The sequence below is a fragment of the Enterococcus sp. AZ040 genome (assembly GCF_050499185.1).
In the GTDB taxonomy this organism is placed as follows: Bacteria; Bacillota; Bacilli; order Lactobacillales; family Enterococcaceae; genus Enterococcus_D; species Enterococcus_D entomosocium.
This window is the reverse complement of sequence record NZ_JBMHEW010000001.1, coordinates 1,906,028-2,021,370: the sequence shown is the minus strand read 5'-3', so window position 1 is coordinate 2,021,370 and position 115,343 is coordinate 1,906,028. Positions and strand designations below refer to the sequence as shown.

Annotated in this window: 105 protein-coding genes (2 of these 105 running past the window's edge); 88 read left to right on the top strand and 17 right to left on the bottom strand. The window is 41.7% G+C overall.

Translation table 11 applies throughout. The annotated features are described in order from the left end of the window. Window positions 1-1,397, bottom strand: the 5' portion of a protein-coding gene (locus IGK63_RS09345; RefSeq protein ID WP_008378475.1) for a M3 family oligoendopeptidase. Its footprint begins 304 nt before the window's first position; only the first 1,397 of its 1,701 coding nucleotides appear in the window; it begins with the start codon at window positions 1,395-1,397; the stop codon falls past the left edge of the window. Window positions 1,398-1,554: 157 nt separating this feature from the next. Between IGK63_RS09345 and hprK the strand changes: the two genes are divergently transcribed. From hprK to IGK63_RS09315, 6 genes are all read left to right on the top strand, one after another. Beyond that, entirely contained in the window at window positions 1,555-2,490 is a 936-nt protein-coding gene (gene hprK, locus IGK63_RS09340; protein ID WP_005235388.1) for an HPr(Ser) kinase/phosphatase, read from the top strand. Window positions 2,491-2,504: 14 nt separating this feature from the next. Beyond that, window positions 2,505-3,335 carry a prolipoprotein diacylglyceryl transferase gene (gene lgt / locus IGK63_RS09335; RefSeq protein WP_005235390.1) on the top strand — a complete coding sequence of 277 codons (831 nt, stop codon included), beginning with the start codon at window positions 2,505-2,507 and terminating at the stop codon, window positions 3,333-3,335. Window positions 3,336-3,410: 75 nt separating this feature from the next. After that, window positions 3,411-4,439, top strand: coding sequence for an NAD(P)H-dependent glycerol-3-phosphate dehydrogenase (locus IGK63_RS09330; protein WP_008378474.1), 1,029 nt, complete (start codon window positions 3,411-3,413; stop codon window positions 4,437-4,439). 17 nt (window positions 4,440-4,456) lie between these two features. Continuing rightward, a complete protein-coding gene (galU, locus tag IGK63_RS09325) occupies window positions 4,457-5,374 on the top strand; it encodes a UTP--glucose-1-phosphate uridylyltransferase GalU (RefSeq protein WP_008378473.1) in 918 nt (305 codons plus the stop codon). Window positions 5,375-5,534: 160 nt separating this feature from the next. Continuing rightward, window positions 5,535-5,960: a DUF948 domain-containing protein gene (locus IGK63_RS09320; protein ID WP_005235398.1), complete on the top strand. Its 426-nt coding sequence runs from the start codon at window positions 5,535-5,537 to the stop codon at window positions 5,958-5,960. A 14-nt stretch (window positions 5,961-5,974) separates the two neighbouring features. Then, on the top strand, window positions 5,975-6,655 hold the full coding sequence (locus IGK63_RS09315) for a YtxH domain-containing protein (RefSeq protein ID WP_016612238.1): 681 nt from the start codon (window positions 5,975-5,977) through the stop codon (window positions 6,653-6,655). 82 nt (window positions 6,656-6,737) lie between these two features. Here IGK63_RS09315 and IGK63_RS09310 read toward each other — a convergent pair whose 3' ends face one another. Continuing rightward, window positions 6,738-7,616, bottom strand: a complete 879-nt coding sequence (locus tag IGK63_RS09310) for an NAD-dependent epimerase/dehydratase family protein (protein ID WP_034872569.1) — start codon at window positions 7,614-7,616, stop codon at window positions 6,738-6,740. 54 nt (window positions 7,617-7,670) lie between these two features. Further along, complete coding sequence (locus IGK63_RS09305) at window positions 7,671-8,771, bottom strand: M24 family metallopeptidase (RefSeq protein ID WP_016612236.1); 1,101 nt, start codon at window positions 8,769-8,771, stop codon at window positions 7,671-7,673. Between the two features lie 194 nt (window positions 8,772-8,965). Between IGK63_RS09305 and ccpA the strand changes: the two genes are divergently transcribed. Continuing rightward, window positions 8,966-9,964 (top strand): catabolite control protein A, encoded by a 999-nt coding sequence (ccpA, locus tag IGK63_RS09300; protein WP_008378470.1) that lies wholly within the window; start codon window positions 8,966-8,968, stop codon window positions 9,962-9,964. A gap of 142 nt (window positions 9,965-10,106) precedes the next feature. On the opposite strand, the gene IGK63_RS09295 is transcribed toward ccpA, so the two are convergent. Beyond that, window positions 10,107-12,545 (bottom strand): transglycosylase domain-containing protein, encoded by a 2,439-nt coding sequence (locus IGK63_RS09295; RefSeq protein WP_016612234.1) that lies wholly within the window; start codon window positions 12,543-12,545, stop codon window positions 10,107-10,109. Between the two features lie 262 nt (window positions 12,546-12,807). Here IGK63_RS09295 and tyrS point away from each other — a divergent pair, with 262 nt between their 5' ends. From tyrS to IGK63_RS09275, 4 genes are all read left to right on the top strand, one after another. After that, window positions 12,808-14,070: a tyrosine--tRNA ligase gene (gene tyrS, locus IGK63_RS09290; protein ID WP_034872567.1), complete on the top strand. Its 1,263-nt coding sequence runs from the start codon at window positions 12,808-12,810 to the stop codon at window positions 14,068-14,070. A gap of 70 nt (window positions 14,071-14,140) precedes the next feature. Beyond that, a complete protein-coding gene (locus IGK63_RS09285; RefSeq protein ID WP_016612232.1) occupies window positions 14,141-15,052 on the top strand; it encodes an AEC family transporter in 912 nt (303 codons plus the stop codon). 88 nt (window positions 15,053-15,140) lie between these two features. Beyond that, window positions 15,141-16,034: a deoxyribonuclease IV gene (locus IGK63_RS09280; protein WP_429972483.1), complete on the top strand. Its 894-nt coding sequence runs from the start codon at window positions 15,141-15,143 to the stop codon at window positions 16,032-16,034. A gap of 45 nt (window positions 16,035-16,079) precedes the next feature. After that, window positions 16,080-16,466, top strand: coding sequence for a cytidine deaminase family protein (locus IGK63_RS09275; RefSeq protein WP_034872565.1), 387 nt, complete (start codon window positions 16,080-16,082; stop codon window positions 16,464-16,466). A gap of 140 nt (window positions 16,467-16,606) precedes the next feature. Here IGK63_RS09275 and IGK63_RS09270 read toward each other — a convergent pair whose 3' ends face one another. Beyond that, window positions 16,607-17,224: an FMN-dependent NADH-azoreductase gene (locus IGK63_RS09270; protein WP_005225804.1), complete on the bottom strand. Its 618-nt coding sequence runs from the start codon at window positions 17,222-17,224 to the stop codon at window positions 16,607-16,609. 162 nt (window positions 17,225-17,386) lie between these two features. Here IGK63_RS09270 and IGK63_RS09265 point away from each other — a divergent pair, with 162 nt between their 5' ends. The 18 genes from IGK63_RS09265 (at window position 17,387) to IGK63_RS09180 (ending at window position 42,415) form a co-directional block, all read left to right on the top strand. Then, window positions 17,387-18,082, top strand: coding sequence for a response regulator transcription factor (locus IGK63_RS09265; protein ID WP_008378457.1), 696 nt, complete (start codon window positions 17,387-17,389; stop codon window positions 18,080-18,082). Next, window positions 18,079-19,026 carry a sensor histidine kinase gene (locus IGK63_RS09260; RefSeq protein ID WP_016612231.1) on the top strand — a complete coding sequence of 316 codons (948 nt, stop codon included), beginning with the start codon at window positions 18,079-18,081 and terminating at the stop codon, window positions 19,024-19,026. Before IGK63_RS09265 ends, IGK63_RS09260 begins: the two co-directional genes overlap by 4 nt. 89 nt (window positions 19,027-19,115) lie before the next feature. Beyond that, entirely contained in the window at window positions 19,116-19,892 is a 777-nt protein-coding gene (locus IGK63_RS09255) for an ABC transporter ATP-binding protein (RefSeq protein WP_005235419.1), read from the top strand. Then, window positions 19,864-21,954 (top strand): ABC transporter permease, encoded by a 2,091-nt coding sequence (locus IGK63_RS09250; RefSeq protein WP_016612230.1) that lies wholly within the window; start codon window positions 19,864-19,866, stop codon window positions 21,952-21,954. Before IGK63_RS09255 ends, IGK63_RS09250 begins: the two co-directional genes overlap by 29 nt. A gap of 265 nt (window positions 21,955-22,219) precedes the next feature. Further along, entirely contained in the window at window positions 22,220-23,770 is a 1,551-nt protein-coding gene (locus tag IGK63_RS09245) for an Ig-like domain-containing protein (protein WP_101699155.1), read from the top strand. Window positions 23,771-23,952: 182 nt separating this feature from the next. Next, a complete protein-coding gene (locus tag IGK63_RS09240; protein WP_005235425.1) occupies window positions 23,953-25,002 on the top strand; it encodes an LPXTG cell wall anchor domain-containing protein in 1,050 nt (349 codons plus the stop codon). Window positions 25,003-25,300: 298 nt separating this feature from the next. After that, window positions 25,301-26,824: a helix-turn-helix domain-containing protein gene (locus IGK63_RS09235; RefSeq protein ID WP_139960171.1), complete on the top strand. Its 1,524-nt coding sequence runs from the start codon at window positions 25,301-25,303 to the stop codon at window positions 26,822-26,824. Window positions 26,825-27,076: 252 nt separating this feature from the next. Continuing rightward, complete coding sequence (locus IGK63_RS09230; RefSeq protein WP_016612225.1) at window positions 27,077-27,985, top strand: ABC transporter ATP-binding protein; 909 nt, start codon at window positions 27,077-27,079, stop codon at window positions 27,983-27,985. 2 nt (window positions 27,986-27,987) lie between these two features. Beyond that, a complete protein-coding gene (locus IGK63_RS09225; protein ID WP_008378441.1) occupies window positions 27,988-28,791 on the top strand; it encodes an ABC transporter permease in 804 nt (267 codons plus the stop codon). Window positions 28,792-28,898: 107 nt separating this feature from the next. Then, window positions 28,899-29,117, top strand: coding sequence for a YneF family protein (locus IGK63_RS09220; RefSeq protein ID WP_005235432.1), 219 nt, complete (start codon window positions 28,899-28,901; stop codon window positions 29,115-29,117). A 198-nt stretch (window positions 29,118-29,315) separates the two neighbouring features. Next, entirely contained in the window at window positions 29,316-31,064 is a 1,749-nt protein-coding gene (locus IGK63_RS09215) for an ABC transporter ATP-binding protein (RefSeq protein WP_042890950.1), read from the top strand. Next, on the top strand, window positions 31,064-32,839 hold the full coding sequence (locus IGK63_RS09210; RefSeq protein ID WP_008378435.1) for an ABC transporter ATP-binding protein: 1,776 nt from the start codon (window positions 31,064-31,066) through the stop codon (window positions 32,837-32,839). Before IGK63_RS09215 ends, IGK63_RS09210 begins: the two co-directional genes overlap by 1 nt. Before the next feature lie 668 nt (window positions 32,840-33,507). Beyond that, complete coding sequence (locus IGK63_RS09205) at window positions 33,508-34,860, top strand: SLC13 family permease (protein ID WP_008378434.1); 1,353 nt, start codon at window positions 33,508-33,510, stop codon at window positions 34,858-34,860. Between the two features lie 62 nt (window positions 34,861-34,922). Beyond that, a complete protein-coding gene (locus tag IGK63_RS09200; protein WP_016612222.1) occupies window positions 34,923-37,052 on the top strand; it encodes a hydantoinase/oxoprolinase family protein in 2,130 nt (709 codons plus the stop codon). Further along, window positions 37,049-37,783, top strand: a complete 735-nt coding sequence (locus IGK63_RS09195) for a hypothetical protein (RefSeq protein WP_016612221.1) — start codon at window positions 37,049-37,051, stop codon at window positions 37,781-37,783. Before IGK63_RS09200 ends, IGK63_RS09195 begins: the two co-directional genes overlap by 4 nt. A 148-nt stretch (window positions 37,784-37,931) precedes the next feature. Continuing rightward, window positions 37,932-39,041 carry a LacI family DNA-binding transcriptional regulator gene (locus tag IGK63_RS09190; protein ID WP_005235448.1) on the top strand — a complete coding sequence of 370 codons (1,110 nt, stop codon included), beginning with the start codon at window positions 37,932-37,934 and terminating at the stop codon, window positions 39,039-39,041. A 414-nt stretch (window positions 39,042-39,455) separates the two neighbouring features. Next, a complete protein-coding gene (gene licT / locus IGK63_RS09185; RefSeq protein WP_005235451.1) occupies window positions 39,456-40,298 on the top strand; it encodes a BglG family transcription antiterminator LicT in 843 nt (280 codons plus the stop codon). Window positions 40,299-40,495: 197 nt separating this feature from the next. Beyond that, the gene (locus IGK63_RS09180; RefSeq protein ID WP_005235453.1) at window positions 40,496-42,415 is read left to right on the top strand and encodes a beta-glucoside-specific PTS transporter subunit IIABC; all 1,920 of its coding nucleotides are present in this window, start codon (window positions 40,496-40,498) and stop codon (window positions 42,413-42,415) included. Window positions 42,416-42,491: 76 nt separating this feature from the next. Here the strand turns inward: IGK63_RS09180 and IGK63_RS09175 are convergent, their stop codons facing one another. Continuing rightward, window positions 42,492-43,412, bottom strand: coding sequence for a MurR/RpiR family transcriptional regulator (locus tag IGK63_RS09175; protein ID WP_005235454.1), 921 nt, complete (start codon window positions 43,410-43,412; stop codon window positions 42,492-42,494). 260 nt (window positions 43,413-43,672) lie between these two features. Here IGK63_RS09175 and IGK63_RS09170 point away from each other — a divergent pair, with 260 nt between their 5' ends. Continuing rightward, window positions 43,673-45,064 carry a 6-phospho-beta-glucosidase gene (locus IGK63_RS09170; protein WP_008378426.1) on the top strand — a complete coding sequence of 464 codons (1,392 nt, stop codon included), beginning with the start codon at window positions 43,673-43,675 and terminating at the stop codon, window positions 45,062-45,064. Between the two features lie 20 nt (window positions 45,065-45,084). Continuing rightward, window positions 45,085-46,518, top strand: a complete 1,434-nt coding sequence (locus IGK63_RS09165; protein WP_016612219.1) for a 6-phospho-beta-glucosidase — start codon at window positions 45,085-45,087, stop codon at window positions 46,516-46,518. A 231-nt stretch (window positions 46,519-46,749) separates the two neighbouring features. On the opposite strand, the gene IGK63_RS09160 is transcribed toward IGK63_RS09165, so the two are convergent. Next, window positions 46,750-47,220, bottom strand: coding sequence for a glutathione peroxidase (locus tag IGK63_RS09160; protein WP_008378422.1), 471 nt, complete (start codon window positions 47,218-47,220; stop codon window positions 46,750-46,752). Between the two features lie 153 nt (window positions 47,221-47,373). Then, window positions 47,374-48,759 carry an MATE family efflux transporter gene (locus tag IGK63_RS09155; protein ID WP_429972482.1) on the bottom strand — a complete coding sequence of 462 codons (1,386 nt, stop codon included), beginning with the start codon at window positions 48,757-48,759 and terminating at the stop codon, window positions 47,374-47,376. Window positions 48,760-48,944: 185 nt separating this feature from the next. On the opposite strand from IGK63_RS09155, the gene trxB reads away from it, so the two are divergent. From trxB to thrB, 6 genes are all read left to right on the top strand, one after another. Continuing rightward, window positions 48,945-49,877: a thioredoxin-disulfide reductase gene (trxB, locus tag IGK63_RS09150; RefSeq protein ID WP_008378419.1), complete on the top strand. Its 933-nt coding sequence runs from the start codon at window positions 48,945-48,947 to the stop codon at window positions 49,875-49,877. A 147-nt stretch (window positions 49,878-50,024) separates the two neighbouring features. After that, window positions 50,025-51,752 (top strand): phospho-sugar mutase, encoded by a 1,728-nt coding sequence (locus IGK63_RS09145; RefSeq protein ID WP_429972481.1) that lies wholly within the window; start codon window positions 50,025-50,027, stop codon window positions 51,750-51,752. A 246-nt stretch (window positions 51,753-51,998) separates the two neighbouring features. Next, a complete protein-coding gene (locus IGK63_RS09140; RefSeq protein WP_005235473.1) occupies window positions 51,999-52,292 on the top strand; it encodes an ArsR/SmtB family transcription factor in 294 nt (97 codons plus the stop codon). A gap of 116 nt (window positions 52,293-52,408) precedes the next feature. Continuing rightward, the gene (locus IGK63_RS09135) at window positions 52,409-53,659 is read left to right on the top strand and encodes a homoserine dehydrogenase (protein WP_016612216.1); all 1,251 of its coding nucleotides are present in this window, start codon (window positions 52,409-52,411) and stop codon (window positions 53,657-53,659) included. 2 nt (window positions 53,660-53,661) lie between these two features. Further along, window positions 53,662-54,720, top strand: coding sequence for a threonine synthase (gene thrC / locus IGK63_RS09130; RefSeq protein WP_005235476.1), 1,059 nt, complete (start codon window positions 53,662-53,664; stop codon window positions 54,718-54,720). After that, a complete protein-coding gene (gene thrB, locus IGK63_RS09125) occupies window positions 54,717-55,586 on the top strand; it encodes a homoserine kinase (protein WP_008378411.1) in 870 nt (289 codons plus the stop codon). The genes thrC and thrB overlap by 4 nt, the downstream gene beginning before the upstream one ends. 79 nt (window positions 55,587-55,665) lie before the next feature. Here the strand turns inward: thrB and IGK63_RS09120 are convergent, their stop codons facing one another. Continuing rightward, window positions 55,666-56,553, bottom strand: a complete 888-nt coding sequence (locus tag IGK63_RS09120) for a pyruvate, water dikinase regulatory protein (RefSeq protein WP_008378409.1) — start codon at window positions 56,551-56,553, stop codon at window positions 55,666-55,668. Between the two features lie 95 nt (window positions 56,554-56,648). Between IGK63_RS09120 and IGK63_RS09115 the strand changes: the two genes are divergently transcribed. From IGK63_RS09115 to recO, 9 genes are all read left to right on the top strand, one after another. Continuing rightward, window positions 56,649-57,080, top strand: coding sequence for a Fur family transcriptional regulator (locus tag IGK63_RS09115; RefSeq protein ID WP_008378408.1), 432 nt, complete (start codon window positions 56,649-56,651; stop codon window positions 57,078-57,080). A gap of 160 nt (window positions 57,081-57,240) precedes the next feature. Further along, entirely contained in the window at window positions 57,241-57,417 is a 177-nt protein-coding gene (gene rpsU / locus IGK63_RS09110; RefSeq protein ID WP_002356740.1) for a 30S ribosomal protein S21, read from the top strand. A gap of 33 nt (window positions 57,418-57,450) precedes the next feature. Continuing rightward, window positions 57,451-57,900, top strand: coding sequence for a GatB/YqeY domain-containing protein (locus tag IGK63_RS09105; protein WP_005235483.1), 450 nt, complete (start codon window positions 57,451-57,453; stop codon window positions 57,898-57,900). 186 nt (window positions 57,901-58,086) lie between these two features. Beyond that, window positions 58,087-59,046 (top strand): PhoH family protein, encoded by a 960-nt coding sequence (locus IGK63_RS09100; RefSeq protein ID WP_016612213.1) that lies wholly within the window; start codon window positions 58,087-58,089, stop codon window positions 59,044-59,046. 21 nt (window positions 59,047-59,067) lie between these two features. After that, window positions 59,068-61,269, top strand: coding sequence for an HD family phosphohydrolase (locus IGK63_RS09095; protein ID WP_016612212.1), 2,202 nt, complete (start codon window positions 59,068-59,070; stop codon window positions 61,267-61,269). Then, a complete protein-coding gene (ybeY, locus tag IGK63_RS09090; RefSeq protein WP_008378268.1) occupies window positions 61,269-61,745 on the top strand; it encodes an rRNA maturation RNase YbeY in 477 nt (158 codons plus the stop codon). Before IGK63_RS09095 ends, ybeY begins: the two co-directional genes overlap by 1 nt. After that, window positions 61,729-62,118 (top strand): diacylglycerol kinase family protein, encoded by a 390-nt coding sequence (locus tag IGK63_RS09085; protein WP_016612211.1) that lies wholly within the window; start codon window positions 61,729-61,731, stop codon window positions 62,116-62,118. Before ybeY ends, IGK63_RS09085 begins: the two co-directional genes overlap by 17 nt. A gap of 35 nt (window positions 62,119-62,153) precedes the next feature. Then, on the top strand, window positions 62,154-63,053 hold the full coding sequence (gene era / locus IGK63_RS09080) for a GTPase Era (protein WP_008378264.1): 900 nt from the start codon (window positions 62,154-62,156) through the stop codon (window positions 63,051-63,053). 93 nt (window positions 63,054-63,146) lie between these two features. Further along, entirely contained in the window at window positions 63,147-63,920 is a 774-nt protein-coding gene (gene recO / locus IGK63_RS09075; RefSeq protein WP_005235491.1) for a DNA repair protein RecO, read from the top strand. On the opposite strand, the gene IGK63_RS09070 is transcribed toward recO, so the two are convergent. Next, entirely contained in the window at window positions 63,914-64,720 is an 807-nt protein-coding gene (locus IGK63_RS09070) for an AraC family transcriptional regulator (RefSeq protein WP_008378261.1), read from the bottom strand. The genes recO and IGK63_RS09070 overlap by 7 nt on opposite strands. Window positions 64,721-64,841: 121 nt before the next feature. Here IGK63_RS09070 and IGK63_RS09065 point away from each other — a divergent pair, with 121 nt between their 5' ends. The 5 genes from IGK63_RS09065 (at window position 64,842) to glyS (ending at window position 72,151) form a co-directional block, all read left to right on the top strand. Further along, window positions 64,842-66,854 (top strand): beta-galactosidase, encoded by a 2,013-nt coding sequence (locus IGK63_RS09065; RefSeq protein ID WP_016612210.1) that lies wholly within the window; start codon window positions 64,842-64,844, stop codon window positions 66,852-66,854. Next, window positions 66,854-68,611, top strand: coding sequence for a glycoside hydrolase family 35 protein (locus tag IGK63_RS09060; RefSeq protein WP_005235498.1), 1,758 nt, complete (start codon window positions 66,854-66,856; stop codon window positions 68,609-68,611). The genes IGK63_RS09065 and IGK63_RS09060 overlap by 1 nt, the downstream gene beginning before the upstream one ends. Before the next feature lie 299 nt (window positions 68,612-68,910). Continuing rightward, window positions 68,911-69,150 (top strand): hypothetical protein, encoded by a 240-nt coding sequence (locus IGK63_RS09055; RefSeq protein WP_008378255.1) that lies wholly within the window; start codon window positions 68,911-68,913, stop codon window positions 69,148-69,150. 15 nt (window positions 69,151-69,165) lie between these two features. Continuing rightward, the gene (gene glyQ, locus IGK63_RS09050) at window positions 69,166-70,077 is read left to right on the top strand and encodes a glycine--tRNA ligase subunit alpha (RefSeq protein WP_005225852.1); all 912 of its coding nucleotides are present in this window, start codon (window positions 69,166-69,168) and stop codon (window positions 70,075-70,077) included. A gap of 1 nt (window position 70,078) precedes the next feature. Further along, the gene (gene glyS / locus IGK63_RS09045; RefSeq protein ID WP_016612209.1) at window positions 70,079-72,151 is read left to right on the top strand and encodes a glycine--tRNA ligase subunit beta; all 2,073 of its coding nucleotides are present in this window, start codon (window positions 70,079-70,081) and stop codon (window positions 72,149-72,151) included. A 330-nt stretch (window positions 72,152-72,481) separates the two neighbouring features. Here glyS and rlmD read toward each other — a convergent pair whose 3' ends face one another. After that, complete coding sequence (rlmD, locus tag IGK63_RS09040; protein ID WP_016612208.1) at window positions 72,482-73,858, bottom strand: 23S rRNA (uracil(1939)-C(5))-methyltransferase RlmD; 1,377 nt, start codon at window positions 73,856-73,858, stop codon at window positions 72,482-72,484. Window positions 73,859-73,972: 114 nt separating this feature from the next. Between rlmD and recX the strand changes: the two genes are divergently transcribed. The 4 genes from recX to IGK63_RS09020 all read left to right on the top strand — a co-directional run bounded on the left by recX (window position 73,973) and on the right by IGK63_RS09020 (window position 77,662). After that, window positions 73,973-74,767: a recombination regulator RecX gene (gene recX / locus IGK63_RS09035; RefSeq protein WP_008378247.1), complete on the top strand. Its 795-nt coding sequence runs from the start codon at window positions 73,973-73,975 to the stop codon at window positions 74,765-74,767. Continuing rightward, window positions 74,760-75,911, top strand: coding sequence for an A/G-specific adenine glycosylase (mutY, locus tag IGK63_RS09030; protein ID WP_016612207.1), 1,152 nt, complete (start codon window positions 74,760-74,762; stop codon window positions 75,909-75,911). Before recX ends, mutY begins: the two co-directional genes overlap by 8 nt. A gap of 93 nt (window positions 75,912-76,004) precedes the next feature. Continuing rightward, window positions 76,005-76,538: a nucleoside tri-diphosphate phosphatase gene (ntdP, locus tag IGK63_RS09025; RefSeq protein WP_005225863.1), complete on the top strand. Its 534-nt coding sequence runs from the start codon at window positions 76,005-76,007 to the stop codon at window positions 76,536-76,538. Window positions 76,539-76,699: 161 nt separating this feature from the next. Further along, a complete protein-coding gene (locus tag IGK63_RS09020) occupies window positions 76,700-77,662 on the top strand; it encodes an N-acetylmuramoyl-L-alanine amidase (RefSeq protein ID WP_016612206.1) in 963 nt (320 codons plus the stop codon). Between the two features lie 57 nt (window positions 77,663-77,719). Here the strand turns inward: IGK63_RS09020 and IGK63_RS09015 are convergent, their stop codons facing one another. Continuing rightward, window positions 77,720-78,163 carry a GNAT family N-acetyltransferase gene (locus IGK63_RS09015; protein WP_016612205.1) on the bottom strand — a complete coding sequence of 148 codons (444 nt, stop codon included), beginning with the start codon at window positions 78,161-78,163 and terminating at the stop codon, window positions 77,720-77,722. 142 nt (window positions 78,164-78,305) lie between these two features. Between IGK63_RS09015 and IGK63_RS09010 the strand changes: the two genes are divergently transcribed. From IGK63_RS09010 to IGK63_RS08975, 8 genes are all read left to right on the top strand, one after another. Further along, window positions 78,306-79,421 (top strand): AI-2E family transporter, encoded by a 1,116-nt coding sequence (locus tag IGK63_RS09010; RefSeq protein ID WP_034872555.1) that lies wholly within the window; start codon window positions 78,306-78,308, stop codon window positions 79,419-79,421. A 112-nt stretch (window positions 79,422-79,533) separates the two neighbouring features. Beyond that, window positions 79,534-80,910: a hemolysin family protein gene (locus IGK63_RS09005; RefSeq protein WP_005235523.1), complete on the top strand. Its 1,377-nt coding sequence runs from the start codon at window positions 79,534-79,536 to the stop codon at window positions 80,908-80,910. Window positions 80,911-81,148: 238 nt separating this feature from the next. Then, complete coding sequence (locus IGK63_RS09000) at window positions 81,149-82,165, top strand: lipoate--protein ligase (protein ID WP_016612202.1); 1,017 nt, start codon at window positions 81,149-81,151, stop codon at window positions 82,163-82,165. A 10-nt stretch (window positions 82,166-82,175) separates the two neighbouring features. Then, window positions 82,176-82,901 carry a methionine ABC transporter ATP-binding protein gene (locus tag IGK63_RS08995; protein WP_144330601.1) on the top strand — a complete coding sequence of 242 codons (726 nt, stop codon included), beginning with the start codon at window positions 82,176-82,178 and terminating at the stop codon, window positions 82,899-82,901. Then, complete coding sequence (locus IGK63_RS08990) at window positions 82,888-83,556, top strand: methionine ABC transporter permease (RefSeq protein WP_005235530.1); 669 nt, start codon at window positions 82,888-82,890, stop codon at window positions 83,554-83,556. Before IGK63_RS08995 ends, IGK63_RS08990 begins: the two co-directional genes overlap by 14 nt. Window positions 83,557-83,561: 5 nt before the next feature. Then, on the top strand, window positions 83,562-84,377 hold the full coding sequence (locus IGK63_RS08985; RefSeq protein ID WP_016612200.1) for a MetQ/NlpA family ABC transporter substrate-binding protein: 816 nt from the start codon (window positions 83,562-83,564) through the stop codon (window positions 84,375-84,377). 192 nt (window positions 84,378-84,569) lie between these two features. Continuing rightward, window positions 84,570-86,150 carry a peptide chain release factor 3 gene (locus tag IGK63_RS08980; RefSeq protein WP_008378231.1) on the top strand — a complete coding sequence of 527 codons (1,581 nt, stop codon included), beginning with the start codon at window positions 84,570-84,572 and terminating at the stop codon, window positions 86,148-86,150. A 664-nt stretch (window positions 86,151-86,814) separates the two neighbouring features. Beyond that, window positions 86,815-87,585 carry a hypothetical protein gene (locus tag IGK63_RS08975; RefSeq protein ID WP_016612199.1) on the top strand — a complete coding sequence of 257 codons (771 nt, stop codon included), beginning with the start codon at window positions 86,815-86,817 and terminating at the stop codon, window positions 87,583-87,585. Between the two features lie 140 nt (window positions 87,586-87,725). Here IGK63_RS08975 and IGK63_RS08970 read toward each other — a convergent pair whose 3' ends face one another. After that, window positions 87,726-88,784 carry a WxL protein peptidoglycan domain-containing protein gene (locus tag IGK63_RS08970; protein ID WP_016612198.1) on the bottom strand — a complete coding sequence of 353 codons (1,059 nt, stop codon included), beginning with the start codon at window positions 88,782-88,784 and terminating at the stop codon, window positions 87,726-87,728. Window positions 88,785-88,803: 19 nt separating this feature from the next. Further along, on the bottom strand, window positions 88,804-89,286 hold the full coding sequence (locus IGK63_RS08965) for a hypothetical protein (RefSeq protein ID WP_005235554.1): 483 nt from the start codon (window positions 89,284-89,286) through the stop codon (window positions 88,804-88,806). A gap of 1,031 nt (window positions 89,287-90,317) precedes the next feature. Here IGK63_RS08965 and IGK63_RS08960 point away from each other — a divergent pair. Then, entirely contained in the window at window positions 90,318-90,785 is a 468-nt protein-coding gene (locus IGK63_RS08960) for a hypothetical protein (RefSeq protein ID WP_005235556.1), read from the top strand. Between the two features lie 472 nt (window positions 90,786-91,257). Continuing rightward, complete coding sequence (locus IGK63_RS08955; protein WP_223347168.1) at window positions 91,258-92,577, top strand: helix-turn-helix domain-containing protein; 1,320 nt, start codon at window positions 91,258-91,260, stop codon at window positions 92,575-92,577. Between the two features lie 161 nt (window positions 92,578-92,738). Here IGK63_RS08955 and IGK63_RS08950 read toward each other — a convergent pair whose 3' ends face one another. Together IGK63_RS08950 and IGK63_RS08945 are read right to left on the bottom strand one after the other, a co-directional pair. Continuing rightward, on the bottom strand, window positions 92,739-93,050 hold the full coding sequence (locus IGK63_RS08950; RefSeq protein WP_008378223.1) for a DUF1827 family protein: 312 nt from the start codon (window positions 93,048-93,050) through the stop codon (window positions 92,739-92,741). A 151-nt stretch (window positions 93,051-93,201) separates the two neighbouring features. Next, a complete protein-coding gene (locus IGK63_RS08945; protein ID WP_429972480.1) occupies window positions 93,202-95,463 on the bottom strand; it encodes an AAA family ATPase in 2,262 nt (753 codons plus the stop codon). A 271-nt stretch (window positions 95,464-95,734) separates the two neighbouring features. Here IGK63_RS08945 and IGK63_RS08940 point away from each other — a divergent pair, with 271 nt between their 5' ends. The 7 genes from IGK63_RS08940 to IGK63_RS08910 all read left to right on the top strand — a co-directional run bounded on the left by IGK63_RS08940 (window position 95,735) and on the right by IGK63_RS08910 (window position 101,884). Then, window positions 95,735-95,926, top strand: a complete 192-nt coding sequence (locus tag IGK63_RS08940) for a hypothetical protein (protein ID WP_005235564.1) — start codon at window positions 95,735-95,737, stop codon at window positions 95,924-95,926. Window positions 95,927-96,086: 160 nt separating this feature from the next. After that, entirely contained in the window at window positions 96,087-96,353 is a 267-nt protein-coding gene (locus IGK63_RS08935; protein WP_003126335.1) for a phosphocarrier protein HPr, read from the top strand. Further along, window positions 96,353-98,080, top strand: a complete 1,728-nt coding sequence (ptsP, locus tag IGK63_RS08930) for a phosphoenolpyruvate--protein phosphotransferase (RefSeq protein ID WP_016612195.1) — start codon at window positions 96,353-96,355, stop codon at window positions 98,078-98,080. Before IGK63_RS08935 ends, ptsP begins: the two co-directional genes overlap by 1 nt. 265 nt (window positions 98,081-98,345) lie before the next feature. Next, window positions 98,346-99,356 carry a glycosyltransferase gene (locus IGK63_RS08925; RefSeq protein ID WP_016612194.1) on the top strand — a complete coding sequence of 337 codons (1,011 nt, stop codon included), beginning with the start codon at window positions 98,346-98,348 and terminating at the stop codon, window positions 99,354-99,356. Between the two features lie 31 nt (window positions 99,357-99,387). Then, on the top strand, window positions 99,388-100,620 hold the full coding sequence (locus tag IGK63_RS08920) for a glycosyltransferase family 4 protein (protein ID WP_016612193.1): 1,233 nt from the start codon (window positions 99,388-99,390) through the stop codon (window positions 100,618-100,620). 74 nt (window positions 100,621-100,694) lie between these two features. Beyond that, window positions 100,695-101,570, top strand: a complete 876-nt coding sequence (locus IGK63_RS08915) for an NAD(P)-dependent oxidoreductase (RefSeq protein WP_016612192.1) — start codon at window positions 100,695-100,697, stop codon at window positions 101,568-101,570. Window positions 101,571-101,653: 83 nt separating this feature from the next. After that, window positions 101,654-101,884, top strand: a complete 231-nt coding sequence (locus IGK63_RS08910; RefSeq protein ID WP_005225886.1) for a YkuJ family protein — start codon at window positions 101,654-101,656, stop codon at window positions 101,882-101,884. A gap of 68 nt (window positions 101,885-101,952) precedes the next feature. On the opposite strand, the gene IGK63_RS08905 is transcribed toward IGK63_RS08910, so the two are convergent. Then, complete coding sequence (locus IGK63_RS08905) at window positions 101,953-102,894, bottom strand: GIY-YIG nuclease family protein (protein ID WP_016612191.1); 942 nt, start codon at window positions 102,892-102,894, stop codon at window positions 101,953-101,955. Window positions 102,895-103,214: 320 nt separating this feature from the next. On the opposite strand from IGK63_RS08905, the gene fabT reads away from it, so the two are divergent. The 16 genes from fabT to yqeH form a co-directional block, all read left to right on the top strand. Further along, complete coding sequence (gene fabT / locus IGK63_RS08900) at window positions 103,215-103,655, top strand: fatty acid biosynthesis transcriptional regulator FabT (protein ID WP_008378199.1); 441 nt, start codon at window positions 103,215-103,217, stop codon at window positions 103,653-103,655. A 9-nt stretch (window positions 103,656-103,664) separates the two neighbouring features. Next, window positions 103,665-104,627 carry a beta-ketoacyl-ACP synthase III gene (locus tag IGK63_RS08895; RefSeq protein ID WP_005225889.1) on the top strand — a complete coding sequence of 321 codons (963 nt, stop codon included), beginning with the start codon at window positions 103,665-103,667 and terminating at the stop codon, window positions 104,625-104,627. 52 nt (window positions 104,628-104,679) lie between these two features. Further along, window positions 104,680-104,904 (top strand): acyl carrier protein, encoded by a 225-nt coding sequence (locus IGK63_RS08890; RefSeq protein WP_005225890.1) that lies wholly within the window; start codon window positions 104,680-104,682, stop codon window positions 104,902-104,904. Window positions 104,905-105,027: 123 nt separating this feature from the next. Beyond that, a complete protein-coding gene (gene fabD, locus IGK63_RS08885) occupies window positions 105,028-105,951 on the top strand; it encodes an ACP S-malonyltransferase (protein WP_034872550.1) in 924 nt (307 codons plus the stop codon). Window positions 105,952-105,960: 9 nt separating this feature from the next. Beyond that, window positions 105,961-106,698: a 3-oxoacyl-[acyl-carrier-protein] reductase gene (gene fabG / locus IGK63_RS08880; RefSeq protein WP_016612189.1), complete on the top strand. Its 738-nt coding sequence runs from the start codon at window positions 105,961-105,963 to the stop codon at window positions 106,696-106,698. A 12-nt stretch (window positions 106,699-106,710) separates the two neighbouring features. After that, complete coding sequence (gene fabF / locus IGK63_RS08875) at window positions 106,711-107,949, top strand: beta-ketoacyl-ACP synthase II (RefSeq protein WP_016610185.1); 1,239 nt, start codon at window positions 106,711-106,713, stop codon at window positions 107,947-107,949. Continuing rightward, entirely contained in the window at window positions 107,950-108,432 is a 483-nt protein-coding gene (gene accB / locus IGK63_RS08870) for an acetyl-CoA carboxylase biotin carboxyl carrier protein (protein WP_016612188.1), read from the top strand. Window positions 108,433-108,436: 4 nt separating this feature from the next. After that, window positions 108,437-108,865, top strand: coding sequence for a 3-hydroxyacyl-ACP dehydratase FabZ (gene fabZ, locus IGK63_RS08865; RefSeq protein ID WP_005225895.1), 429 nt, complete (start codon window positions 108,437-108,439; stop codon window positions 108,863-108,865). Window positions 108,866-108,872: 7 nt separating this feature from the next. Then, complete coding sequence (locus tag IGK63_RS08860; RefSeq protein ID WP_016612187.1) at window positions 108,873-110,237, top strand: acetyl-CoA carboxylase biotin carboxylase subunit; 1,365 nt, start codon at window positions 108,873-108,875, stop codon at window positions 110,235-110,237. 12 nt (window positions 110,238-110,249) lie between these two features. Continuing rightward, entirely contained in the window at window positions 110,250-111,119 is an 870-nt protein-coding gene (gene accD / locus IGK63_RS08855; RefSeq protein ID WP_005235586.1) for an acetyl-CoA carboxylase, carboxyltransferase subunit beta, read from the top strand. Next, on the top strand, window positions 111,112-111,897 hold the full coding sequence (locus IGK63_RS08850; protein WP_005235587.1) for an acetyl-CoA carboxylase carboxyl transferase subunit alpha: 786 nt from the start codon (window positions 111,112-111,114) through the stop codon (window positions 111,895-111,897). The genes accD and IGK63_RS08850 overlap by 8 nt, the downstream gene beginning before the upstream one ends. Window positions 111,898-112,087: 190 nt before the next feature. Beyond that, on the top strand, window positions 112,088-112,933 hold the full coding sequence (locus IGK63_RS08845; protein ID WP_005235588.1) for a transporter substrate-binding domain-containing protein: 846 nt from the start codon (window positions 112,088-112,090) through the stop codon (window positions 112,931-112,933). Between the two features lie 22 nt (window positions 112,934-112,955). Further along, window positions 112,956-113,645: an amino acid ABC transporter permease gene (locus IGK63_RS08840; RefSeq protein ID WP_005225900.1), complete on the top strand. Its 690-nt coding sequence runs from the start codon at window positions 112,956-112,958 to the stop codon at window positions 113,643-113,645. Window positions 113,646-113,661: 16 nt separating this feature from the next. Next, window positions 113,662-114,387, top strand: a complete 726-nt coding sequence (locus IGK63_RS08835; protein ID WP_016612186.1) for an amino acid ABC transporter ATP-binding protein — start codon at window positions 113,662-113,664, stop codon at window positions 114,385-114,387. A 360-nt stretch (window positions 114,388-114,747) separates the two neighbouring features. Beyond that, window positions 114,748-115,272, top strand: coding sequence for a YqeG family HAD IIIA-type phosphatase (locus tag IGK63_RS08830; RefSeq protein ID WP_008378174.1), 525 nt, complete (start codon window positions 114,748-114,750; stop codon window positions 115,270-115,272). 1 nt (window position 115,273) lies between these two features. Further along, window positions 115,274-115,343 carry the beginning of a ribosome biogenesis GTPase YqeH gene (gene yqeH, locus IGK63_RS08825; RefSeq protein ID WP_034872547.1) on the top strand. Its footprint extends 1,049 nt past the window's final position, so 70 of the gene's 1,119 nt are visible here — the first part of the coding sequence; it begins with the start codon at window positions 115,274-115,276; its stop codon lies beyond the right edge, outside the window.

Here is a 115,343-nt window from a genome sequence, read left to right as displayed (position 1 = left end):
GGATACTCTGAATAATCCCGTTCTGGACAGTATTGGCGCTCTAATTCCCGCCAACGGGCTTTGCGCTGTGATGGTGTCCATTCAGGATGCTCATAAACGTCTTGTTGGAAGTGATCTACTAAAACGCCATAAGGCAGAAATTGCAGGCTGCTAGCAAGATGCGCAAATTTGTATTTTTCTGTTTCTTCTCCAAAAAAGGCGTCCATCCATGGCCAAGCGATAAACTCCATCGACATTGAATGGATCTCGCAAGATTCATAATTTGGAAACAAAATTTCTGGTTCTTTGATCCAACGAGAGCGAAAGGCTTGAAAGGCGTGGCCAGCTTCGTGGGTCAAAACATCGACATCGCCCGAAGTACCGTTAAAGTTGGCAAAGATAAATGGCGATTGATATTCTTGGATAAAGGTACAGTAGCCGCCAGATTGTTTGCCTTTTTTGCTGAGGAGATCAAGCAAGTCATGTTCGACCATAAAGTCAAAAAATTCGCCAGTTTCAGGGGATAGTTCCTGATACATCACACGGGCTTTTTCCACTAGTTCTTCAGGTGTTCCTTTAGGCTCTGCGTTGCCACTAGGATAAACAAGTGGCAAGTCGGTAAAAGTTGCTTGTGCCAATTGATTACGCTGTGCCTGTCTTTGGTACAGTTTTTGGGTGATTGGGACGACTTTTTCTAAAATTTCACGACGATAGGTCTCAATCATTGAACGATCATAGTCCCAACGATTCATTTGGGTATCCGCAAAGGCGACGTAATTTTCAAAGCCGAGCTTGTGGGCGATCTCGGTACGAACCTTGACCATCTCGTCATAAATTTGATCAAAACGGTCTTCATTTTCCGTGAAGAAAGCCGTTTGCTTTTCAAACGCTTCTTTACGAACGCTGCGATCTTTATTTTCGGTAAATGGTCGCAGTTGTGCGAGGGTATAGGTTTCTCCTTGGAAGTCGATTTGGGCAGAAGCGACCAATTTGCTGTAATCGGAAGCCAATTGGTTTTCTTTTTGAAACAATTCGATCAAGGCATCATCAAAAAGCTTCACGCGGCTTTCGGCAAACAAGAAAAGTGTTTCTGGATATTCGGCTTTTAATTCATCTAAGACCGGTGAAGCCAAGAGTGCTTGATAGAATTGAAAATCCAGAGCTTCAAAATGAGGCTGGTATTCATTCCAGAAAGTGTCTTCTGTTTCATAAAAGGCATCGTTGGTATCGATCGAATAACGGATCGAAGCCAAGTTCATTGCGGTATCGATCGTTCCTCTTAGTTCGTTCAAAGCATCAAGAGCTTGCTTCGCCTCCGAGAAGGTATCGGCTGACTGAAGGTTTGCTAATGCTTTTTTGAATGTTTCTTGATAGACTGGAAAATCAGGGCGTTGATACGTGTATGCTGAAAATTTCATTAAAAATCCCTCCTTAGTAAAATAATAACACAAACGAAAAAGAATGAGGACTTCTATTGGCGAAGGTAGTAACTTTACTGATAGAATGATAAAATAGAACCAGAGTGTCGTTTACAAGAAGCAGCGGCAAGAATCATTGAGAAAAGAGGGAAAACCTATGGCAGAAACCGTCAAAGTCAGCGAGCTGGCGGAGGCTTTAAATTTAGAGATAGTTGAAGGAACTGAAAACAGTTTAGAAAGAGAAATCATTACCGGCGATATTTCCCGACCTGGTTTGGAATTGACGGGTTATTTTAATTACTATTCCCATGATCGTCTGCAATTATTCGGCAGCAAAGAGATCACCTTTGCGGAACGAATGATGCCAGAAGAACGCTTGATGGTGATGCGCAAAATGTGTGCCGATGATACACCGGGATTTATTGTTTCTCGCGGCTTGGAAGTACCAGCAGAAATGATTCAAGCCTGCAAAGAACATGAGATTACGATTCTACGTTCGCCCATCTCAACGTCACGTCTGCAAGGAGAGCTTTCTAGTTTTCTCGATGGGCGTTTAGCAACAAGAACCAGTGTCCATGGGGTATTAGTGGATGTCTATGGCTTGGGCGTTTTGATCCAAGGCGATAGCGGAATTGGTAAAAGCGAAACAGCATTAGAGTTGATCAAACGTGGGCATCGGTTGATCGCTGACGACCGTGTGGATGTGTATAAGCAAGATGAATTGACTTTGGTGGGGGAACCGCCGAAAATCTTGCAACACTTGATCGAGATCCGGGGAATCGGGATCATCGATGTCATGAATCTTTTTGGTGCCAGTGCCGTACGAGGGTATATGCAGGTTCAAGTAGCGGTGTATTTAGAAGCTTGGGCGAAAGACAAAAAGTATGATCGACTAGGAACCGATGATACGACGGTTGAAATTGGTGGCGTTGATGTACCACAAATCAAAATCCCCGTAAAAACTGGTCGAAATGTTGCGATCATTATCGAAGTTGCTGCCATGAATTTCCGGGCGAAAACGATGGGTTATGATGCTACGAAGACCTTTGAAAATCGATTGACGCAATTGATCGAAGAAAATTCTGGAAACTAGAGAGGATAAGATAGATGTTAGGTTTAGTAAATCGAGTCGCATTTGAACTATTTGGTTTGCCGATTTATTGGTATGCGATCATTATCGTATCAGGCGTGATCATTGCTATGTGGTTAAGCACGAGAGAGGCGGTTCGTGTCGGGCTCAAGCCAGATGATGTGACTGATTTTATGTTGATTGGATTGCCAGTATCGATCATTGGTGCACGGCTTTATTATATTCTATTTGACTTGCAATACTATATTGATGACCCAAGTCAAATTTTCAATATTCGGTCTGGTGGGATCGCTATCTATGGTGCATTGATCGCCGGGGGGATTTGGCTGTACTTTTTCTGCCAACGAAATTTTATTTCTCCCTGGACCTTTTTAGATATCGCCGCACCAAGTGTCCTATTGGCACAAGGCATCGGGCGTTGGGGCAACTTTATGAACCATGAAGCATTTGGAGCAGAAGTCAGCCGCTCCTTCTTAGAAAGTTTGTATATACCGAAATTTATTATCGATAATATGTATATCGACGAAGCGTATCGGCAGCCGACGTTTCTTTATGAATCGGTTTGGAATGTGATCGGATTTATCGTTTTGATTTTCTTGCGCAAGAAAACTGGGTTATTAAAAGAAGGCGAAGTTTTCTTGAGCTACTTAATTTGGTATGGGTTCGGACGCTTCTTTATTGAAGGAATGCGCACCGATAGTTTATACTTATTTGGGGATATCCGTGTGTCACAAGCACTTTCCGCCTTATTATTCTTTGGAGCGATTGGGCTATTGATCTGGCGTCGGAAAAACCAAACTTTAAAAGACTACAATCGCAGCTTTGGCAAAAACCAAACGATTATCTAAACAGTTATTTTATCGAAATTATGGTAAAATGATAAAGTGCATGAATTTGCGAAAAGGATAGAGGAGGTTTCCATAGTGAAACAGAAAATCGCCGTTTTAGGTCCCGGATCATGGGGGACTGCTTTGGCACAAGTCTTGTCTGAAAACGGACATGAAGTGACTATTTGGGGCAACAATCCCGCCCAAATCGATGAAATCAATACGTATCATACCAATCGGCATTATTTGCCTGATTTGAAATTACCTGAAAATATTTTAGGCTGCAAAAATCTAGAAGAGGCGATCCAAGGGGCAGATGCTGTCTTGTTTGTAGTACCAACCAAAGCGATTCGTGCCGTGGCACAAGAATTCACTAAGAAGACAACCGGTAAACCAGTCATCATCCATGCCTCAAAAGGATTAGAACAAGGCAGTCATAAACGAATCTCAGAAGTACTTGCCGAAGAGATCCCAGCCGATAAACGGCAAGAAATCGTTGTCCTGTCAGGACCATCACATGCCGAAGAAGTCGCTGTCCATGATATTACCACGATCACGGCAGCTTCAGAAAATGAATCGGCTGCTAAATATGTACAAGAGCTATTTATGAATGATTACTTTAGAATCTACACCAATAACGATGTGATCGGTGTCGAAACTGGCGCCGCGCTGAAAAACATCATCGCTATTGGTGCCGGAGCGATTGCTGGACTGGGCTTTGGGGATGATGCGAAGGCTGCGATCATGACCCGTGGGTTAGCAGAAATCAGTCGTCTCGGTGTGGCAATGGGTGCAAATCCATTAACCTTTATCGGATTGAGTGGTGTTGGCGATTTGATCGTCACGTGTACCAGTGTCCATTCGCGGAATTGGCGTGCCGGAAACCTATTAGGAAAAGGCCATAGCTTAGACGAAGTGTTAGACAATATGGGCATGATCGTTGAAGGAGTTTCAACCACCAAAGCTGCCCGCGAATTAGCAGAAGCTTTGTCAGTGGAAATGCCAATCACAGAAACGATTTATTCGGTCTTGTATGAAGGCAAAGACATCAAGCAAGCAGCTAAAGATATTATGCTGCGAGACGGCAAAGAAGAAAACGAATTTACGGTAGATCAATCATTATGATTAAAGGAGCGAGTCACATGAATGTCAAAAAAGCAGTTATCCCAGCAGCCGGTCTAGGTACCCGATTTTTACCAGCTACAAAGGCAATGGCAAAGGAAATGTTGCCGATCGTTGACAAACCAACGATCCAATTTATCGTGGAAGAAGCTTTACAATCAGGGATCGAAGATATTTTGATCGTAACAGGAAAAGCAAAGCGTCCGATCGAAGACCATTTCGATGCCAATTTAGAATTAGAGATGAATCTAAAAGAAAAAGGCAAGACAGAGCTTTTGAAATTAGTGGAAGAAACAACTGACGTAAATCTGCATTTCATTCGCCAATCTCATCCGAAAGGATTAGGCCATGCCGTATTACAGGCGCGGGCATTTGTCGGAAATGAACCGTTTGTAGTCATGCTAGGTGATGACTTGATGGAAGATCAAGTGCCATTGACGAAACAGCTGATCGATAATTATGAAAAAACGCATGCATCAACGATCGCTGTCATGGATGTTCCTCATGAAGATACATCAAAATACGGAATCATTGATCCTGGTATGGAAGTTGAAAAAGGCTTGTTCAATGTCAAAAACTTTGTTGAAAAACCAGCGCCAGAAAATGCGCCAAGTGATTTAGCAATTATTGGTCGCTACTTGCTGACCCCTGAAATTTTTGATATTTTAGCCAATCAGGAACCTGGTGCTGGCGGCGAGATCCAATTGACGGATGCCATCGACACATTAAACAAAACCCAACGCGTGTTTGCTCATCAATTTACCGGCAAGCGTTACGATGTAGGAGACAAATTTGGTTTCTTAAAAACAAGTATTGAGTATGGTTTAGTACACCCTGAAGTCAAGGACAACTTGAAAGAGTATTTGATCGAGTTAGGAAAAGAACTAGCTCCGGCTCAAAAAGAAGTCAAAGAAGCACCGAAAGAGTCAAAAAAATAACAAAAACTCCTAAACAAGGCAATTTCTGATGAAATTGCTTTGTTTTTTTATTATTTCCTGTTGAAAGCGGATAATTTTCTTAAAAATGCAGTCTTTTATTTGTAGAAAGTGCAGTGAAATGCTATTCTTAATATAAGTAAATGGGGAAAGGAGCCATTCTATGTCAGGAGGAGAACTAGCTGCATTGATTGCTGCGATCGCATTTGTCGTATTGGTCATTTTCGTCGTTCGTTTGTTGATGCAAGTCAGCAAGACAATGACCAAAGTAGACAAAACGGTCGAAGAAGCAAACACAACCATCCGTGTCATTACCAAAGACGTTGATATTCTTTCAAAAGAGGTTGAAGGTCTTTTGGTAAAAACGAATGAGCTTTTACAAGATGTGAACGGAAAAGTCGCAACCATCGATCCTTTGTTCACAGCAGTTGCAGATCTAAGTACCAGTGTTTCAGAACTAAATGTTTCTGGAAAAAATTTAATTACGCGCGTGGGTAGTCTTGGCCGGACCACTGCCAAAGCAACGGTAGCTGGAAAAGTCGGTCAAACAGCCATGAAATTTTTCAAAGACAAAAATAACCAAAAATAAAAGGAGGACTTTCAATGAGTAAAAAAGGCGGATTTTTATTAGGAGCAATCATCGGAGGAACAGCGGCAGCAGCAGCAGCACTTTTGTTGGCGCCAGAATCTGGTAAAACATTAAGAAATAAATTAGCAAAACAAGCAGACGATTTATTAGATAAAGCATCTGATTATGGTGATTTAGCCAAAGAAAGAAGTACGGATCTTGTCGATATCGCTAAAGATAAAGCAGCAAAATTAAGCGAGCAAGCATCTGACTTTACCGGTTCTTTAACAGCGAAAGTCGATGACTTAAAAGAAACAGCAGCTGGTTCATCAGAAGAAACCGTTGAAGAGTTAAAGAAACAAGCAGGTGATCTATCAGAACGCTTCAAAAAATCAGCAAGCGATGTGAAAGAAACAGCGAAAGATGCCAAAGAAGATGCAGATGATACAGTCCAAGATATCATCATTGATGCAAAATCTTCTGCAGCGGATATGAAACAAACCGTCAAAGAAGGGGCACAAGAAGCAAAACCTGTAGTTGAAGAAGCCAAAAAAGACGGTCAAGCAGCCGCAGCTGATTTGAAAAAAGAAGCTGGAAAAGCAGCGGATGATGCCAAAAAAACAGCGAAAGCAGAAACAAAAGAAGCTAAAGCTGACTTGGAAGATGCAAAAGAAGAATTAAAAGATACATTAGAAAAAAGCAATCCTGAAGCATAAGCAAGGATACAAAATTTGATTACTTTAAAAGATAAAAACGTTCGCCAGTTAAATCGGCGAACGTTTTTCGTGACTTCAGTAGCTATTCGTTTGATGCTTGGGTGATTTCCCAATCGCAAAGTTGATAGATCCAATCCCGCAGTTGACTGAATGGAAACCCAATTCCCTCAGCGAGAGCAACATTGATCGAATAAACAGGTGTACCATTGTAAGGGCCTTGATCACCTGTTTCTGAAAAGAGAGGGGAAAGACCGGTTTTTTCCGTTACGTATTGCAGCACTTCTTCTAAAGAAATCGTGCCTTTTGACGCACCGTTGATGGGTCCTGTGAAAGAGCTGGTACCTAAAAACGCTAAAAATTGGCCAGCTTCTTCAGCATCGACAAAGCCCATTTGATGCGTTAGATTATCGACAGCCATTGGCTTTTGCTTTATCAGATGGTCGATGTAAAAGGCAAAACGTTTTGTATAATCATCTGCACCGATCACGTAAGGAAAGCGGACAAAAACGGACGGAATCTGACTGTAGTTTTGGGTAAGAATCTCTTCAACGGTTCGTTTGCCTTCAGCATAATTGACTTCCTCAGAGCAAACAATTTTGACCGCTTCTTTGGCAGGATCAAAATCCGCTTCTTTCAAATCGAAGTGCAGTTCATGATAGGCAGACATCGAACTAGTGACAATGTAGCGTTTGGGTGTTACATGACGCAACAGAATCTCAATATCATTTGAAGTATAAGCAATATTGTCGTAAATAACATCATAGGTTTCTTGTGTCAACGTCGTTTTGATACTTTGTTCATCCGTGCGATCAAAGACAAGTCGGTTGACTTGATCCCCAAAAGAATCAGTCGTCTTCCCTCTGGTAGCGATCGTGACATCACAGCCCTGATCCACTAAAGATTGGACCAAATATTTACCGAAAAAACGCGTGCCGCCTAAAACTAACACTTTTTTACTCATAAGAACACTCCTTTTCATGTAATTACAACATATTGCGCCGTTTCATTAAAAGAATCAAGATAAAATCAACAATTCTTTTTTTGTTTTGGTAAATGGTACACAGCCATCTGCAGTGACATAGATGCAATCTTCAATACGAACACCGACTTGATCTGGCAAATAAATCCCTGGTTCGATAGAGAAGCACATGCCTTCTTCAATCACTAAATCATTGCCAGTGATCAAAGAGGGGAACTCATGAACCGTGGTCCCGATGCCATGACCTAAACGATGGTTGAAGTAGTCGCCATAGCCATAACCCGTAATCACATCACGAGCGATCTTGTCTAATTCTCCAGCGGTGATCCCAGGTTTGACCGCTGCTTGAGCCGCTAGTTCTGCTTCAAGAACGATGTCATAAATTTTTCTTTGTAATGCAGTCGGTTCTTTATAGGCAACCGTTCTGGTTGCATCGCTGCAATACCCTTTCCAGATGACTCCTAAATCAAATAAGACGAGTTCATTAGCAGTCACTTTGCGATCCCCAGGTACGCCATGAGGACTTGCTGCATTGGCACCAGCTAATATGGTCGTATCGAAGGACATATGGGAAACCCCACGTTTTTTCAACTCGTACTCAATTTCTGCTACGATTTCCATTTCGCTAACGCCTTCTTTGATGGCAGCAAACCCAACCTCAAAAGCAACATCTGCCCAGTTGCCAGCTTCTAGTAAGGTGTCAATCTCAGACGCGGTTTTTGTTAATTGCATTTTTTGAATCACCGGGGTCACATCTAAAGAAAAATCGGTTTTTGGCAAGAACCGTTTCAATGCTTCATAGCGCTCGACGGAAAGGTCATTTTTTTCTAATGCCAAGGAAGAAACCTCGTAACGAGAGGTCAATTCTTGGCAGATTTTCGCCCAAGGGTCTTCACTATCGAGATAACCGATAATGTCAAAGGGCCAGCCGCTATTTTTTGCTTCTTCTACTTCCAGAGCTGGTGTGAAAAGAAAGGGATCTTTTCCAGGTGCGACGAACAAAGCAAGGACCCGTTCATGAGGTTCACTTTTAAAACCGGAAAAATAAGCGATCGTTGCTGGATTAGAAATATAGGCAACATCGGCGCCATTGGTTTTCAACCAGGCATTTAACTCATTGATTTTTTTATCATTCATTTGATAAAACCTTCTTTCAAGTATTCTTTTTCTATTTTATCATGCTTTCGAAGAGAATAGGGGAGGGGAAAGTAGGAAATTGCTAAGTTTTCATGAAAACAAAATTAAAACGGTTGCAAATCCAGAAAAAATTTGCTATCCTAACAAAGAAATGTAAATAAGATTTTCTGAAAATAGAATAAGGGAGATATATCATGGAAAAACAAACAATTACGATTTATGATGTTGCACGGGAAGCGAATGTATCGATGGCAACTGTTTCACGGGTAGTCAACGGAAATCCAAATGTAAAACCAGCAACTCGTAAGAAAGTGCTGGAAGTGATCGACCGCTTGGATTATCGTCCAAACGCAGTTGCTCGAGGGTTGGCAAGTAAAAAGACCACAACTGTTGGTGTTATCATTCCTGATGTCAGCAATATGTTCTTCTCATCACTTGCTCGTGGGATCGATGATGTAGCGACCATGTATAAATACAATATCATCTTAGCCAACTCTGATGGCGATACGATGAAAGAAGTCAACGTATTGAACAACTTGTTAGCAAAACAAGTAGACGGCGTTATCTTCATGGGTCATCGCATCACGGATGAAATTCGCGGGGAATTCTCTCGCTCAAAAACTCCAGTCGTTTTAGCTGGTTCGATCGATCCTGATGAACAAGTAGGAAGTGTCAATATCGATTACACAGCAGCTGCCAAAGATGCTGTTTCGTTATTGGCGAAAAACAATCAAAAAATCGCTTTTGTCAGCGGTGCTTTGATCGATCCAATCAATGGCCAAAACCGCTTGAAAGGCTATAAAGAAGCCTTGAAAGAAAACAACCTTGACTATTCTGAAGGGTTGATCTTTGAATCACCATACAGCTTTAAAGAAGGCTTAGCATTAGTTGATCGCATCATCAACAGTGGTGCAACAGCAGCTTATGTTACAGACGATGAGTTAGCGATCGGCGTCTTAGATGGTTTGTTAGACAAAGGCGTTAAAGTTCCTGAGGATTTCGAGATCATCACCAGCAACAACTCATTATTGGCTGAAGCAGCTCGTCCACGCTTATCAAGTGTGACGCAACCATTGTATGATATGGGTGCCGTTGCGATGCGTCTATTAACTAAAATGATGAACAAAGAAGATGTAGAACAAAAAACGATCGTCTTGCCTTACGGTATTTCAGAAAAAAGCTCTACGAAATAAGTAGCGATTTAATAAAAAGACTAGTGGAGCAACGCTTTGCTGTTCCACTTTTTGCTTCAACGATCGTTCGTGTGGGTAGAAAATCTATGGATTTTCTACCCACACTTTTTTTGTATAAAAAAACTGATCAGCACAAGGCTGATCAGTCATCATCATCATTTGTATTAGGTTGGTTATTTTCTTGCTCGTCCTCGTCGTCATCATTTGCAGTAGGTGTAACATTGTTGGATGCGTTATTCGATGATGTATTCGACGAACGATTTGTTGAACGGCTAGAAGATGCTTTTTTCCAATAGTCAGCATAGTTTGCATCTGAACCACCGAGTCCAAATTTGAAATCGACCGTATCTGGTCCGCCAGTTGCCCAATAAGAAGTAACGGTACTACTTGGATTCGTATAGGTTCGATTATCGACTCGCACGGTTCCGCCTGGTTGGGTACCAGTAAACTTGGAAACTTGAGCTTTTTTGACATCACTAGAAAGTTCAAACTTCTGATTTACACCAAAGACTTCTTGGTTTGTTTGATAGATACGATTGATCAAGTAAGCCATGTAATTGGCTGTCCGAGTTCCTGCTGCACTATCGGTAGCTTTATTGTCATCCCGCCCTGACCAGCTGCTGATGGTGATCGATGGGGTGGAAACGACTAGCCAAGAGTCAGACCAATTATTGGTAGACCCAGTTTTACCGACCCAATCGGCATTCCCGAGGTTCCAATCTAATCCGCTGATAACCGATTTAAAGGAACTGGTTTTTTGCTCATCGATAACACTACGCATCATGTCGGTCATGATGGACGCTGTCGCTTCAGAAAAGACTTGGACCGGTTTGGCTTCATGCTGATAAAGCACTTCGCCTTCATTATCCTTGATTGATTCGATGATGTAGCCTTGCTGATAGACACCGTTATTGGCAAATGTTTGGAAGCCATTTGTTTGATTCAACACTGTGACATCGGTAACCCCTAATGGCGCTGATTCATATGCCCAGCTGTTATCTTCAGGATAGCCCATTTTGCTCAAATAATTTGAATAGGCATAAAAATGATCGCCTTCTTTTTCCCACAGATCTTGGAAAATATTTGTCGCTGCGATATTACTGGAAACCTCCAAAGATTCACGAATCGACATGAAGGTATTGGTTCCACGGTTTGTGGCATTGACGATCGGCTCACCGGCGTTTTCTCCTGTCCGCCACTTTGCGGCATAATCAGAAACCATTGATTCAGAGCCCATCAAGCCACTTTCGATCGCCGGTCCGTAAACCAGCATTGGTTTGATACTTGAACCTGCTTGGCGTTTGGCATCAAAGGCATGGTTGAATTGATTGTCAGCATAGTTACGACCGCCAATAAAGCCTAATACTTTCCCGGTGGCATTGTCCATCATGACATTGCCGACTTCGATGGTGGAGTCGCCCCAGTTGTCTAACATATAGCCGTATTTATCGACGGCATCTTGCATCGCATTATAAATATCTTTATCGATCGTTGATGTGACGGTATAGCCACCATTAACTAGTTTTTGCTGCGCCAATTCGAAGTATTTTTGGTAGGTTTCGTCTTTGGCATATTCTTCGTCACTGACATCATCTTCATCTGCCAGCTGTTTGGCAATAATGTCTTTTGCTTCATTTAACACTGTGTAATAAAGGAAGCTTTGATCCGTTTGTTCAATGGCTTCTTGTTTTTTGAAGTCTTGCTTCAAGTCATAATTAAGCGCCTCTTCGTATTCTTCTTTCGTAATATCGTGGTTACGATACATACTGAAGAGCACGAAGTCTTTCCGCTCTAAGCCAGCGGTCAAGTTTTCCTTGATCTCGCCCGTATTTGTATAAGGGCTGTAGACGATCGGGCTTTGTGGCAGACCCGCAATAAAGGCTGCTTGCGGTAAAGACAGGTCAGCTGCGTTAACGCCAAAAATTCCTTGCGCCGCTTCTTGCACACCTGCGATATTTTGCCCTTTATTGTTCCGGCCGAAAGGGGAGATGTTTAGATACATGGTGACGATCTCATCTTTATCGAAAAATTTCTCCACTTCCATGGCTAATAAAATCTCATTGGCTTTGCGTTTGAAGGTCGTTTCACTGGAAAGGATTTGTTGTTTCACCAGCTGCTGGGTCAAAGTGGAACCCCCGCTGCCGCCAAAGCCTGTCGCTTCGGATAATAATGCCCGCACGACTGCTTTTGGTACGACGCCATTATGAATATTAAAATATTCGTCCTCTGTTGCGATGATCGCTTTTTTCAAGTAGTCTGAAATTTGATCGGAATTAACCGACGTTCGCATCAGATCTGAGCGAATCGTTGCGATTTTACTGCCATCAGCGTATGCGAGTTGAGAAGTCTCTGTGATGTCGGTCAGTTCTTTCTGCAACTCATCTTTAGAAGGAGCTGCGGTATCTTCCACAAGAAAAGCAAAGTAGCCGGCACCGATCCCTAAAGCTAAAGAACCGCCTAGCACCAGTAAAGAAATAGCCACTAAGAACAAGGCATGTAAAACCCTAAGACTGATATTGAAATAGAACCAGCCTCTATTTTTGTTTTCTGTATTCTTTTGATTTTTCGTTTTCTGGGACAAAAAGAGTCACCTCAATAAATTAGAATAGATTCCGTGTAATTATAGCAAAAAACAAGGCGCTTGGGTAGCACCCTATCTGTTATCGAAAGAAGTGTGCGAGAAAATGCCAGTTGGTATTTGTATTGAACCAGCGATAATAAGGGAAAACGAACTGATTTGCCTAAAAGTTTCTTTTTTGGTAAAGGACTTTGAGAGAAAGACTTTTCATTGCCCTCTTTTTCAGTTAAGATGAACAATGAAGCAATTATTAGGAGGAGAAAGAATGAGTACAGACTTTTTTGAAGAACTAAAGCAACGCGGATTAGTTCATCAGACCACAGACGAAGCAGCCTTGACCAAACAATTAAATGAAGAGTCTGTGAAACTATATATCGGCTTTGATCCTACCGCAGATAGCCTGCATATTGGTCATTTATTGCCTATTTTGATGTTGCGCCGTTTCCAACAAAACGGACATGTGCCAATCGCATTAGTTGGTGGCGGTACAGGAATGATCGGTGACCCATCCTTTAAAGATCAAGAACGTCAATTAAACACATTGGATACCGTTTTGGAATGGTCACAAAGTATCAAAAGCCAATTATCTCGCTTTATTGATTTTGATGACCAAGAAAATCCTGCCATCATTGCCAATAACTATGAATGGTTAGGGGAATTGAAACTGATCGATTTCTTACGGGACACGGGGAAAAACTTTACCATCAACTACATGATGAGCAAAGAAAGTGTCAAACGTCGGATCGAAACAGGAATTTCCTACACCGAATTTGCATACCAGCTTTTACAAGCCTATGACTTTTTGAACCTTTACGACAACCACGGTTGCTTGTTGCAATTAGGTGGTAGCGATCAATGGGGGAATATCACCTCTGGAATCGAATTATTGCGTCGTGAGCGTGAAGTCCAAGGGTTCGGTTTGACTATGCCATTGATCACAAAAGCAGATGGAACGAAATTTGGGAAAACAGAAGGCAATGCGGTTTGGCTAGATGCCAAGAAAACAACGCCTTACGAGTTCTACCAATTCTGGATCAATACGGATGATCGTGATGCAGTCAAATTCTTGAAATATTTCACCTTCTTATCATTAGAAGAAATCGCTGTGATCGAAGCTGAATTTAACGCTGCACCAGAATCTCGAGCAGCACAAAAAGCTTTGGCAAAAGAAGTCACTACTTTGGTTCATGGGGCAGAGGCTTATGAACAAGCCGTACGCATCTCAGCAAGTTTATTCAGCGGCAATATCAAAGAATTGAACGCTGAAGAGATCGAACAAGGCTTTAAAGGGGTTCCTAGTCATCAGGTAACAGCGGATGATTCTTTGAACATCGTTGAAGTGTTGACGACTGCTAAAATCGAACCATCAAAACGTCAAGCAAGAGAAGACGTACAAAATGGGGCCATCTACATCAATGGGGAACGCGTCCAAGACCTAACGTACGAGATCCAAGCAAGTGATCGGATCGGTGGAAAATACGTCGTGATTCGTCGTGGCAAGAAAAAATATTTCTTATTAACATTTTAATCGCAAAAAGCGAACCGACCTGTTGGTTCGCTTTTTTTCAAATTTTTGTAGAGGAAGGGTCTTTGTTGGAATGGGAAATATAGTGTTGAATGCCGCCGGTTTATTTGCCATGATCTTCTTAGGGTATTTTCTTAAACGGCTAAATGTCCTTTCAAAAGCGGATGGCTCGATCTTATCCAAAATTATTTTGAATGTGACGTTACCGGCAGCAATCATTTTGAATTTAGCTTCAATGCAAGTACAAGTCAGTGCGCTTAGTTTGATTGTGATCGCTTTGATCATTACGATCGTCCAGATCCTCTTCGCATTTTTCTTGACCAAAAAAGAATCGAACACGCTGCAACAGTTTGCTATGTACTGCGGGTCAGGATTTAATATCGGCAATTTTGCAATTCCTTTTGCCCAAAGTTTTTATCCTTTAGGGATTCCACTGATTTCGCTGTTTGATATGGGGAACAGTATCATGTTGGCAGGGGGAACGACGATTTTCATCGAGTTCTTGATTGGAAAGCGGACGACGTTTGAACCAGGAAAAATCTTTTTGAATCTCCTGCGCTCGCCAACATTTACCATTTATCTAGTGATGCTGATTATCCGCAGTGCGGATTGGAGGATTCCCGAGTCAGCCTTGGCGCTCGTTCAGCCAATCGGGATCGCAAATACGTTTCTGTCCATGTTTATGATTGGCTTATTTTTGGATTTCCGCTTACCGAAGCACACTACGCCAACGGTAATCAAAATTTTAAGCTTACGCTACGGACTAGCTTTCGTGCTGTTCGCGGCTTTCTATGTTTTACCGATCCCAGTTTTATTAAAACCAGTACTTTGTTTGTTAGTGTTTGCTCCGATCCCTTTATTTGGGGTCATTAATTCCGTGATTGCTGGGATGGAGGAAGAGGCGGTGGGATTTGTTTCTTCCATTAGCTTTTTGATAAGTATGCCGCTAATGACGGGTGTCCTGATGTTATTTGGACTCGCTTGATAAAAAAATACGGCAATGAGCAAAATAATCGCTTTACAAGGTGCTTTTATCGATAATAGAGAAGACTAGATTTAGGAGGAAAAGAAAAATGTTGATTGGTTCACACGTTTCAATGAGCGGCAAAAAAATGCTTTTAGGAGCAGCAGAAGAGGCGGCTAGCTATCAAGCTACTACGTTTATGATCTATACCGGAGCTCCGCAAAACACGCGGCGCAAACCGATCGAAGAGATGCAGATCGCAGCTGGACAAGATTTTATGACGGAAAAGGGAATTTCGAATATCGTTGTCCATGCCCCTTACATCATTAATTTAGGTAATACCATCAAACCAGAAAACTTTGGCTTTGCCGTTTCGTTCTTACAAGAAGAAATCCAACGAGCCCAAGCTTTAGGTGCAACTCAAATCACGTTGCACCCCGGTGCCCATGTCGGTGCAGGACCCGAAGCTGGGATCAAGCAGATCATTAAAGGCTTGAACGAGGTCCTTGAAAAAAATCAAACCGCCCAGATCGCATTAGAAACAATGGCAGGTAAAGGCACCGAGATTGGTCGCAGTTTTGAAGAATTGGCAGCAATTATCGATGGCGTTGCCTTAAATGAAAAGTTATCCGTTACACTAGATACTTGTCATACGAATGATGCCGGCTACAATGTCAAAGAAGACTTTGACGGCGTGTTAAACGAGTTTGACAAAATCATCGGGTTGGATCGCTTGAAGGTCATCCATGTCAATGATTCAAAAAATCCACAGGGTAGCCACAAAGACCGACATGCGAATATTGGTTTTGGCACGATCGGCTTTGAAGCCTTGAATAAGATCGTTCATCATGAGCAATTATCAGCGTTACCGAAAATTTTGGAAACACCCTATGTTGGCGAAGACAAAAAGAATAAAAAAGCCCCTTATGGCTATGAAATCGCGATGCTGCGGGAAAAGACCTTTGATCCTGAGCTATTGACGAAAATCATGGCGGGTGCTTAAACGGTTCATTTAACCATGAGCCAGCTTATTATTGGAGGAAGAAAAATGGACTTTCAGTTGCTGATCGATGCCGCGAAACAAAAACTGGGATTCAGACAGCTCTCTCAATTTGCAGAAGCAGGGAGTGTCGCGGCAGCTCTGGCTACTGCAGATGGACAGATTTATACAGGGATCTGTATCGATACCAGCTGTTCCATGGGTTTTTGCGCCGAACAAGCTGCGGCTGCGCAAATGATCACCGATGGGCAGCAGCGGGTGTTACAGATGGTTGCAATCAATTCGGCAGGTGAGCCGATCCCACCTTGTGGTCGTTGCCGTGAATTCATCAGCCAGCTGGATCCTGCCAACCACAACACGCAGGTCATGATCGCAGCAGGAAAAATAATGACGATAGAAGAGCTGTTGCCTTTTGATTGGAAAGCATCAAAATAAAAAGAGATTTAGCCCCTTAGACCGCTCTGTTCTAAGGGGCATCTTTGTTTTATCGATCCAATGGACGATCAACATGTTTAGATAAAAAAACTCCTCAACCAGCAATAGCGCTTTGTTGAGGAGTTGATCGATAGCAATGATTAGAATTTTTTCGCAGCTGCTGCTACGCGTTCTAAACCTTCAGCAATGATTTCTGCTGTTTTAGAAGGATCTGCATTGTGACCTTCGATGATTACTTCTTCTGTGATGTTCATGCCGAACATACCACCGAAAACTTTTTCCATAAAGGTTACAGCGTTTTCCATTGCGCTCATTTCGCCTGAGTAAACACCACCACGGGCATTCAATAGAACGATTTCTTTGTCTTTCAACAATTGGTTCATTGAACCATCTTCGTTATAAGAGAAAGTAAAGCCAGCTTGGAAGATATAGTCGATGAATGTGTGCAAAGCTGCTGGGATCGTTAGGTTCCACATTGGGAAAGCGAAAACGATGGTATCTGCTGCTGCGAATTTGTTCATCACGTCTTGACGGACAGTCATCAATTCTTGTTCTTCTTGGTTTAATTCTTGTTCTTGTGAAAGTTTGCCAAATGCTTCAAATAACGTTTGACCGATATAAGGCATTGGTTGTGCGTACACATCAAAGGTTACAACGTCCACATTGTTCGTATCAAGATTTTCAACGAACGTATCAAACATTTTTGCAGATACTCCATCAGGACGGTTATTGGCTTTAACAACTAAAATATTTTTCATTTTTTTCCACCTTTACTTTAAGTAAGTTTTAATCACAAAACGTAGTATACTATAAAATAATTTTGCTTACAATAAATAAGTGTACTTTTTTAAAAAAAGCTGGAATTTTGCGGTATTTTTCACGTAGTTTTGGTAAACTTTAGAGAAAACAGGAGGGGTTCTATGAAAATATTCGTGGTCGAAGATGACAAATCGTTAGTCAAAATGATGGAAAATCAATTATCCCGCTATGCGTATCAAACCTTTGTTCCGGAAAATTTCGCTGCGGTTTTAGCTGAATTTTTGCTGATCCAACCTGATTTGGTTTTGTTAGATGTCAATCTGCCTTATTATGATGGGTTTTATTGGTGCCAAAAAATCAGGGAACATTCATTGGTTCCAATTCTCTTCATCTCCGCACGTGACGGCAATATGGACCAAGTGATGGCATTAGAATACGGTGCTGATGATTATCTGGTCAAACCTTTTTCTTATGACTTGCTGCTGGCTAAAGTGAAGAGCCATATTCGCAGAGTCTATGGGGATTATGCACAGTCTGATCGGGCGAGAAGCTTGAAGGCTGGCGAATTGACCTATTATCCGGAAGCGTTGAAGATGGTCTATCGTGAAGCCAGTGAATGGCTGACTGTTCGAGAAGGAGAATTATTGACCCTGTTAATGTCGGCACACCCAGAGATGGTCAAACGGGAACGGATTTTAAATCTATTATGGGATGATGAGCGCTTCGTTGATGACAATACGCTTTCTGTCAATGTCGGCCGTTTGCGAAAAAAATTGGCGGCAATGGGCATCAATGATCCGATCCAAACGATTCGCGGCAAGGGTTACGCCTTATCGGTAGTAGGTACAGAAGAATGAGAGCATATGCAAGTGTTCATTTACCTAAACTACTCGTTACCTTCCTAGCCATTTCATTGTTCGTTTTGGTGATTTGGTTGGATGGCTATCGAAATTACCTCGTGATTGGTTATGGTCTGCTTCTATTCGGGCTGTTCATTGTTCTTGTTTATTTGGTAGATTACCTTTCCAATACTGCATTTTATCATTATATCAAGCATGGAAGAGCGACTCACCGAAGCAATGGCTACCTTTCCAAGCAATGGCGCAAGCAGTTCGATGCACAAGAACAGCAAGAGCAAGAACGGCTGACAGAACTAGATCAGCACCATCAAAATCATATTCGTTTCATGAATATCTGGGTTCATCAAATGAAAACACCTGTCTCAGTGTTAGCGCTAATGGCTGAAAGTGAGGAGGTCGACAGCTACGATCTTTTAGCTGAAACAGATCGCTTAAAAAGTGGCTTGGCGACTGCGCTGAATTTTGTGCGCTTGGAAGATTTCACAGAGGACTTCGTTATCGAGTCAGCCTCACTGTTGGAATTGTTAAAACACAGTATCGGTGACCAGAAGCGGAATTTTATTCGCAGTGAAGTCTATCCGAAGCTGATGAGTGAAGCGGATATCACGGTGACAACAGACAAAAAATGGCTAGGTATTTTGCTCTTTCAGCTCATCAGCAACGCCGTCAAGTACTCAAAGCCAGACAGTAAGGTCTATTTTGAGATCGATCCTTTTTCTAGAAAATTGACGATCTCAGATGAAGGGTGCGGAATTGCAGAAGCGGATCTGCCAAGGGTTTTTCGCCCCTTTTATACAGGTCAGAATGGTCGGCAAACAGGAGAGGCAACTGGGATCGGTCTTTATTTAGTTGAAACGATCAGTACGCAATTAGATATCGATGTGTCGCTTGCCTCTATGGAGAATCAAGGCACGACGGTTACCCTAACATTTCGGAGGTGAAGGCTTTCTTACAATTTTGTAAGCTTTCTATCATGAAATCGATAACTGATTGCGGTGCCGCCTGCTAAACTGGTAGCAAAGGAGTGAAGATGATGGCTTTACTAGAATTGAAAAATGTATCGAAAACCTACACAGGGGAAGTGTCTGTTGAGGTTTTACAGCAAATCGATCTCAAAGTGCCAGAAGGAGAATTTATCAGCATTATGGGTCCATCTGGCAGTGGCAAGACCACCATGCTGAATTTGGTGGCAACATTGGATAAACCGACTTCAGGTTCGGTGATCATCAAGGGCGAGCAGCCCCTAGAATTATCTAAGCAAAAACTCGCGGAGTTTCGTCGTCGGCAACTAGGTTTTGTTTTTCAAAACTACAATTTACTTTCGCCGTTGAGCGTGCTTGAGAATGTGATTTTACCACTGACACTGGATCGGGTGCCCGTTCCTGAAATGAAAGAACGTTCGGAACAGCTATTACGTGAGCTTGGGATCTATGAGAAAAAAGACAAACGCATCTATCAGCTTTCCGGTGGAGAGCAGCAGAGAGTTGCGATTGCTAGAGCTTTGATCCATCAACCGGAATTGCTTTTAGCAGATGAACCGACGGGCAATCTTGATTCAAAGGCAGCACGAGATGTCATGGAAATACTAAGTCAGATGAACAAGCAACTTAAGGTCACCACCATGATGGTCACCCATGATCCTTATTCTGCCAGCTTTTCTGATCGGGTCGTTTTCATCAAAGATGGAAAGCTGTATAACGAAGTCTATCGCGGGGCTGATCAACAGCAATTTTATCAAAAAATTCTTGAAGTCCTAGCACATTTAGGAGGTCGCCGTCATGAATTTCAGACAGTTGATCATTCGTAATCTGCGGGGGAATTTTCGAACCTATGCGGCCTACTTCGTCAGTAGCGCCTTTGCGGCGATGGTGTTTTATATCTTTAGTCTTTTGCTCTTTCATCCGCAATTGGAAGAAAATTTGTCCAATAGCGGTACACTTTCAGAATTGGCGAAGGTCGGTCTATCCGTCGCACTTGTGGTGATCGCTTTACTGTCGCTGTTGTTTTTATGGTATACATTTGTGGTCTTTTTAAAACGACGCAAACGTGATCTGGCAATCTACTTGATTTTGGGGATCGAAGAAAAAGATCTGCGAAAGATTTTGTTTGTCGAAAATGCCCTTTTAGGAACCTGTGCCACAGTGACCGGTATTGGGTTAGGGATTTTATTGACGAAATTATTGCTGCTGATTGCGCAAAATGTCATGTATCTAACAGAAGGACTGAAATTTATGGTTCCTATGGAAGGTTTAGGATTGACCTTTGGGATCTATGTCTTTATTTTTCTCTTGATCTCCTTTTTCAGTACCCGCGCCTTGCAAGGAGAACAGATTATCTCATTGATCAAGGAAAATGAAAAGCCACGTCCTGAACCAAAAAGCCATTGGGCATTGGCTTTTTCAGGAATTGTGCTGTTACTAATTGGCTATGGATCGGTCTTTTATTTTAGCTACCAAACGTACTCGATGCTGCCGCTTATGCTAGGAGTCTTGTTGACTGTTGCGGGCACGATTTTGTCATTCCATCAGTTCAGCGTATTTCTATTGAAACGATTAAAGAAACGCCCGACCTTCTTACGAGGGACTCGGATGCTGACTATCAGCGAATGGATTTTTCGCATGCGAGACAATGCGGCGATGTATAGTCTGATTGCTATTAGTACCTCCGTGGCATTCGTTGGGATTTCCGTGATGCTGGCGATTGGCAGTTCTTCTTTTTCTTCGATCCAAGGAATTAGTGTAGCCTATGTATTTCCGTGGTCTGGGCCAGAAGACCTCGATCATACCGAGGGAAAAGTAAACGAAATTAAAACTGCTATAGAAGAAAAAGGGTATGCGCCTGTAACGGATAGTGTTTCCTTACTATGGGCATATGCGAATCTTGATGAATCTGCAGTTACGAATGATTCATTCTATACGACGAATGGCTTTTCAATTATGCGAGAAAGCGACTATCAGAAAATAATGAAACAAATTGGTGAGGAAGCTGATTCTGTTGCAGATAATCAAATAATGACACTTAGTGCTAATTATTCACGTCGAAAACAGCTTCTAGAAGCCCCTGAGAACGAACGTACAAGTATCTATCCAATCGAATTGGGATCAGAGACCGGTATAAAAAAAGATGTTACGATTGTCCACAGTCCCTCAATGCTTTCTCTGGATTACTTTGGACTGTCAGTTGTGACAGATAAAACCTTTGAGGAGTGGCAAGCCCTCTTGCAAAAATCCACCGACGATATGGAATCTGGTTTTATTTGGTTAGACTATCCAGAATGGGCTGAAACACCTGAATTGGTATCTGATTTCAATGGGAATTTAGATAAAGAAAATGCCTTGATCGATCAGCAATACGAAGAGCTCAGTCAGGAGTTTGAAGCCAAAGGTGACTATACGGATGAAGAGTGGGCAGAAGCAGCAAAAGACATTCCGATGCGTACGTCTTATACCTCGAAATACCAAGTTTTCCAAGAAAATCGTCAAGGAAATGGCATCATCTTAATGATCACGGTATTACTGGGTTCGGTTTTCTTTATTTTCTCCGCTTCAATTATCTATTTCCGTTTATTTGCAGATTTAGATAAAGATGGGGCGTACCACCGTTCCTTGCATATTTTAGGTGTGTCGCCGAAGGAGCGTCACAAAGTTCTGCGACGCCAACTGCAAGTGATGTACTTCTTGCCAACAGTCGTGGCAATGATCCATTTTGCGGTGGCAATGACCGCTTTGCGTATTTTAGTAGAATTGCCTGTATGGCAATACTATGGTGTGATTGTTAGTCTCTTTTTGATTTTCCAAATCGTTTTTTACTTTGTTTGTCAGTATCGGTACTTGCAGCAAATTGATAGGATCGCCGATCCTACAGAGTAATTTATTCTTCAAGCCAAATCTCTTTCAGTCTGTACTGATTGGGATTTGGCTTTTTATTAGCTAGTTTGTCTAAATTTCTATCCATGAAGCCTTTTAATTGTGCAAATCATTGAAAAGCAGATAAAATTAAGTAACGCTCATTTTGTCAAACAAACGAAGAGACACTGTTAGAACACGACAACTGTCAGATGCAAAATTCATTTCGAGTACAGTGAAGGCTGCGGTCGATGGATTTAGGGAAGCACTTATTTGAGGGAGGAGACCAATGATCACACGACTTGGAAAAGCATTTGCAGTCTTACTGTTGCTGATTCCTTTATTTGCTGGTATCCGGATTGTTTATGGGGAAACCGATGTGGGTGCCAACCTGATCACAAATGTATCGATCGTTAATAGCCGCAACGAGGTCATTACAAGTATTGAAAAGGATGATTCCTTCAAAATAGATATGACCTGGAGTTTGGAGGATTTAGGAGATTTAAAAGCCGGTGACAAAGCGACTGTCACCTTGCCAGTTGAGATTGAAGGCGTCAATAATACGTATGCTTTATACGATGAAAATAACAACTTAGTGGTCAATGTTACCCAAGTTGGCAATCAGTTGACCTTTGTTTTCACGGAATTTGTCGAACAAAATACCAATGTACACGGGGACTTTTATTTTTGGACAAAGTTCAGCGATGAAGTGACAGAGAACCAAATCAACAACATCAACTTCGAAACAGTAAATGGAACGCAATCGGTGCCTATCTTTATTCAAGCAGTGGATGATACAGGGGAGGGAGCCTTACTCACCAAACAAGGACTGTATTTAGGTACGCAAGAACCCAAACGGATTATTGATTGGCGTGTGTACATCAACTCGTTTGATACAAATCAAGTGACGATCAAAGATGGAACGTTTATTGATATTTTAGGTCCCCATCAGACACTCATCAGTACGACTGCCCGAGTGGTTTACGGACCCAGCGTTTCCAACCCAACGTATGTTGAGCAAGTACCGATCGTTTTAAATAGTGATGGCTCCTTTGAAATTCCTTTGCGGGATACGGAGGAACGGATCTACATTACCTACAAAACAGAAACGGATGGTTCATTGGAACAATATACCAATCGGGGCATCCTTGATGCCGTGGTCAATGATGTGCCAAGAACAAGCAGTATTACTGGCTATACGCCACGCTATGGTGGCGGTGGTGGCGGAACCGGTGAACCAGGGGAGTCCAGCAGCACGGAACCAAGTAGTGAAAGCAGCACCAGTAGTACAACCGAACCAAGTAGTGGAAGCAGTACTAGTAGTACTACCGAACCAAGTAGTGAAAGCAGCACCAGCAGTAGCACAGAACCAAGTAGTGAAAGCAGCACCAGCAGTAGCACAGAACCAAGTAGTGAAAGCAGCACTAGTAGTACTACCGAACCAAGTAGTGAAGGTAGTACAAGTAGTACCACCGAACCAAGTAGTGAAAGCAGTACAAGTAGTAACACGGAACCAAGTAGTGAAAGCAGCACCAGCAGTAGCACAGAACCAAGTAGTGACAGTAGCACTAGTAGTAGCACGGAACCAAGTAGCGACAGTAGCACCAGTGAATCCACCGAATCAACTAACAGGAGTAGTTCTAGTAATACTGGGGCGGTGTCACCTGAAAATTCATCCTCTGGGATCAATAAGTCATCCAAAACAAATAATTTGCATAATCAATCAGAAAAACAGCACTTTCCTCAAACGAATGAAGTGTCTAATCATTTATGGATTGCAATAGGAATGGTTTTAGCAGGATGCGCATTGAAGTTAGGTTGGAGTAAATTTATCAGGTAGATAGAAACTGAAATTTTGGAGGCAGTTTTATTACTTGGAAGAAAAATTAATAAAGACTTATTTAAAGGAAAGATGCCATTTTATGGCCACTTTCCTTTTTTTTTCGGCGCATGTTTTCTCTGAGATTTTATTATAATTTCTTTATCAAGTTATCTTGAAATATTCATTTAGGAAGTGAGGAAATGAGAAAACTGGTTGGTGTATTAATTACAATACTGCTAATAGGGTTATTGATTCTTGTGTTTGGTTTCGATCATACTTCAGCAAAAGAACGTTCCAGAGGAAATCTGTCGTTTTCTGTACAAACGAACCGAGTGATTTATGACGAAGCCTTGAAAATGATCACGGTTCCGGTACGTCCGAACAAAACACTGACTTCACAAAAGGTTCGTGTCTTACTAACTTATGGTTGGGATGGGAACGGACACAGTGAAAAAGTGATCGGCGAAACAGTTTTAACGAAAGTCGATTGGTTTTCAGGTGTTGAAAACTACTTAAGGATCCATGCGGAGATGGCTATTGATGAGATAAAAAGTATGGATAAAGTTGATTTAGTTGTTATATATGATGGTGAAACAACAATAACTGAAAACCTGAAGCCCGGTCATTGGCAAGTAACCGCACCGCCAAGCAGTAATGAGAGTACGACAGCTGAGACAAGTAAAAGCTCAAACGAAACGGTAGCAACAAGCGCTTCCTCTAGTAGTATCGAGCCGAAATTTAGCGAGTCTCAATCGACGAGTCCAACGACTTCTGAGGCTGAAATTACCAGTGAAGACATCCAAAGCACACAAAGCACTATCGATATCAGTGATTCGGAAACCGTCAGCACCCAACCAGTCACTAAAAGCGAGCCAAGTCAGACAGAGAGCTGTCAAGAAAACGCAGCGACAGCCATAACGTCTACCGAGAAGGAATCTGCTTCGTCAAAGCATTCAGATTCACAAAAGAAAACCAAAGGATTGCCAGCCAATCAATCCCAGAAAAGTCAGGCGAGCGTTTCATCTAGTGTCCGTACAGAAGAGCACCAAGCGACAACATCTTCTCAAGACAAAAAGGAACAACTTCAACCCACGGAGATAAGCAGTGGCAAGGAGGTCAATGCAGCCGTACTACCGAAAACCGGCAGCAAAACTACCAATCTTCGCTATCTACTCTTTGGTCTAGTAGTGGTTCTGACTGTGTTTCTTTACTGGCTGAAGCGAAAGTTATTTTATGATGAGAAGCTGTAACGAACATACCCAAAAATCATGAGAAAATTGATAACCCACGATTGGAAATTTCTTCCCCAGAATGCACAATCACGTGTTGTTTTGCCGTAATTCATAATTAGTCTGACGATCCTTTTGAAGCGTCAGACTTTTTTTATGAAAATATGCAAATAACGAAAGGAAAATTTGTTAAAAGTAATTTGACAGAAAAGAGTGCACAGTGGTACGATCACCAAACATTCACAGCTTACAATTTTGTAAGGTGATAGATTCAAAGCAAAAAACAGCTTTGGCTGACCATACAAGCGAGGGAATTTTCATGTTACACGCACTTTTGGATACCACAGAAAAACAAATTTTTCAGTTTCTTAGCTATTGTTACGAAACGAACAAACCAAAATATACAATTAAAGAGCTTTCTGATGTTTTCAATAGGAGAACGAATAAAATGCAGTCGATCGTGCAACAAGTCGAATGGTTTTGTGCCCGCTATCCTCAGTTTACGTTGATTTATGATGAACAAGAAAAAGAAGTGTTGATTGCTTTTTCTCCACGATTTTTATTGAGTCAAGCATATAATGTATTGTTACAGGGAACCGTTGGGTTTATCTTACTCGATGCACTCTTTCACGGGGACTATCACTCCCTTGAACAACTCAGCCTCAAAACCTTCAGCAGTCTCCGAACGGTCCAACGAAAATTGCAGGAACTAAATCACATTTTGGCGAACTATCATTTGTCCTATAGTCTGAAAAAAGGAGATCCCTTGACAGGTGAGGAATACGCGATCCGCTATTTTTATCATTTAACCTATTGGCAGATTTTCGATGAGAAGCACTCACAGGTAGTGGCATCGATCAAGGATAAAGAAAGCATTATGGCTTTGTTTGAAACTCATGCTTCTTATATGAGAAAAATCGATATCGATAAGTTTCTTAATCTATTCGCTATCTCCCTGCAAAGAATTCATCAAAAGCATCCAATCACTTTTTTACCAGAGGAAGTAAGTACCTTTGAACATCCACTGATTGAAAGGAATCAGTTTTTTGAGGTCTTTTTAAAGCCATTATTCAACGGCAATCACCTTTCTCTATCTGAAATCTCGGAGCCTGAATGCAGCTTCTTGTATTTTATGTTTGGCGTAATGAACACCTATCTTGAAGAGGATCTTTGCGAGGCGGAACTCTCGTGGTTGACCCAACCCAAGTATCAGCCAGAAGTATTACTTGTTGAACAACTAGCCCAGTGTTTTCGTCTGAGGTTTACCGATGCTGAAAAAAACTATTTACTAGTTAATTTCGTAATGATCCATTCTGCTTCCAACCTTTTTGGTACCCGACAAAAAAGTGATAGTTTTGGTAAACCGACCGACAAGCAAGAGCTACAAGCGGCTTTCCCGGTGCTGTATCCGACCGTGAAACGATTTTTTGAGGAAGCGACTGTTTCTTTACCTGATTTGCGTGCATTGCTGCAAAAGAATGACCGATTGATTTTCCAATACTGTATGTTATTGAGAGTTATTTTTATCAAATATGAACAGCCAGTCACTTTCTCGATCCATTCGAAATACGGAAAAACGCAAGAACTTTGGATGAAGAACCGACTATTGAATGCAACGCATCGAGCGATGGCGCATCTTTCACTTACTCAAAAACCAGATTTGGTCATCAGTGATTATCCGATTCATCAAGAATTTTCTGAGGAAGAACAGCCCTATATCTTTTATTGGAACGGTCAACCAAGCGCAAAGGAGTGGAAACAACTTAAACAAACGATCAAACAGATCAGAAGTGCCAAGAACAAGGCAGCTTTTGAAAAGCTCGTTTTTGCCCAATCGATTTGATCGTACCATGTAAATAATCAGCCGCGTGGGTTGGCTGAGCAGACAGAACTTATAATTTCGTAAGTTTCGGCAGTAAGGCGAAAGTGAAAAGCGACTTTGATAAACACAGGTGTCAAGAAGCAAAAACAGGAACATCGTCGTTCCTTTTTCGCTTCTTGACTTTTTTTTACAGAGATGGCATGGTATACATATTATCATAACGTTTTTTATTTAAAATCGTTGCAGAAAAGGTGTTAGGAAGAAGGGGTAACTTTGACAGAAGTATTAGCACTGCAAAATGTTTCCAAATTGATTGGAACCAAACGAATCATTGAGGATGTTTCCTTTGTGGTGGGCCAAGGACAAGTCGTTGGTTTATTAGGGCCTAATGGGGCTGGGAAGACGACGATCATTCGGATGATTGTTGGGTTGATGAAGCACAACACAGGATCGATTGCCATTATGGGGAATTTACTGGATTCTTCTTTTAAAACCGCGATTGCCTCAGTCGGTGCGATCGTTGAAAATCCTGAGTTTTATAATTATATGACAGGCTATGAAAATTTGATGCAGTATCAGCGCATGGCGAAGAAAAAAAGTACGACAGCAGAATTAGAAGCTCTTATTCGTCAGGTACATTTAGAAGGACACATCCATCAAAAAGTCAAAACCTATTCATTAGGGATGCGTCAGCGTTTAGGTGTTGCCCAGGCATTGGTCCATCAACCAGACTTATTAGTTTTAGATGAACCGATGAATGGCCTGGATCCTAAAGGCATGCGGGAGTTTCGAGAAATGATTCTTTCTTTGAGAGAAAAAGGCGTTTCTGTCTTAGTTTCCAGTCATCAATTAAGCGATATCGAACAAATTGCCGATCATTTGATCGTGGTGCAAAAAGGAAAAGTCACTCATCAAGTAGCAATGGCAGAGTTGAAAGCAGAGAAAAATGTACTGATTATTAAAACTGATGATAATGCGGAAACAGAAGCAATGTTAAAAGCTTCCTTTGAGGTCGAGGTCTTGCAGGTTGCAGATGAACTGCAAGTCACTCTAGCAACAGATCAGCGTTCGGCAATCGCTGCAGCGATCGTGACGGCTGGGATCGGCTTGAAAGAACTACGGACAAAGCAATCTTCTCTAGAAGATACATTCTTGGCTTGGACCGAAGAAGGAGGTTTGTAAGCATGCTGACATTGATTAAAAATGAATGGATCAAATTAACCAAAAAACGTTCTACTTGGATCATGCTGCTTTTATTGGTTCTAATGACTTTTGGGTTGACCTATGTGGTTCGCTTAGGTAGTCCCGAGATTGGTGCCAATGATTTATTCGCTTCTTTGAGCGACATGACTTCCTTTTTAAACTTATTTGTGGTGATTGTGGCAGCTTCTTCAGTGGCGGAAGAGTTCAGTCGTGGAACAATCAAGTTCTTATTGATTCGGCCTTTTTCCAGAAGCCAAATCTTAGCAGCAAAAGCCATCAACACGTTTTTATTTGCGCTTTTAGGGACTGCTGTTTTACTAATCAGTAGTTTAGCAGCCGCCAATTTATTTTTAGCAGCTGAATCACCTTTTGCTGCTACTGGCTACAACGGGCTAGCGGCGATTCTCGTTGCCTTTGTTTTTGCGGGAACCAACTTGCTATTGATTGTCTTTTATATTGCATTGACCATCTTTATCTCAGCCGTCATTCGCTCTCAAAGCCTGGCGGTTGGCTTAGGCTTGGGTATGTTGTTTGGAAGCAGCATCATCAACTCGATCATGCTTTTTGCTCAAGAAAAATACCCATGGCTGAAGTGGAACCCGTTTAATTTTATGAATATCAAAGAGCAGATACCGAGTTTATTAAATAGTCCTGACATGCAGATGACTGCCTTTGATCCGGGATTGGGCTATTGGGAAATGGCGATCGGGATCCTTGTTTATAGTGTTTTAATCTACCTTTTAACAAATTGGTTATTCAATAAAAGAGATGTCGCATTAAGTTGAGGAAACGAGTGAAAGTTTTTGGATAAATCCAACTTTCACTCTTTCTTTTTGTGTTTTTTTCTAGTAAAATGATTCATTGAGAGTACAAGAGAAAGGAGAGTTTTCAAATGGTTAGTGTAGGAATCGTAATCGTGATCGCTGTTGTTGCAGCATTACTAGGCGCTGTCGGCGGCTTCTTTTTGGCGCGTAAATATATGCAAGATTATCTAAAGAAAAATCCTCCCGTTAATGAGGATATGCTTCGCTCGATGATGATGTCAATGGGTCAAAAACCTTCTGAGAAAAAGATTCGTCAGATGATGCAGCAAATGAAAAACCAAAAGTAGGTTTTTTTCTAAGAAGCGGGCTGATTTTATCAGCTCGCTTTTTATTGCGGCAAAATGCAGAAACTAAAAGAATGTCCCCAGGCTGCTTTTTCTATTTACGTTCTGTGAATAGCGGGGTAGCAATCGAATCTGAATCTAATAAATATTCGGAAAAATCGCAAAATTTAGGCAACAGGTCACAAAGAAATGGAGAGTGTTATGTCAATATTTAGGAAGTTAGGTTGGTTTTTTAAACAAGAAAAGAAACATTATTTGTTAGGCGTAGGCTCTTTAGTCCTAGTCGCCTTGGTACAGTTGGCCCCTCCCAAAGTTATCGGGATCATCATCGATGAAATTGCGGAAAAAGAGATCTCGATGCAGACGATCTTTTTTTGGGTCATGATCTTGATTGCTTCAGCTATCGCTCAATATGTGTTTCGTTTTGTCTGGCGAACGCATATCTGGGGCAGTGCCGCTCGGCTAGAAAAAACGTTACGCAGACAGTTATTTGCACATTTTACAAGGATGGATCAGTTGTTTTATCAAAAGCATCGGACAGGTGATTTGATGGCCCATGCCACCAATGACTTGAATGCCATCCAGAATGTGGCAGGGGCGGGGATCTTGACCTTTGCTGATTCCTTCATCTCTGGTGGAGCTACTATCATTGCGATGGTTCTCTTTATCGATTGGCGGTTAACGATCATTGCTCTATTGCCGCTGCCTTTCTTAGCAGTCATGGCACGGGTTCTTGGTAGCAAATTGCATGATGCGTTTCGTGACTCGCAAGAAGCATTTTCTTCCATCAACGACAAAGCCCAAGAAAGTATTACTGGGATGAAAGTCATCAAAACCTTTGGACAGGAAAAAGAGGACATCGCTGATTTTCAAACCAAAATTGACCATGCCATCATCAAAAACCGCAAAGTCAATTTTCTGGATGCCTTGTTTGATCCGTTTATTACGATCATTATCGGAATCTCCTATGTGCTGACGATCATCGTCGGCGGCAATTATGTTATGGACGGTACCATCTCGATCGGTCAATTGGTATCCTTCATCAGTTATATCGGTATGTTAGTTTGGCCGATGTTTGCCATTGGACGTCTGTTTAATGTGCTGGAACGAGGCAATGCTAGTTATGATCGGGTTGCCGAATTGTTGGCGGCAAAGACCCATATCATTGAAGCCAAAGATGCGGTCGATGCCCCAGCTCAAGGAACGGTGAACGTTCAAATCAATGATTTTCACTATCAAGGAGATGATTTTGCCCTGCAAGACATCCACTTTACTTTGCCTGCCGGGCAAACACTTGGTGTCGTCGGGAAAACCGGTGCTGGAAAAACCTCTTTGATGAAGCTTTTGTTGCGAGAGTATGATTCATTTGATGGAGCGATCACCTTCGGGGGCATCGATAGCAAGCAATACTCTTTGAATGCTCTTTTGGGATCAATCGGTTATGTTCCGCAAGATCATTTCTTATTTTCCATGACGATTCGAGACAATATCCGCTTTGCGCAACCACGGGCTTCTCAAGCAGAAGTTGAAGCGGCTGCTGGATTGGCAGTGATCCACGAGGATATCAGTCAGTTTCCGGAAGGGTATGAAACGATGGTGGGGGAACGTGGTGTTTCTCTTTCTGGCGGACAAAAACAGCGTTTATCCATTGCCCGTGCTTTGATCACTGATCCAGAATTATTGATTTTAGATGACGCCCTTTCAGCAGTAGATGCCAAAACGGAAGAAGCTATTTTACAACAATTACGGACGTTCCGTCAGAATAAAACAACGATCATTGCTGCCCACCGCCTAAGCAGTGTCAAGCACGCAGAAGAAATTCTCGTGATCGACAATGGGAAAATCAGTGAACGCGGGACCCATGAACAATTATTGGCTGCAAATGGCTGGTATAAAAAAATGTGGGACAAACAGCAACTAGAAGCCAAAATCGAAGGGAGTGAAGCCTAATGCAAGAATCAGAATGGAGTAAATCGATTCCCTTTAAAGAACAAAAAAACATCATCAAGCGAATGTTTCTTTTTGCCAAGCCATTTCGAAAAACCTTCTATGCAGCGATCTTTTTTGCTTTTGTGCTATCGATCGTCAATATCCTGTTGCCTTTGATCATTCAAACCTTTATGGATAATTATTTGACCAATCAAACGGCGACCCAGCAAGTCATTTATTTCTTTGCTGCATTGTATTTCTTTGGGGTGTTGGTAAAAGCTGTGATTTGGTTTTTCCAATGGTTCCTTTATTCGATGGGTTCTTTAAAAACCTATCAATATATTCGAGCAAAATTATTTGAAAAATTGCATAGTCTTGGGATGCGCTATTTCGATCAGACGCCAGCGGGTTCAATCGTTTCACGGGTCAGCAACGACACAGAAACGTTGTATGAATTTTGGTATGTCTTCTTGATGGTATTGACAGGGATTTTTGCGGTGGTTTCTTCTTTTGCCGCCATGTTTCGCATCAACGTCAAAATTGCTTTACTGAACTTGATTTTTCTGCCAATCCTAATGGTAGTCATCTGGTATTATCAAAAATTCAGCTCTCGTATCTATCGTCAAATGCGGGAAAAACTGAGTCAGCTGAATACGAAATTGAATGAATCGATTTCTGGCATGCAGATCATTCAGCAATTCCGTCAAGAGGCGCGGCTGAATGAAGAATTCGAAGCGACCAACGATGATTATTTGAAAACTAGATACGCTATGATCCGCACGAATGCGCTGCTACTATCACCAATCATTAGTTTGTTGTATGCCTTAGCGATTGCCTTGTCATTGACGCTCTTTGGGTTTGATGCCTTAGAATCGCCCATTGAAGTTGGGTTGATTTTCGCCTTTACGACCTATATTCAAGGATTCTTTAATCCCATGACACAGATGATGGATTTTCTCAGCGTCTTTACTGATGGGATGGTAGCCGGCAGCCGGATTTTGAAGATTATGGATAACGAAGAATATACGCCGCAGCAAAACTCCGATGCCAGTCAAACCATCACCAAAGGAAAAATTGAATTTCGTGATGTCAGTTTTTCCTATGATGGAAAAAACAACGTATTGAATCATATTTCTTTCATCGCCTATCCAGGTGAGACCGTGGCTCTAGTCGGTCACACAGGAAGTGGCAAGAGCTCGATCATCAATGTGTTGATGCGTTTTTACGAATTTGGGGAAGGGCAAATTTTGATCGATGATCAAGATATCCGCGACTTCACGATGGAAGAGCTTCGGAAAAAAGTTGGACTCGTATTGCAAGATGCTTTCATGTTTTATGGGGACATCGCTGACAATATCCGCTTATTGAATCAGGACATTCGTGAAGAACAGATCGAAGCAGCAGCAAAATTTGTTCAAGCAGATGCCTTTATTCAAAAACTACCTGGTAAATACCACGCCAAAGTGATTGAACGGGGTGCCAGTTATTCAAGCGGGCAACGGCAATTGATTTCCTTTGCCCGAACGATGGTGACCGATCCGAAAGTGCTGGTCTTGGATGAGGCGACTGCCAATATCGATACTGAAACAGAAGGACTGATCCAAGAAGGCTTGGCAAATATGCGTCAAGGGCGAACCACGATCGCGATCGCCCATCGATTGTCTACCATTCGCGATGCTGAGTTGATTTTGGTGCTTGATAAAGGCTCGATCGTCGAACGAGGCACCCATGATGAACTTTTGGCTCAAAAAGGGTTGTATGCCGATATGTACCGTTTGCAGGCAAGTGAAGTTTAAACGGCCAATAGACCTTAAAATACCACGTAGGTATTTTAAGGTCTATTTTGTATTAATTGAACAAATGAAGCAAAAATTTCTATTTGTGATTGACAGCGTTTTCACCCTTTGCTATCATGTAGACATTAAAACAACTAGCACCTAGTCAAACAAATGATTAATCGGTTAGGATCCTTTTCGGTTTAGACTAGTAATTACGCTCGGTCAGGCGAGTGTCAGAGGAGCCTTATGTGAAATGTTGTGCAAACAAGAGGATCGAATCATAGAGGAGAAACAGGAGGGAAGCGGCTCTAATCAAAAGGCAAGCATCCTGAGCCTATCTTTTACGAAGAGCCCAACCGACGAGAGTGGAATATGGAGGTTGATTTGAATAGTGGCAGCTCCCCATCGAGAAGGGATCGAAGGAGAATCGAGTGGAAGCTTAAAGATAGTGGATAAACACGAGATATTATTCGTTGTTTTATTTTTTTAAAATTTTTGTTAACCGGTTAACTAAAACGGTTAACAAAAAAGGGGAGGGAAGCAAACGTGGGAAATGGTCACAAGTCTAGCCGATTATTTCATGATAAAGGTCGCATTCAGCGAGAATAGGGGAAGTAGCAAACGTAGAAACTTGCAACACGATGTATGAACAAAAAAAGTTCAAATGGAAAGATGAGGGAAAATTTATGGTAGAAATTATAATTGGTATTTTAATGATCGTTTCTTTCTTAGGAATGGTTTGGTACTGCGTCAAAGGGTTCAACCTGATGGTGGGTTTCTTCGTTATGGCAACACTTTGGACCGTTTTAGCTTTTATTGGCAATGCGTTGAGTCCGGATTTAACAGCTTTGAATTTTGTCGATACGATCACAAATATTTATCAAACAGGACCCGCCGGTTTTGCTAGTTCGATTCTGGTCAATATTTTCTTCGGTTCCTTCTTTGGTCGGATTTTGATGGATACAGGGATCGCAGCAACGCTGATTCGCAAGGTTGTTGAGCTTGGTGGGGATAAACCACGGATCACCATGACCCTTTTATGTACTGTTACTGCTTTATGTTTCACATCCATGACGGGCATTGGTCCTGTAATCTCTATCGCAGTGATCGTTATGCCAATTTTGCAAGCGTTGGGTATTCCAACAGCGATCGCTTTATTCGCTTTTATGGGTTCCATCATGGCGGGAATTTTTGCCAATGTAACAAATTTTGTGCAATACCAAGGTATTTTAGCGGCATTACAACCTGACGGAAGTCAATCCATGATGGAATATGGGTTTTCCGATTATTTCACATTCGGCATGATTGCACTAGTCGTTTCCTTACTTGTGACATTGGTTTTTGCCAATATTGCTTTAAGTCGTGCGAAATCATCAAAAGTCAAAGCGTGGGCTTCCACACCTGGCGCAACTTCAGGCGATGCTCCTTGGTATTCTTGGGTAGCTGTGATCGCACCAGTCTTACTCGTTGTGTTTGCTGAATTTCCTATTATTCCAGCATTTATTCTCGCAGCTTTGTACGCCTTACTGACTTGCGGAAAATTAAAAGGTGGTTTCGTGAATATTTGCCGCATGTTAGCTAAACAATTTGCAGATGGTGCTGTCGATGTTGCGCCCCTGGTAGGTTTCTTATTAGTACTGGCTATGTTTAATTCAGCTGCAAGTCTAGCGGTTCCTTTCTTTGAACCAATCGTTGGCGGTCTAGTTCCTCATAGTACCGTGGCTCTTGCGATCTTATTTGCCATCTTAGCGCCCCTTGGTTTCTTCCGCGGTCCTTTGAACTTAGTCGGATCAGGAGGCGCAGTAGCGGCAGTGATCTTAGCTGCCACAAATTGGGATCTGGCATTCATTTTTCCACTTTTCGCTGTGGTCACGATCGCTCCTCAGCATTTGGATATTACTCAGTCATGGGTAGCATGGGGTCTAGGACATCATAAAGTTGGTTCTAAAGATTTCATGAAGTTTTCGATACCAGCTGGGTGGCTTTCTAGTGCGATCCTGTGTATCATTGCGCTCATTTTGTTCGGGTTGAATAACTAGTCGATGAAAGAACGTAGCTAATCAATAAATCATGCAACTATGGATGTAGGAGGAAAGTGGAAATGAGTGAATTAAGAAAAGTTAGAATGGGGATCGATGTAGGCGGTACCCATACAAAAGCTGTCGCTATCGATAATCTGACTCACGAGATCATAGGAAAATCCAGCGTGAAGACCACTCATGATCATGAACGGGGGGTAGCTGCTGGCGTTGTCGAGAGTTTTCAAAATTGTATGAAAGAAAATGATATTGACCCAAAAAGTGTGATTTTTGTTGCTCATTCAACCACCCAAGCCACGAACGCTTTGATTGAAGGGGATGTGGCTGACATTGGTGTTTTCGGTATGGCTCGTGGTGGTTTCGAAGGATTTCTGGCAAAGCGTCAATTAAAAATTGCCGATATCGTTCTAGGGAATCAGCGATCCATTAAGATCATCAATGCCTTCTCAAAACTCAAAGGAATGAATAAAGCGAGTGTTGAAGAAATGATCGATGATCTAGTGAGGCAAGGATCAGAAGTGATCGTCGCTAGTATGGCTTTTGGTGTAGATAATAATGATGCTGAGAATCTAGTGATGGAAGTTTGTACAGAAAAAGGAATTCCATGTACTGTTGCTTCAGATATCACGAAACTTTACGGATTGACCAGAAGGACACGAACTGCCACTATCAATGCAAGTATTTTACCTAAAATGTTATCTGTCGCAAATTCCACGGAAGTCTCTGTGAAGGAGTCTGGTGTAGATGTACCCTTAATGATCATGAGAGGCGATGGTGGGGTTATGGAGATTGCTGAGATGAAAAAGCGGCCAGTTCTGACCATGCTCTCGGGTCCGGCAGCTTCAGTAATGGGTTCACTGATGTATTTACGAGCATCAAATGGCGTGTATTTTGAAGTAGGCGGCACAACCACCAATATCGGTGTCATTAAAAACGGACGGCCAGCGATCGACTATTCTGTCGTTGGCGGACATGAAACATACATTTCCAGTTTGGATGTACGAATCACGGGCTGTGCAGGGGGGTCCATGATTCGCGCAACTGCTAATGGAGTGGTAGATGTAGGACCTCGTTCTGCACATATTGCCGGTCTTGACTACGCAGTTTACTCTGATCCAATCAACTGGACAGGAGGAACGGTGGAATTCTTTAGTCCGAAAGAAGGCGATCCTGCAGATTATGTTGCAATCAAATTTGATAATGGTGATCGGGTAACCATCACCAACTCATGTGCAGCAAACGTGTTGGGCTTGATCAAACCGGAACATTTCTCTTATGGGAATATCGAAGCGGCTCGAAAAGCGATGGGCGTATTAGCGGATTATTGTGGCACGACGATCGAAGATATCGCGACTCAAATCATGGAGCGTTCTTACGCAAAATTAGAGCCAGTCATTTTGGCTTTAGCAGAAAAATACAAACTAGAAAAAAGCCAGATTTCATTAGTAGGAGTTGGTGGCGGCGCTTCGTCATTAATTATCTACTTGTCAGAAAAAATGGGCGTAAAATATTCGATTCCGGAGAATGCTGAAGTGATTTCCTCTATTGGCGTCGCCCTAGCGATGGTACGAGATGTCGTTGAACGGATTATTCCTTCACCTTCGAAAGAAGACTTGCGATCAATCAAAACAGAGGCTATCAATAAAGCCATTGAGAGTGGGGCTACCCCAGAAAGTGTGGAAGTCTTTATCGAAATCGATCCTCAAACGTCTAAAGTCACAGCCATTGCAACTGGTTCCACCGAAGTCAAGACGACGGATCTTTTAGCAGAGGCAACCGTCGAGGAAGCCCAAGAATTAGCAGCGGGCGATTTAGGGCTACCTACTAACGAAATTGATCTTTTAGAGAAAAGCTCGCATTTTTATGTGTTTGGAACCCGTGTTTCTACAGGAGACAATCCGGCAATTCGAATCCTTGATAAAAAAGGCTTTATTAAAGTACAACGAGCTTCAGGGAAGGTCATCAAAACCACCGCGGAGAATTATGTGCAAGCAGTCGAGCAACTATGGGATGATTTGGCGATCTATCAGACAGAAGTGATTTTGCGTCCAGATTTCTATATTTGTGCCGGACCTCGGGTGATGGATTTTTCAGTAAACGATTTGGAGGCATTGATGTTGTTGATCGATATCGAAATGTCGACTTTAGATTCTAATGAAGAAGTGATGATTCTGGCGGCGAACTCCCTATGATCAAGCAGAGGTTTTTCTTAAAACAGCAACATACGGTTGATCTGGCATTATTAGAAAAGTGGTATGAACAGCTCATGCCCATCAGCGAATTCAGTTGGGGAGTATTTGAGTTTACCCGCGAGATGCTACGTAATAAAGTGAGGGAAGAGGAAAAAAACGAAATCATTGAAGAAGCCATCTTATGTGGTAGAACATGGGCGCAAAAAATGCTCGACCAGTTTGATTTGAAAAAACAGGAAAAGGCAGATCGTGCCTGGTACTTGGCGAATAAGCTTGGTTTATCAATTACGGAAAGATCTGGAAAACCGACGAAGTTTCGCATGGTCTTTGCGCAGTTTGTCATGGAGCGCTCCATTGAATTGATCACTGAACCCATTGCTGCCTACACTGTGCTGACTCAATCTTCGCAAATATTGCCTAAACCAGAAGTTGTCCGAGGGATCTTGATCGCCCATGAAATTTTTCACTATTTAGAAGAGCAACATGGTGCCACGATGTACCATATCACCAAAACGATCCCACTGTGGCGCTTTTTTTCCTACGAGCACCGGTCAACGGTTGGTTGTGCTTCGGAAATTGCTGCGATGGCTTTTGCAAAAGAACTGTGTGAGGCAGACTTTGTGCCTCAAATATTAGATATTTTGCTTTCCTATCCGTTGGAAGTGGACTTTTCAAAAAGTATATATGAAGTCGTGCAGCAAGAAATGCGCCACATTGAAGCAATGGGCTAGTTCTTTGAAAATAGCTCACTTAGCGGCTTCTTTACGATCTGTCACTATTGAGATAGGACAGTCCGTGTCGAACGAAATCGGTCCTTGTTCATTTTTCAAGGGTTCCATGATATAATTGACCAACAGCAAAAAGCAAGGCGTGGATTGAATGGCAAATGAGAAAATCACCATTAAGATGGTGTCAGAAAAAGCAAATGTTTCAAAAACCACCGTTTCTAGATATTTGAATGGCAAATATGAATTTATGTCAGCAGAGACAAAAAAGCGCATCGAAGAAGTGATCGCAGAGCTTGAATACCGTCCAAATGCGCTAGCACAGGGGTTGAAAAACAATAAAACGGGATTGATCGGCATCGTTGTCAGCAATATCATGATCCCGGAAGTAGCAGCTTTAGTTCGAGGCGTCAATGATTATTGTATACGAAAATCTTTTCAGGTGATTCTTGTTGAAACCGATCAAAAAAATATTTCTCAGCAGGATCAAATCCAAGCGTTGATCGACCGTCAAGTGGAAGGGCTTATTCTATCGTCGAATCAGGACGAAGCATTCGTGAAAAGCTTGACTGAGCAAAAGGTCAAAATCGTGCTGGCTGATTGCACGATCGAAGAATTGATGATTGATACAGTCATCGTTGATAATGAAAAAGCGACGGCCGAGATGATTCAACGTATTTATTCAGAAGGCTTTGATCGAGTCGCTTACTTTACACCACCGCTCACAACGCCTAGTCGGAAGAAAAAACTTGCTCTTTTTCTGGAAAGTTCTAAAATCGCAGTCAGAAATCCTGAGCAACTAGCATTTGAGATCGAAGAAACACAAGTGGCATTTGACGCGTGTAAGGAATCACTAAACGAATTGTTGAAAAAAAATCAAGGCTATCGTTTAGCAATATTAGCTGAAAACAGTGAGTTGATGTTTGCATTGATCCATGTGATCTATAGCTTGGGCTTGCGGATTCCAGAAGACGTTGCGATCGGGGGCTATGATGATTTAGGCTGGAACAAACTTTATCATCATGAAATGTCTGTGATTGAAAAACCGTCGTATGAAATTGGTTCGCAAGCTGCTGAACTTTTAGTCAAGCGGATCTCAAAAGGGAAAATGCAGTATAAACCAAAAGTTATCGAAGTACAGCCAAAAATCAAAATGAGTGGTTCGACACAAGTGAGTGACAATAGTTTTGATAAAATCGTTATCCGTATGAACCAAGAAAACCAGCCTTACATCAAAAAAAATTATCGTAAACAAGATGATTAGCTTTTTTTGAAAAAACAAGAAGCAAATGACATAATAGCCGACTCCCCATCATTAGACTGATCAGTCAAGTCTTTGGGGAGCGGTTTTTTATCGTTCGTTAAGGTTTTGTCTTTATCTAAGATAAGAACGAATAAAAATTGATCCCTCGTGTTTTCAACAAACGATCAATAGATTCGTATTAGGTGTCAGTAAAAATAACGAACAACGATTGACAGCGCTTTCTACCTTTGCTATGATAAAGATAATAGAACTGGTTCTAATGGATAGTGATTGTTGATTTTTAACAAGCTAAACCTGATGAAGCTGCGGTATTTGCGCTGCTTTCATGAGGTTTTTTCTGTGTTGACTGTTGGCTAAACAATAAAGACAAGCAATGAACCATATCCGCAATGATAAAGTAAGTGGGGGTAGGACATGAAAATCAGTAAAGTGTTAAACAATAATGTTGTGATCACTACCGATCAAAGTCAAAACGAGATTATTGTTATGGGGCGGGGGATTGCCTTTAAGAAAAAAGTGGGAGATGACATTTCTTCAGAAACGGTCGATAAAGTATATCGCTTAGAAAATCAGACGATCTTATCTCAATTTCAAGAGCTGCTTGCTGACTTACCACTGGAATATCTTGAATTATCCAATGAGATCATTGAGTATGCTCGGCGAGAATTGTCATCCCCCATCAATGATTCCATCTACATCTCGCTGACAGATCATATGCACTGTGCCATTGAACGATCGAAAAAAGGAATGACGGTCAAAAATGTCTTATTGTGGGATATCAAGCGTTTTTTCCCCGATGAGTACCAAATAGGCTGCAAAACAGTAGAAAAAATCAAAGAACATTACGGGATTCAGCTGCCAGATGATGAAGCTGGCTTTATTGCTCTGCATCTGGTCAATGCGCAAACCGAAAATGGTGACCAAGGCAATATTGCTGAGCTAACCCAAACGATGCAAGACATCATTAACATTGTTAAATATTTTTTCAAAACCACCTTTGATGAAGAGTCCGTTTATTTTTATCGCTTCACTACGCATTTGAAATTTTTTGTCTCAAGAATGCAAAACCATACCCCTCATACGGATGAAACCGATGAAGATCTTTTGGCTATGGTCAAAGTGAAGTACCGAAATGCGTATCAATGCGTACAAAAAATCGCTGAACTATTAGAAAATCAATATCAGTATCAAATGTCCAGTGACGAAAGTTTGTATTTAACGATTCATATTGCCAGACTTGTGCAAAAAAATCGTTGATTGAAATAAAGAAGAAAGGAGAAGGAGTTTTACTCAGTGCAAGATATAGAAGAAAGAATAATTTTTTGGCAATGATTTTTATTAAAACGTATTTTTAGGACCGCTAGTTAAGAAGCAGCATATCAAAGACGAAACATTTTGGATAGTGACATTCAGTTGGCTAAACCTTCAATACAAAAAAATTGGAGGAATCAAAAATGGGTAAATATCGTGAATTAGCAGAAAAAATTGTCGCAAATGTCGGTGGGAAAGAGAACATCAATAGCTTGACGCATTGTATCACACGCCTGCGTTTTAAATTAAAGGATGAAGGCGTCGCAAATGATGAAGTCTTAAAGAACATGGAAGGTGTCGTGACGGTCATGAAGAGTGGCGGTCAATACCAGGTGGTTATCGGAAACCATGTGCCAGATGTCTATGCAGAAGTGATCGATGTTGCAGGAATCAGTGGTGATGCTGAAGAAACAGCCTCAGGTGGCAACTTGTTTGATCGTTTGATCGATATTTTGAGCGGCTGCTTCCAACCCTTCTTAGGTGCTTTGTGTGCGGCTGGGATGATCAAAGGACTAAACGCACTGTTGCTTTTTATTGGTACAACAGGTTTGATCGATTATACAACAACGACTGGTACCTATGTGATGTTCAATGCGATCGGTGATTCGATCTTCATGTTTATGCCGGTGATTTTAGGGTATACGTCAGCAAAAAAATTCCGCTTAAATCCAATGGTGGGAATCGTGATCGGGTCGGCGCTTTGCTATCCGACGATTCAAGGATCAGCCTTGCAAGCGGCATTTGTTGCCGGTGCTGGCGAGGGAGCTGCTGCACCTTATAGCTTATTAGGCTTGCCAGCGTATGAAACCTTCTTAGGGATTCCGTGGGTTGGTGCGACATATACTAGTAGTGTGGTTCCAGTAATCTTTATCATCGCATTCGCTGCACAAGTTCAAAAATTGGCGAAGAAAATCATTCCGTCTGTTGTCCAAACATTTTTAGTGCCTTTCTTGGTTTTATTGATTGCATTGCCAATTGGCTTTTTGGTGATTGGACCTGTGATCAGTATGTTGACGGATCTTTTAAGCTCAGGATTTGAAGCATTGATGGACTTCTCTCCAGCGATTTATGGTTTGTTATTAGGCTTCTTCTGGCAAGTCTTGGTTATTTTCGGCTTGCATTGGTCAGTTGTGCCACTACACATTATGCAAGTGACACAGCTCGGCTACAGTCAAATTTTGGTAGCATCATTTGGTGCCAGCTTTGCCCAAACAGCGGTAGTGATGGCTATGTACTTTAAACTTAAAGACAAAAAACTAAAAGCTCTATGTCCACCAGCCATTATCTCAGGACTTTTTGGTGTAACAGAACCAGCAATTTATGGGATCACGTTACCGAAAAAAATGCCGTTTTTCTTCTCAATGATTGGTGGGGCGGTCGCAGGTGCCTTCTTAATGATCAATGGCACAACGAGCTATACCTCTGGTGGTTTAGGCGTCTTTGGAATCTTTAACTATATCACTCCAGAAGGCGATGCCAGTGGCATGTGGTTCTCGGTCATCGGGATCTTGATCGCTGCAGCGATTGGTTTTGGTTTGACGATGGCTTTCTGGAAAGATGATGCGGTGGAAGAAGAAATCGCAGAAGGACAACCAGCGATGACTGTTCGGAAAGAAGTAATCACTTCCCCTGTTGAAGGAACGATCGCACCACTAAGCAGTGCAAAAGATGAAGCCTTCGCACAAGGGATTCTAGGAAAAGGCATCTTGATCCATCCCTCAAAAGGCGAAGTTGTGGCTCCTTTTGACGGAACAGTAATGACCTTGTTCCCAACCAAACATGCCATTGGGTTGATCTCTGAGAACGGCTTAGAGCTTTTGATCCATATTGGTTTAGATACTGTTCAATTAAACGGTGAATACTTTGAAGCCCATGTGAAGCAAGGAGACACGGTGACTCGCGGACAAAAATTGATCACCTTTGATAAGGATGCATTGATCAAAGCTGGATTTAATATTGAGACCCCAGTGTTAGTCACCAACTCCGCCGATTATTTGGATATCATCGAGTCAGACAAACGTGAGGTAGGCTGTTCCGATGATTTGATCACGGCTTTAGTTTAGCCAAAAACTTTCTAACAAGTTCTACGTAAGGTTAAAAGCGATCGCCCATGTGAAGCGATCGCTTTTTGTCAGTCATTTAATTGGGAAACAGTGAGTCTTTATAATGAAGATTTTTATCGTAGGTTGGCTCAGCGATTATCGTCGATGATGTAGGGCGCTTGTCATAAGCCATGCCAATATCGATCAAATGCTGCAAGTTTTTTTCATAATGCTCCGAAAAGACGACTGCGTACAACAAATCCAGCAAGTAGCAAACGGACGTATTGATCGTAAAGTTGGCGATCTTTGAGTAGAGCCGTTCTCTTGTCGTGATATTCAAAACACAATTACTTAATTTCGCCAAGGAGTTCTCCCCGATACTCGTCATGCCAATGATGGAAACCTGCCGCTCGGCAAGGATCTTACCGATTTCTTTGACCATTTTGTTTTCACCGGTGTAAGAAATCAAGATCGCGGTCGTATCGGAGGTACAGTTAGATGCCTCGTAAGCACTCTCGCCGAAGGTGTCGCAGACGTGAATGTTTTTTCCTAAACGCCGCATCTTCAAAACAAAGTCTTGAGAAATCAAGGTATTGGCATTACTGGCGAAGATCTTGATATGGTTGGCGTTGAGCAACGATTGTTTCGCTTTTTGTAATTCATCATGATGGATCAAGGAAAGCGTATCTTCAATCGTTGTTTGTTCAAGCTTTGCCAACTTTTTGGCGATGGTCATAATGCCGTCATGGGAGGAAAAAGGGAAGTTCGCATCTACATCTGTAAAATGGCTGCTCATATAAGTTTGCTCTTCCACAAAGGCCGTTTTTAAGTCGAGCCAACCATTGAAGCCTAATTTTTTGGCAATCCGAATAAAAGTAGAAGGATGAACGTAGGTCTTTTCTGACAATTCCTTAATGGTTTGATCCGCCATCGCAGTCGGGTTGGCTAATAAATAATCGATCAACGATCGTTCCGCTGGTGCTAGTTTGATTTGGCGCATTTTTTCTTGTAACAACATGGTATATATGCTCCTTTTTACATTTTTTTATGATTATTTGTAAATGGTTTTTACAAAAATTCGTTTTTATTCAGTACCTAGCGAATCGTTTACATCCTAATTATTCCTTATTTGATGCTCTTTGTAAATCTTTTTTACAAAACATCTGCAAGAAGAAGCGAGATTTGCAAACGCTTTTTCTAAATATGCTATTTACATTGAATCAAATGTTTTTATGAATGATAATAAGAATGTAAATAAAATAGCAAAGGAGCAATACAATGACAAAAGGAATTAAAATTGCAACCATTGGTGGCGGCAGCAGCTATACCCCGGAGTTAATGGAAGGCTTTATCAAACGCTATGAAGAATTGCCGATTCGTGAAATTTGGCTAGTAGATATCGAAGCAGGAAAAGAAAAATTAGCAATCGTTGGTGCGATGGCACAACGGATGTGGGATGCGTCACCCTACGATGTAAAAATCCACATGACATTGGATCGAGAAGAAGCGCTAAAAGATGCTGATTTCGTTACGACCCAATTTCGAGTAGGGTTGCTGAATGCCCGCATTAAAGATGAACGAATTCCTGCTTATTATGGCATGATTGGTCAAGAAACCAACGGCCCTGGCGGAATGTTCAAAGCGTTCCGTACGGTTCCAATCATTCTTGAAATTGTTGAAGACATGAAACGTTTATGTCCGGATGCTTGGTTGATCAATTTTGCGAATCCAAGCGGCATGGTGACTGAAGCAATCGTGCGTTACGGAAAATGGGACAAAGTGATCGGGTTGTGTAATGTGCCAGTCATGGCAACCATGATTGAGCCAGCCTTGATCGGTAAAGAACCGGACGAATTGATCTACAAATTTGCAGGATTGAATCACTTCCATTGGCACAAAGTTGCTGATTCACACGGCAACGATGTAACGATGGATATTATTGATAAAATGTATGAAGAAGACAATGGCTTACCGAAGAATATCTTTGATATTCCATTTTACAAAGAACAGCTAGAACAAATGAAGATGATCCCTTGCGGTTATCATCGTTACTACTATCGTCAAGAAGAAATGCTGAATCATGCGATCGAAGAATACAAGACTGTTGGGACCCGTGCACAGCAAGTGAAACAAACCGAAGCCGAATTGTTTGAGTTGTACAAAGACCCTGAATTGGATCATAAACCTGAACAGCTGCAAAAACGTGGTGGTGCGTATTACTCAGATGCAGCGTGTGAAACGATTGCTTCCATTTATGCCAATAAAAATACCCAAATCGTTGTTTCAACAAAAAATGAAGGCGCCGTTCCAGATCTTCCTGCCGATTGCGTAGTTGAAGTAACAGCTTACGTTGGCGGACAAGGTGCTAGAAATGTTGCCTTTGGTGAGTTACCGACAGCTGAAAAAGGTTGGTTACAGGTAATGAAAGCAATGGAATTATTAACGATCGAAGCAGCAGTGACTGGGGATTACAATATCGCATTACAAGCCTTCACCATCAACCCATTGGTTCCATCAGGTGATACGGCAAAACGTGTCATGGACGAACTGTTTATTGCCCACAAAGATCACTTGCCTAAATTTAAGGAAACGATCGCACGTCTTGAAAAAGAAGGCGTAGAAGTACAAGATGAAGTAGCCCGCGAACTTGATCGCGAACTAGTTAAATAAAGAGAAAGTAGGAAAGAAACATGGCATTTAGAAAAGACTTTTTATGGGGCGGCGCAACAGCTGCCAATCAATGTGAAGGAGGCTACCAAGAAGGAGGACGCGGCTTGGCAAACGTTGACGTGGTACCGATCGGCAAAGATCGTTTTCCAGTCATTACTGGTCAAATGAAAATGTTCGATTTTGATGACGAACATTTCTACCCAGCAAAAGAAGCGATCGATATGTATCATCGCTACAAAGAAGACATCGCGCTATTTGGCGAAATGGGCTTTAAAACCTACCGTTTGTCGATCGCTTGGAGTCGGATTTTCCCTAAAGGGGATGAAACAGAACCAAATGAAGACGGCTTGAAGTTCTATGAAGATCTTTTCAAAGAATGCCACAAATATGGGATCGAACCATTAGTAACGATCACTCACTTTGATTGCCCAATGCATTTAGTTGAAAAATACGGAGCATGGCGTTCTCGTGAATTAGTCGGATTCTATGAAAACTTGTGTAACGTGATTTTCAACCGCTACAAAGGATTAGTAAAATACTGGTTGACCTTCAACGAAATCAACATGATTCTACATGCGCCATTTATGGGAGCGGGACTTTATTTTGAAGAAGGCGATAACGTTGAGCAAGTGAAATATCAAGCGGCTCATCACGAGTTGTTGGCATCCGCAATCGCAACGAAAATCGCTCACGAAGTTGATCCTGAAAACAAAGTAGGTTGTATGCTGGCTGCTGGCGCGTACTATCCATATACAAGCAAACCAGAAGATGTCTGGGAATCACGCAAAGCAGATCGCGAAAACTATTTCTTTATTGATGTTCAATCACGTGGGGAATATCCACAATATGCGCTGAAAGAAATGGAACGCAATGGGATCGAAATCAAAATGGAAGAAGGCGACCTTGAGCTGTTGAAAGCTCACACCGTAGACTTTATTTCTTTCTCTTACTATTCTTCACGCGTATCAACAACGGACGCTGAATTGTTAGAACAAACGGCTGGCAATATTTTTGCCTCTGTGAAAAACCCATACTTGGAAGCAAGTGAGTGGGGTTGGCAAATTGATCCACTTGGTTTGCGGATTACAATGAATGACATTTATGACCGTTACCAAAAACCATTGTTTATCGTTGAAAATGGTCTAGGCGCTGTGGATACACCAGATGTAGATGGCTATGTGGAAGATGATTACCGCATCCAATATTTGGCAGAGCATATCCAAGCAATGAAAGATGCGGTTGAACAAGATGGTGTCGACTTATTGGGTTACACGACTTGGGGTTGTATCGATTTAGTTTCAGCTGGAACAGGTGAAATGAAAAAACGCTATGGTTTCATTTATGTGGACCGTGACAATGAAGGAAACGGCACCTTGAAACGAACAAAGAAAAAATCATTTGATTGGTACAAACAAGTGATTGCTTCAAATGGTGAAGATTTATCGAATAACTAATCAAAAGAAGCTGCAGTTGATCCCGTTGAGAAATCAAAGGGGATCAACTGCAGTTTTTTTAAAGTCTTTTTGAAATCTTTGTAACGAATGGTTTCTTTAAGAAGAAATAGACATTCAGATATTTTGACAAGCGCCAATGTGATTGTTGTATAATGTTTATGTTGTAGCAATCACAAAAAGGTGACCTTAAGGATGACATGTTTTGTCCTCAAAATCGCCTTTCTCTGTTTTTTAAAGAACTTTTTCAATTTCTGGAATCATTTTTTGAGGATTTGTCTGGGGAGCGAAACGCTCAACGACTTTACCTTGGCGATCCACCAAGAATTTCGTGAAATTCCATTTAATGGCTTTTCCTAGCGTGCCAGGTGCTTCTTCTTCCAAATAGCGAAACAAGGGATCCGCGTCTTTTCCATTGATCACTGTTAACTTGTGCATCGGAAAGTCGACACCATAGGTGGTTCGGCAAGAGGCTGCGGCTTCTTCGGCTGACCCGACTTCTTGTTTGAACTGATCAGAAGGAAACCCTAAAACGACCAATCCTTGGTCTTTATAAGTTTCATAAAGACCTTGTAATTCTTTGAACTGCGGGCTCAAACCACACTTCGTAGCTGTATTGACGATCACTAGCGGTTGACCTTCGTATTTTGCTAGCGAATAAGTTTCGCCATTTTCCAATGTTGCTTGGTAGTCATAGATTGACATAGCAAACGCTCCTTTTAATGTAAATCGTAGTCGATAGCTTCTGAGACAAGTATAGAGCAAAGTCTTCAAAAAAACCAAGCAAACTTCTTGGCGCATTTTATTTTTTATGGAAAACAAAAAAGTCCAGCAGTCACCGAGACCGCTGGACTTTAATTATGCTTCTGGCAATACTTCGGGTTCTGTTTCTTGTGGATGAACGACAGATTTAGTTTTCCATACACCGGAGTGCCAACGATAAATCATTAAGACGCTGCGCAATGCTTCGTCAATGGCATAAGCGATCCAAACGCCGATCAAGCCGAATTTAAAGACGATCGCCAGTGAATAGGAAAACGGTAAGCTGATGACCCATAGAACAACTAGACTACAGATCAATGGGAACTTCACATCGCCACTTGCATTTAAGGAACCCACAAGGATCATATTGACTGCACGCGCCGTTTCTAAAACGATCTCTACCAAAAAGACACCTTTGGCAATCTCGATCACTTCCGCGTTGGTGGTAAAGATTCCCATGATTGGCTCAATAAACAAGTAAGTCAATAAACAGATCGTTACCGAGGCAATGATCCCGATCACCATCGTGCGCATGCCTCGCTGATGCGCGCGATCGTATTCTCCAGCACCGACATTGCGGCCAATCATGATTTGATTCCCTTGACTCAATGCGGAGGCAATCAAATAAACAAATTGGGTGATAGCTGTTACGTAAGATTTTGCAATCAAGACGCTGGCACCAAGTTGAGCCACGATCATCGTCACTACGACTTGCGCTCCTTGATAGGAAAGAGACTCGCCAGAAGAAGGCAATCCGTAAGTCAAAATGTTTTTCATCACACCCCAAGAGACATTCGAGAAACGGGCAGATAAAACAGAAAAATTCACATGCTTCTTCAGCAACATTGCGGCAATTACTAAACCGATCGAATTACCAAAGACGCTAGAAAATGCCAATCCGGTCACACCGAAATTCGGTAAACCAAAGGGGCTATATAAGACAAAGTAATTCCCAATGACGGCTAGGATACTAGCAAACATCGGCACCAATAATGCAGGTTTTGTGAAACTGTGGCTACGCATGACAGCAATTATGACCGCCGTGATCGATGAAAGGAACAGACTTCCTCCATACACTTGTAAGTATCCATGACCTAAAGCAACTAATTCAGCATCCAATCCCATGAAACGAAGGAGATAGGTTGAGCCGAAAAGGAACATTAAGCTGATCAAAATACCGATGAACAATGAGCCAAAGAGAGCGATATTGATGACTTTCGGTATCTGGTCGCGTTTTTTCGCACCAATCAGTTGTGCGATAATGATCTGAGTACCCACGGTGATGAAACCGTATATAAAGACCGTTAAATTCAATAGTTGATTGGCAGCACTGACGGCCGCTACTGCTGGCTCGGAGTAATGAGAAATCATCCAAACGTTGACATTCCCAATAACGACCCGCAAAAATAGCTCAACAAAAATCGGCCAGCTGAGGAAAAGCAGTTCACGGTCTGATTTTCCTAAAAGTTTTTTCTTATTCAATTGTAAGGACTCCTTATTTTCTATATAATAGACGTATCGTGAAAATTTTACAAAAATTGAAAAGAAAGTCAATGTAATTTTCAAAAGTAAAAGCAGGAATATCTTATTATTTTTTGTAAGCAGATGAGTTGAAAGAATTTGCTTTTGAAAGTAAAGTATGGGTAGTCCAAATTGGAGGGAAATATATGTATGATGTAATTATCATCGGCGCAGGCCCTGCGGGGATGACAGCAGCGCTTTATGCGTCAAGATCGAATTTATCAGTACTAATGATTGAACGAGGCGCACCTGGCGGTCAAATGAACAATACGGCTGAAGTTGAAAACTACCCAGGATACGAATCAATCTTAGGCCCTGAATTAGCATTTAAAATGTATGAAGGTGCCATTAAATTTGGTGTTGAAAATGCCTATGGGATCGTTCAGAGCATCACGGATCAAGGTGAATTCAAAGAAGTTGCCACCGAAGACAAAACTTATCAAGGGAAAACAATCATCATTGCCACAGGATGCGTACATAGAAAGTTAGGCGTCAAAGGCGAAGAAGAATTCGCGGGACGCGGTGTTTCATACTGTGCGGTTTGTGACGGTGCCTTTTTCCGTAACAAACGCTTGATTGTTGTTGGCGGAGGCGACTCGGCAGTCGAAGAAGCTATCTACTTAACACAATTTGCTTCCGAAGTAACGATCGTTCACCGTCGTGACGAATTACGAGCACAAAAAATCATTCAAGACCGCGCATTTGCCAACGAGAAAATCTCTTTTATTTGGGATTCTGTTGTTGAAGAAATCAAAGGCAATGAGATGGTCGTGACTGGCGTGCAAATCAGAAACGTAAAAACGGATGAAGTGACAGAAGAAGCTGCTGGCGGTGTCTTTATCTATGTTGGTTTAGATCCGTTGACAGAACCATTCAAAGCCAGCGGTATCACGAATGATGCTGGCTGGATTTTAACCAATGAGCAGATGGAAACTTCAATTCCTGGTGTTTACGCGGTTGGCGATGTTCGTGAAAAAGGCTTGCGTCAAATCACGACGGCAGTCGGCGATGGCAGTATTGCTGGTCAACAAGTGTTTGATTTTATTGAAACACAAAAGGATGCTCAATTAACGAAATAGTTTAATGGAATCAGCTGTTATTTTTAAAGTGTCAATCACTTTTGATAGCAGCTGTTTTTATTTTTCATTTGGTTATTCTTTGAGAAATCTGTAAGTAGTGTTATACTAATTTTAGAGCATTTTAACGGAAAAAGGAGAGGTTATTTTATGGCATGGGAACAAACATTTAATCAATGGAAAAACAGTGAACACTTAGATCCACAATTAAAAGAACAATTGACCGCATTAGAAGCAGATCCTGCGATGTTAGAAGACGCTTTTTATATGCCTTTGGAATTTGGGACTGCCGGTATGCGAGGAATTTTAGGACCTGGTATCAATCGGATGAACATTTATACGATTCGTCAAGCAACCGAAGGATTGGCTCGCTTTATGGATACACAAGATCCTGAAACAAGACGTCGTGGCGTAGCGATCGCCTATGATTCCCGTCATTTTTCACCTGAGTTCGCGATGGAAGCGGCAAAAACATTGGCAAAACACGATATTCCAGCCTTCGTCTTTGAAAGCTTACGTCCGACGCCAGAATTATCTTTTGCTGTGCGTTACTTAAAAACCTTTACTGGAATCATGATCACAGCTTCTCACAATCCAGCCGAATACAATGGCTACAAAGTATATGGGGAAGATGGTGGACAAATGCCACCAGCAGATGCGGATGCATTGACAAAATTCGTTCGGGAAATTGAAAATCCGTTAGAGATCCCTGTTTTAAGTGAAGAAGAAGCCAAAAACAGCGGCTTGATCTCTATTATTGGCGAAGAAATCGATACTGCCTATCTGAAAGAGATCAAAGAAGTCACGATCGATCAAGAATTGATCGATACGGTGGGCAAAGATTTGAAACTTGTCTATACACCACTTCACGGAACAGGGCGGATGCTTGGGGAGAAAGCGTTGAAACAAGCTGGTTTCCAACAATTCATTATTGAACCTTCTCAAGCGGTTGCTGATCCAAATTTCAGTACAGTAAAATCACCGAATCCAGAAGAGCACTCTGCCTTTGAATATGCGATTGCTTTAGGAGAAAAAGAAGGTGCTGACCTGTTGATCGCAACAGATCCAGATGCCGATCGCTTAGGAGCTGCAGTAAGAATGCCAGATGGCAACTACCAAGTGTTGACAGGTAACCAGTTAGGCGCATTGATGATCCGTTACATTTTAGAAGCCCATAAAACAGCTGGGACATTGCCAGAAAATGCAGCAGTCTTAAAATCGATCGTTTCTAGTGAATTGCCAACAGCGATCGCTAAATCCTACGATGTGGATATGATCAACGTATTGACCGGCTTTAAATTTATTGCCGAAAAAATCCAAAAATTTGAAAAAGACCATTCTCAAACCTTTATGTTTGGCTTTGAAGAAAGCTATGGCTACTTAGTAAAACCATTCGTACGGGACAAGGACGCGATCCAAGCGCTCGTTTTATTAGCAGAAGTGGCTGCTTTTTACAAACAATCAAACAAAACATTGTATGACGGTCTGCAAGATATTTTTGAAGAGTACGGTTATTATGCAGAAAAAACGATTTCTGTAACGATGAGCGGCATGGAAGGGGCAACTAAGATTGCTGCCTTGATGAAGACTTTCCGTGAAAAAGCACCTTCTGTCTTCGCAGGAACCCCTGTCGTACAAACAGAAGACTTTAAACTGTTGACTCGTGTGGGCTTAGATGGTCACCAACAAAAAATGACCACACCGCCTTCTGATGTTGTGAAATACACCTTGGAAGATGAAAGCTGGATTGCGGTTCGTCCTTCTGGGACCGAACCGAAAATCAAGTTTTATATTGGTGTAAAAGGCGAAACGGCAGAAGCAGCAGAACAAAAAATTGCTGATCTGCAAGCAGCGATTGAAGAAATCACAGGTGAATAAAGTCATCTGCTGCCTTCATAATCAAAAAATTGCAATTTGACTGAATGATCCGAGTGGTAGAAAAAGAAGCATTTGTTTCGCCAACGAACAGTTGTTGAGGGACCTAAGCTTCTAAAGGGAATTTTCTGACACTTGGATCTATTCTTGTCTTTTATCTAATTACTTCTCCTTGTTTGGCGGCCGCTGATTGACAAGCCGTCTATCAAGGGCTAAAATGCAAAAGGAAATAAGAGAGGATGTGGCGCGATGACTCCGCCTAAATTAGAGGAAATTCAGCAAGTAACGCAGATTTTTAAGATGCTTAGTGATCCGACCAGATTAAAAATTTTGTTGTCCCTTCAAGAGGGTGAACGCAATGTCACTTCAATCGCGGAACAAGTACATATGGAACAATCAGCAGTCTCTCATCAGTTGAAACTATTGAAAGATAATCGGATCGTAAAGTCGGAAAGACAAGGAAAAACCATCCTTTATAGTCTTGATGACAAACATGTTGTGGATATTTTGCAAAAAACATTCGAACATATCCATCACCGTTAAAACTAGGGCGAGAATTTCTCAAAAGTCCTAGTTTTTTCTTATTGTTTTTGGTATGCTAGTGGAAATATTAAAATTAGATGAACGGTTTTTAATAACGTTTTCAGTTAGGGGGCATTATGGGTAAGCAATTGAACATTGGATTATTAGGAATGGGTGTTGTTGGCAGCGGGGTATGCCAAGTGTTGGCAGAGCAAAAAGAAGCCATTCTGACACGCACAGGAGTCAGTGTGCAAATCACGAAAGCATTAGCTTCGCCTTATGAGGATAAGTCTGCGTTAGCAGCTAAGTATGGGTTTGCTTTGACGAATGAGGCAAATGAGTTGTTTGAAGATGAGACCATCGACGTAATTGTGGAATTGATCGGGAAGATCGATCCGGCAAAAGCGTTTATTTCAGCTGCTTTAGAAAATAAAAAGCATGTTGTGACGGCAAATAAAGATTTGATTGCCACCCATGGACCTGAACTGCTGGCAATTGCTGAAAAAGCCGGTGTTTCTCTTTATTATGAAGCCAGTGTGGGGGGAGGAATTCCGATTTTGCGCACATTGAGCACCCACTATCTACCTGATACCATCACAGGAATTTTTGGCATCGTCAATGGGACGACCAATTATATGCTGACGAAAATGACGGAAGATGGCATGACCTATGAAGATGCGTTGTCACAAGCTCAAGTAAAAGGTTTTGCCGAATCAGATCCTACCAATGATGTTGACGGTATCGATGCGGCTTATAAAATGGTGATCCTGACCAAATTTGCTTTTGGGAAAACAATCGACGTTGCTGATGTTGCAACAAAAGGTATTCGCGGATTAGCTGTAGAAGATATTAAGCAGGCACAAGCTTTTGGCTATGAAGTGAAATTGATTGGCGCAGCTCAAAAGACTGATGACGGTTCCCTTACTGTATCGGTTGGACCGGTGTTAGTACCCAAAAACCACGCCTTGGCGACGATCCAAAATGAGTTCAATGGTATTTTTATCAAAAGCGACGGAATTGATCAGTCGATGGTTTATGGACCAGGGGCTGGATCGCGTCCGACAGCCACTAGTGTGGTTGCCGATTTGACGGTATTGGCTAAAAACAAAACATTCGGGATCGTTGAACCTTTTTTAACCTTTGAAAAAGAAACTGCATTGGCTTCGGTACAAGAAGTTCCTGTGCAACACTATGTTTCCTTTTCAAGTAAAGACCTTAATGCAGCTTCTTTCCCAGAATGGTTTGAATCAAAGCACACAGCATTTGATGAAGCAAGCCAACGAATAGCTGGAATCACGAAGCCAATCAGTGAAAAGGAACTAACAGTAGCACTCAAGGCATACGCGAATACGCAAAACGTGCAAATAATGAAAGTGATGGAGGAATAAACATGTATCAAGGATTATTGCATCAATACAAGGAATATCTCCCAGTTAATGAAAATACCCCAGCATTGTCGCTGGCTGAAGGAAATACACCTCTGATTCCATTACCAAGTCTTTCAAATGAATTAGGGATCCAATTGTATGGAAAATACGAAGGCCTGAATCCGACAGGCTCATTTAAAGACCGCGGCATGGTGATGGCGGTGGCAAAAGCGGTGGAAGAAGGCGCGAAAGCGATCGTTTGTGCCTCGACAGGAAATACCAGTGCGGCAGCAGCCGCTTATGCGACCAGAGCAGGAATCAAAGCTTATGTCGTCATTCCAGAAGGCAAGATCGCTATGGGGAAACTGGCGCAAGCGATCGTTTATGGAGCGGACATCATTTCGATTCCAGGAAACTTTGATGAAGCGTTAAAAGCAGTCCGGGATATTGCGAAAACAGAAGCTGTGGCATTAGTGAACTCTGTCAATCCTTATCGTTTAGAAGGACAAAAAACAGCTGCCTTTGAAGTATGCGAACAGCTAGGACAGGCGCCTGATGTTCTTGCAATTCCTGTCGGCAATGCTGGGAATATCTCGGCTTATTGGAAAGGATTCAAAGAATGGCATGAGAAAAAAGGCACCACGTTGCCAAGAATGCATGGGTTTGAGGCAGAAGGTGCGGCTGCCATCGTTCGTGGGGAAGTCATTGAACAGCCGGAAACCATCGCTACAGCGATTCGGATCGGCAATCCAGCCAGCTGGCAGTTGGCAGAAGCCGCTCGTGATGAATCAAATGGACACATCGATGCAGTAACCGATGAGGAAATTTTGAATGCTTACCGTAAAATTGCTGCGCAAGATGGTGTGTTTATTGAACCAGGCTCAGCTGCATCGCTGGCTGGTGTCATCCAGCACGTGAAAGCAGGGAAAATCAAACCAGGTGAGACTGTCGTTGCCGTCTTTACTGGAAATGGTCTGAAGGATCCTGATACAGCTATCAAAGCGACAGAAGTAACCATCAATAAGATGAGTGATTTAGAAGAAATGCGCCAGCATCTTCGTGAAGGAGTTGCCAAGTTATGAAGATCCGCGTTCCTGCAACCAGTGCGAATTTAGGGCCTGGCTTTGATTCCTGCGGGATTGCCCTGTCAAAGTATTTGTTCATCGAAGTTTTAAAAGAAAACGATACATGGGAAATCATCCATGAGCTAGGCTCAGAGATCCCAAACGATGAAACTAACTTACTTTTGCGTGTGGCACTAAAATTAGCACCAGACATGAAACCCCTGAAGATCCGTATGAGTTCGGATATTCCTTTGGCACGAGGCTTAGGCAGTAGTTCCTCGGTGATCGTCGCTGGTATTGAACTAGCCAACCGAATGGCACACATGAATCTGAGTGCAGCACAAAAGCTTGAGATCGCAACTGCCATTGAAGGGCATCCTGACAATGTTGGACCAGCGATCTATGGAGATTTTGCAGTTGCTGCTTATGACCATCAGCACAAGCATACGTATTTAGTAAAGCATCATTTTCCAGAGTGCGAGATCATTGCCTATATTCCTCATGAAGAACTTTTGACTGAAGCAAGTCGTCAAGTCTTGCCGCAAACACTTTCTCACGAGCAAGCAGTTGAGGCCAGTGCGATCGCCAACGTGATGATCGCAGCGGTCATCAATGGCAATCTGCCTCTTGCAGGGAAATTGATGCAGCAGGATCGCTTTCATGAAGCCTATCGGGAAAAGCTTGTGCCACACTTGTCGACCATTCGCCAGATTTGCGAAGAAGAAGGCGGCTATGGCTGTTTCTTAAGCGGTGCTGGACCAACGGTCTTAGCGATCGTCCCAGAGGAACGGGCAGAACGAATCTCAAAACTTTTACATGCCTTGGAGAGCAATGCGTATATCGAACAATTACAAATCGATCGTGAAGGGCTGCAAGTTTTTTAAAAAACTTTGAAATGATAGATATTCTAAAAAAGATGAGCAGACGGCAGTCTGTTCATCTTTTTTTATTGCGTTATCGTTATCAGTCTTTTGTCTCTGAAGTGTAATAGCTATGGTCTTCTAAGTTTAATGCATTTAAAATCATTGAGGCGGTTTCTTCGATGGAAAGGGAAGCGACATTGATCACGACACAACCTAATTTCTCATAAAGATCATTAGCAAACGTCAGCTCTGCTTTGATTTTTTCAATATCGGAATATGCAGAATCAGGGTTCAGGCCATAAGAACGCATCCGTTCTTTGCGGATACTGTTTAACACATTCGGATCATTTGTTAACCCGACGATTTTTTTCGGATCGATTTCCCAGAGCTGTTTCGGGATGTGGGCTTGTGGAACCAAAGGCAAATTAGCGACTTTTAAGTTTTTGTTCGCTAAAAATAGACTCAACGGTGTTTTTGAGGTTCGAGAAACCCCTAGTAACACGACATCTGCTTCCAAGAAGCCACGAGGGTCTTTTCCGTCATCGTACATGACCGCAAATTCCATGGCTTTGATGCGTTTGAAATAATTTTCGTTCAGGTGGTGCAAAGCCCCTGGCTCTCGTGAAGGTGCTACTCCAGTGCGGCGTGCCACTTCACTGACAGGCGGTGTTAATACGTCGAAATGATAGAGATCCGCTTCTTCACAAAAATGATTCGTCAAATCCACGAGTTCTTCTTTGATCAAAGTGTGAAGGATAATGGCATTGTGTTTCTTAGCATCTGATAATGCTTTGATCAAGTGCTCTTTCGTGTGGATAAATGTGCGTCTAAAAAGGTTAAATTCGACGCTGGGGTACTGTGCCATTGTCGCTTGGGCAAGCTTCGATGCTGTTTCACCGGCAGAGTCCGACAAAACGAACATCGTCACTGCAGCACTGGTTTGCAATTTTTCTTGCAAGTCTAGTTGTTCTGGTTCATTTGGCTTCATAAGAAAAATCCTCTCTTGCTTTTTTATTGATTTCATTATACCATACTTAAGATTGATAGAATCGGAATGATTTTGATTTATCAGGAGGGTCTACGATGAAAAATCAAACGCTCATAGAGCATGCCATGACAACGTTGAAAGAAAATGGCTTTAAAAATACGAAAAAAAGAGAAGCGATCATTACCTATTTAGTGAAACGCAATCGCTATTTACCGGCAAAAGAAATTCATGAATACATGTCGGAAAAGTACCCTGGCTTGAGTTATGATACGATCTACCGGAATTTGCACGATTTTTCTGAGATCGGTATTTTAGAAGAAACAGAACTGAACGGTGAGATGAAGTTTCGCTATAACTGTTGTGCAGAATTAGAAGACCATCATCACCATCACTTTATTTGTACGGTTTGTGGCAAAACAAAAGAACTGCATATTTGCCCAATGGACTTCTTTCAAGAACAGCTTCCCGGTTGCTTGATCGAGGGTCATCGCTTCGAGATTTTGGGTCGTTGTGAAGAATGTCAATGAAAACCCAAACAAACTTGACAGTATCGAAGACTTTTTTAACAGAATGCCTTGACACTTTTTCAGGGGTTAGCTATAATTTTTAAAGGACAGTCGTGTTTTTTGGGATTTTATTTCAATAACAACTACGGTTACTTTTTAAGCTCGGAGGGAGGGAATTTACATGTCAAAAACAGTCGTTCGCAAAAACGAATCACTTGACGATGCTCTTCGTCGCTTCAAACGTTCCGTGTCAAAAGCGGGTACTTTACAGGAATCTCGTAAACGTGAATTTTACGAAAAACCTAGCGTAAAGCGTAAGAAAAAATCTGAAGCAGCTAGAAAACGCAAAAAATTCTAATTTTCTACTGTTTTGAGAATTGGAGCTGGTAGTGTGACACTACTAAGTACACTGAATGATGACATGAAGACAGCGATGAAAGCCAAAGACAAGGAAACCTTGCAGGTGATCCGCATGTTGAAAGCATCAATTCAAAATGAGCAGATCAAAAAAGGTTCTGACTTGAATGAAGAAGAAGAGTTGACCGTTTTATCTCGTGAGATGAAGCAACGTCGGGACTCTTTACATGAGTTTGAGAAAGCTGACCGAAATGATCTAGCTGAGAAAGTCAAAGTTGAAATTGCAGTTGTTGAAAAATATTTGCCAGCACAACTTGATGAAGCGGAAATCCGCCAAATCGTTGCTGGAGCGATTGAAAAGACTGGTGCTTCTTCTTCCAAAGAATTTGGAAAAGTGATGGGTGCTGTAATGCCGCAAGTCAAAGGCAAAGCAGACGGCAATCAAGTCAATGCGATCGTTAAAGAATTATTGGATCAAATGTAAGCTCACGCCGCGAGTATGGATGACATGCTCGCGGCTTTTTTTCTGATTTCAAAAACTTAAAAAAAGCATAAGGACAAAAAGGAAACTACCCTTGGACTTTATAAGTAATTTTTCTTTTTTCCATCTTATGTTATTATTAATAAGAACGCCAAAAAAGGAGCTGTAACATATTTGACAGACAAAACTATGACGATCGAGATAACACTTAGTGAGAACGATGACGTTCGTTTACTCTTAGGTGCTCACGATAAGAACATTAAAATCATTGAAGACTCGACGGGGACGGTCATTCACACTCGTGGGGAGCTGATCCAAATCGTCGGCGAAGCGGAAGCTACAGAAAAAGCACAATCCGTGATCCGAGCGTTGCAAGAGTTGATCAAACGAGGCATCAATATCAGTACTCCTGATGTGATCACAGCTTTGAACATGGTAAACAAAGGCAGTCTTGATTATTTCAAAGATATGTATGAAGAAGAAATCATCAAGGACCGTAATGGGAAACCGATTCGGGCAAAAAATGCCGGTCAAAAGAAATATATCGAAGCTGTCCGTAAACATGATGTGGTCTTTGGGGTCGGACCAGCCGGAACCGGAAAAACCTTTCTGGCCGTCGTAATGGCGATCGCTGCTTTAAAGAAAGGTCAAGTGCAAAAGATTATTTTGACACGGCCCGCGGTTGAAGCAGGAGAGAACCTTGGCTTTCTGCCAGGCGATTTGAAAGAAAAAGTCGATCCTTACTTACGCCCCGTTTATGATGCGTTGTATCAAATTTTTGGGATGGATCATACGAACCGTCTGATGGAACGAGGCGTCATTGAGATCGCACCATTGGCATATATGCGTGGACGTACGCTAGAAGATGCCTTTGTCATTTTAGATGAAGCGCAAAATACGACGATCGCTCAAATGAAAATGTTTCTGACGCGTTTAGGATTCAACTCCAAAATGATCGTCAATGGCGATACGAGTCAGATCGACTTGCCAAAAGGGACTTTAAGCGGTTTGATCCATGCGGAGCGAACGTTGCAGGAGATCCCTAAAATTGCTTTTGCTAATTTTGAAGCAGGAGATGTGGTGCGGCACCCAGTTGTGGCCGATATCATTCGAGCTTATGAAGAAGCAGATCTTAAAGACAAGCGCTGATCGTCTTTCAGGAGGAGAACTATGATCATTCAACCACTACGGAAACTTAGAGAAAGACTCGGGAAGTTTTATTTACCAGTTTTGATGTTTCTCTTCTTTCTTTTTTCGATTGGTATCATGTACACCAGTGTCAAACAGAATAATGTCGATTATAGTGAAGGCCAGGTGGCGGAAGAAAACATTCGTGCCAATAAAACGATCGAAAACACTACTGCAACGGAACAAAAACGCAAATTGGCAGCAGAAGCGGTTCCGCCAGAGTACACCTATCAGGATACTCTAGCGCAGACACAGCACGATCGCATCGACCACCTTTTTGACTTAGTTGATTCAGTCAAAAAATCAACGGATGAGACACATGCAAAAGAAGTTGCTGAGGCGGATGAGGATGAAAATATCCCTAAACCGAGTACGGATGAATACATCGCAGCCTTAAAAAAAGAGTTTGAAAAAATGAGTGATGATGAACTTGATTTCTATCAGTCATTGACGAATAATTTTTTGTCGACATTGTTTTCATTAAGTACCGATGAATTGAATACGGTACGAACCTATGCGTTGCAGCTAGTAGACGAGCAAATGGCCAAACAGATCCGTCAAACAGAACTCAGTACTTTCCGCTCAGAGGCGGAAGACAAGATCCAATTTCTAGATGTTACTTCGGATATGGCGTCCGTTTTACGCTTCATTGTCAATCAAGGAATCGTCGTCAATGATATTCCCAATGAAAAGCGGACGGAAGAAGCGAGACAAACCGCCATGGATGCTGTTCCACCGGTAATGATCTATCAAGGAGAGATCATTGTTCGTGAAGGATCACAGATCGATGCCAACGCATTGGAAAAGCTGCAGCTTTTAGGAATGACCAATCAGACCTTCTCAGTTTTTCCATTAATCGCTTTAGTTTTAGCGACCTGCTTACAAATGCTTATGCTGTTTTATTATACAAGACAGACAAAAGATGTTGAAAAGCGAATGAACGCCGTCACTTTTTATATTTTGGCGATGGCATTCAGTATCTTGATCATGAAATTTTTCCAACTGTTCCAATCAGAATTAGTGACCTTTATTCCGCTCTTTTTCCCAGCAGCCTTTACACCGCTGATTCTAAGCATTTTCTCCAGCAGACGTTTAGGGATATTAGCCGCGATTTTCCAAGTGGTCAGTGCACTCTTCATTTACTTTGATTCCAGTGGGACCAACTTGTTGACGACTGTTTTAGTGACCTATCTCTTCTCTGGGTTGATGGGGACGATGATCAAACGAGCACGTATCGCCAGTCAAGGGAAAATCGCAGTCATGTGGGTGATCGTTTTCCCATTACTCTTAAGCATCATGTTGGTCATTTTCCAAGGAATGGATTTGGCCCGCGGCAATACGTGGACAACACTCGTCTGTGGATTGGCCGGCTCGCTTCTTAGCTATTTGCTGACGATGGGGTTGCATCCATATATCGAATTATTGGTAACGGATGAAAGTATGATCGTGTTGAATGAATTGAGTAACCCGAACCACCCGTTATTGAAGCAGTTGCTGGAAGAAGCACCAGGGACCTATCATCACAGTATGATGGTTGCTAATCTTAGCGCCAATGCCGTCGCCGAGATCGGTGGGCAAAGCTTACTGACCCGCGTGGCTTGTTATTACCATGATATTGGCAAAGTCAAACATGCCAATTTCTTCGTAGAAAATTTACCTGCTGGTGCCGAAAACCCGCATAATTTTTTGCTGCCGGAAGACAGCAAACAAATCATCTTCGGTCACGTGATCGACGGAGCGGAAATTCTCGAAGAAGCCAAAATGCCGCGGATGGTGATCGATATTTGCCGTCAACACCATGGCACAACTCTGATGCGTTATTTCTATGTAAAAGCTCAAGAGCGTAATCCCGAGGTGACGGAAGAAGATTTCCGTTATCCTGGGCCAAAACCGCAGACACGAGAAGCGGGTGTCGTGAGTATCGCTGACAGTTGTGAAGCAGCTGTTCGAGCGATGGAAAATCCGACCAATCAAAAAATTCAAGAATTTGTTGCGAATCTCATCAATGATCGGATCTTAGACGGTCAATTAGATGAAACGGGACTAACGTTGAAAGAAATCCGGATGATTGAAAAATCACTGGTCAACGGACTATGCAGTACCTTCCATTCACGGATCAAATACCCAAAAATGAAATCGGAAGCAGAGAAAATGAAAGAAGAACAAGAAAGAAGAGAGCGCTAATGGAGATTACCTTTTTAGATGAGACAAATTCAGTGGGGGAAACGAAGATCAAAGAGATCGAAGGACTTCTGCAATTTGCTGCAGGACATTTAGACCTTCCAGAGGATACGGAAATGTCCGTCACGTTTATGGACAATGCAGCCATCCAAGAAATCAATCGGGAGTATCGCGGCAAAGATATGCCGACAGATGTCATCAGTTTTGCCTTCGAAGAAGAAACGGCGGAGGAGATGCCGATTATTTTTGACGAAGCCCTTGAAGAGATGCCTCGTGATCTAGGAGACATTATGATCTCCATAGAACGGGCAAAGGAACAAGCTGCTGAATATGGGCATACCTATGATCGGGAACTTGGTTTCTTGGCGCTGCATGGTTTCTTGCATATCAATGGCTATGATCATATGACACCAGAAGATGAAAAGGAAATGTTTGGATTGCAAAAGGAAATACTGGATGCCTATGGACTCAAAAGATAAGAATATTGGGAAAAATAAACAGTTTATCTCGTCAATCGAATTTGCTTTCACCGGTATAAAAACCGTCTTTAAAGAGGAACGTAATATGCGTAAACATGTTGGGTTAGGCATCGTTGCGATCATTGCAGGTTTTATTTTCCGTTTGAATCAAATGGAATGGCTTTGGCTGCTGTTAGCCGTTTTCTTGGTCTGGATCGTGGAGATCATCAATACAGTCTTTGAGAATGTCGTTGACATGTTTACGGACTTTCATTTCCATCCAATCGGGAAAAAAATCAAAGATATGGCAGCTGGTGCTGTGCTGATGACCGCAGTTTTTGCATTAGTGGTCGCAGCGATCATCTTCTTGCCAAAATTGCTGCAGCTCTTCTGATACGCACTAAAACCACAAGATAAAGGGGAACAACAATGACAACACACAAATCAGGCTTCGTTGCGATCGTCGGACGGCCAAATGTTGGGAAATCCACACTACTAAATCGAGTTGTAGGACAAAAAATCGCTATCATGAGTGACAAGGCGCAAACGACTCGTAATAAAATCCAAGGGGTCTATACGACAGATGACGCACAGCTCATCTTTATCGATACACCAGGGATCCATAAACCCAAACACCGTCTAGGCGATTTTATGGTGGAAACCGCCTATAGCGCACTTCGTGAAGTTGACGTGACACTATTTATGATCAGTGCCGATCAAAAGCGCGGCAAGGGTGATGATTTTATCATCGAACGGTTGCGTCAAAGCCAGACGCCGGTTTTCCTAGTGATCAATAAAATTGATAAAGTCCATCCGGATGCTTTATTGGCAATCATTGAAGATTACTCCTCACAAATGGACTTTGCCGAGATCGTACCGATTTCTGCAACGGAAGGCAATAATTTCGAAACGCTAATGAAACTATTGGTCGATGAAATGCCTGAAGGTCCTCAGTATTTCCCAGAAGATCAAATCACTGACCATCCGGAATACTTTATCGTTTCCGAGCTGGTACGGGAAAAAGTCTTGCTGCTGACCAGAGATGAAGTGCCTCACTCGGTAGCGGTCGTCGTTGACTCCATGAAACGAGATCATAATGATAAGGTGCATATTCAAGCGACGATCATTGTCGAACGTGACAGCCAAAAAGGCATTATCATCGGTAAAGGCGGTAAAATGCTGAAGCAGATCGGGACGAAAGCCCGTCTAGATATTGAACACTTACTAGATGACAAAGTCTTCTTGGAATTATGGGTGAAAGTTCAAAAAGATTGGCGCGACAAGCAAACCTTCTTAACGGATTACGGCTATCGTAAAGATGAGTATTAAGGAAAGGCAGATCCATCACGGTCTGCTTTAAAGAGGAAAAACTGATGCAGTTAGCGAACTGGATCAGTTTTTTTCAAGAAATGAGGTGCGACGATGAATCTTGTTGAAACAAAAGGAATTTTGCTTTTTTCAAAGGACCATAAAGAAAAAGACAAGCTAGTCAAAATCTTTACGGAATCTGCCGGGAAGCAAATGTTTTATGTCAAGGGTGCTCATCGGAAAAATAACCCCTTGGCACCAGCGTTGCTCTCCTATACTGAAGCCACCTACATGGGAACCATCAAAACGGAAGGCTTGTCCTTTTTAAACAATGCCAAAGACATCCATCCTTTTCGTACGATCCAAAGTGATATTTTTATTGCTGGTTATGCGACCTACTTGTTGAATTTGGCTGATTCTGCTATCGATGATCGGGTCTATGACCCACATCTATACCAATTTTTACATGAGGCATTGCACTTAATGGATCAAGGGAACGACGCAGAGATCATCACCAATATCTTTGAGATCCAGATTTTGCACCGTTTCGGGATCACTCCGAATTGGACCCATTGTGCCATCTGCGGAAAAACCGACGGTCGGTTTGACTATTCCTCAAAGTATAGCGGTATTTTATGCGAACAACACTGGGGGATGGACGAACGTCGCTATCATGCGGATTCTCGTGCGATCCATTTTATTCGCTTATTTTCGCAAATATCCTACGAGCAGATTGCTTCGATCAAATTAAAGCCAGAAACGAAAGCAGCGATTCGACAAGTGATCGATCTATTGTATGATGAATATGTGGGCATTCATTTAAAAAGTAAGAAGTTTATCGATCAGATGGGGCAATGGCAAGACGTCTTAAAACCGAAAAATCAATGATAGAGTTGGCGAAACTTCAATGGAGTTAAGCCGACTCTTTTTTTGAATAATGCGGTAAAGTGACTCGCATCCTGAAACCCTACAGCAAAAGCGGCTTGCTGAATGGGCAGATCCGGCTGTGCCACCAAAAGCTCTTTGGCACGGGTCATGCGATAGTTTAATAAGTATTGGGCGGTGGATTGTCCTAAAAAACGCTGGAACAACCGAGAGAGATATTGAGGCGAAACATAGACTAAACCAGCCAATTTTTTGATCGTGATCGCCTGATCATAATTGGTTTCGATTTCTTGTATAACAGGGACCAGATATTGTTGAAACAAGGGGTGTTTTTCGGTTGGATTCCCAGAGCGCTCTTGCATGATCGCCAGCAAAAAACGATAACACTCACTAGAAGCCCGTAACGGATCCCAGCTTATTTTTTGGTCTTCTTTAATGCGTTGTTTGATCCAAGTCATATAGGAAAAAGTTTTAGACTCTTCAACTAAAAGATAAGGTTGACTTGTAAATTGTTTTAATATCTCAGCTGCCAAAGGTCCTTGAAAGGTAGCGAAGGAGGTTTTCCAATCTGATAAGGGATAGTAGCGATGAGGAGTGAAAGGGAAAATCAAGATGCCTTCACTGGGACGTAAAATAAAGGATTCTTGACCAAAGGTGACGCGACCTTCTCCTTGTTCTGTCTGCAGCCAATGAAAGTAAGGGTAGCCATCGAGACGAACAACGTCATCTTGTGGCCAATCGTTTCCGATACTTTCAAGCGACAAAGGCAACTGCTGGTTTGTTTGATAAAAATAAATAGGCATGTTCAACCTCCATGTTTCGAAAAGTTATAAAATAGTGTTTCATGTATTATACTACAACAAAATGAAAAGCCTTACAATAAGAGAGTAGAAATCATTTTATTTTAAAGGAGCGTTCACTTATATGACAAAATTTTTTGATCGAATTCTATTCGGCGGCGATTATAATCCAAATCAGTGGCCGAAAGAGATTTGGGAAGAAGACATTCGGATCTTTAAAAAAGCAAGTATCAATAGCGCGACCGTCAATGTTTTTTCATGGGCAAAGATCCAACCCTTTGAAAATTGTTATGATTTTGAGGAATTGGATCAAATCATCGAAAAATTAAGTACGGAGGGCTTCGACATCGTCTTAGCCACTTCCACAGCTGCTTTGCCAGCTTGGATGTTTAAGAAGTATCCAGAAGTCGCTCGCACCGATTATGATGGACGCCATCATAAGTTTGGGCAACGGCACAATGCCTGTCCCAACAGTTTGGTTTATCAAAAATACGCAGAACGCTTGGCAACGAAATTAGCCGAACGTTACGGCGAAAATCCACAAGTGACTTGTTGGCACATCAATAATGAATACGGCGGCGAATGTTATTGCGACAACTGTGAAAAAGCGTTTCGTGTCTGGTTAAAGGATAAATATCATACGATCGAAGCACTGAATAAAGCCTGGAATATGGAATTTTGGGGTCATACCGTGTATGAATGGGATGAAATCGTGCTGCCAAATGCGCTGTCAGAAGGAATCGGCTATGACAAGACGGCATTTGCAGGAATTTCTATTGACTACCGGCGGTTCAACTCGGATAGTCTTTTAAAAAACTACATGATGGAGCGGGACGCTATTCGGAAAATCGATCCCACAACACCGATTACAACGAATTTGATGGGAACCTTTAAAGGACTGGATTATTTCAAGTGGGCAAAGGAAATGGACCTTGTTTCGTGGGATAATTATCCATCATACAATACGCCATGGAGCTTAGTAGCCATGACCCATGATTTGATGCGCGGGTTAAAACAGCAACCCTTTATGCTGATGGAACAAACACCTTCCCAACAAAACTGGCAGCCTTATAATTCATTAAAAAAACCAGGACAGATGCGGGCGCAAAGCTATCAAACGATTGCTCATGGGGCAGATACGATCCAATACTTCCAATTGCGACGTTCCATTGGTGCTTGTGAGAAATTCCATGGAGCTGTTATCGAACATGTCGGTCATGAAGACACGCGAGTTTTCCGAGAAACGGCAGCTCTTGGTGCTGAATTAGCGCAGCTTTCAGACATTATTGGGACGCAAACTCAAGCACAGGTTGCCGTGATTTTCGATTGGGACAATTATTGGGCATTAGAATATACGAGTGGTCCGACCGTTGATCTGAAGTATGTAGAACAGATCCATCGCTACTATCGTTATTTTCATGAACAAAATATTGCCGTCGACTTGGTTCCCGTGGATGCTGACTTATCAAAATACAAATTAGTCGCAGCACCTGTTCTCTACATGATCAAAGAAGGAATGCAAGAGCGGCTCACTGATTTCGTCAAACAAGGTGGTTCTTTACTTACCACGTATATGAGCGGTATCGTTGATCAATCTGACAACGTTCACTTAGGGGGCTATCCTGGGCCATTGCGGGAGTTAGCTGGCATCTGGGTGGAAGAAATCGATGCATTAGCCCCAGAACAATCAAACGTCGTTTCCTTAGTCAATGAAGAACTGACAGGAACCAGTAATTTAGTCAGCGATTTGATCCATTTAGAAACCGCCGAAGCGCTAGCGCATTACACAAGCAATTTCTATGCAGGAATGCCGGCAGTGACGAAAAATATGTTTGGCGATGGCACCGTCTATTACTTTGGTGGACAGTTGGAAGATCAGCTGCAAGATCAGCTTTTCAAAACGATTGTCGAAGAAAACGATATCACCCCAGTGATCGAGGAAGCAACAAAACTAGAAGTTGCCTGTCGTGAAAATGCAGAGGCGAAATTCTTCGTTATCATCAATTTCCACGAAGAAGCACAACCGTTGCCAGCAATGTTTGTTGGAAAGACGGATCTTCTGACGGGTGAGGTTCTTTCTTCAGAAATGATGCTGACACAATACACCACCTATATCGTCAAAGAGGAGCGTAACTGATGCGAACTTTTGCTATCGAAGATGACTTTTATCTAGACAAAAAGCCGTTCAAAGTGATCTCTGGAGCGATCCATTATTTTCGGGTCGTTCCTGAATATTGGCAAGATCGATTAGAGAAACTACGCTTGATGGGTTGTAATACTGTGGAAACCTATGTTCCGTGGAATCTCCATGAAGCACAGGAAGGCGTCTATCAATTTGAGGGGATCCTTGATTTGCGGCGATTTATCCAAACGGCACAAGAAGTAGGGCTTTATGTCATTTTGCGACCAGCACCTTATATTTGTGCAGAATGGGAATTTGGGGGACTGCCTTATTGGCTTTTGCAAGATCCCATGATGAAGCTTCGGTTTGATTATCCACCATTTATGGAAAAAATCACTCGTTATTTCGCCCATTTGTTTCCACAAGTGCGGGATCTGCAGATCACCCAAGGCGGTCCGATTTTAATGATGCAAGTAGAAAATGAATACGGCAGCTACGCCAATGATAAAGAGTATTTGCGGAAAATGGTGGCTGCGATGCGGCAACAGGGTGTAGAAACGCCGTTAGTGACCTCTGACGGACCTTGGCACGATATGTTAGAAAACGGCACTATCAAAGACTTGGCATTGCCTACGATCAACTGCGGCTCCAACATCAAGGAAAACTTTGAAAAACTTCGAAGATTTCACGGAGAAAAACGGCCACTGATGGTCATGGAATTTTGGATCGGCTGGTTTGATGCTTGGGGTGATGACCATCATCATACAACATCAACGGCTGATGCAGTAAAGGAACTTCAGGATTGCTTGGCAGAAGGTTCTGTCAATATTTATATGTTCCATGGCGGGACCAATTTTGGCTTTATGAACGGGTCAAACTATTACGAGCGCTTAGCACCGGATGTCACTAGCTATGATTATGATGCCTTGTTGACAGAATGGGGAGAACCTACTGCCAAATACCAAGCCTTCAAAAAAGTGATCGCTGACTATGCGGAAATTCCTGAGTTTCCCTTGAGTATGAAACTTGAGCGAAAAGCTTATGGAACATTCTCAGTGAAAGAACGAGTCTCCTTGTTTTCGACGATCGACACGATCAGTCAACCGATCATAAGGAATTACCCTTTATCGATGGAAGCCTGCAATCAAGCGACAGGTTATATCTACTATCGCTCACTGATTGGGCCTGCACGGAAGATTGCCGACTACCGTCTGATCAATACGATGGATCGTGCCCATACGTTTATCAACCAGGAACTTTTGCGCATCGATTACGATCGAGAAATCGGTCAATCCTACAGTTTCGATCTATCAGAATCAGAAAACGAGTTGGGGATCTTGGTGGAGAATATGGGGCGGGTCAATTATTCCGTTAAAATGAACCATCAGCACAAAGGCATTAAAGACGGTGTGATCATTAATGGCGCATTCCAAAGCAACTGGGAAATCTATCCCTTGCCGATGGATAATTTGCATGCCATTGATTTCCAAGGGAAATGGCAAAAAGGCCAACCAAGTTTCTCACGCTTTGAATGTGTTTTTGATGAATGTGCAGATACCTTTATCGAATTGCCGGGCTGGGGCAAAGGGTTTGTCCAAGTCAATGGTCATATGATCGGCCGTTTCTGGGAAAAAGGACCGCAGCAGCGCTTGTACGTCCCGGCGCCGTTTTTAAAAACTGGAATGAATGAGATCATTGTTTTTGAAAGTGATGGGAAAATCGCTGATGAGATCGTCTTTCATGATCAGGCGGATTTAGGTCCAGAAGGATAAAAGTTCAAATTAATCATTGACAAACCCTAGCTTCAACTACTATCATAAGGGTAATCGAATCCGTGCTATGACCGGAAGAAAGAAAGAAGACCATTCCATGAAGCGAACTTGGGAGAGTGAAAGCCAAGTTGGAACCTTATTTCGCAGGCGTCCGTGAGCATGATCAATGAAGCTGCCGACTTGTCGGAAGTAGGGTGGAACCGCGAATGTATCGTCCCTATATCTATACACTTTGTATAGATATAGGGACTTTTTTATGATTCACACCAAGAATAGCCAAAAACAAAGGAGGTTTTTTTATGTTATTTGATATGACGATTCCAGCAAGTGCGTTTACCGAAAAAAAGCTCAAAGTATTAGCAAGTATTCCACTGCAGGTTCGACTTTTAAAGGATGAACAGCTTTTACATGAATTTACAACGAGTCCAGACCAAATGCTTTACGACTTATCTGATATTTTAGAAGCAGATGCCGTGGTCGAAGTAAAATTGATCCCCGGATCAGTTGTCGAGTTTTATCCTGTCGTCAATGCGTTATAAGAAAGGAAGAAAAAGATGAGTAAACTAACTGTGCAAGAGATGATTTTGACTTTGCAAAAATTCTGGTCTGAAAACGGCTGTATGCTGATGCAGGCCTATGATACAGAAAAAGGGGCTGGAACCATGAGCCCATACACATTTTTACGTGCAATCGGTCCAGAACCATGGAACGCCGCTTACGTAGAACCTTCTCGCCGTCCAGCTGATGGCCGCTACGGGGAAAACCCAAATCGTTTGTATCAGCACCACCAGTTCCAAGTCGTGATGAAGCCCTCTCCTGAAAATATCCAAGAGCTTTATTTAGAAAGCTTGCGTCTTTTAGGGATCGATCCATTAGAACATGATATTCGTTTCGTCGAAGATAACTGGGAAAACCCCTCAATGGGTTGTGCAGGTCTTGGTTGGGAAGTTTGGTTAGATGGGATGGAGATCACCCAGTTTACTTACTTCCAACAAGTTGGTGGCTTAGCGTGTAAGCCAGTGACATCAGAGATCACTTACGGCTTAGAACGTCTAGCATCTTATATTCAAGAAGTTGAAAGTGTCTACGATCTTGAATGGTCTGCAGGTGTCAAATATGGTGAGATTTTCCGCCAACCTGAGTATGAACATTCAAAATACTCCTTTGAAGTCAGTGACCAAGACTTGCTTTTAGGGAACTTCGATCGTTTTGAAAAAGAAGCAAAACGCTGTATCGATGAACGCTTAGTTCATCCAGCTTACGACTATATCTTAAAATGCAGCCATACCTTCAACCTGTTGGATGCTCGTGGCGCAGTCTCCGTCACTGAACGTGCTGGGTACCTCGCACGTATCCGTAATATGGCCCGTCAAGTAGCAAAACTATTTGTAGCAGAACGGGAAAACCTCGGTTATCCATTGCTTGATCCAGAAGTGGCGCAAAAACTGATTGAGGAGGGAAAATAAGATGGCACAAAACCTATTATTAGAAATCGGCTTAGAGGAATTACCTGCGCATGTCGTAACCCCAAGTATGAAACAATTACAAGAAAAAACGGCAGTTTTCTTAGATGCTCATGCATTACCTTATACAGCGATTGAAGCTTATTCGACACCTCGTCGTTTGGCAGTCTATGTCACCGGTCTTCCTGAAAAACAAGCCGATACACAAGAAGACGTCAAAGGGCCAGCGAAAAAAATCGCCTTAGACGAAGCAGGCAATTGGTCGAAAGCAGCTCAAGGATTTGTTCGGGGGCAAGGATTGACAACCGATGACATCACCTTCCGTGAATTAAAAGGTGTTGAGTATGTCTATGTAACGAAACATACCCAAGGTCAACCAACCGTTGAGGTATTGAAAGGATTGCAGGAAGTAATCACGAGTTTGACGTTCCCAGTAACGATGCACTGGGCAGACTACGATTTTGAATATATCCGACCAATTCATTGGATCGTCGCACTCTTTGGTGAGCAAGTCATTCCTTTCCAAATCCTTGATATTGTTACCGGACGCGAGTCAAAAGGTCATCGTTTCTTAGGTGAGGCAGTCACGTTTGATCATGCGGATGACTATTTGGAGAAAATGAAGCATCAGTTTGTCATTGCTGATCCAAGCGAACGTCAACAAATGATCACCGCACAAATCAATGCGATCGCTCAAGAAAACAACTGGCGGATCGATTTAGATGAAGACCTACTCGAAGAAGTGACAAATCTGGTTGAATACCCAACAGCTTTTGTAGGGGACTTTGAAGAAAAATATCTTTCTGTACCTGAAGAAGTGTTAGTTACTTCTATGAAAGAACATCAACGCTACTTCGATGTCCGCACCCTTGATGGAGAATTGCTGCCGCATTTCATCTCTGCCCGCAACGGGGATGCCGTGAAAATTGATAATGTCATCAAAGGAAACCAAAAAGTACTGACCGCCCGTCTAGAAGATGCTGAGTTTTTCTATAATGAGGACAAAAAATTGACCATCGACCATTGCGTGGAAAAGCTTAAGCAAGTCACCTTCCACGAAAAAATTGGCAGTTTGTATGAAAAAATGCAGCGTGTTGGATTAGCTGCACAAATCATCGGGAATACTGTTGGTTTAACACAAGAAGAACTGACTGATCTCCAACGGGCAGCTCAAATCTATAAATTTGATTTAGTGACAAATATGGTGGGAGAATTCCCTGAATTGCAAGGAATCATGGGGGAAAAGTATGCCTTGATACAAGGAGAAAAACCAACAGTTGCCCAAGCGATTCGTGAACACTACATGCCGATCTCAGCAGAAGGTGAACTGCCGCAATCGAAAATCGGGGCTGTTTTAGCCATTGCGGATAAATTGGACAGCTTGCTTGCGTTCTTCGCTGTCGATATGGTTCCAAGTGGTTCAAACGATCCTTACGCACTCCGCCGGCAAACGTACGGAATTATCCGCATCCTAGCTGAAAAACGCTGGTATTTCCCATTTGCTCAGTTACAAGAAGAGATTCGTGAAGCTATTAATGCCCAACCGGAAATTTTTGGTATTCAACTTGCCGCAGGTCAAGAACAAGTGACCGATTTTGTGAAAGGCCGTCTGCGTCAATTCTTACTCAGCAAAAATACGCGTCATGATGTCATTGAAGCTGTTTTAGGCGCACGCCAAGCAGATATCAGTACGCTATTTGAAACGGCTCAAATGTTAAGAGAACATTTGCAAGACACCGACTTCAAACCATCGATGGAAGCCTTGACCCGAGTAATCAATTTAGCGAAAAAAGCCGAATTGGAACAAGTAGCAATTGATCCTGCCTTGTTTGAAAACGACTCTGAAACTGCCTTGTATGAAGCGGTCTTAACAGTAGAGAACAAGTTCCCACATCAAACGATGGAAGAAAACTACCAAAGCTTAGTGGCACTGCGCCCATTGATCGAAGCTTATTTTGATCAAACAATGGTCATGGTGGAAGATGAACAGATTCGCCGCAACCGTTTTGCCTTGTTGGATAAAATCGCGAAGATGAGTCTGGCAGTGGCTAGTTTAGATGCTTTGATTACAAAATAAAAAGCAGCTTGCAGTTGCACATTTCTGAATAAAAAAGCTGGAACTGAAAGAATCAGTTCTGGCTTTTTTTCTATGTTTCTCGATTTTTTTTGTACTTAGAATTGCTTTCTTGCAGTGTTAAATATTATATAATAAAAAACATTTTGACCCATTACTTTTCAAGGGATCGAACGATTCTTCGGCTTTAATGATTGGGGATTTGATGATGCTTATAATGATACAAAGATTCTCATCATACAGACCGATTCATTTTTCCATTGAAAATACGCTGAAACGATAGGTGCAATAAAATAGCCTGACAGATCACAAAATGATTTGTCAGGCGAATGTTTATTTGCGGGTCAATTTTACCACCACTTCGCAGCGTGCGGTTTGTGGAAACATATCTACTGATTGCAGATATTCTACGTGAAACACTTTGGCTAATTGGACTAAGTCTCTTGCTAAAGTAGAAACATTACAAGATATATAGACCATCTTCTTCGGTGGTTGTTTCAGCAAAGCTTGCAATAATCGTTCATCCAAGCCTGTCCTTGGCGGATCAACAATGATGCTATCAGGTTTGAAGCCTTCATTGAACCATTTTGGTAAGAGCTCCTCAGCAGTTCCCGTTTCATAATGGGTATTTTGGGCACCAATACGGTGGGCATTTTCTTGGGCATTTTCGATCGCTTGAGGAATAATGTCCATGCCGCGGACTTCTTTGGCATAAGGTGCCACACTCAACCCAATCGTCCCCACACCACAGTAAGCATCAACAACTGTTTCATTTTTGCTCAAGTCAAGGGCTTTTAACCCTTCTTGATACAAGACGCTGGTTTGCTGCGGATTCAGCTGGAAGAATGCGCGGGCGGACAAATCGAAGGTCAGTTCATTCAACCGTTCTTCGATTGCTTCTTTGCCCCAAAGATGAATCGTTTCCTCTCCCATGACGACGGACGTTTTTTTGTTTTGCACATTTTGCATGATGGAAACGACTTGCGGCAAGCGCTGATTGATCTCGCGAATCAGCGCATTTTTTTGCGGCAGTTTGACAGAATTGGTAATGAAAACAACTTGGACTTCGCCAGTGGCGATCCCGATGCGAACCATCAATGTTCGTAAAATCCCGCTATTTTTTCGTTCATCGTAAATCGGGATCTGGTATTTGTTCAACAATTGGACGATGCCGTTGATCACTTTTTGCGTATCTTGTTCTTGTACGAGGCAATCATCAATGGCGACTAAGCGATGAGACTCCATTTCGTATAAACCCACTTCGATTCGTTTGGTTTGACTGTTGTAACGCAATTGAAATTGTGCTTTGTTGCGGTAATGCCAAGGAACATCCATGCCTAAAGTATCCCTTAGTTCAAACTGTTGGTAACCTTTTGGCTTAAATTTTTCAAGTGCTTGTTTCAATAGGTCTTTTTTGAAGTCTAATTGTTTGTCGTAGACTAAGTGCTGCAATTGGCAGCCGCCGCACCGGTCGTAAAACTTGCAGGGTGGTTGGATGCGATCGCTGCTTGGCTTGATGATTTTGGTCATCTTAGCTTCAGCAAAGCGGGGAGAGGCTTTGGTGACTTCGGCAATGACCTGTTCCCCCGGTAGAACACGGGGAACAAAGATGATCAGCTTTTTGTAATACCCGATGCCTTCTCCGTTGATCCCCAAGCGTTTGATCGTTAGTTGTAGTTTTTGTCCAAGCTGGACTTGTGTATTTGCCATGTGAACTCCTTAAATAAAATAGTCAGTTCATTTTACCACATTTTTTCAGCTTGATTAGAAGGAATTTCATCGTAGTTGTGGTAAAATAGAATGTACGTTCGCGAGGTGAAGAAGATGAATACAATTATTCGTATCAATAAAGGAAAAGGACCATTTTATGAAGTGGCGACATCAGAAGGTGAAACGCTGCGGGTCTCAGAAGATCTTTTGGTCCGTTTTCGGCTATTAAAAGGCAAGGAACTGAGTGAAGAAGAATTAAAAGAAATCAAAAAAAGTGCGGGGTTTGATTTAGGATTGCAGCAAGCCATGAACTATATCAGCTATCAGCTGCGTTCTGAAATGGAAGTCCGTACCTATTTGAAAGACAAAGAAATCGAAAAACAAGACCGAGACTTAGTCGTTGAACGTCTGAAAGAGTTGAATTTGATCGATGACAAAAACTACGGAGAAAGCTACATTCGCACCCAAGTCCGCATGAGTGATAAAGGACCCGTGGTCATCAGTCAGCAATTGAGAAAAAAAGGATTAAAAGATCCCGTGATTCAGGAAGTATTGCCTTTGTATACCGAGGAAATGCAGTTTGAAGTCGGGTATCATACGGCTGAAAAAGCGATGCGTCGTTTTCACAACAAAAGCCATAAAGAAATGATCCAAAAGATAAAAATGCATTTGATGCAAAAAGGTTTTCATCAAGGAGTCATTCAGATGATTTTGGATGAATTACCGATGGAAAAAGATGAGGACCAAGAAAATGAAGCGCTCCAAAGAGAAGGGGCCCGACTTATGCGGCGGCATCAGCGGTTACCATTGATGAAACGAAAAATGAAAATCAAGCAAGGCCTTTATCAAAAAGGGTTTGCCATCGATGATATACAACGATTCTTAGATGAGGAAGTAATGGATGAGTAAGCAATGGGAAACTTGGGATGAAGAAAAAATCAAGACGTTCCAAGAAACATTTTTAACTTGGTATCATAAAGAAAAACGCAATCTGCCTTGGCGGGCGACCAACGATCCGTATGCAATCTGGATCTCAGAGATCATGCTTCAACAAACACGAGTGGAAACAGTGATTGGCTATTTCTATCGTTTTATGGAACAATTCCCGACGATCCAAGACTTGGCGGCAGCCGAAGAACAAAAGCTTTTAAAGGTTTGGGAAGGTTTAGGTTATTACTCTCGTGCCCGTAACCTTAAGGCTGCTGCACAGCAAATCGTTGCCGAATTCGACGGAGAAATGCCCCAATCAATTGAAGAGATTCGCTCATTAAAAGGAATTGGTCCCTACACAGCTGGAGCCATTGGCAGTATTGCTTTTGGCTTGCCAGAACCGGCAATCGATGGAAATGTGATGCGGGTCGTCAGTCGGTTATTTTGTATCGAAGCAGATATTGCGAAAGCCAGCAGCCGAAGACCATTTGACGAGGCGATGAGAACAATCATTTCCCCCGATGAACCTGGTGAGTTTAATCAAGCCTTGATGGATCTTGGCTCACGAATCTGTACACCCACTACACCGAAATGTGAAGAGTGTCCCATCAGTCAGTATTGTCTTGCTTATGCGGAGAATCGACAAACAGACTTTCCAGTGAAATCGAAAAAAGCAAAGCCAAAAGATGTCTATTACATCGCAGGCGCCATCGAAGATCAAGGCTCGTTTTTACTCGTGCAGCGACCTGAAACAGGCTTATTAGCTTCTATGTGGCATTTTCCGTTGGTTGAAGTAACGAAAGAACAATATGATGCTTTGCAGCGAACATGGGTAAAAGAGGAACAGCTGCAGTTGGATTTGATTGCCGAAGAGGATGCGCTCGAAATTTTTCCTGATCTGCCTGTCGTTTGGCAAAAACGACATTTTGGCGAGATCACTCATATCTTTAGTCATTTGAAATGGCACGTCCTTTTATTTTACGGCAGAAAACGTGGAGAGCTCACGTTACAAGACAGCGAATGGGCAGCAAAAGAATCCTTTCAAAACTATGTTTTCCCAAAACCCCAGCAGAAATTGGTGGATCAATTAAAGAAATATCAGAAACTCGATAAAGATTTCTAGGCAAAGCTTTCTTTTATTGCTATAATATTAACGATGTCGGTGTAATGAACACCCAAACAAAACGCAAGTTTTCTTGCTGAGGGAAGGGTTGCTATGCGAGTTCCAAAAGAAGGAGAGTTTGTCAGCATTCAAAGCTACAAACATGACGGCAATTTGCATCGAACGTGGCGGGATACGATGGTCTTAAAGACCAGTGAATTCTCAGTGATAGGGGTCAACGATCATACATTAGTGACCGAATCAGATGGAAGACGCTGGGTTACCCGTGAACCAGCAATTGTATATTTTCATAAAAAATACTGGTTTAATGTTATTGCAATGATTCGAGAAAAGGGGGTTTCCTATTATTGTAATCTTGCTTCACCGTATTTACTTGATGAAGAGGCATTGAAATATATCGATTATGACCTTGATATCAAAGTATTTCCTGATGGCGAGAAACGTTTACTAGATGTGGATGAGTATGAATTGCACAGTAAGATTATGCAATATCCGCAAGACATTGATTTTATCTTAAAAGAAAATGTCAAAATTTTAGTAGATTGGATCAATAATGGCAAAGGACCCTTTTCGCAAGGGTATGTGGACATTTGGTATGATCGCTACAAGCAGTTGTCTCAAAAATAAGTAAAATGGGTCGAATCGCTCATTTTCCCTAAGAAACTTCAACCAAGTTGGTTGGAGTTTTTTTGTGTTTCTAATGGAATGCTTCAATCAGCAGGTTTTAAGTTCTGTTTAAGCTGACAGTCCCATGATAGAGAGACCAAGAAAATTAGTGGGGGAAGCACATGAAGAAAAAAGGGAAGCTTGTTATCGGGACCACCATGATTCTGCTTTTTGCAGCGGGGTTTGCTGTGTTGAGAAACGACCAATCCGCTCGTGAGGAGAGTCAAGAAAGTACTTCTCAAACTGAGCTTAACGCTCAAACTGAAGAGACCGCTCAGACTGCCAGTATGGTTCAAATTTATGTAGATCCCTCAGAATACGATGCAGCGATTGAAAGTGAGAACGATTATGTACCGATTTATCAGTCAACAAGTCAAGAGACAGTCATTGGGAAAATCCATCGGGGAAGTTGGGCAACCTTCATCAGTCAAACAGAAGACATGGTTGAAATTCAAACAGACGATGGGGTAACTGGTTATATTGAAAAACAATCAGCATCGATTCAAGAAGTCGCGCTTTCGGCAATCCCAAAAGATCTATCGAACTTCAAAGTCGTCCTTGATGCAGGTCACGGCGGCGAAGATTCTGGGGCACTGTCAACGGATCAAACGATCATGGAAAAAGACTTGACGCTAACAACGGTCCAAACGATCGGCGAAGTGTTGACAGAAGCAGGTATTCAAGTCAGTTATACACGCACTGAAGATCGTTATCTCTCGCTGTCTGATATCACCGCTGCTTCGCTTTCAGAAGAACCAGATTTATTTATTAGCATTCATTACGATAATTCAGAAATACCAAACAGTAATCAAGGACTGACAACTTACTATTACTATACTGGGTCAAAAGAGATGGCAGAAACGATCACTGCCAATTTGAGTTCTTCGGTGGCATTGAGTTCCAACGGCACTCGTTTTGGTAACTATTATGTGTTGCGAGAACAATATCTTCCAGCAGTATTATTGGAGTTAGGCTATTTGAACAGTGACAATGATTTGGCAATGATTACAAGTGAAGGGTATGATCAAAGGGTGGCGCAAGCGTTGCTGACAGCGATTGAAGAGATCGTTGAAGCAGAGGAATAAAAAACGGCGACTACAAAACAGAGGAAGGATCTGTTTTGTGGTCGCTATTTTAAGGAATCACTTCTCGTTAAAGATTTTGCTCATTTTGATATGGGGCATATCTGCGTCTAAAAAAACATCGCCTTCAGGCTGATAGCCTAACTTCAAGTAAAACTCTTTGGCGGTTATTTGTGCCCCTAAAGTGACTTTTTTGATTCCTTGTTTTTGAATGAAGGCTTCCGCACCTTCGATCAGTTGTCTGCCATAACCTGAACCTCGATGAGCAGCGGGGACCGCCATTCGCTGCAACTTCACTTCATGATCAGAGATAGGTAAGAAACGCAAGGTTGCGACTGCTTCATTATCGTCGTCATATAAGACAAAGTGGACTGCCAATGCTTCATTTTCATCTACTTCCAATGCTAATGGAACACCTTGCTCTTTCACGAATACTTGATTTCGTATTTTCAATGACGCCAAATAAATGTCACTCAGCGTATCTTTTGTTTGTGCAATATGCATAAAAAATTCACCTCAGCTAAGATTTCTCCGTTATTTTTAATAGTATACCACTTTTTTTACAAATTTTTTTTGTTTGCGGCTAAAGTCGCAAGCTTTTTTTTTCAAAATCATCTATAATGTTATAAAAAAGGGAGGGAATCTTTTGTTCGACAAATTCAAACAATCAAAACTGTTCTTTTGGTCATTGGAAGCATTGGTTTTAGTGACACTCGTGTTTGTGTTAAGTAAAGTCAATTTTCTATTTGCACCGATTGGCACGTTTTTTTCTACTTTATTTGCACCAGTATTGATTGCTGGCTTTCTGTATTACCTGCTAAATCCAATCGTCTTATTTTTGATGAGAACCACAAAAATAAAACGACTGTTTGCTGTCATATTGGTTCTGTTGTTATTAGTAGCAGCAATCATCTTGATTTTCGTCAGCGTTATTCCTAATCTAGTGAGTCAGATTACTTCATTGGCGGAAAATATTCCAACATTTGCCAAAAATATGGAAAGTTGGATCTCAAGAATCGCAGATGATCCATTTTTCAAACAAATCGATATCGCGCAGCAGTTAGAAAACCTAAATCTTTCTTATGGTTCTTTGCTGCAGCAGTTTCTTAGTGGGTTATCCACTAGCTTAGGATCGATCGTCAGCACGATTGCTTCCGCGACGATGATCATCGTTACAGTACCATTCATCCTTTTTTACATGTTGAAGGATGGAGAAAAGCTAGTTCCTAATCTGAAAACTGTCTTTCCAGAAAGAAGACGAGATCAGATTGTTGGGTTGCTAGGTGACTTAAACAAGACATTATCCAATTACATTAGTGGGCAAGCGATCGAATGTATTTTTGTCGCTACCTTCACGTTTATTGGTTACTGGATGATCGGCGTTAACTATGCCTTTCTTTTTGGGGTAATTGCAGGCGTCACAAACTTGATCCCTTATTTAGGCCCATATCTTGGTTTGATTCCGGCGGTGTTAGTGACGGTCTTTGATGAACCATTTCGCGCATTATTATGCTGTATCGTGGTTCTGGTCGTCCAACAATTAGACGGAAATGTTATTTACCCGAATGTAATCGGAAAATCATTGGCGATCCATCCGTTAACGATCATTTTGGTCTTATTAGTTGCTGGAAATCTAGCTGGCTTGCTGGGGATTTTCCTAGGTGTGCCATTTTATGCGATTTGCCGAACGATCGTCGTCTTTATTGTTCGCCTGATCAAAGACGACAAAATCAAGAAAAATCAGGAACGGTTGATCGAATAATCAATGACTGGTGTTTTTTATTGCAAAGAAAAAAACTTTGTGATAGGATTTTATCGTGGGCTAAGCCCACGATTTTTTTTAGAAAATGAAAAAATAAGGAGAGAATGCTATTATGAATGCTGACCCCGAGAGTCAGTCGCTTCTAGCGCAAATTTTATTATTGATCGTTTTGACATTGATCAACGCTTTTCTAGCGGCCTCTGAGATCGCAGTTGTCTCAGTTAACAAAAACCGTGTGGAGCAAAAAGCGGAAGAAGGAAATGTCAAATCACAAAAATTATTGAAAATCATTGATAATCCAACAAATTTCTTGTCAACGATCCAAGTTGGGATTACCTTGGTGAATATTTTATCTGGGGCATCTCTGGCAGATACCTTGTCGACCCGTTTGGCACCTTTATTAGGTGGAGGGACGGCGGCTAAAAGCTTAGCGAACATTATTGTTTTAGCGATCTTGACGTATGTGTCGATCGTTTTCGGTGAGTTGTATCCAAAACGGATCGCCATGAACAAATCAGAAGAAGTTGCCCAGTTCACTTCTGGTGTCATTCGAACGATCGGGATTATTGCAAAACCTTTCGTCTGGTTCTTATCTGCTTCGACAAGTTTATTGGCGCGCATCACTCCAATGGAATTTGACGATGAAGACACGAAGATGACCCGTGATGAAATGCGGTATATGTTGGAAACAGAAGGGGTCTTTGAAGAAGATGAATTAGAGATGCTGCAAGGGATCTTTTCATTAGACACGAAAGTCGCCCGGGAAGTCATGGTTCCTAGAACCTCAGCCTTTATGGTGGACATCAATGACTCAGTAGAAGAAATTTTGACTGAAATTTTAGCAGAAAATTATTCTCGTATTCCTGTATATAATGAAGATAAAGACAAAGTCGTAGGGATTTTACATACCAAAAATCTTTTGAAATGTGCGTACAAATATGGCTTTGATACGATGGACATCAAACAAATCCTGCAGGAACCATTGTTTGTGCCAGAAACGGTCTTTATCGATGATTTGCTTTATGAATTAAAGAAAACCCAAAACCAAATGGCGATTTTACTTGATGAATATGGCGGCGTCGTTGGGTTGGTTACACTAGAAGACTTGCTAGAAGAAATCGTCGGCGAGATCGATGATGAATCAGATGAAGTCGAAGAGCTTTATGAAAAAATCTCTGATAAAGAATATGTCATCCAAGGACGCATGTTGATCGATGATTTTAATGAAGCCTTCAACATGAGCTTGCATATGAGTGATGTGGATACGATGGCAGGATATTTGATCACTGCTTTAGGATTAATCCCCGATGAAGGAGAAAAACTATCCTTCGAAGTGGACAATGTGAAGCTGATCTCTGAAGAAATGGAAGGATCACGCGTCTTGAAGATCCGGGTGATTTTCCACGACCCAGAAGAAGGGGAAGTGGAACCAGAGGAAGAGCGGCGCTATTTCCGTAAAGATTTTGAGGAAGATGAGCCTCGCCGTTAAAGTTCCGTATAAATGAAATGAGAAAGACCAAGGCAGTTGCTTTGGTCTTTTTTGTCCGTTTTTTTACGTATTCCCCTTGATTTGTATGGAAGAAACGGTTACGATAAATTTATTGAATAATACAGTTTAAAAACAGATAAAAAAACACATGTATCTTATCGTTAAGCAGTTTGATTGCAATTTTCCGTAAGAAAAGCGAGAATATCCATAGAAATATAATGAGAATGAGGGGCTTGAAATGAAATTTTACCGTATGCTTAGTGAAGATATCCGTTACAATTTGGCGACTGAAGAGTATTTGATGAATAACGTAGATGTTTCGGATCCTTGTCTTCTGTTATACATACAAAAACCATGTGTTATAATCGGCAGAAATCAAAATGCGTATCAAGAGATTGATTTTGACTATCTAAGAAGCCGTAAGATCGTTTTGACTCGCAGAACGTCTGGTGGTGGAGCGGTTTATGACGATCTAGGCAATATGAGTTTTAGTTTTGTCACCAAAAAAGATGCCACGAGCTTTGGTGACTATCAAAGTGCAACACAACCTATCATGAAAGGCTTAGCGGCAATGGGAGCCAAGGATGTTGAAGTACATGGCCGTAATGATCTGTTCATTGATGGGAAAAAGTTTTCTGGCAATGCGATGTATACAAAAAAAGGCCGGACGTATTCCCATGGCACATTGATGTATGATGTGGATCTAGAAGAATTGACGAAAGTTCTACATGTTGCCCAAGAAAAAATTGCTTCTAAAGCCACGAAATCAGTTCGGAAAAGTGTGACGAATATCAAGCCCTTTTTGGAAGAGCAATACCAATCAATGGATACCAAGGAATTTCGAGATACACTCCTTTGCCGAATCTATGAAGTAGAATCGATTGATGAAATCAGTGAGCAAGAGATCGTCTTAACGGAAACCGATCGACAAGCGATCCAAACACTGTTTGAAGAACGATATGCCAATAATGAGTGGATTTTTAATGAAGCGCCTGCTTTCGAATGGCAAAAAAGAAAGCGGTTTGAGCAGGTTGGGATTGTTGAAGTCGATTTTACTGTCAACAAAGGCAAGATTGCAGCGATTCAAATTACCGGTGATTTTTTTGGACAAAAAGAGATCAGTGAACTTGAAGCGATGTTGCAAGGTATTGATTTTGAAAAAAGCACCATTAGCCGCTTGCTAGAGGGAATCGCCATCGATCAGTTTATCCATCAGATGACCGCTTCTGAATTTTTAGCATTGCTGTTTGATTAGGAGGAAAAAGATGTTAGAAGCGATCAATCTCACAAAGCGTTACGATCGAAAGGTTCTCGGTGGTTTGTCTTTTTCTGTTCAGGCAGGAGAAATCGTTGGGGTCGTCGGCAAAAGCGGCTCAGGAAAATCGACGTTGTTGCGGCTTTTAAACTTGATTGAAACCCCTGACAGCGGGGAATTACTTTTTGATGGCAAAAAAATCGATACATCGAATAAAAAGCATCTGCTACGTGCACAACAAGAAATCGGCATGATTTTTCAAAATTACAATCTGTTACACAATCGAACCGTTTTCGAAAATGTCTATTTGCCCTTGAAGTTAATGGGAAAGTCAGCAGATATGGTACTTGAGATGCTTTCGTTTGTTGGCATGGAAGATAAAGCCCACATCTATCCGGCCAAGTTAAGCGGCGGAGAGAAACAACGAGTGGCTATTGCACGGGCTTTGATCCGTGAGCCCAAAATCTTGCTGTGTGACGAGCCCACTAGTGCGCTGGACGAAGATACGAAAGCCGATGTTCTTGCTTTGCTGCAAAAAGTTCAACAGACGTTTCAACCAGCTGTCGTCTTTGTCAGTCATGAGCTATCGGCCGTCCGACAAATTTGTCAACGTGTGTTTGTATTGGAGGACGCCGTCTTTGAGGCGGAGTTTGCCAATCAGCCACAACCAATCGTCCGCATTGAAAGCTCTTATGTGAACAAAGTGGAGAGGAGTCTGCTGCATGACGATCAGTGAGAGTATTTTGTATTATCTGCCTGAATTGCTGCAATCTTTGAAAGAAACAGCGATCATGATGGGCATTTCGATGCTCGCAGCCATTGTCTTAGGTCTACCGTTAGGTGTCTGGCTTTTTCTCAGTCGCAGCCGAGGGAAAAAAATCTCATTTCTTTATGAGTGTTTGAATCTCATTGTGACGATCATCCGCTCGTTTCCTTTTTTATTATTTGTTGTAGCTTTGATCCCGTTGACGCGGATGCTTTTAGGCAGCTCATTTGGACCGATTCCCGCCAGTTTTCCTTTGAGCATCGTTGCTATGAGTATTTTTGCTCGTTTGACGGAGCAAGTGCTGTTGGATGTTCCAGAAGAAGTTTCTTATTTGGCGAAATCTCTTGGTGTCAGTCAATGGCAGTATGTTTGGTCGTTTTTACTAGTGGAAGCTAGAAGCGGCTTGATTTTATCTTTAACGACGACAGCAGTCAGCATGGTTTCTTATTCGACGGTGATGGGGATCGTTGGCGGCGGCGGTATCGGCGATTTTGCGATCCGTTATGGGTACCAGCGTTATGAGTATGGCGTGATGTATTTTGCAATTATCATCATGATTCTTTTGGTCTTTATCCTGCAAGGGATTGGCAATCAAGCAGCAAGAAAACTTGATAAACGAAAATAGGAGGAATGAAAGTGAAAAAAGGATTTGTTTTAGGATTGAGTGTATTGGCATTAGGTGTATTGGGGGCTTGCGGTACAGGTTCTGATGAAGCGAGCGAAGAGAAAATCATCAAGGTCGCTTCGCAAACGACGCCAATGACCGATGTCGTAAAGGTTGCAGCTGAAGCAGTGGAAGATGGCTGGGAAATCCAATTGGTCCAAGTCAATGACAATATCCAGTACAATGAGTTGCTGAATAATGACGAGGTCGATGCTAACTTTGCGCAACATGAACCATATATGCAAATGTATAATGAAGAAAAAGATGCAAACCTAGTGGCACTAGATAAAATCTACAACGCAAAAGTCGGTTTTTATTCCAAAGAGTATACGGATATCAATGATATTCCAGAAGGAACGAAAGTCGCATTGCCAAATGATGTGTCCAATGAAGGTCGAGCGTTAGCGATTTTAGCAGAAGAAGGATTGATTACCCTTAAAGAAGGCGTTGGTGTCAATGGGACATTAAAAGACATTACCGAAAATCCGAAAAAATTTGAGTGGTTATCTGTCGATTTACTGAATCTTGCGGAAGCCTATGATGAACCAAACGTATCTTTGGTATACAATTACCCAACCTATATCGCGAAAATCGGTTTGAAACCAGCAGATGCCCTTTTCTTAGAAAAGACCATCGATGATCGCTTTGCTATCTCATTGGTTGCTCGAGAAGACAATCAAGATTCTGAAAAAATCGCTGTATTGCGCCGTGCCATGACTAGCGATAAAGTTCGTGAGTTTTTAGAAAACGAGCATAGCGATACCTTATTGCCAGCATTTTAATTTATTTCTATCAAAATGGAAGGAACGCCCTTTGCCTAACTCTCTAAAAGAGAGTAGTCAAAGGGGTTTCTTGTCTTTTTTTGCTTTTTTATCACCCTTATCCATGATATACTGATTTGGTCAGAAAACTAGCGACAGTCTAAAATAGACACTGTTCGCATTGTAAATACAAGAAATGGAGCAATAGAATCAATGGATAATCCAAAATTAAAACAACAAGTCGATAGTCGCCGTACCTTTGCGATTATTTCCCATCCGGATGCGGGGAAAACAACCATTACAGAACAATTATTATTATTCGGTGGCGCGATTCGCCAAGCTGGTACGGTCAAAGGGAAAAAGACTGGTAATTTCGCAAAGTCCGACTGGATGGAAATCGAAAAACAACGGGGGATCTCCGTTACCAGTTCCGTTATGCAGTTTGATTACCAAGGCAAACGGGTCAATATTTTAGATACCCCTGGGCATGAGGACTTTTCTGAAGATACCTACCGTACCTTGATGGCGGTGGATAGTGCTGTCATGGTGATCGATAGCGCAAAAGGGATCGAAGCACAAACGAAAAAACTCTTCCAGGTCGTTAAAAAACGTGGTATTCCGATTTTTACTTTTATCAATAAACTCGACCGTGATGGCCGCGAACCATTAGAATTATTAGAAGAACTAGAAGATCTTTTAGAGATCGAATCATTTCCAATGAATTGGCCGATCGGCATGGGGAAAGGCTTGGAAGGACTGTATGATATCCACAACCAACGGGTCGAATTTTACCGTCCTGACAATCACGGTGGGGAACGTTTAGTTGCCCTAGATGAAAATGGTCAATTCCCAGCAGATCATCCATTTGCCGAAGATGGGCTGTTCCAACAAGTTTTAGAAGAAGTGGAATTGCTGCAAGAAGCTGGCGACGCCTTTGATACAGAAAAAATCGCTCGGGGCGATCAAACCCCTGTATTCTTTGGTTCTGCTCTCACAAATTTTGGCGTACAGACCTTTTTAGAAACCTTCTTGACTTTTGCACCAGCACCTTACGGACATAAAACACTAGCTGGTGAGGAAGTCAGTCCTTATGAACCAGAAATGTCTGGGTTTGTATTCAAGATCCAAGCAAACATGAATCCTGCCCATCGTGACCGGATCGCCTTTGTCCGCATTTGTTCAGGAACCTTTGAACGAGGCATGGACGTTACTTTAGAACGTACTGGCAAAAAAATGAAACTCAGTAATGTGACTCAATTTATGGCTGATACCCGTGAAAATATTGAAGAAGCTGTCGCCGGAGATATCATTGGTGTCTATGACACGGGGAATTATCAAATCGGTGACACGATTTATGAAGGAAAACTAAAAGTTGCTTACGAAGAGCTGCCATCGTTTACTCCGGAACTCTTTATGAAAGTTACTGCGAAAAATGTGATGAAGCAAAAATCTTTCCATAAAGGAATCTATCAGTTGGTCCAAGAAGGGGCTATCCAGTTGTACAAGACGTATCTTAGTGATGAGTATATCATCGGTGCTGTCGGGCAACTGCAATTTGAAGTTTTCCAATATCGCATGATGAATGAGTACAATGCGGAAGTCATCATGACCCCAATGGGCCACAAGATCGCCCGTTGGATCGATCCGAAAGACTTGGATGAGCGTATGAGCTCCAGTCGTAACATTTTAGCGAAAGACCGTTTCGACCAGCCATTGTTCTTGTTTGAGAATCAATTTGCGATGCGTTGGTTCGCAGATAAGTACCCAGATGTCGAATTGAAGAGTTTGATGTAAGAGCCGTTTCCCGCGAGCCTGTCTAGGTATGCGCAACTCTGTACGTAAGGCTGATCTTTTTGAATTGAACGATCGTAGAAAGTCCTTTCTTATCAAAATGGATAAGAAGGGGCTTTTTTTGCTGAAAACGTGCTTTTGATACAGAAGGAAGGCTGTGTGATTTGGGCAATGGTCCAATGATCAGACAATTATCCTAATTTATAAGCATTCTTTTAAAAGAAGATAAAAAGAGTTGGAAAAAGAGCGTAGTATTAAAGATGACCGCAAGGAAGTGCACTTGAAATGAATAGAAAAATATCATAGGCACATTTGGTGATTCAGGAAATTTTCACTTGTTTGAAAGTAGAGGGAAAGCAGAGAATAGATTGCCAGTGATAGAGGTCATTTAATCATTTGATCGAGGGACAAGTTCTTTTTGTCAGATGCTACTAGTGAAGACTAAACTTTCTTTATCTGAGCATGATTCGGTTATAGCCCTTAAAACTTCATTTGAAGCACTTCTAACAGATGGCTTAAGTTTTCAGTTGGTGAACCATGGCTTCATAACTCCAAAATGAATTAGTCTCATTGCTAGTCTACTAGTTATCTATAGAACGATTTTGCTAAAGCGAATGATTATTTGTTAAATAAAAGTGATTTCTGAAAGAAGAAAGGGGACCATGTAGTGTTAAAAAGTTTGTTATTCATATTTTCGGCGATATTTTTCTTTCCAACAGTAGAGGCTGCGGCTGATGAGGTTTCCGAAACGTTGATTTTTGATTTGAACACGATTGACTTTAAGGACGAACACTATTATTTGTTGAAAACCACACAAGATCTTCAGTTGACCGTCGATAGCAACGGCAGTGAAGGTGCTTTTGGCGTAGAGATCACAGCTGTCGGGAAGGCATTTTCAGCAGAACTAAACAGCGTGAACGGTTCGGAAGAGAAAATCATTCAGATTGAGGATACTGATGAAGTATCAATGATTCTTAACGTAGCTGCAACATTGAACATAAAGGAATATCTTGATTCCAACTCTGAGTACTACCTATCAGTCACTTTTACAGCAATTGATGATTCAGAGACCTTTACGAAAGATATAAAAATGAATCAGACGGATGAGGAAAAAGAAGAGATATCGGATGAGAACTTAATGACTGAAGACCAAGACGATGAAAAGCAAGAAGACAATGGCATCGAAGATGATTCTGAGAGCCAAAAGGAAGAAGCAGAATCTATTTACGACGAGCAAGCAAACTTGGAAGAAGACTCGCTTGATAAGGATTCTACCAAACTAGAAGATTCAATCAGTGATGTTGAGGATGAGGCTGGTACTGAGTTTTTTTTAGGGAAGAAAAGCCAATGTGAGACAGCAACATTTTTTTCAAAAGAAGTGATCATTGAAAAAAATATGTTTAGATTTATATTAGGAAAAACCGCTTATTTGATATGAGCGGTTTTTCTTGTCTCACTTCTTCTATTTCTTCCTAAAGAGGAAACCATGGAGAGAAGATACGCAACATTTCTTTAAAAAGGAATCTCTCAATAATTGATGACCAATGGAATAAGTAGAAGCAGAACAAAAGAGAGGAACTAGCCCTCTCTTTTTCTTTTTGATTTTAAAATGTAGATGACTGCAGCTGCCAGCGCTGCAATGAGAACAAAGATGATCCAGATAAGGATTTGATTATTTGTCTGAACGTTGGCAGTGTTCGTTGGACGGTTCTCTTTTTTGAAGTTATCCAAGTCCTCTTTCTCATAAGAAAAAGTAGTGGTGATCGCTTTTCTAGTTGTTTCTATTGTTAAACGGTATTCGCCTTCAATAAGCTCACTATCGTCTATTAAAGGAATCTGCATTCTTGATTTGGTTAACGGCGTTAAAAGAACGGAATCTGCTAACTCTCCAGAGACAATTGTTTCTCCATTTGGGTTTATTAGTTCGTAGAGCGCATTGTTTAAGTTGCCTAAAATAGGATTATAGTTGAGGGCATAAAATTGTAGGTTTACCGTGTCCTGAAGAGCAACAAATGAGAAATCTTGATAAATAATATCTTGAATATCCTCATATTTGCTAAAAATTAAGTTGATAAAAATAATAGACTCGTAGGCAGACGCAATACTAATAGAATCTTCAGCTGTTTGAACACCTAATATTTGCTTAAAATTAATTCCACCCATTACAGTACCTTCAAGCTCTATGTCGTCTGGAACATTTATGGTAATGCTGACACCAACAGATTCATTAGGAGCAATTTCTATTTGATTCTCTTCGTCTATAGCTTCTGAAGCGATAGTAACATAATTTGAAAAGTCGTATTTATCATCGAGAAGGTTCTCTGTATTCGAAGTGTACAAAATAGAGGATTCTCTTGGAATAGCAGTTGAAGCAAAGGGAGTGACCACTATTGATGAATCACCAGCTCCGATGTTTTCCAATTTAATTTCAAATGTATACTTTTTATCAACATCAGAAGGAAGAGTAATAGTATTTCTTGATGTCTCATATTCGGTATCGCTAAGCGATAGTTTTAAAGTATTCGTTGTCTCATTCGCTGTTGCAATACTTATATTTATATTTGCGATTATTGTCAATATGAGGAAGAACACAGAAACTCTTAGAAAGGAGTCTCTGTGTTTTGATATTTTATCCATATGTTATCCTTTTTAAGAATTAAAGGTCTTGGCCATTGTCTAAGTCAGTAGTATCTGATGCAGTAACTGTGATAGTGGGTGTGCCATCTAGCAAAGCAGTTTGACGATTGAATGTGAAAGTTGTATCTACGCTGGTAGCTACTGATTGGGAAATAGCTTCTGCTTCAACGGCAACATCACCATTTTCGGTGATAACGATTCCTTCAGAATCAGAAGAAACTGTAATTGTAACTTTATTAACTGAACGAGTTAAGTTTGTTAATGTTCCGCCAACGTTTTCAATAGTTCCTGTCATTGTTCCGTTGACAAATAATGCTGGACTTATTTCGAACGTTTCGTTTAAATTCATATCATTAAATGCAAAACTAGATGTTCCTTCTGTTATAGTAACAGCAAATGGAACAGAGGGAACCTCTGGCATAGCAACATCTGCTGACGCAGTGATTCCTCCTACTAGTAGTAAAGATGTTGCCAATGTAGTACCCAAAATAACTTTTTTCATAATAAAACCTCACTTTAATTTTTGCAGATGATTTACTGCTTAAATAAAGTATACAATGATGATGTATTAAGTTATTATCCGTTTTTGCGCTATTTTTAATGAAAAAGTAGAAAATATTTTATTAATCTGATTTTTTATAAAATAATTTAATCAAATTTTCTAGTAGTCAAGTGATGTTGATTATCAAGTCCACATATTTTTCTGTGTAGCAATTGTCAGTGCAGTAATGATTTATATGAAAATAATTTTGTTGCAATGTTACAATTTGGCTAATATTTTAAGTCAAGATCTTCTCAGAGTTGAAAGAATTGTCGTTCCAACTAGGATTCGACCTAGCAAAGTAATTATATTGTTATTCGTAGTCTCTGAGAATTTGCTCTGAATCAGTCGCTGTCAGGGGAATCAGTTCTGAAGATTCATATCTGTTATTTCTTTCGTGAACATCTGCAATTCAGTAGAATACAATCTTCTATCATTTTTAAGATACTATTTATAGAAGTAGTTTTACGAGTATGAACTATTGCATAGGTGGGGATTGAACGTATTGTTCTATTTATGCATTTCTATTGAATGGGCAATCAAAGTCATAGATTTGAAAATTATCAATTAATGTTTTTATTCAATTTGTAATCTGTACCTATAAATCTTCTACCTTAACGGGACAGAGATATTAAAGGTTGCTTCAAGCTTAAAATTATAAATCCGTACTTGTTTCATTTTAAAAATATCTCAAAAAAATTAGCTGTTTAGAATTACTATCTCATTAATACTAGATTTTAGTAGGATTCATAATATTAGGAGAATATACAATAAGACTCTTTGAAGAAACCTTAGAGTTTTTTTGTCTCTTTTATTTTTATGAAGTTGCTACTCGTTTCTAATTAACAGGTCTTTTAGTCAGTAGAAAGAAAAATGAGGAACAATGATTATTTTATTTGTAGTTTTTTTGAAAAAAAGACGATAAAAATCGGCTGGTTCTTACTATATCCTTAATAGCAGAGGATCAAAGTTCTTTTAAGGAGTGAATCAAAATGCTGCAAACCAGAATAAATTTCAGTCGACAAAAGAATGCTACTATGTTGACTGTGCGCTTTTTCAGCAACAAGACGAATACGATTTTAGAGAGAAATTTAATTGTGGATCAAGAAGATGATCGCCAATCGGTTCTTGACTACTTAGCACAATCACTAGGGGAAATCAACATCTTGCAATACTCTTCAAAAAACGTTTTGTGTATCGCTGAACGTTCAAGGTTAGAAAAAGCAGGCGGCACTCATCGATTGGAACATTTTTGGGGAGATGTGATCAGCTATATCGTTGAGTGCGTGGATAAATCTGGTGTTCATTATGATTTGCATGTCATTGGCAATGTTGATTCGGATGATGAAGAAATCATGCGGTCAATCAATCAAATGAGTGATGAATTGTCGATCATTAACATTTATGAATACAAAGATTGCTGGCTAAAAAGAGAAGATATTTTATTACAAGCTCTTTGAAATGAACTTGATTCCTCAAAGAAGTTTGTCCAGCTAGAAAATGATTTTACTCTCCAAGTCACTTACCAATCAATGAAAGAATACGAATTTTTTCTAAGTTTATGGAAACAGCTAATTCACAGGTTCTTTTTCAGGGTTTCCAACACTTTTTGTTACAAAAAATAAGAATCGTTTCACAAGTTTTTCTCACCCGTACTGTTTTAAAGAAGAGGGGATTTTTCTGAATTTTTTATTAAAATTGTCCGTTTAATGAAAAAAGAGGCTTAAATTTAAGTTTATTTTACTATAATTGGATACTGGGATACTTTTTAAATAAGGCGGGTAAAAAATTTTGGAGTATATAGAAAAATTGTATAGGTTTTATTTAACCAAAAAACAGGTAGATAAATTAACTGTTGTTAGAAATATCATTTTGGAGAAGCAGCTGTCTCTAGATAAAATATGTGAAACGACAAACAAATCTTTGTATCAGGTGAAAATATTGATCAATGAAATCGCCGAAGATATGAGAGAGTTTACGACTTTTGACGAGTCAATTTTTTTGCTGAAAAAGAGAACTGTTTATTTGTCACGAGAATTAAATGAAGAACAAAGCCTGCATATTTTTGTGAATCTAAAGAAAAAATATTTCTTAGAATCTCCTTATTATCGTCTATTATCCTATTTGTTAAGAAAAAGAAAGACCCGTATGGTGGACATCTCGGAAGAATTGATTTTTAGTATTTCTTATTGTTATAAATTGATCAGCTATCTTAAGAAAATGCTGGTTATCCAAAATGTTCCGATTACTATCAATAACAATACAGATTCCATTGATTTGACAGGGGCAGAGCCGTGTGTGAGGATGTACCATTATTTAGTTGAGATCATGGCTTGTAATGTATACATCAATCAGCGAACCCGTGCCAGCGTTGAATTAGCAGCTAAAGAATATGAGCCGTTAAAAACCACAAAAGTGAAGCACGACATTATGTTTTCAATCATTGAAAATGCGGTGTTGAGAGGCTATATTGTCAATGAGTTAGACGATGCTTCCATCACTATTTATGAGCAAATCAAGCAACTAGATGGGGAAAAGCAAGTGATCAAGCTGCTGCCGATCAGAAGTCAGCAAGATATTGAGAAAGAACAGATTTTTTATCATTTCTGGGTTTTTCTTTTCATACCTGAAACGATCTCGGATCAAGAAAAACTACTTTTGGGCCAAAAGCTGAGAAATCTTTTAGGAAATCCGCTGGTCGAATTTTCTGCCGATGTTGTAGCTGTCTTGTCGCAAAAGTATAATCTTTCTAAAGAGATCGAAGAATTCATTACCTATGAATTAGTGATGAATACATGGGGCTGTCTTCATCTCTTTTTGGATAGTTTTGTGTCTACTGAAGATTTGTCCTCTACGAACGAACGAGTATTAGAGGTGGAAGAGCTGATTGCAGCTGCCTTGCAGCGCCATTCGTTTGTAATAGAAAAAGAAGCCCTCTTCTTAAGGAAAATCGCTCAGATCACAGCGTCCTATTTACCTATCCAGGAAGAGGAACCGATTCGCATTGGTATTTCTCTTTTGAACCATCCAGAATATATTCCGGTCATTAAAAACAAACTGTTGAAAATTTACAATGAAAATGTGATTCACTTTAGTTCGAATTTAGGAGACTCAGATATATTGGTTTCTGATGGCGTGCTAATCCATAATGAGTCGCAGAAATTCACATTTTTTGGCAATGTTCATAGTACCAAGGATTGGCACAATCTAAATGTGATGATCCAGTCGATGATTTCTAATAAATATACTTGAAAAGAGAGCGTATGGCTCTCTTTTTTTACTTGAACATCAGGTATCGTTGGTCGAAGTACTAACCAAAAGAAGGAAGAGAGAAGACAAAAAAAGATATCTATAAAAGAGGGCTGCGACAGTCACCTTTTATAGATATTTTTTAAACCCGTGATCAGGCAAAGCTAACGTGATGAGGATAACGTTTTTTTGATGGAGATTTCCACCACTTCGGGCATTTGGATCACAGAGATCGTTGCAGGATCATAAGAGCCATCAGGTAATTTTTTCAAGAAGTAATTTTTGATTTCTTCAACTTCCGTCGGGCGAATAGTTCTTTTTTTATTGATCAGCAAAATTTCATTGTGGTTCGGCGCTGAGGTAAAGATCACGGTTGTATCTCCGGCTGTGTAAACCTTTACAAGTTCCGCGTCGGTATTTTCAAGTTGATTCAATACTAGTCGAGAATGGCTGTTCGTAACATTGATTAATTTCACCAGACTCACCTCACATTCTATGTATTTATTAATAACATTATAGGGCGTTTTTTTTCAAAAGAAAAGCCAGACAACTCGGAATTACCCAATTTTTTGGCAAAACATGGTTGTCTGGAAAAGGAAACGTTTCGTTACACGTTTTGGCAGCTTGTTACTCGTTTGTTTCCGATGCTTCTTCTTCAGAAGCCGGATTGGCTTCTTCAAGAGGTGCAGGGGACTCAGCGGAGGTCACAATGATTTTATCTGCATCTTCTAATTGTGCTTTTAGTTGATGTACTTGTGGATGCTCAAGATAAAATTCTGCAATGCCGTCTTCGATTTGATCTTGGATGGTTCTACGCAATGGGCGAGCCCCCATCGTTGCACTGTAACCAAGATCCACCAATTTTTCTTGCACGTCTTGTGGAACGTCGATATGCAGTTTTTGTTGGCTAAGGGTTTGATTGACTTCATGCAGCATGAGAGACACGATCGATAACAAGTTTTCCTTGCTTAAAGCTTTAAATTCGATGATGCCGTCAAAGCGGTTGAGAAACTCTGGTGTAAAGTAATTATTCAATTGATTCAAAACGGAACGAGTGATACCTTCACGCGCCGCACCGAAGCCAACGTTAGCTTCAACTTTGCCGGTTCCGGCATTACTTGTCATGATGATCAAGGTGTCCTTAAAGCTGACGGTACGTCCTTGAGCATCGGTCAAGCGACCATCATCGAGAATTTGCAAGAACATATGCAATACATCAGGATGGGCTTTTTCTACTTCATCTAATAGAATCAAGCTGTAAGGATTCCGACGAACTTTTTCAGTCAATTGACCTGCTTCTTCATAGCCAACATAGCCTGGAGGAGAACCAATCAATTTGGATACACTGTGTTTCTCCATGTATTCTGACATGTCGAAACGAATCATTGATTCTTCAGAACCAAACATTTCATAAGCTAATTGTTTTGCTAATTCGGTTTTCCCGACACCGGTTGGACCGACGAATAGGAAAGAGCCGATCGGACGGTTTTGTTTGCCTAAACCGACCCGATTTCTGCGGATCGCTTTTGCAACTTTGTCGATTGCTTCGTCTTGACCAATAACTTTAGCTTTCAAGTCATCCGCAAGATTCCTCAACTGGGTTTGTTCTTTTTCTTTTAATTCCCCAACAGGGATATTTGTCCGTTCTTCAACAATTTGTTCCATGTCTTTTTCGGTGATGACAGGCGTTTCTTCTTCGCTGATTTGACGTTCTTTCATTTTTTGAAGCTTGTTGATTTGATCGCGATAGTAAGCAGCTTTTTCAAAATCTTCTTCTCGAGAGGCAGCTTGTTTTTGTTCTTCCGCTTCTTGTAATTTCTTTTCGATCGTTTTTGGATCAACGATTTGGATCGTCAAGTTTTTCTTCGAACCTGTTTCATCTAGCAGATCGATCGCTTTATCAGGCAAGAATCGATCTTGAATGTAACGGTTAGAAAGGGTAGCGGCAGCTGCGATCGCTTCATCCGTATATTTCACATGATGGTAATCTTCATAACGCGGTTGTAGGCCTTTTAAAATACGAATGGTTTCTTCCACAGAAGGTTCATCCACACGTACTGGTTGCAAACGCCGTTCTAAAGCGGCGTCTTTTTCGATAATGCGGTATTCATTTAACGTCGTTGCTCCGACCATTTGTAGTTCTCCACGGGCAAGAGCTGGTTTTAAGATGTTTCCAGCATCCATATTTCCGTCGCCGGCTACACCAGCGCCAACGATTTCATGGACTTCATCGATAAACAAGATCACATTTTCCGCTTGCTTGATTTCTTCGATCAATTTTTGGATGCGTTCTTCAAATTGGCCACGAATACCTGTGCCTTGAACAAGCGACGCAACGTCCAAACGAATAACTTCTTTTTCCATCAATTTTTGTGGCACATCACCATCAACGATTTTTTGGGCTAACCCTTCAACAACGGCAGTTTTCCCAACCCCAGGTTCACCAATCAATACAGGATTATTTTTGGTTCGGCGATTAAGGATCTCGATCACGCGTTTGATTTCTGAATCACGACCGACCACTGGATCGACTTCACCATCACGAGCCATTTGAGTGATATTGATGCCATATTCTCCCAGCAGACCCGCAGGCGCTTGGTTATTGCGTGGTGGTTGCCCGCCAACAAAACCGTTACCGCCAGTTTGTGTCGGTGGGGTTTGTTCATAAGGGGTATTTCCTTGCTGCATTTGACGAGACATTTGACGGAATAAATCATCAAGATTGCCAAATCCAAAAGGATCTTGCGCCATTGCAGCTGCAGCATTCCCAGATTGTGCTTTTAATTTTTGGTAACAACTTTGACAATAATCGAGTTGTTTTCTTTGACCATTGACATTGGCATATAAATGAATTGAAGCTTCATTTTTGCCGCAATTTTGACAAAGCATAGATTCACGACCTTTCATATTTGTTCCAACAACCCTATTTTACGGCGCATTTGATTGCTTGTAAAAGAAAAGGGGCTGTGGGCAAAGTAACGGTCACCTTCAAGGTAATGTGTTATTGACCTTTACTGACCATAATTCTATTATACTAACTTTTTGTCAGACTGCAAGAATTTTACCTTTAAAAATTTTCCCTTCGATTTCACTTATAGAAGCGGTCTTTTAAATAAAAAGTAATTCCTATATAATAGAAAGAAAGAGGTGAGAATAGACGTTGGAGAACAGAGATTTTGCTGCAGAAGTAGTACGTTTACGCAATGGAGAGATCCAAGAATTGATTGTCCAACAGCCGGAATTTCTGGCGTTTAGAGATGTCTGGCTCCAGTTGGAAGACCGGTCTTCTTTTGTCGGAGAAGCGGGGTTAAATGGGAAGATCATCTACCGTTATGTGCAAGAAAATAAATAGGACATTTATTTCAATCGTTTATTTAAGAGAAAACGGTTGTCTATCGAGGAAAAAAATGGTAATCTTAACAGTTGAAAGGGCGATTTTTTTCGGGTATCATTGCATGCATGGAAATTTTGCCTTCACACAAAAAAACGTATCATAAAGGAGATTGATCAATATGGAAAAGAAAGATTTTCACGTAGTTGCTGAGACAGGGATTCACGCACGTCCAGCTACATTATTGGTTCAAACAGCAAGCAAATTCAACTCTGATATCAACTTAGAGTACAAAGGTAAATCAGTAAACCTTAAATCAATCATGGGCGTAATGTCATTAGGTGTTGGCCAAGGTTCTGATGTAACTATTACTGCTGAAGGTGCTGACGAAGCAGATGCAATCGCTGCAATCGTAGAAACAATGAAAAAAGAAGGTTTGTCTGAATAATGGTTGAGATGCTAAAAGGAATTGCTGCTAGTGATGGTGTAGCCGTTGCGAAAGCCTACCTGTTAGTACAACCTGATTTATCTTTTTCAAAAGTATCAGTTGAAGATACTGTAGCAGAGGAAGCACGCTTAGATGATGCGTTAGCGAAGTCAACAGCGGAATTACAACAAATCCGCGACAAAGCAGCGCAAACTTTAGGTGAAGCAGAAGCACAAGTATTTGATGCTCATTTAATGGTTCTTTCAGATCCTGAGATGATCGGTCAAATCAAACAAAACGTGACAGATAACAAAGTCAATGCAGAAGCTGCATTGAAAGAAGTTACTGACATGTATATTGGTATGTTTGAAGCAATGGATGACAATGCTTACATGCAAGAACGGGCAGCTGACATCAAAGATGTTGCTAAACGTATCTTGGCGCATTTGTTGAATGTGACTTTGCCTAATCCTTCAATGATCAACGAAGAAGTAGTCGTTGTTGCGCATGACTTGACACCAAGTGATACCGCACAATTAGACCGCAACTTTGTTAAAGCTTTTGTAACAGATATCGGTGGACGTACTTCTCATTCCGCAATCATGGCACGTTCTCTTGAAATCCCAGCAATCGTTGGAACGATGGAGATCACTGCAAAAGTGAAAGCGGGCGACATCTTAGCTGTTAACGGCATTATCGGTGACGTTATCGTCAACCCGACAGATGACCAAGCGGCTGAATTTGTTGAAGCTGGGAAAGCCTACGCAGATCAAAAAGCAGAGTGGGAAAAATTAAAAGATGCTGAAACAGTTACGGCTGATGGTAAGCACTTTGAATTAGCTGCGAACATTGGTACACCAAAAGATTTAGAAGGTGTCCACAACAATGGTGCAGAAGCAGTCGGTTTATACCGTACTGAATTCTTGTACATGGATTCTCCTGATTTCCCAACAGAAGAAGACCAATATAAAGCGTATAAAGCAGTTCTAGAAGGAATGGCTGGAAAACCAGTGGTTGTCCGCACAATGGATATCGGTGGCGATAAAGAACTTCCTTACTTAAAATTGCCTCATGAAATGAATCCTTTCTTAGGCTATCGTGCATTGCGTATCAGCTTGTCTGAACTTGGGGACGACATGTTCCGTACCCAACTTCGTGCGTTGTTACGTGCTTCTGCTCATGGTAACTTACGTATTATGTTCCCAATGGTGGCAACATTGAAAGAGTTCCGTACAGCGAAGAAAATGTATGAAGAAGAGCGTCAAAAATTGATTGACGAAGGCGTTGAGATTTCTAACGAGATCCAAGTCGGAATCATGATCGAAATTCCAGCAGCAGCTGTCTTAGCAGACAAGTTTGCGAAGGAAGTTGACTTCTTCAGTATTGGTACCAATGACTTGATCCAATACACAATGGCTGCAGACCGCATGAATGAACGCGTGTCTTACTTGTACCAACCATACAACCCATCCATCTTACGCTTGATCAAAAACGTGATCGATTCAGCGCATGCTGAAGGCAAATGGGCTGGTATGTGTGGAGAAATGGCGGGCGATCAAACTGCTGTGCCACTTCTTGTAGGTATGGGCTTAGATGAGTTCTCAATGAGTGCAACATCTGTTCTGAAAACACGTAGCTTAATGAAACGTTTGTCAACCACTGACATGCAAGAATTAGCAAAACGTGCATTAGAAGATTGCGATACAATGGAAGAAGTTGTAGAGTTAATCGAACAGTATGTAAAATAATCATTTCTAGGCAACAAGCAATTTTTGCTTGTTGCCTTTTTTTGTTTTAAGAAGACATTTTGTTTGATTTGACTTGCAACAACTTACTACTTTTTTCAGAAAACGAACAGTTTTGTCATATCTTGGAATTAAGCTATGATTCCCTGAGTTTTTCCCGTATCATGGTTAAATGGGGAACAAAATCTAGGACCATGGTAGGAGTATCTCTGCGATCGCCTATGGTATACTAATATCAGATATAAGCATTTCCAAGGAGGAATCATCTTTGAAAGTACTTCTTTATTTTGAAGGAGAAAAATTATTAGCTAAATCAGGTATCGGTCGCGCATTGGCCCATCAGCAACAAGCGCTGACATCTGTCGGGATTCCTTTTACTCTTGATAAAAATGATGAGGATTATGACATTCTTCACATCAACACGTATGGAATCAATAGTATGCATATGGTCAATAAAGCCAAAAGACAAGGAAAAAAAGTGATTTACCATGCCCATTCTACAGAAGAGGATTTTCGGAATTCATTTATCGGTTCAAATCAGCTTTCGCCATTATATAAAAAATATTTGATCAATCTTTATTCCAGAGCCGATCAATTGATCACCCCGACCCCTTATTCGAAAGAACTTTTGGAAGGGTATGGTATCCAAGTGCCGATCGAAGCGATCTCAAACGGGATCGATCTTGACAAATATCAGCCGGATCATGAGAAAGAAAAAGCATTTCGTGAGTATTTTCAGCTTTTACCTGATCAAAAAGTCATTATATCGGTCGGTTTGTTTTTTGAACGAAAAGGCATTCTTGATTTTGTAGAGATAGCTAGACAATTGCCTGAATATACGTTTATCTGGTTTGGTCATACACCAATGATGACGATTCCTAAGCAGATCCGCGACCTTGTCAATGAAGACCATCCAGAAAATGTGCTGTTTCCCGGCTATATCAAAGGAGACATCATCGAAGGGGCATATTCAGCGGCTGATCTGTTTTTCTTTCCTTCCTATGAAGAAACAGAAGGGATCGTGGTCCTTGAGGCGTTAGCCAGCCACCAAAATGTGCTTGTTCGGGATATTCCAGTATATAAAGGGTGGCTAAGCAATGGGCACAATGCATACATGGAGAAAACCAATCAAGGGTTTATCGAGAAAATCAAAGGAATCGTAGATGGCACGTTGCCACAGTTAAGTGAAGCGGGTTATGAAACGGCCAAGCAAAAGAGTATTGATGAAATCGGATATGAGCTAAAAGAAGTTTATACAAAAGTGATGAATACGGAATAAAGAAACTAATGTAAAGTTTGGAGGTACCGTTTTGAAAATCGGATTTTTTACAGACACCTACTTCCCCCAGGTAAGTGGTGTGGCGACATCGATCAAGACATTGAAAGAAGAGCTTGAGAAAAAAGGCCATAAAGTGTATATCTTTACTACGACCGATCCCAATGCTGATCTGGACGAAGAAGATATCATTCGCATGCCAAGTGTCCCGTTTGTGTCCTTCAAAGATCGGCGAATCGTAGTGCGCGGCATGTTGTATGCCTATTTGATCGCCAAAGAGTTAGAGTTGGAATTGATCCATACCCATACCGAGTTTGGCTCTGGGATGTTAGGGAAAATGGTGGGGCGCAAATTGCAAATTCCTGTGATCCATACCTACCATACGATGTATGAAGACTACTTGCACTACATCGCCAATGGGAAGGTCTTACGGCCGTCTCACGTGAAATATCTTTCGCGGCTATTTGCCAACCACTCGACAGGTGTTGTTTGTCCAAGTGAACGAGTCATCGATACGCTGAGGGGGTATGGTGTGGTTTCACCGATGCGGATTATCCCCACAGGGATCGAAGTCGAGAAGTTTCGTCGACCGGACATTACATCTGAAATGAAAAAAGAATTGCGGGAGAAATTAGGTATCACTGAGGATCAACCCATGCTGCTTTCCCTCAGTCGTATTTCTTATGAAAAGAATATCCAAGCGATCATCGATGGGATGCCGGAAATTCTAACCAAGATTCCTGATGCGCAATTAGTGATCGTTGGGAAAGGTCCGCATAAAGAAAAATTAGAAGAAAAAGTGGTGGATATGGCGCTAACTGACCATGTTCAATTTGTCGGCGAAGTGGCGAATGATAAAGTGGCGATCTATTACCACGCTGCCGATTACTTCGTCAGTGCCTCCACTTCAGAAACACAAGGACTGACATACACGGAAGCAATGGCTGCTGGGACCCCATTAGTCGTTGAAGGCAATGATTACTTAAACACTTTGATCGATGATCCATCGTTAGGCGTCACCTATGAGAGTGATCGGGATTTCGCAAAAGCATTTATTGATTATTATGAACAAAAGATTCCTGCTGATCCCGAAGTTCTTTCTAGGAAGATGTACGAGATCTCGGCATTACGCTTTGGTGAGTCGATGCTGTCTTTCTACCATGATATGGTTGCCTATTATGAAACCGAACGCATCGGGAAAGAAACCGAGCAGACGTTAGAAAAATTCAAAGTAAAATTAAAGGCATTTCGCCGAACGATCGATTAAACAGAAAATTTTCGCAAGTTCATGTTTTTAGCGTATACTAAAGACATGAACTTTTTTATATTGGAGGGATCTGCATGAAATTAGGATTTATCGGTACTGGTGTCATGGGTCAAGCGATGGTTGGTCATCTCTTAGCTGCAGGACATACAGTGAATGTTTACAATCGGACGAAAGCAAAAACAGATGAACTCGTTGCGAATGGAGCAATTTGGTGTGACACCCCAACAGAAGTTGCATCAGAAAGTGAAATCATCTTTACAATGGTTGGGTATCCATCAGACGTTGAAGAAGTTTACTATGGGCCTCAAGGGATTTTTCAAACGGCTGTGACGGGCAAAACATTGGTGGATTTTACCACCAGTACACCTGATTTGGCAGAACGAATCTATCAGACAGCGAAGGAAAAAGGTGCTGCGAGTATCGATGCGCCAGTTTCTGGTGGTGACCTTGGTGCCAAAAATGCCACGCTAACGATTATGGTTGGTGGCGATGAAGAAGCTTACCAACAAGTAAAACCACTTTTTAAAGTATTAGGAAAGACGTTTCAACTTCAAGGAGGGGCAGGAAAGGGTCAGCATACGAAAATGGCCAATCAGATCATGATTGCCGGAACCATGACGGGGATGACAGAAATGCTGGTCTATGCGCACCAAGCCGGTCTTGATTTACCACGAGTGATTGACACGCTTTCTGGCGGTGGGGCAGCCAATTGGTCCATGACGAATTACAGTCCCCGTATCCTAAAAGAGGATTATTCACCAGGCTTTTTTGTCAAACATTTCATCAAAGATTTGGGGATCGCTTTGGATGAGGCTAAGAAGATGGGATTGGATTTGCCGAGCACCACTTTAGCTAAAAAATTGTATGATCAGTTGGCTGAAAAAGGCTATGAAAATGACGGAACGCAGGCGCTGATTAAACTTTGGTGGCAAGATGGAAAAAAATCTTAAAATGACAAAAAAAATACGAAAAATCAATGCAAGATAGAGGATGTTTTGATACAATATAACGGACAGAAAAAGGAGGCTTACGAATGAAAAGTTCGCAATTAGTCGCTATCATCAAACGTTTAGAAGCGATGGTCGAAGCGCAAGACAATGAAGTTCAAGTACGTCGTTTTGAAAAAGAAGGCGTCGAAAAATGTACCGTTACTTATGACAATTCGACAGAAACGTTTGAATTAACGGAAGCAGAATCAAGTCAATCTTATCAATTTGATAATGTTGATATTGTAGCCATGGAAATCTATGATTTGATCCAATAAGAATGAGTGGGACGTTCGTCGTCGCTTTCTCATTTCTATACAGCAAGCCTACTTGGGCTTGCTGTTTTTTATTTATCTGCTGCTTTTTCTTGGCGGTACAGGTGATTAAGGATGATCCCTAATGGATCGAGATCTTCCGGGGCTAAAGGTAGCGCAGCGCTTGATGGCGGAAGTGGCTGGAATGTTTCTTCGGGAGAAAGAATGTTTGTTTGGATCAACTTACCAAAGCTGACTTGATAGTATTTGAGTTGAGTCGTCTGTGATACTGGCTCCTCTAAGTCAAGGGGAATCGAAAAAATCACTTCCGGTTCTTGAATGAACTGATTGACCCTCACGATTTCTTGGTAAAAGCTTTCTGCTAAATGGATCTCTCGCTGCAGTACACTAGCTTGTTCAAACAATAAGTGATCAATCAGGTATGCCAAGCGTTTTTTAAGGAGTGAAAAACAGTCTGTCTTCTTTCCTGCAAAAAAACAGCCGATCTCTCGCCACTTCTCTTCCAAGGGATACGCCTCCATTTGAGGGAGTTGTTTACGTAAGGTCAATAGCGTCAGTTCGTTGACAGTCGGCAATTGAAACGTTTCTGACAATAATTGAAACAACACAGGCAATTTTTTTGTTTGCCGAAAGGGGCCATAACTGCCAATTTGTGGTGTTTGAGTGATCGTGAAGCTATGATTCGTCAAATCAACAAAGCAATAGTTCGCTGAATGGTTCATTTGTCGGTTGTAGATAGGATGAAAAGCTTGGATCAAACGACATTCAAGTAATAGTGCATCCAATTCGGTATCTGTTTCGATCGTTTCAAAATCAACGACATTATAAACAAGTCGAAGCACCTTATTGGCATGCTGCTGGTTTTTTCGGAAGTAGGAAACGACACGCTGCTTCAATGATTTGGCTTTTCCCACATACAAGACTTCGTTGTGTTGATCTTTCATTAGATAAACGCCAGGCTTTTCAGGCAGTGCATTTGCTTTGTTTTTTAGAAACTCTTTGTTCGGATTCATCGATCTTTCCTCTCCTTCCTTCAAAGAGTAGCAGATGAGAGCGGAGAGAGCAACGTTTGCTGGCCGTTGACAAGAAAAAAATAGGAATAGAGAGGAGACAACGCAATGATAAACTTTGACATTCAAAGGAAATTTCTCTATAGCGGAAACGGATTATTTTGTCAACTCGCAGCTTTTAGAATCTTAGAAAATCAGTTCTCAAATAAAAATGTGCTTAAAAATAAAAAAAGTTCGAAAAAATTCTTGCATTTCTCAATAACTTCCGATATAGTTTGACTATCAAATGATTTGATTATCAAAGTATTCGGATGGTGAAGGTTATGGAACCCAATTTAGAAACAGTTAATGACTACTTAGTCAGCGTCTTTAATGACATCTTAGTGATTGAAGAATCTGAATTGAAAAAATCTCAATTCAAAGACCTTTCAATTACCGAAATGCATACCATCGAAGCCATCGGGATGTACAAAAAAAAGACCACGACTGAAGTTGCCAAAGAGCTTTCGATCACTGTTGGGACTTTGACCATCGCGATCAATCGTTTGGTGAAAAAAGAATATGTAGAACGGATTCGCAGTGAAGATGATCGGCGAGTCGTCAAACTAGGTTTGACGAAAAAAGGAAAACTCCTTTATCGTGTTCATCAGCATTTTCATCGTGAGATGGTGAAGGGTGTCTTGAGTCAGATGTCTCCTGAAGAGGAACAGGCACTGTTGAAAGCACTGAAAAATCTGCATGACTTTTTACAAGATTATAAGTGAGAATAATGGATGAATATGTTTGGAAAAATTACCGCGACTGCAAGTTATGTTCCAGAAAAAATCGTAACAAATGATGATCTATCAAATTTGATGGATACTTCAGATGAATGGATCCATTCTCGCACGGGAATCAAACGAAGAAGAGTCGCTGTCGGCGAAAACACTTCAGACCTTTGTATTCGCGTCGCTCAAACGCTCTTACAAGATGCTCAGCTTTCAGCAGAAAGTCTAGATTTTATCTTGGTAGCGACGATCACACCGGATTTTAATACACCGGCGGTTGCTTGCCAAGTCCAAGGGGCGATTGGGGCAGTCAATGCCTTTGCTTTTGATATCAGTGCAGCATGTGCTGGTTTCGTGTATGCATTGTCTATGGCTGAAAAACTGATTCGAACGGGCGCTAAAAAAGGATTGGTCATCGGTGGAGAAGTACTTTCAAAAGTCTTGGATTGGAACGACCGTTCGACGGCTGTTTTATTCGGAGATGGTGCCGGCGGTCTATTGTTGGAAGCATCTTCAGAGCAGCATTTGCTCAAAGAGTCTTTAAAAGCAGATGGGACGCGAGGCATGTCCTTAACATCTGGTTTTCGCACGAATGAGAATCCTTTTTCACAAAACGCTCCGGCGTATAGTGCTTGTATGCAAATGATTGGACGAGAAATCTTTGATTTTGCGACGCGTGATGTGGTCGCCTCGATCAATGATCTGACACAAGATGAAGCAATCGATTATTTTTTGCTTCACCAAGCAAATTCACGTATTTTAGACAAAGTTGCTCGCAAGCTGAAGCAGCCCCGTGAGAAATTTTTGCAAAATATGCAAGATTATGGCAATACTTCGGCAGCCTCGATTCCGTTATTGCTAGATGAAGAAATCAAACGAGGTACACTGTCACTTGGCAGTGGTCAAAAAGTGGTGTTCTCAGGTTTTGGCGGCGGATTAACATGGGGAACTATGTTAGCCACCTTATAACTTGTTCACGAAACAAAATTACTATTGAAAAACACATTGGAGGAATATACACATGGTATTCGAAAAAATTCAAGAAATCGTAGCAGAAGAATTAGGAAAAGAAAAAGAAGAAATCAAATTGAACACAAACATCCAAGAAGATTTAGAAGCAGACAGCTTGGATCTTTTCCAAATCATTAACGAGATCGAAGATGAATTCGATGTGAAGATCGAAACAGAAGATGGTATCACAACCGTTGAAGATCTAGTTAAATATGTAGAAAAACAACAAGCATAAAACAAAGGCTAGGCAGACAGCCTAGCCTTTCCTTTTTAAGAACGTGTTTTTGCTGATTCATAGACGAACTGCAAGAAGCCATGTTCTCCAACGACAACGATCAAAGTAATGAAGGAGTACAAGATGAAGACAGCCTTTTTATTTAGCGGTCAAGGCGCACAGTACCCCAAAATGGGAGAAGAGCTCTATCACCAAGAAGCCATCGTTCGTGAGACGTTTGAACAAGCCAGCACCATTCTAGGATATGATATGGCGGAGCTATGCTTTACTGAAAACGAACGTTTAAACCAGACGGAATATACGCAGCCTGCCATCTTAACGGTAAGTACGGCTTTTTGGCGTCTTTTGGATGCGCAAGGAATCAAAGCAGATGCTGTTGCTGGCTTGAGTTTAGGCGAATATACAGCCTTAGTCGCTAGTGGTGCGCTTGATTTCCAGACAGCAGTCGCATTGGTACAAAAGCGCGGTCGGTATATGGCAAGTGCGGCGCCAGCAGGTGTTGGGAAAATGGTTGCTGTGATGAACACACCCGCTGAAACGATTGAAGAAATCTGTAAAGAAGCAAGTCAAGTGGGGATCGTGACACCAGCGAATTACAATACGCCGCAGCAGATCGTCATTGGCGGTGAAGCGCCGGCAGTGGATAAAGCGGTGGAATTGTTACAAGCTGCTGGAACCAAACGGGTGATTCCTTTAAATGTCAGCGGTCCTTTCCATACCGCTTTGTTGGAACCCGCATCGCAGCAATTAGCACAGGAATTAGCTCAAATCACCTTTGATGAGTTGCAAGTACCTGTCATCAGCAATACGACCGCGCAGCCAATGCAGCAAGACCAAATCAAGGAACTGTTGACGCTGCAAGTGAAATCGCCAGTGCGTTTTTACGAAAGCATTGCGACACTGAAGCAGCTTGGCATCCAACAAGTCATCGAGATCGGACCAGGAAAAGTATTGAGCGGTTTTATGAAGAAAATAGACAAAGAAATCCAGACTGCGCGTGTAGAAGATAGCCAAACGTTGGCAGATACACTAGCCCGATTCAACTAGGAGGAATTTATGGATCTGCAAAATAGAAACGTCTTTGTAACTGGTAGCTCGCGAGGGATCGGTTTTACCATCGCGGAAGCCTTTGCCAAAGAAGGAGCGAATATCGTTTTAAATGGACGAAAAGAAATTCCCCAGTCACTGATCGATCGCATCACCAGCTACGGCGTGAAATGTGTAGCGATCAATGGGGACATTTCTGATTTTGATCAAGCGGCAGCCATGCTTTTGGAAGCAGAAGCGGCAGTCGGACCGATCCACATTTTGGTCAATAATGCCGGAATCACGAATGACAAATTATTGTTGAGAATGAAACCCGAAGATTTTGATTCAGTGATCAAAATCAATTTGACTGGTACCTTCAATATGACGCAGCACGCGTTGAAAAAAATGATGAAGTTGCGAGAAGGCCGCATCATCAATTTGACGAGTGTGGTCGGCTTGACGGGAAATATCGGGCAAGCCAACTATGCGGCAAGTAAAGCTGGCGTGATCGGTTTTACGAAATCTGCCGCTCGTGAAGGTGCCGCTCGGGGGATCACCTGCAATGCGATCGCCCCAGGATTTATCGAAACAGAGATGACTGAAGTGCTGTCGGATAAAGTCAAAGAACAATCATTGGCAACTATTCCATTACAGCGTTTTGGTTCCACACAGGATGTTGCGCAAACAGCAGTCTTTTTAGCAAAAAGCCCCTACATCACTGGTCAGGTGATCAGTGTAGACGGCGGGATGGCAATGCAAGGGTAGGAGGAAGAAAAGATGAATCGAGTAGTAGTTACAGGATACGGCGTCACTTCTCCAATCGGAAATGACCCAGAAACTTTTTTAGCAAGTTTACAAAACGGGACCAACGGCATCGGCCCGATTACAAAATTTGACGCAGAAGCAACAGGGATCTCAGTTGCTGCTGAAGTCAAAGATTTTCCGTTAGAAAAGTACTTCGTTAAAAAAGATACGAAGCGGATGGATCTTTTTTCCATTTATGGAATTTATGCGGCCTTAGAAGCGATGGAAATGGCGAAGTTAGATACAGAAACCATTGATGTGGATCGTTTTGGCGTGATGGTTGGTTCGGGGATCGGCGGCTTGCCAACGATTCAAGACCAAGTGATTCGAATGCATGACAAAGGAGCAAATCGGGTATCACCAATGTTCGTACCGATGTCGATCGTAAATATGGTTGCCGGCAACATTGCGTTACGGGTAGGTGCGAAAGGCATTTGTACGACGACTGTTTCCGCCTGTGCTTCTGGTACCCATTCAATCGGTGAAGCTTTCCGAAACATCAAGCATGGCTATGCAGATGTCATGATCGCTGGTGGTTCAGAAGCGACGATCTGTGAAATCGGTATTGCTGGTTTTGCTTCTCTGACGGCGTTAACCACTGAATCAGACCCTGACAAAGCTTCCGTTCCGTTTGATAAAAATCGTAGTGGATTTGTCATGGGTGAAGGCGCTGGCGTCTTCATTTTAGAATCATTGGCGCATGCACAAAAACGTGGGGCAACGATTTTAGGTGAAGTCGTAGGGTACGGTGCGAACTGTGATGCCTACCATATGACTGCGCCAAACCCTGATGGATCAGGTGCTGGAAAAGCAATGAAATTAGCGATGCAAGAAGCGGCGATTACCCCAGCTGAAGTTGGTTACATCAATGCCCACGGTACAAGCACGCCCGCCAATGACAGTGCAGAAGCGACATCGATCCAATACGGATTGGGCGAAGACTATAAAAAACCATATGTCAGCAGTACAAAGTCAATGACTGGTCATTTGCTTGGGGCGGCTGGTGGAATCGAAGCCATTGCTTCACTATTAGCATTACAACATCAATTTATTCCACCAACCATCAACGTGACAGAACAAGATCCTGAGATCGACTTGAACGTTGTTATCAATCAAAGCCAACCAGCAGAATTGACCTATGCCATGAGTAATTCACTTGGGTTTGGCGGTCATAATGCAGTGATCTTGCTGAAACGTTGGGAGGAAGCGTAATTGGAAACACATGAGATAAAAGAGCTGCTCAGCCAATTCGATCAATCGACGTTAACTGAGCTTCAATTAAAAAAAGAGACGTTTGAACTTTATTTTAATAAAAATACGACAAGTGGGCTACAAAATGCACAATCTACACCTGCGCCTGCTCCTGCAGCGAATGCTGCGCCAACTCCTGTTGTACCAACGCCTGCTGTCTCAGCGACACCTGACACAGTAGAAGCGGCAAAACCTGTCTTAGAGGGCAAAGAAGTTGTCTCGCCATTAGTGGGTGTCGTTTATTTGAAACCAAGTCCTGACAAAGATAACTTTAAGCAAATCGGCGATCACGTGAAAAAAGGCGATATTCTTTGTATCGTTGAAGCGATGAAAGTCATGAATGAAATCGTCAGCGACGTCGATGGCGAATTGGTTGAAGTCTTGGTTGAAAGCGAACAAATCGTTGAATTCAATCAACCATTATTCCGTGTGAAAGAAGGGTAAAGCAATGAGCGCATTAACGATTCAAGAAATCAAAGAAATCATCCCTCATCGTTATCCGATGCTTTTAGTGGATCGCGTTGAGGAGTTAGAAGAAGGCAAACGGGTCGTTGCGAAGAAAAACGTTACCATTAATGAGCCGTTTTTCCAAGGTCATTTTCCCCATGAACCAGTGATGCCTGGAGTATTGATCGTGGAAGCAATGGCGCAAGCAGGTGCTGTGGCATTATTGTCATTGGAAGACTTTCGTGGGAAAACTGCCTACTTTGGCGGTTTAGACAAAGCAAAATTCAGAAAAAAAGTAACACCAGGCGATACCTTGATCTTAGAAGTAGAAATAATCAAAGTAAAATCTGCAGCCGGCATCGGCAAAGGAATTGCCTATGTTGATGGAAAAAAAGTGGCGGAAGCAGAATTGACTTTCATGATTGGATAGGTGAGACATGTTTTCTAAAGTATTGATCGCAAACCGTGGCGAAATCGCCGTACGTATCATTCGCGCTTGTCGCGAATTAGGTATTCAAACGGTCGCCGTTTATTCAGAAGCAGATAAAGAAGCGTTGCACACAGAGCTTGCCGATGAAGCGATTTGTATCGGACCTGCCAAAGCAGCTGACTCTTATTTGAATGTACAGCAGATCCTAAGCGCTGCAATCGTCACAAAGGCTGAGGCGATCCATCCCGGCTTTGGCTTTCTTTCAGAGAATAGCCGCTTTGCTGCGATGTGCGAGGAATGCAATATCGTCTTTATTGGGCCAAAGAGTGAGACTATCGATGCAATGGGAAACAAAATCAATGCAAGACGCTTGATGATCGAAGCAGAAGTACCGGTCATTCCCGGAAGCAAAGGCGCGATTTCTGATGTGGAAGAAGCTTTAACGATCGCTGAAGAGATTGGTTACCCGGTCATGCTCAAAGCAGCAGCCGGCGGTGGCGGTAAAGGGATACGGAAAGTCGCCGATAAAGAAGCGTTGCCACATCATTTTGTTTCGGCACAGCAAGAGGCGAAAGCGGCATTTGGCAACGATGAAATGTACATTGAAAAAATCATTTATCCTGCTCGACACATAGAAGTGCAAGTGTTAGGTGATTCTTTTGGTAATATTATCCACCTTGGTGAACGCGATTGCTCGCTGCAACGCAACAACCAAAAAGTGTTGGAAGAATCTCCTTCTGTGGTGATTTCTGAAAGCAAACGAGCAGAGCTAGGAGAAGCAGCGGTACGTGCCGCACAAGCGGTAGGGTATCGCAATGCCGGCACGATCGAGTTTTTAATGGCAGACAATGGGGCGTTTTATTTCATGGAAATGAACACTCGAATCCAAGTGGAACACCCCATCACTGAAATGGTGACGAACATTGATCTAGTCAAAAAACAACTCGAAGTTGCTAGTGGTGAACCGCTAGGCTTGACACAAGCAGACATCAAGATGACAGGTGCGGCAATCGAATGTCGGATCAATGCAGAAAATCCAGCCTTCAATTTTGGACCGTCACCAGGAAAGATCAACAATTTATTTCTGCCTGGTGGAGGCTTGGGTGTACGGGTAGACAGTGCCATGTATTCCGGCTATACGATCCCGCCTTATTATGATTCCATGATCGCTAAAGTGATCGTTCACGGCGAGAACCGTTTTGAAGCATTGATGAAAATGCAGCGGGCGTTAGCTGAATTAGTGACCGATGGTGTCATTACGAATGCAGAATTCCAAATGGACTTGATCAGTCACCCGAAAGTGATTGCGGGAGACTATACAACCGCCTTTTTACAAGAGGAATTTTTGCCAAATTGGACACCTGAACAATAGGAGGGAAGTTGAGTGGCTTTATTTAAGAAAAAAAACTACATTCGCATCAATCCTAATCGAGGTCAGCTGCCAACGAACGAACCAGTCGTCCCAGATAATCTTTGGGCGAAATGTCCTAGTTGCAAACGAACGCTTTATACGAAGGAGATGGGGGCAGAAAAAGTCTGTCCCCACTGCGGGTATAATTTCCGGATCAGCGCCTGGGAACGGATCGCTATCACGATTGATGAAAAAAGTTTTGAAGAATGGGACACAGATGTTACCACAAAAGATCCCCTTGATTTCCCAGGGTACCTGGATAAAGTCGCACAAATGCAAGAAAAAACTGGTTTGCATGAGGCTGTTCTAACGGGAGAAGCCAAAGTTCGAGGATTGCCGTTAGCAATCGGTGTCATGGATGCGAATTTCATCATGGGCAGTATGGGAACGGTCGTGGGGGAGAAAATCACCCGTTTGTTTGAACGTGCGATCGAAAAACAGCTACCAGTTGTTCTTTTTACCGCTTCGGGTGGGGCTCGGATGCAAGAAGGGATTTTGTCACTGATGCAAATGGCGAAGATCTCCGCGGCAGTAAAACGCCACAGTAAAGCTGGCTTGTTTTATCTAACGGTTTTAACGGACCCGACCACCGGTGGCGTTACCGCTAGTTTTGCGATGGAAGGGGATATCATCCTGGCAGAACCGCAAGCATTGATCGGTTTTGCTGGACGACGTGTGATTGAACAAACCATTCGTCAGGAACTACCTGAAGATTTTCAAAAGGCAGAGTTCCTGTTAGATCATGGCTTTGTCGATCAAATCGTTCCACGGACGAACTTGCGGGAGAAAATCTACCATTTGATTTCTTTGCATACGCGGAAAGGATGGAATCGCAATGACTAGAGCAGCCCACGAAATCGTTGAACTCGCTCGCAGCAAAGACCGCTTGACGGCACTGGATTACTTTGAAGGCATTTTTTCTGAGTTTGAAGAGTTTCATGGAGACCGTCTGTTTGGCGAAGATGAAGCCGTTGTTGGCGGGATAGCTTGTTTAGATGGCAAGCCAGTGACCGTGATCGGTATTCAAAAAGGCCGTAATCTACCTGAAAATTTACGCAGAAACTTTGGCTCACCACATCCTGAAGGCTATCGAAAAGCGTTACGCTTAATGAAGCAAGCAGAAAAATTTCAGCGACCTGTGGTCACATTGATCAATACAGCAGGGGCGTTTTGTGGTATTGGCGCGGAAGAACGGGGAGAAGGTGAAGCGATTGCCCGTAACTTGATGGAAATGTCCGATTTAACGGTGCCGATCTTGGCAATCATCATTGGTGAAGGCGGCAGCGGCGGTGCTTTAGCACTGGCTTTAGGGGATGAAGTGTGGATGATGGAACACTCGATCTATGCCATTTTATCTCCCGAAGGCTTTGCTTCGATCCTATGGAAAGATGGTAGCCGGGCCAAAGAAGCTGCTGGTTTAATGAAGATCACTGCCCAAGAACTATTTGAATTAGGCGTTATTGAAAAAGTGATTGCTGAAACCCATGAAGAGGCCTTTTTACCGAAAGAGCAATTGATGGAACAGATGAAAGCGGCAATTTCAACGAAACTCGCTGAACTTTCTACGTTGCAAACAGAAGAATTGCTTGAGGCAAGGTATCAGCGTTTTCGCCGATTTTAACAACTAGGATATCCACTCTGATTAGAGAGAGGGTATCCTAGTATTTTTTTATTAAAAGTGTTATTGAATAAATCGTGCAAATGACGAAGTTTTTAGTTTAAAATTTAATTATTCTGTGCTATTATGTATATATTCTGAATATAAGAAGATTATATTGCATAAATATTTGTTTTGAAGAGGAGCGTTTTTAATGAAAAAATTATTTGGAGCACTTGTTGTATTGACGGGGATTTTGGTTTTAGGAGCTTGTGGAAATGGCGGCTCATCGAGTACTGGCAGTTCTAGTGCCAGCGGTTCGGCGGATAACCAATTGGAAGCCATCAAAGCAGCCGGTGTGTTGAATGTGGCAACTTCTGCTGACTTTGCCCCCTTTGAATTTCATGCCTTGATTGATGGCAAAGATACGATCGTGGGCGCAGATATCGATATGGTCAATGAGATCGCTGATCGTCTTGGTGTCGAAGTGAATATTTTGGACCTTGATTTCAATGCTGTCTTGACTGCTTTGCAACAAGGAAAAGCCGATATCGCTGTTTCAGGCATCTCAGCAACTGACGAACGTAAACAGACTTTTGATTTCACCGATAACTATTTTACACCAGAACAAAAAGTAGTTGTTAATAAAAACAATGAGTCGGCATTTGATTCAATCGAAAGCTTGTCTGGCAAAAAGGTGGGCGCTCAAAAAGGCTCGATCCAAGAAATGATCGTTCAAGACCAATTAGCGGATTCGCAATTGGTTTCCATCGCCAAAGTTCCGAATCTAGTCAATGAATTGAAACAAGGATCGATCGATGGTTTGGTGCTTGAAAGTGCGGTGGCTGAATCGTATGTTGCACAAAATGATGACCTCGTGATCACTGATGTAGCATTAGAAGCGTCTGAAGGCGATTCTTATGCAATTGCTTTACCTAAAGGGAGTACCGAACTACAAGAAGAGCTAAACAGTATTTTGAAAGAATTGATTGAAGATGGTACAATCGATGAGTATGTACAAAAGAACACAGATCTAGCCAACGAAAATGCGGCGCAATAGATAGAACGGAGTAGACACAATTATGGATTTATCCTTTTTAGCGATATATTACCCTTATTTTCTTTCTGGTGTGGTGATCACCATCGTGATCTCTATCATCACCGTGATCTTTGGAACGATTCTAGGGGTGATTTTTGCCCTAATGAAATTATCAAAAGTGACGCCTTTGCGCTGGTTTGCTAATGCGTATATTGAAGTCATCCGCGGCACACCGATGCTGGTGCAAATTTTGATCGCTTTTGGTCTTTTGCAAGGAATGTTTGCTTTGCCGACAGTCTCAATCGGCGTGCTGAGTCTTGATTTTGGGCGGCTCTTTCCAGGGATCATTGCCTTATCACTAAATTCCGGGGCATACGTTGCTGAAATCGTCCGAGGGGGAATCAATGCCGTTGATTACGGTCAAACAGAAGCGGCTGGTTCTTTAGGGCTGCGGCCTTTTCAAACGATGCGTTATGTCGTATTGCCACAAGCACTACGCAACATCTTGCCGCCACTAGGCAATGAATTTATCGTTTTGATCAAGGATTCCTCTTTGCTTTCAACGATCGGCATCTACGAGCTGATGAACAGTGCGCAGATCGTTGTCACCAGTTCTTTCCAACCATTAACGCCTTTCTATGTGGCGGCGGTCATTTATTTCATCTTGACGTTTACGACTTCGCGACTATTGAGTTTATGGGAAAAGAAACTAGGAAAAGGCTATCGTCGTTAAAAGGAGAAGACAAGCTATGATGTTAGATATTCAAGAGTTACACAAAACCTTTGGCAGCAATCAAGTGCTGAAAGGGATCACAACGACGATCGAGCAAGGAGAAGTCGTTGTGGTGATTGGACCATCTGGTTCAGGAAAAAGCACGTTCTTACGCTGTTTAAACTTACTAGAAGTACCGACAAGCGGAAAAATCTTTTTTGAAGGAACCGATATTACCGATCCAAAGAATGATTTGTATAAGATGCGGGAAAAAATGGGCATGGTTTTTCAAAATTTCAATCTTTTTCCGAATATGACGGTTTTAGAAAACATTACTTTGTCCCCGACGAAAGTCAAAAAGGTAGCAAAACCAGCTGCTGAAACACTAGCAAAGCAACTATTGAATGATGTAGGTCTGCCTGATAAGGCAAACTCCTATCCACAAAGTCTATCTGGTGGACAAATGCAACGGATCGCTATTGCACGTGCCTTGGCGATGGAACCGGATGTGATGCTCTTTGATGAACCGACTTCTGCGTTAGACCCTGAAATGGTTGGCGAAGTATTGTCCGTTATGCAGCGTTTGGCTCAGCAAGGAATGACGATGGTCATCGTCACTCATGAAATGGGCTTTGCGAAGGAAGTCGCGGATCGGATTTTATTTATGGATCAGGGAATCATTATGGAGGAAGGAACGCCAGAACAGCTCTTTGATCATCCGAAAAACCCGAGAACCATTGATTTTTTAAGTAAAGTATTGTAAAATGCGAGAAGCTCGCAGTTGCAAATGACAATTTTGGACTTTTTCTAAGCATCCTTTCAGTAAAAGGATGCTTTTTTGACGGAAAAAAAGAATACTTTAAAGAAGTGATGGAACAAACTGTTGTTTCGACACCTTCGTTTTTCAGTTCTTTTACAAGAAACCTGCAGAAACTAGCGCACTTGCTAGTATTCAAAAAGATTCTATTGTATAATTACAGGTTGAAGAGGTCTGATCCTTTTAGAAACTGCCTGCTTGCTTGTCAACAGCTAGTACGGTTTCTTTTTAAAGATCGACTATGTGGATCGATGACTAGTCGCCGACTTTTAACATGCGAAGAAATCAGATAGTAAAGGAGATTCTATGTTTTCAAATTATAAACCGACTTGGATGGTCGATGCGATTTATAAAATCACCCCTAGCCAACTAAAGGCACAGGGGATCAAAGGGATTTTGACCGATCTTGATAATACCTTGATTGCTTGGAATAATCCTGATGGAACTGAAGAATTAAAAAACTGGTTATTGGAAATGAAAAACGCTGGCATACCGGTGATTGTCGTTTCTAACAACAATAGTGAACGCGTGGCACGGGCTGTTGCGCCTTTTGGTTTAAAGTACGTACACCGCGCATTAAAACCTTTTTCAAGAGGGATCAAACAAGGGTATCAGCAATTAGGCTTGAAAAAAGAAGAGGTTGTCATGATCGGCGATCAGATTATGACGGATGTACGAGGTGCCAATCGTGCTGGTGTTCGCAGCATTCTAGTGAAACCAGTGATACCAACGGATTCTTGGAAAACCCAGTTTAATCGAGCAGCAGAAAGAAAAATCATGAACTATTTATTGAAACACAACCCAGAGTTAAAATGGCGTGGAGGAATTTAATATGACAGAAGGAATCGAAGAAATTCACTGTATCGGCTGCGGGGCATTGATTCAAACAACAAATCCTAACG

What these genes read in the sequence shown, in the direction of transcription:
- IGK63_RS09200 (WP_016612222.1), top strand. Translation starts at nt 34,923, where the DNA reads ATGAGTGAATTAAGAAAAGTTAGAATGGGGATCGATGTAGGCGGTACC.
- IGK63_RS08910 (WP_005225886.1), top strand. Translation starts at nt 101,654, where the DNA reads ATGAAAAGTTCGCAATTAGTCGCTATCATCAAACGTTTAGAAGCGATG.
- IGK63_RS08970 (WP_016612198.1), bottom strand. Translation starts at nt 88,784, where the DNA reads ATGGATAAAATATCAAAACACAGAGACTCCTTTCTAAGAGTTTCTGTG.
- IGK63_RS09100 (WP_016612213.1), top strand. Translation starts at nt 58,087, where the DNA reads ATGACGATCGAGATAACACTTAGTGAGAACGATGACGTTCGTTTACTC.
- IGK63_RS09260 (WP_016612231.1), top strand. Translation starts at nt 18,079, where the DNA reads ATGAGAGCATATGCAAGTGTTCATTTACCTAAACTACTCGTTACCTTC.
- thrC (WP_005235476.1), top strand. Translation starts at nt 53,662, where the DNA reads ATGTATCAAGGATTATTGCATCAATACAAGGAATATCTCCCAGTTAAT.
- IGK63_RS09160 (WP_008378422.1), bottom strand. Translation starts at nt 47,220, where the DNA reads ATGTCAATCTATGACTACCAAGCAACATTGGAAAATGGCGAAACTTAT.
- ptsP (WP_016612195.1), top strand. Translation starts at nt 96,353, where the DNA reads ATGGTTGAGATGCTAAAAGGAATTGCTGCTAGTGATGGTGTAGCCGTT.
- IGK63_RS08860 (WP_016612187.1), top strand. Translation starts at nt 108,873, where the DNA reads ATGTTTTCTAAAGTATTGATCGCAAACCGTGGCGAAATCGCCGTACGT.
- tyrS (WP_034872567.1), top strand. Translation starts at nt 12,808, where the DNA reads ATGAGTACAGACTTTTTTGAAGAACTAAAGCAACGCGGATTAGTTCAT.
- recX (WP_008378247.1), top strand. Translation starts at nt 73,973, where the DNA reads ATGAATACAATTATTCGTATCAATAAAGGAAAAGGACCATTTTATGAA.
- recO (WP_005235491.1), top strand. Translation starts at nt 63,147, where the DNA reads ATGAATCTTGTTGAAACAAAAGGAATTTTGCTTTTTTCAAAGGACCAT.
- IGK63_RS08905 (WP_016612191.1), bottom strand. Translation starts at nt 102,894, where the DNA reads ATGAATCCGAACAAAGAGTTTCTAAAAAACAAAGCAAATGCACTGCCT.
- IGK63_RS09245 (WP_101699155.1), top strand. Translation starts at nt 22,220, where the DNA reads ATGATCACACGACTTGGAAAAGCATTTGCAGTCTTACTGTTGCTGATT.
- lgt (WP_005235390.1), top strand. Translation starts at nt 2,505, where the DNA reads ATGTTAGGTTTAGTAAATCGAGTCGCATTTGAACTATTTGGTTTGCCG.
- IGK63_RS09165 (WP_016612219.1), top strand. Translation starts at nt 45,085, where the DNA reads ATGGCATTTAGAAAAGACTTTTTATGGGGCGGCGCAACAGCTGCCAAT.
- IGK63_RS08850 (WP_005235587.1), top strand. Translation starts at nt 111,112, where the DNA reads ATGACTAGAGCAGCCCACGAAATCGTTGAACTCGCTCGCAGCAAAGAC.
- IGK63_RS08935 (WP_003126335.1), top strand. Translation starts at nt 96,087, where the DNA reads ATGGAAAAGAAAGATTTTCACGTAGTTGCTGAGACAGGGATTCACGCA.
- IGK63_RS09175 (WP_005235454.1), bottom strand. Translation starts at nt 43,412, where the DNA reads ATGTTGTTACAAGAAAAAATGCGCCAAATCAAACTAGCACCAGCGGAA.
- IGK63_RS09265 (WP_008378457.1), top strand. Translation starts at nt 17,387, where the DNA reads ATGAAAATATTCGTGGTCGAAGATGACAAATCGTTAGTCAAAATGATG.
- galU (WP_008378473.1), top strand. Translation starts at nt 4,457, where the DNA reads ATGAATGTCAAAAAAGCAGTTATCCCAGCAGCCGGTCTAGGTACCCGA.
- fabG (WP_016612189.1), top strand. Translation starts at nt 105,961, where the DNA reads ATGGATCTGCAAAATAGAAACGTCTTTGTAACTGGTAGCTCGCGAGGG.
- fabZ (WP_005225895.1), top strand. Translation starts at nt 108,437, where the DNA reads ATGAGCGCATTAACGATTCAAGAAATCAAAGAAATCATCCCTCATCGT.
- IGK63_RS09250 (WP_016612230.1), top strand. Translation starts at nt 19,864, where the DNA reads ATGAATTTCAGACAGTTGATCATTCGTAATCTGCGGGGGAATTTTCGA.
- IGK63_RS09220 (WP_005235432.1), top strand. Translation starts at nt 28,899, where the DNA reads ATGGTTAGTGTAGGAATCGTAATCGTGATCGCTGTTGTTGCAGCATTA.
- IGK63_RS09235 (WP_139960171.1), top strand. Translation starts at nt 25,301, where the DNA reads ATGTTACACGCACTTTTGGATACCACAGAAAAACAAATTTTTCAGTTT.
- hprK (WP_005235388.1), top strand. Translation starts at nt 1,555, where the DNA reads ATGGCAGAAACCGTCAAAGTCAGCGAGCTGGCGGAGGCTTTAAATTTA.
- IGK63_RS09270 (WP_005225804.1), bottom strand. Translation starts at nt 17,224, where the DNA reads ATGAAAAATATTTTAGTTGTTAAAGCCAATAACCGTCCTGATGGAGTA.
- thrB (WP_008378411.1), top strand. Translation starts at nt 54,717, where the DNA reads ATGAAGATCCGCGTTCCTGCAACCAGTGCGAATTTAGGGCCTGGCTTT.
- IGK63_RS09005 (WP_005235523.1), top strand. Translation starts at nt 79,534, where the DNA reads ATGAATGCTGACCCCGAGAGTCAGTCGCTTCTAGCGCAAATTTTATTA.
- era (WP_008378264.1), top strand. Translation starts at nt 62,154, where the DNA reads ATGACAACACACAAATCAGGCTTCGTTGCGATCGTCGGACGGCCAAAT.
- trxB (WP_008378419.1), top strand. Translation starts at nt 48,945, where the DNA reads ATGTATGATGTAATTATCATCGGCGCAGGCCCTGCGGGGATGACAGCA.
- IGK63_RS09255 (WP_005235419.1), top strand. Translation starts at nt 19,116, where the DNA reads ATGATGGCTTTACTAGAATTGAAAAATGTATCGAAAACCTACACAGGG.
- glyQ (WP_005225852.1), top strand. Translation starts at nt 69,166, where the DNA reads ATGAGTAAACTAACTGTGCAAGAGATGATTTTGACTTTGCAAAAATTC.
- IGK63_RS08960 (WP_005235556.1), top strand. Translation starts at nt 90,318, where the DNA reads ATGCTGCAAACCAGAATAAATTTCAGTCGACAAAAGAATGCTACTATG.
- licT (WP_005235451.1), top strand. Translation starts at nt 39,456, where the DNA reads ATGAAAATCAGTAAAGTGTTAAACAATAATGTTGTGATCACTACCGAT.
- IGK63_RS09000 (WP_016612202.1), top strand. Translation starts at nt 81,149, where the DNA reads ATGAAATTTTACCGTATGCTTAGTGAAGATATCCGTTACAATTTGGCG.
- IGK63_RS08835 (WP_016612186.1), top strand. Translation starts at nt 113,662, where the DNA reads ATGATGTTAGATATTCAAGAGTTACACAAAACCTTTGGCAGCAATCAA.
- IGK63_RS08990 (WP_005235530.1), top strand. Translation starts at nt 82,888, where the DNA reads ATGACGATCAGTGAGAGTATTTTGTATTATCTGCCTGAATTGCTGCAA.
- IGK63_RS09145 (WP_429972481.1), top strand. Translation starts at nt 50,025, where the DNA reads ATGGCATGGGAACAAACATTTAATCAATGGAAAAACAGTGAACACTTA.
- ccpA (WP_008378470.1), top strand. Translation starts at nt 8,966, where the DNA reads ATGGAAAAACAAACAATTACGATTTATGATGTTGCACGGGAAGCGAAT.
- IGK63_RS09015 (WP_016612205.1), bottom strand. Translation starts at nt 78,163, where the DNA reads ATGCATATTGCACAAACAAAAGATACGCTGAGTGACATTTATTTGGCG.
- ntdP (WP_005225863.1), top strand. Translation starts at nt 76,005, where the DNA reads ATGCGAGTTCCAAAAGAAGGAGAGTTTGTCAGCATTCAAAGCTACAAA.
- IGK63_RS09280 (WP_429972483.1), top strand. Translation starts at nt 15,141, where the DNA reads ATGTTGATTGGTTCACACGTTTCAATGAGCGGCAAAAAAATGCTTTTA.
- glyS (WP_016612209.1), top strand. Translation starts at nt 70,079, where the DNA reads ATGGCACAAAACCTATTATTAGAAATCGGCTTAGAGGAATTACCTGCG.
- IGK63_RS09240 (WP_005235425.1), top strand. Translation starts at nt 23,953, where the DNA reads ATGAGAAAACTGGTTGGTGTATTAATTACAATACTGCTAATAGGGTTA.
- rlmD (WP_016612208.1), bottom strand. Translation starts at nt 73,858, where the DNA reads ATGGCAAATACACAAGTCCAGCTTGGACAAAAACTACAACTAACGATC.
- IGK63_RS09135 (WP_016612216.1), top strand. Translation starts at nt 52,409, where the DNA reads ATGGGTAAGCAATTGAACATTGGATTATTAGGAATGGGTGTTGTTGGC.
- IGK63_RS08985 (WP_016612200.1), top strand. Translation starts at nt 83,562, where the DNA reads ATGAAAGTGAAAAAAGGATTTGTTTTAGGATTGAGTGTATTGGCATTA.
- IGK63_RS09070 (WP_008378261.1), bottom strand. Translation starts at nt 64,720, where the DNA reads ATGCCTATTTATTTTTATCAAACAAACCAGCAGTTGCCTTTGTCGCTT.
- IGK63_RS09310 (WP_034872569.1), bottom strand. Translation starts at nt 7,616, where the DNA reads ATGAGTAAAAAAGTGTTAGTTTTAGGCGGCACGCGTTTTTTCGGTAAA.
- IGK63_RS09060 (WP_005235498.1), top strand. Translation starts at nt 66,854, where the DNA reads ATGCGAACTTTTGCTATCGAAGATGACTTTTATCTAGACAAAAAGCCG.
- IGK63_RS09085 (WP_016612211.1), top strand. Translation starts at nt 61,729, where the DNA reads ATGGACTCAAAAGATAAGAATATTGGGAAAAATAAACAGTTTATCTCG.
- IGK63_RS09275 (WP_034872565.1), top strand. Translation starts at nt 16,080, where the DNA reads ATGGACTTTCAGTTGCTGATCGATGCCGCGAAACAAAAACTGGGATTC.
- IGK63_RS09315 (WP_016612238.1), top strand. Translation starts at nt 5,975, where the DNA reads ATGAGTAAAAAAGGCGGATTTTTATTAGGAGCAATCATCGGAGGAACA.
- IGK63_RS08980 (WP_008378231.1), top strand. Translation starts at nt 84,570, where the DNA reads ATGGATAATCCAAAATTAAAACAACAAGTCGATAGTCGCCGTACCTTT.
- IGK63_RS09170 (WP_008378426.1), top strand. Translation starts at nt 43,673, where the DNA reads ATGACAAAAGGAATTAAAATTGCAACCATTGGTGGCGGCAGCAGCTAT.
- IGK63_RS09095 (WP_016612212.1), top strand. Translation starts at nt 59,068, where the DNA reads ATGATCATTCAACCACTACGGAAACTTAGAGAAAGACTCGGGAAGTTT.
- IGK63_RS08995 (WP_144330601.1), top strand. Translation starts at nt 82,176, where the DNA reads ATGTTAGAAGCGATCAATCTCACAAAGCGTTACGATCGAAAGGTTCTC.
- IGK63_RS08915 (WP_016612192.1), top strand. Translation starts at nt 100,695, where the DNA reads ATGAAATTAGGATTTATCGGTACTGGTGTCATGGGTCAAGCGATGGTT.
- IGK63_RS09140 (WP_005235473.1), top strand. Translation starts at nt 51,999, where the DNA reads ATGACTCCGCCTAAATTAGAGGAAATTCAGCAAGTAACGCAGATTTTT.
- IGK63_RS09180 (WP_005235453.1), top strand. Translation starts at nt 40,496, where the DNA reads ATGGGTAAATATCGTGAATTAGCAGAAAAAATTGTCGCAAATGTCGGT.
- IGK63_RS08845 (WP_005235588.1), top strand. Translation starts at nt 112,088, where the DNA reads ATGAAAAAATTATTTGGAGCACTTGTTGTATTGACGGGGATTTTGGTT.
- rpsU (WP_002356740.1), top strand. Translation starts at nt 57,241, where the DNA reads ATGTCAAAAACAGTCGTTCGCAAAAACGAATCACTTGACGATGCTCTT.
- IGK63_RS09225 (WP_008378441.1), top strand. Translation starts at nt 27,988, where the DNA reads ATGCTGACATTGATTAAAAATGAATGGATCAAATTAACCAAAAAACGT.
- IGK63_RS09285 (WP_016612232.1), top strand. Translation starts at nt 14,141, where the DNA reads ATGGGAAATATAGTGTTGAATGCCGCCGGTTTATTTGCCATGATCTTC.
- fabD (WP_034872550.1), top strand. Translation starts at nt 105,028, where the DNA reads ATGAAGACAGCCTTTTTATTTAGCGGTCAAGGCGCACAGTACCCCAAA.
- fabT (WP_008378199.1), top strand. Translation starts at nt 103,215, where the DNA reads ATGGAACCCAATTTAGAAACAGTTAATGACTACTTAGTCAGCGTCTTT.
- IGK63_RS08965 (WP_005235554.1), bottom strand. Translation starts at nt 89,286, where the DNA reads ATGAAAAAAGTTATTTTGGGTACTACATTGGCAACATCTTTACTACTA.
- IGK63_RS08830 (WP_008378174.1), top strand. Translation starts at nt 114,748, where the DNA reads ATGTTTTCAAATTATAAACCGACTTGGATGGTCGATGCGATTTATAAA.
- IGK63_RS09305 (WP_016612236.1), bottom strand. Translation starts at nt 8,771, where the DNA reads ATGAATGATAAAAAAATCAATGAGTTAAATGCCTGGTTGAAAACCAAT.
- IGK63_RS09120 (WP_008378409.1), bottom strand. Translation starts at nt 56,553, where the DNA reads ATGAAGCCAAATGAACCAGAACAACTAGACTTGCAAGAAAAATTGCAA.
- IGK63_RS09020 (WP_016612206.1), top strand. Translation starts at nt 76,700, where the DNA reads ATGAAGAAAAAAGGGAAGCTTGTTATCGGGACCACCATGATTCTGCTT.
- IGK63_RS09195 (WP_016612221.1), top strand. Translation starts at nt 37,049, where the DNA reads ATGATCAAGCAGAGGTTTTTCTTAAAACAGCAACATACGGTTGATCTG.
- IGK63_RS09065 (WP_016612210.1), top strand. Translation starts at nt 64,842, where the DNA reads ATGACAAAATTTTTTGATCGAATTCTATTCGGCGGCGATTATAATCCA.
- IGK63_RS09320 (WP_005235398.1), top strand. Translation starts at nt 5,535, where the DNA reads ATGTCAGGAGGAGAACTAGCTGCATTGATTGCTGCGATCGCATTTGTC.
- IGK63_RS09215 (WP_042890950.1), top strand. Translation starts at nt 29,316, where the DNA reads ATGTCAATATTTAGGAAGTTAGGTTGGTTTTTTAAACAAGAAAAGAAA.
- IGK63_RS09210 (WP_008378435.1), top strand. Translation starts at nt 31,064, where the DNA reads ATGCAAGAATCAGAATGGAGTAAATCGATTCCCTTTAAAGAACAAAAA.
- IGK63_RS08890 (WP_005225890.1), top strand. Translation starts at nt 104,680, where the DNA reads ATGGTATTCGAAAAAATTCAAGAAATCGTAGCAGAAGAATTAGGAAAA.
- ybeY (WP_008378268.1), top strand. Translation starts at nt 61,269, where the DNA reads ATGGAGATTACCTTTTTAGATGAGACAAATTCAGTGGGGGAAACGAAG.
- IGK63_RS09205 (WP_008378434.1), top strand. Translation starts at nt 33,508, where the DNA reads ATGGTAGAAATTATAATTGGTATTTTAATGATCGTTTCTTTCTTAGGA.
- IGK63_RS08945 (WP_429972480.1), bottom strand. Translation starts at nt 95,463, where the DNA reads ATGCTTTGTCAAAATTGCGGCAAAAATGAAGCTTCAATTCATTTATAT.
- IGK63_RS08840 (WP_005225900.1), top strand. Translation starts at nt 112,956, where the DNA reads ATGGATTTATCCTTTTTAGCGATATATTACCCTTATTTTCTTTCTGGT.
- IGK63_RS09055 (WP_008378255.1), top strand. Translation starts at nt 68,911, where the DNA reads ATGTTATTTGATATGACGATTCCAGCAAGTGCGTTTACCGAAAAAAAG.
- mutY (WP_016612207.1), top strand. Translation starts at nt 74,760, where the DNA reads ATGAGTAAGCAATGGGAAACTTGGGATGAAGAAAAAATCAAGACGTTC.
- fabF (WP_016610185.1), top strand. Translation starts at nt 106,711, where the DNA reads ATGAATCGAGTAGTAGTTACAGGATACGGCGTCACTTCTCCAATCGGA.
- IGK63_RS09115 (WP_008378408.1), top strand. Translation starts at nt 56,649, where the DNA reads ATGAAAAATCAAACGCTCATAGAGCATGCCATGACAACGTTGAAAGAA.
- IGK63_RS08895 (WP_005225889.1), top strand. Translation starts at nt 103,665, where the DNA reads ATGAATATGTTTGGAAAAATTACCGCGACTGCAAGTTATGTTCCAGAA.
- IGK63_RS09190 (WP_005235448.1), top strand. Translation starts at nt 37,932, where the DNA reads ATGGCAAATGAGAAAATCACCATTAAGATGGTGTCAGAAAAAGCAAAT.